The organism is Variovorax sp. P2_H12, assembly GCF_056403395.1.
In genome coordinates, this window is record NZ_JBFUFO010000004.1 from 1 (window position 1) to 112,405 (window position 112,405).

Annotated in this window: 102 protein-coding genes and 1 pseudogene (1 of these 103 cut by a window edge); 45 read left to right on the plus strand and 58 right to left on the minus strand. The window is 68.7% G+C overall.

Going from position 1 to position 112,405, the window contains the following annotated elements; all coding sequences use genetic code 11:
* The 4 genes and pseudogenes from AC1DYK_RS03605 to AC1DYK_RS03620 all read right to left on the minus strand — a co-directional run.
* Window positions 1–264: pseudogene (locus AC1DYK_RS03605) on the minus strand (uracil-DNA glycosylase family protein); the annotation flags it as partial.
* Window positions 261–845: a GNAT family N-acetyltransferase gene (locus AC1DYK_RS03610; protein ID WP_478165006.1), complete on the minus strand. Its 585-nt coding sequence runs from the start codon at window positions 843–845 to the stop codon at window positions 261–263. The pseudogene AC1DYK_RS03605 and the gene AC1DYK_RS03610, both read right to left, overlap by 4 nt.
* On the minus strand, window positions 842–1,525 hold the full coding sequence (gene tsaB / locus AC1DYK_RS03615; RefSeq protein WP_478165007.1) for a tRNA (adenosine(37)-N6)-threonylcarbamoyltransferase complex dimerization subunit type 1 TsaB: 684 nt from the start codon (window positions 1,523–1,525) through the stop codon (window positions 842–844). Before tsaB ends, AC1DYK_RS03610 begins: the two co-directional genes overlap by 4 nt.
* Window positions 1,518–2,534: a DMT family transporter gene (locus AC1DYK_RS03620; RefSeq protein WP_478165008.1), complete on the minus strand. Its 1,017-nt coding sequence runs from the start codon at window positions 2,532–2,534 to the stop codon at window positions 1,518–1,520. Before AC1DYK_RS03620 ends, tsaB begins: the two co-directional genes overlap by 8 nt.
* Window positions 2,535–2,612: 78 nt before the next feature.
* On the opposite strand from AC1DYK_RS03620, the gene dacB reads away from it, so the two are divergent.
* Together dacB and AC1DYK_RS03630 are read left to right on the plus strand one after the other, a co-directional pair.
* On the plus strand, window positions 2,613–4,049 hold the full coding sequence (gene dacB, locus AC1DYK_RS03625) for a D-alanyl-D-alanine carboxypeptidase/D-alanyl-D-alanine endopeptidase (protein WP_478165009.1): 1,437 nt from the start codon (window positions 2,613–2,615) through the stop codon (window positions 4,047–4,049).
* 152 nt (window positions 4,050–4,201) lie between these two features.
* Window positions 4,202–5,749, plus strand: a complete 1,548-nt coding sequence (locus AC1DYK_RS03630; RefSeq protein WP_478165010.1) for an alpha/beta hydrolase family protein — start codon at window positions 4,202–4,204, stop codon at window positions 5,747–5,749.
* 156 nt (window positions 5,750–5,905) lie between these two features.
* Here AC1DYK_RS03630 and AC1DYK_RS03635 read toward each other — a convergent pair whose 3' ends face one another.
* From AC1DYK_RS03635 to purE, 3 genes are all read right to left on the minus strand, one after another.
* Window positions 5,906–6,904, minus strand: coding sequence for an L-threonylcarbamoyladenylate synthase (locus AC1DYK_RS03635; RefSeq protein ID WP_478165011.1), 999 nt, complete (start codon window positions 6,902–6,904; stop codon window positions 5,906–5,908).
* A 13-nt stretch (window positions 6,905–6,917) separates the two neighbouring features.
* Window positions 6,918–8,084 (minus strand): 5-(carboxyamino)imidazole ribonucleotide synthase, encoded by a 1,167-nt coding sequence (locus AC1DYK_RS03640; protein WP_478165012.1) that lies wholly within the window; start codon window positions 8,082–8,084, stop codon window positions 6,918–6,920.
* A 178-nt stretch (window positions 8,085–8,262) separates the two neighbouring features.
* A complete protein-coding gene (gene purE, locus AC1DYK_RS03645) occupies window positions 8,263–8,805 on the minus strand; it encodes a 5-(carboxyamino)imidazole ribonucleotide mutase (RefSeq protein WP_478165013.1) in 543 nt (180 codons plus the stop codon).
* 36 nt (window positions 8,806–8,841) lie between these two features.
* Between purE and AC1DYK_RS03650 the strand changes: the two genes are divergently transcribed.
* Together AC1DYK_RS03650 and AC1DYK_RS03655 are read left to right on the plus strand one after the other, a co-directional pair.
* Entirely contained in the window at window positions 8,842–9,762 is a 921-nt protein-coding gene (locus AC1DYK_RS03650; RefSeq protein ID WP_478165014.1) for a tetratricopeptide repeat protein, read from the plus strand.
* 150 nt (window positions 9,763–9,912) lie between these two features.
* Window positions 9,913–10,365 (plus strand): META domain-containing protein, encoded by a 453-nt coding sequence (locus AC1DYK_RS03655; RefSeq protein WP_478165015.1) that lies wholly within the window; start codon window positions 9,913–9,915, stop codon window positions 10,363–10,365.
* A 12-nt stretch (window positions 10,366–10,377) separates the two neighbouring features.
* Here the strand turns inward: AC1DYK_RS03655 and AC1DYK_RS03660 are convergent, their stop codons facing one another.
* The 7 genes from AC1DYK_RS03660 to AC1DYK_RS03690 all read right to left on the minus strand — a co-directional run bounded on the left by AC1DYK_RS03660 (window position 10,378) and on the right by AC1DYK_RS03690 (window position 18,009).
* The gene (locus tag AC1DYK_RS03660) at window positions 10,378–11,022 is read right to left on the minus strand and encodes a Crp/Fnr family transcriptional regulator (RefSeq protein WP_478165016.1); all 645 of its coding nucleotides are present in this window, start codon (window positions 11,020–11,022) and stop codon (window positions 10,378–10,380) included.
* Window positions 11,023–11,073: 51 nt separating this feature from the next.
* Window positions 11,074–11,742, minus strand: a complete 669-nt coding sequence (locus AC1DYK_RS03665; RefSeq protein WP_478089041.1) for a helix-turn-helix transcriptional regulator — start codon at window positions 11,740–11,742, stop codon at window positions 11,074–11,076.
* A gap of 111 nt (window positions 11,743–11,853) precedes the next feature.
* Complete coding sequence (locus tag AC1DYK_RS03670) at window positions 11,854–12,759, minus strand: phosphoribosylaminoimidazolesuccinocarboxamide synthase (RefSeq protein WP_478165017.1); 906 nt, start codon at window positions 12,757–12,759, stop codon at window positions 11,854–11,856.
* Between the two features lie 194 nt (window positions 12,760–12,953).
* Entirely contained in the window at window positions 12,954–14,018 is a 1,065-nt protein-coding gene (fba, locus tag AC1DYK_RS03675) for a class II fructose-bisphosphate aldolase (protein WP_478165018.1), read from the minus strand.
* Between the two features lie 209 nt (window positions 14,019–14,227).
* Window positions 14,228–15,676 carry a pyruvate kinase gene (gene pyk, locus AC1DYK_RS03680; RefSeq protein ID WP_478165019.1) on the minus strand — a complete coding sequence of 483 codons (1,449 nt, stop codon included), beginning with the start codon at window positions 15,674–15,676 and terminating at the stop codon, window positions 14,228–14,230.
* 168 nt (window positions 15,677–15,844) lie between these two features.
* The gene (locus AC1DYK_RS03685; protein ID WP_478165020.1) at window positions 15,845–17,035 is read right to left on the minus strand and encodes a phosphoglycerate kinase; all 1,191 of its coding nucleotides are present in this window, start codon (window positions 17,033–17,035) and stop codon (window positions 15,845–15,847) included.
* A gap of 65 nt (window positions 17,036–17,100) precedes the next feature.
* Window positions 17,101–18,009 (minus strand): LysR family transcriptional regulator, encoded by a 909-nt coding sequence (locus tag AC1DYK_RS03690; protein ID WP_478165021.1) that lies wholly within the window; start codon window positions 18,007–18,009, stop codon window positions 17,101–17,103.
* A 214-nt stretch (window positions 18,010–18,223) separates the two neighbouring features.
* Here AC1DYK_RS03690 and AC1DYK_RS03695 point away from each other — a divergent pair, with 214 nt between their 5' ends.
* Genes AC1DYK_RS03695 through AC1DYK_RS03720 form a run of 6 tightly spaced genes read left to right on the plus strand, consistent with a single transcriptional unit; the run spans window position 18,224 to window position 23,744 of the window.
* Entirely contained in the window at window positions 18,224–18,775 is a 552-nt protein-coding gene (locus AC1DYK_RS03695; protein ID WP_478165022.1) for a VOC family protein, read from the plus strand.
* On the plus strand, window positions 18,768–19,889 hold the full coding sequence (locus AC1DYK_RS03700; protein WP_478165023.1) for an alpha/beta hydrolase family protein: 1,122 nt from the start codon (window positions 18,768–18,770) through the stop codon (window positions 19,887–19,889). Before AC1DYK_RS03695 ends, AC1DYK_RS03700 begins: the two co-directional genes overlap by 8 nt.
* Window positions 19,890–19,906: 17 nt before the next feature.
* On the plus strand, window positions 19,907–21,547 hold the full coding sequence (locus tag AC1DYK_RS03705) for an FAD-dependent oxidoreductase (RefSeq protein WP_478165024.1): 1,641 nt from the start codon (window positions 19,907–19,909) through the stop codon (window positions 21,545–21,547).
* Between the two features lie 13 nt (window positions 21,548–21,560).
* Window positions 21,561–21,779: a DUF2783 domain-containing protein gene (locus AC1DYK_RS03710; RefSeq protein ID WP_478165025.1), complete on the plus strand. Its 219-nt coding sequence runs from the start codon at window positions 21,561–21,563 to the stop codon at window positions 21,777–21,779.
* Window positions 21,776–22,735 (plus strand): MBL fold metallo-hydrolase, encoded by a 960-nt coding sequence (locus AC1DYK_RS03715; RefSeq protein WP_478165026.1) that lies wholly within the window; start codon window positions 21,776–21,778, stop codon window positions 22,733–22,735. Before AC1DYK_RS03710 ends, AC1DYK_RS03715 begins: the two co-directional genes overlap by 4 nt.
* A 37-nt stretch (window positions 22,736–22,772) precedes the next feature.
* Window positions 22,773–23,744 (plus strand): Bug family tripartite tricarboxylate transporter substrate binding protein, encoded by a 972-nt coding sequence (locus AC1DYK_RS03720; RefSeq protein ID WP_478165027.1) that lies wholly within the window; start codon window positions 22,773–22,775, stop codon window positions 23,742–23,744.
* Window positions 23,745–23,845: 101 nt separating this feature from the next.
* Here the strand turns inward: AC1DYK_RS03720 and AC1DYK_RS03725 are convergent, their stop codons facing one another.
* From AC1DYK_RS03725 to def, 5 genes are read right to left on the minus strand one after another with little or no spacing between them, the layout of a single operon-like run.
* On the minus strand, window positions 23,846–24,193 hold the full coding sequence (locus AC1DYK_RS03725) for an AzlD domain-containing protein (protein WP_478165028.1): 348 nt from the start codon (window positions 24,191–24,193) through the stop codon (window positions 23,846–23,848).
* Window positions 24,190–24,930, minus strand: coding sequence for an AzlC family ABC transporter permease (locus AC1DYK_RS03730; RefSeq protein ID WP_478165029.1), 741 nt, complete (start codon window positions 24,928–24,930; stop codon window positions 24,190–24,192). Before AC1DYK_RS03730 ends, AC1DYK_RS03725 begins: the two co-directional genes overlap by 4 nt.
* A gap of 46 nt (window positions 24,931–24,976) precedes the next feature.
* Complete coding sequence (fmt, locus tag AC1DYK_RS03735) at window positions 24,977–25,930, minus strand: methionyl-tRNA formyltransferase (protein ID WP_478165030.1); 954 nt, start codon at window positions 25,928–25,930, stop codon at window positions 24,977–24,979.
* Between the two features lie 45 nt (window positions 25,931–25,975).
* Window positions 25,976–26,464, minus strand: coding sequence for a hypothetical protein (locus AC1DYK_RS03740; protein ID WP_478165147.1), 489 nt, complete (start codon window positions 26,462–26,464; stop codon window positions 25,976–25,978).
* 2 nt (window positions 26,465–26,466) lie between these two features.
* Window positions 26,467–27,000: a peptide deformylase gene (def, locus tag AC1DYK_RS03745; RefSeq protein ID WP_478165031.1), complete on the minus strand. Its 534-nt coding sequence runs from the start codon at window positions 26,998–27,000 to the stop codon at window positions 26,467–26,469.
* A 160-nt stretch (window positions 27,001–27,160) separates the two neighbouring features.
* Between def and AC1DYK_RS03750 the strand changes: the two genes are divergently transcribed.
* The 3 genes from AC1DYK_RS03750 to AC1DYK_RS03760 all read left to right on the plus strand — a co-directional run bounded on the left by AC1DYK_RS03750 (window position 27,161) and on the right by AC1DYK_RS03760 (window position 30,110).
* Window positions 27,161–28,381: a LysM peptidoglycan-binding domain-containing protein gene (locus AC1DYK_RS03750; RefSeq protein ID WP_478165032.1), complete on the plus strand. Its 1,221-nt coding sequence runs from the start codon at window positions 27,161–27,163 to the stop codon at window positions 28,379–28,381.
* An 18-nt stretch (window positions 28,382–28,399) separates the two neighbouring features.
* Window positions 28,400–29,527 (plus strand): DNA-processing protein DprA, encoded by a 1,128-nt coding sequence (dprA, locus tag AC1DYK_RS03755; protein ID WP_478165033.1) that lies wholly within the window; start codon window positions 28,400–28,402, stop codon window positions 29,525–29,527.
* Window positions 29,528–29,594: 67 nt separating this feature from the next.
* Window positions 29,595–30,110: a Smg family protein gene (locus AC1DYK_RS03760; protein WP_478165034.1), complete on the plus strand. Its 516-nt coding sequence runs from the start codon at window positions 29,595–29,597 to the stop codon at window positions 30,108–30,110.
* A 126-nt stretch (window positions 30,111–30,236) separates the two neighbouring features.
* On the opposite strand, the gene AC1DYK_RS03765 is transcribed toward AC1DYK_RS03760, so the two are convergent.
* The 5 genes from AC1DYK_RS03765 to AC1DYK_RS03785 all read right to left on the minus strand — a co-directional run bounded on the left by AC1DYK_RS03765 (window position 30,237) and on the right by AC1DYK_RS03785 (window position 39,768).
* The gene (locus AC1DYK_RS03765) at window positions 30,237–32,618 is read right to left on the minus strand and encodes a DUF1631 family protein (protein WP_478165035.1); all 2,382 of its coding nucleotides are present in this window, start codon (window positions 32,616–32,618) and stop codon (window positions 30,237–30,239) included.
* Between the two features lie 104 nt (window positions 32,619–32,722).
* Window positions 32,723–33,676: a protein translocase subunit SecF gene (gene secF / locus AC1DYK_RS03770; protein ID WP_478165036.1), complete on the minus strand. Its 954-nt coding sequence runs from the start codon at window positions 33,674–33,676 to the stop codon at window positions 32,723–32,725.
* 12 nt (window positions 33,677–33,688) lie between these two features.
* Window positions 33,689–35,566, minus strand: coding sequence for a protein translocase subunit SecD (secD, locus tag AC1DYK_RS03775; protein ID WP_478165037.1), 1,878 nt, complete (start codon window positions 35,564–35,566; stop codon window positions 33,689–33,691).
* Between the two features lie 54 nt (window positions 35,567–35,620).
* Complete coding sequence (gene yajC, locus AC1DYK_RS03780) at window positions 35,621–35,950, minus strand: preprotein translocase subunit YajC (RefSeq protein ID WP_478090479.1); 330 nt, start codon at window positions 35,948–35,950, stop codon at window positions 35,621–35,623.
* Between the two features lie 212 nt (window positions 35,951–36,162).
* The gene (locus AC1DYK_RS03785; protein WP_478165038.1) at window positions 36,163–39,768 is read right to left on the minus strand and encodes an indolepyruvate ferredoxin oxidoreductase family protein; all 3,606 of its coding nucleotides are present in this window, start codon (window positions 39,766–39,768) and stop codon (window positions 36,163–36,165) included.
* A 167-nt stretch (window positions 39,769–39,935) separates the two neighbouring features.
* Between AC1DYK_RS03785 and AC1DYK_RS03790 the strand changes: the two genes are divergently transcribed.
* Window positions 39,936–40,454 (plus strand): Lrp/AsnC family transcriptional regulator, encoded by a 519-nt coding sequence (locus AC1DYK_RS03790; protein WP_478165039.1) that lies wholly within the window; start codon window positions 39,936–39,938, stop codon window positions 40,452–40,454.
* Between the two features lie 6 nt (window positions 40,455–40,460).
* Window positions 40,461–42,089: an MFS transporter gene (locus AC1DYK_RS03795; RefSeq protein ID WP_478165040.1), complete on the plus strand. Its 1,629-nt coding sequence runs from the start codon at window positions 40,461–40,463 to the stop codon at window positions 42,087–42,089.
* Between the two features lie 278 nt (window positions 42,090–42,367).
* Here AC1DYK_RS03795 and AC1DYK_RS03800 read toward each other — a convergent pair whose 3' ends face one another.
* From AC1DYK_RS03800 to AC1DYK_RS03835, 8 genes are all read right to left on the minus strand, one after another.
* Window positions 42,368–42,682 (minus strand): cytochrome C oxidase subunit IV family protein, encoded by a 315-nt coding sequence (locus tag AC1DYK_RS03800; protein WP_442284327.1) that lies wholly within the window; start codon window positions 42,680–42,682, stop codon window positions 42,368–42,370.
* An 8-nt stretch (window positions 42,683–42,690) separates the two neighbouring features.
* Window positions 42,691–43,389: a heme-copper oxidase subunit III family protein gene (locus AC1DYK_RS03805; protein ID WP_478165041.1), complete on the minus strand. Its 699-nt coding sequence runs from the start codon at window positions 43,387–43,389 to the stop codon at window positions 42,691–42,693.
* A gap of 11 nt (window positions 43,390–43,400) precedes the next feature.
* Window positions 43,401–44,027, minus strand: coding sequence for a cytochrome c oxidase subunit 3 (locus AC1DYK_RS03810; protein WP_478165042.1), 627 nt, complete (start codon window positions 44,025–44,027; stop codon window positions 43,401–43,403).
* A gap of 43 nt (window positions 44,028–44,070) precedes the next feature.
* Window positions 44,071–45,837: a cytochrome c oxidase subunit I gene (ctaD, locus tag AC1DYK_RS03815; RefSeq protein ID WP_478165148.1), complete on the minus strand. Its 1,767-nt coding sequence runs from the start codon at window positions 45,835–45,837 to the stop codon at window positions 44,071–44,073.
* A 26-nt stretch (window positions 45,838–45,863) separates the two neighbouring features.
* The gene (locus AC1DYK_RS03820) at window positions 45,864–47,027 is read right to left on the minus strand and encodes a cytochrome c oxidase subunit II (RefSeq protein ID WP_478165043.1); all 1,164 of its coding nucleotides are present in this window, start codon (window positions 47,025–47,027) and stop codon (window positions 45,864–45,866) included.
* A gap of 48 nt (window positions 47,028–47,075) precedes the next feature.
* Window positions 47,076–47,591: a DUF1269 domain-containing protein gene (locus AC1DYK_RS03825; RefSeq protein ID WP_478165044.1), complete on the minus strand. Its 516-nt coding sequence runs from the start codon at window positions 47,589–47,591 to the stop codon at window positions 47,076–47,078.
* A gap of 94 nt (window positions 47,592–47,685) precedes the next feature.
* On the minus strand, window positions 47,686–48,915 hold the full coding sequence (locus AC1DYK_RS03830; protein ID WP_478165045.1) for an NAD(P)/FAD-dependent oxidoreductase: 1,230 nt from the start codon (window positions 48,913–48,915) through the stop codon (window positions 47,686–47,688).
* Window positions 48,899–49,282, minus strand: coding sequence for a VOC family protein (locus AC1DYK_RS03835; protein ID WP_478165046.1), 384 nt, complete (start codon window positions 49,280–49,282; stop codon window positions 48,899–48,901). Before AC1DYK_RS03835 ends, AC1DYK_RS03830 begins: the two co-directional genes overlap by 17 nt.
* A 145-nt stretch (window positions 49,283–49,427) precedes the next feature.
* Between AC1DYK_RS03835 and AC1DYK_RS03840 the strand changes: the two genes are divergently transcribed.
* The 10 genes from AC1DYK_RS03840 (at window position 49,428) to AC1DYK_RS03885 (ending at window position 60,856) form a co-directional block, all read left to right on the plus strand.
* A complete protein-coding gene (locus AC1DYK_RS03840; protein ID WP_478165047.1) occupies window positions 49,428–51,335 on the plus strand; it encodes an acyl-CoA synthetase in 1,908 nt (635 codons plus the stop codon).
* Window positions 51,336–51,504: 169 nt separating this feature from the next.
* Complete coding sequence (locus AC1DYK_RS03845) at window positions 51,505–52,326, plus strand: creatininase family protein (RefSeq protein ID WP_478165048.1); 822 nt, start codon at window positions 51,505–51,507, stop codon at window positions 52,324–52,326.
* Between the two features lie 2 nt (window positions 52,327–52,328).
* A complete protein-coding gene (locus AC1DYK_RS03850) occupies window positions 52,329–53,129 on the plus strand; it encodes an ABC transporter ATP-binding protein (RefSeq protein ID WP_478165149.1) in 801 nt (266 codons plus the stop codon).
* Complete coding sequence (locus AC1DYK_RS03855; protein WP_478092415.1) at window positions 53,107–53,988, plus strand: ABC transporter permease; 882 nt, start codon at window positions 53,107–53,109, stop codon at window positions 53,986–53,988. The genes AC1DYK_RS03850 and AC1DYK_RS03855 overlap by 23 nt, the downstream gene beginning before the upstream one ends.
* Window positions 53,989–54,131: 143 nt before the next feature.
* Window positions 54,132–55,532 carry an FAD-binding oxidoreductase gene (locus AC1DYK_RS03860; RefSeq protein ID WP_478165049.1) on the plus strand — a complete coding sequence of 467 codons (1,401 nt, stop codon included), beginning with the start codon at window positions 54,132–54,134 and terminating at the stop codon, window positions 55,530–55,532.
* Between the two features lie 41 nt (window positions 55,533–55,573).
* Window positions 55,574–56,593, plus strand: coding sequence for an ABC transporter substrate-binding protein (locus AC1DYK_RS03865; RefSeq protein WP_478165050.1), 1,020 nt, complete (start codon window positions 55,574–55,576; stop codon window positions 56,591–56,593).
* A gap of 7 nt (window positions 56,594–56,600) precedes the next feature.
* Window positions 56,601–57,569, plus strand: a complete 969-nt coding sequence (locus AC1DYK_RS03870; RefSeq protein WP_478165051.1) for a PDR/VanB family oxidoreductase — start codon at window positions 56,601–56,603, stop codon at window positions 57,567–57,569.
* A gap of 37 nt (window positions 57,570–57,606) precedes the next feature.
* Window positions 57,607–58,281, plus strand: coding sequence for a TetR family transcriptional regulator C-terminal domain-containing protein (locus AC1DYK_RS03875; protein WP_478165052.1), 675 nt, complete (start codon window positions 57,607–57,609; stop codon window positions 58,279–58,281).
* 107 nt (window positions 58,282–58,388) lie between these two features.
* Window positions 58,389–60,230: a putative nucleotidyltransferase substrate binding domain-containing protein gene (locus AC1DYK_RS03880; RefSeq protein ID WP_478165053.1), complete on the plus strand. Its 1,842-nt coding sequence runs from the start codon at window positions 58,389–58,391 to the stop codon at window positions 60,228–60,230.
* Window positions 60,227–60,856 carry a 3'-5' exonuclease gene (locus AC1DYK_RS03885; RefSeq protein WP_478165054.1) on the plus strand — a complete coding sequence of 210 codons (630 nt, stop codon included), beginning with the start codon at window positions 60,227–60,229 and terminating at the stop codon, window positions 60,854–60,856. The genes AC1DYK_RS03880 and AC1DYK_RS03885 overlap by 4 nt, the downstream gene beginning before the upstream one ends.
* Window positions 60,857–60,973: 117 nt before the next feature.
* Here AC1DYK_RS03885 and AC1DYK_RS03890 read toward each other — a convergent pair whose 3' ends face one another.
* The 4 genes from AC1DYK_RS03890 to AC1DYK_RS03905 form a co-directional block, all read right to left on the minus strand.
* Complete coding sequence (locus tag AC1DYK_RS03890; RefSeq protein ID WP_478165055.1) at window positions 60,974–62,698, minus strand: cation acetate symporter; 1,725 nt, start codon at window positions 62,696–62,698, stop codon at window positions 60,974–60,976.
* Window positions 62,695–63,003, minus strand: coding sequence for a DUF485 domain-containing protein (locus AC1DYK_RS03895; RefSeq protein ID WP_442284308.1), 309 nt, complete (start codon window positions 63,001–63,003; stop codon window positions 62,695–62,697). Before AC1DYK_RS03895 ends, AC1DYK_RS03890 begins: the two co-directional genes overlap by 4 nt.
* Window positions 63,004–63,115: 112 nt before the next feature.
* Complete coding sequence (locus AC1DYK_RS03900) at window positions 63,116–63,874, minus strand: response regulator transcription factor (RefSeq protein ID WP_478165056.1); 759 nt, start codon at window positions 63,872–63,874, stop codon at window positions 63,116–63,118.
* Window positions 63,871–65,838: a hybrid sensor histidine kinase/response regulator gene (locus AC1DYK_RS03905; RefSeq protein ID WP_478165057.1), complete on the minus strand. Its 1,968-nt coding sequence runs from the start codon at window positions 65,836–65,838 to the stop codon at window positions 63,871–63,873. The genes AC1DYK_RS03900 and AC1DYK_RS03905 overlap by 4 nt, the downstream gene beginning before the upstream one ends.
* Before the next feature lie 153 nt (window positions 65,839–65,991).
* On the opposite strand from AC1DYK_RS03905, the gene acs reads away from it, so the two are divergent.
* On the plus strand, window positions 65,992–67,977 hold the full coding sequence (gene acs / locus AC1DYK_RS03910; RefSeq protein WP_478165058.1) for an acetate--CoA ligase: 1,986 nt from the start codon (window positions 65,992–65,994) through the stop codon (window positions 67,975–67,977).
* A gap of 201 nt (window positions 67,978–68,178) precedes the next feature.
* Here acs and AC1DYK_RS03915 read toward each other — a convergent pair whose 3' ends face one another.
* The 5 genes from AC1DYK_RS03915 to aceE are packed head-to-tail and all read right to left on the minus strand — an operon-like array spanning window position 68,179 to window position 74,372.
* A complete protein-coding gene (locus tag AC1DYK_RS03915; protein ID WP_478165059.1) occupies window positions 68,179–68,637 on the minus strand; it encodes a RidA family protein in 459 nt (152 codons plus the stop codon).
* Entirely contained in the window at window positions 68,634–69,836 is a 1,203-nt protein-coding gene (locus AC1DYK_RS03920) for an amidohydrolase family protein (protein ID WP_478165060.1), read from the minus strand. Before AC1DYK_RS03920 ends, AC1DYK_RS03915 begins: the two co-directional genes overlap by 4 nt.
* An 8-nt stretch (window positions 69,837–69,844) precedes the next feature.
* Window positions 69,845–70,669, minus strand: coding sequence for a 2-oxo-tetronate isomerase (gene otnI / locus AC1DYK_RS03925; RefSeq protein ID WP_478165061.1), 825 nt, complete (start codon window positions 70,667–70,669; stop codon window positions 69,845–69,847).
* A gap of 21 nt (window positions 70,670–70,690) precedes the next feature.
* Window positions 70,691–71,584, minus strand: a complete 894-nt coding sequence (ltnD, locus tag AC1DYK_RS03930; protein ID WP_478165062.1) for an L-threonate dehydrogenase — start codon at window positions 71,582–71,584, stop codon at window positions 70,691–70,693.
* Window positions 71,585–71,630: 46 nt separating this feature from the next.
* Entirely contained in the window at window positions 71,631–74,372 is a 2,742-nt protein-coding gene (aceE, locus tag AC1DYK_RS03935) for a pyruvate dehydrogenase (acetyl-transferring), homodimeric type (RefSeq protein WP_478165063.1), read from the minus strand.
* Window positions 74,373–74,478: 106 nt separating this feature from the next.
* On the opposite strand from aceE, the gene AC1DYK_RS03940 reads away from it, so the two are divergent.
* The gene (locus AC1DYK_RS03940) at window positions 74,479–74,940 is read left to right on the plus strand and encodes an Lrp/AsnC family transcriptional regulator (protein ID WP_478165064.1); all 462 of its coding nucleotides are present in this window, start codon (window positions 74,479–74,481) and stop codon (window positions 74,938–74,940) included.
* A gap of 74 nt (window positions 74,941–75,014) precedes the next feature.
* Window positions 75,015–75,167 (plus strand): hypothetical protein, encoded by a 153-nt coding sequence (locus AC1DYK_RS03945; protein ID WP_478094323.1) that lies wholly within the window; start codon window positions 75,015–75,017, stop codon window positions 75,165–75,167.
* Between the two features lie 200 nt (window positions 75,168–75,367).
* Here AC1DYK_RS03945 and mltA read toward each other — a convergent pair whose 3' ends face one another.
* Window positions 75,368–76,504 carry a murein transglycosylase A gene (gene mltA, locus AC1DYK_RS03950; protein WP_478165065.1) on the minus strand — a complete coding sequence of 379 codons (1,137 nt, stop codon included), beginning with the start codon at window positions 76,502–76,504 and terminating at the stop codon, window positions 75,368–75,370.
* Between mltA and AC1DYK_RS03955 the strand changes: the two genes are divergently transcribed.
* Window positions 76,497–76,676, plus strand: a complete 180-nt coding sequence (locus tag AC1DYK_RS03955) for a hypothetical protein (RefSeq protein ID WP_478165156.1) — start codon at window positions 76,497–76,499, stop codon at window positions 76,674–76,676. The two genes, mltA and AC1DYK_RS03955, sit on opposite strands and share 8 nt — an antisense overlap.
* A gap of 205 nt (window positions 76,677–76,881) precedes the next feature.
* On the plus strand, window positions 76,882–77,547 hold the full coding sequence (locus tag AC1DYK_RS03960; protein WP_478165066.1) for a YiaD family glycine zipper/OmpA-like lipoprotein: 666 nt from the start codon (window positions 76,882–76,884) through the stop codon (window positions 77,545–77,547).
* Between the two features lie 12 nt (window positions 77,548–77,559).
* Here AC1DYK_RS03960 and AC1DYK_RS03965 read toward each other — a convergent pair whose 3' ends face one another.
* The 4 genes from AC1DYK_RS03965 to AC1DYK_RS03980 form a co-directional block, all read right to left on the minus strand.
* Window positions 77,560–78,186 carry a response regulator transcription factor gene (locus tag AC1DYK_RS03965; protein WP_478165067.1) on the minus strand — a complete coding sequence of 209 codons (627 nt, stop codon included), beginning with the start codon at window positions 78,184–78,186 and terminating at the stop codon, window positions 77,560–77,562.
* A 10-nt stretch (window positions 78,187–78,196) separates the two neighbouring features.
* Window positions 78,197–80,179 (minus strand): two-component system sensor histidine kinase NtrB, encoded by a 1,983-nt coding sequence (locus AC1DYK_RS03970; protein ID WP_478165150.1) that lies wholly within the window; start codon window positions 80,177–80,179, stop codon window positions 78,197–78,199.
* 68 nt (window positions 80,180–80,247) lie between these two features.
* The gene (locus AC1DYK_RS03975; protein WP_478165068.1) at window positions 80,248–81,063 is read right to left on the minus strand and encodes a carbon-nitrogen hydrolase family protein; all 816 of its coding nucleotides are present in this window, start codon (window positions 81,061–81,063) and stop codon (window positions 80,248–80,250) included.
* 110 nt (window positions 81,064–81,173) lie between these two features.
* Window positions 81,174–85,262: a YhdP family protein gene (locus AC1DYK_RS03980; RefSeq protein ID WP_478165069.1), complete on the minus strand. Its 4,089-nt coding sequence runs from the start codon at window positions 85,260–85,262 to the stop codon at window positions 81,174–81,176.
* A gap of 25 nt (window positions 85,263–85,287) precedes the next feature.
* Between AC1DYK_RS03980 and glnE the strand changes: the two genes are divergently transcribed.
* Both glnE and AC1DYK_RS03990 read left to right on the plus strand, forming a co-directional pair.
* Window positions 85,288–88,071, plus strand: coding sequence for a bifunctional [glutamate--ammonia ligase]-adenylyl-L-tyrosine phosphorylase/[glutamate--ammonia-ligase] adenylyltransferase (glnE, locus tag AC1DYK_RS03985; protein ID WP_478165070.1), 2,784 nt, complete (start codon window positions 85,288–85,290; stop codon window positions 88,069–88,071).
* Window positions 88,072–88,105: 34 nt separating this feature from the next.
* Complete coding sequence (locus tag AC1DYK_RS03990) at window positions 88,106–89,089, plus strand: septal ring lytic transglycosylase RlpA family protein (RefSeq protein WP_478165071.1); 984 nt, start codon at window positions 88,106–88,108, stop codon at window positions 89,087–89,089.
* Between the two features lie 285 nt (window positions 89,090–89,374).
* Here the strand turns inward: AC1DYK_RS03990 and AC1DYK_RS03995 are convergent, their stop codons facing one another.
* Window positions 89,375–90,232, minus strand: a complete 858-nt coding sequence (locus AC1DYK_RS03995) for a ferritin family protein (RefSeq protein WP_478165072.1) — start codon at window positions 90,230–90,232, stop codon at window positions 89,375–89,377.
* A 129-nt stretch (window positions 90,233–90,361) separates the two neighbouring features.
* Here AC1DYK_RS03995 and AC1DYK_RS04000 point away from each other — a divergent pair, with 129 nt between their 5' ends.
* Window positions 90,362–91,009, plus strand: a complete 648-nt coding sequence (locus AC1DYK_RS04000; protein ID WP_478165073.1) for a glutathione peroxidase — start codon at window positions 90,362–90,364, stop codon at window positions 91,007–91,009.
* A 476-nt stretch (window positions 91,010–91,485) separates the two neighbouring features.
* Here AC1DYK_RS04000 and AC1DYK_RS04005 read toward each other — a convergent pair whose 3' ends face one another.
* Window positions 91,486–92,097, minus strand: a complete 612-nt coding sequence (locus tag AC1DYK_RS04005) for a glutathione S-transferase N-terminal domain-containing protein (RefSeq protein ID WP_478165074.1) — start codon at window positions 92,095–92,097, stop codon at window positions 91,486–91,488.
* Between the two features lie 134 nt (window positions 92,098–92,231).
* Between AC1DYK_RS04005 and purB the strand changes: the two genes are divergently transcribed.
* A complete protein-coding gene (purB, locus tag AC1DYK_RS04010; protein ID WP_478165075.1) occupies window positions 92,232–93,611 on the plus strand; it encodes an adenylosuccinate lyase in 1,380 nt (459 codons plus the stop codon).
* Window positions 93,611–94,171: a YaeQ family protein gene (locus AC1DYK_RS04015; RefSeq protein WP_478094486.1), complete on the plus strand. Its 561-nt coding sequence runs from the start codon at window positions 93,611–93,613 to the stop codon at window positions 94,169–94,171. Before purB ends, AC1DYK_RS04015 begins: the two co-directional genes overlap by 1 nt.
* 16 nt (window positions 94,172–94,187) lie before the next feature.
* Here the strand turns inward: AC1DYK_RS04015 and AC1DYK_RS04020 are convergent, their stop codons facing one another.
* Both AC1DYK_RS04020 and AC1DYK_RS04025 read right to left on the minus strand, forming a co-directional pair.
* Window positions 94,188–94,493: a DUF2007 domain-containing protein gene (locus tag AC1DYK_RS04020; RefSeq protein WP_478094488.1), complete on the minus strand. Its 306-nt coding sequence runs from the start codon at window positions 94,491–94,493 to the stop codon at window positions 94,188–94,190.
* A gap of 5 nt (window positions 94,494–94,498) precedes the next feature.
* On the minus strand, window positions 94,499–94,948 hold the full coding sequence (locus AC1DYK_RS04025) for a DUF3717 domain-containing protein (protein ID WP_478165076.1): 450 nt from the start codon (window positions 94,946–94,948) through the stop codon (window positions 94,499–94,501).
* A 416-nt stretch (window positions 94,949–95,364) separates the two neighbouring features.
* On the opposite strand from AC1DYK_RS04025, the gene AC1DYK_RS04030 reads away from it, so the two are divergent.
* The 3 genes from AC1DYK_RS04030 to AC1DYK_RS04040 are packed head-to-tail and all read left to right on the plus strand — an operon-like array spanning window position 95,365 to window position 96,995.
* Window positions 95,365–96,102, plus strand: coding sequence for a TerC family protein (locus AC1DYK_RS04030; RefSeq protein WP_478165077.1), 738 nt, complete (start codon window positions 95,365–95,367; stop codon window positions 96,100–96,102).
* Between the two features lie 52 nt (window positions 96,103–96,154).
* Entirely contained in the window at window positions 96,155–96,619 is a 465-nt protein-coding gene (locus AC1DYK_RS04035; protein WP_478165078.1) for a hypothetical protein, read from the plus strand.
* Between the two features lie 19 nt (window positions 96,620–96,638).
* Window positions 96,639–96,995 (plus strand): phage holin family protein, encoded by a 357-nt coding sequence (locus AC1DYK_RS04040; protein WP_478165079.1) that lies wholly within the window; start codon window positions 96,639–96,641, stop codon window positions 96,993–96,995.
* 21 nt (window positions 96,996–97,016) lie between these two features.
* On the opposite strand, the gene AC1DYK_RS04045 is transcribed toward AC1DYK_RS04040, so the two are convergent.
* Window positions 97,017–98,606, minus strand: coding sequence for a M48 family metalloprotease (locus tag AC1DYK_RS04045; RefSeq protein WP_478165080.1), 1,590 nt, complete (start codon window positions 98,604–98,606; stop codon window positions 97,017–97,019).
* Between the two features lie 55 nt (window positions 98,607–98,661).
* Here AC1DYK_RS04045 and moaC point away from each other — a divergent pair, with 55 nt between their 5' ends.
* Window positions 98,662–99,141, plus strand: coding sequence for a cyclic pyranopterin monophosphate synthase MoaC (gene moaC / locus AC1DYK_RS04050; RefSeq protein WP_478165081.1), 480 nt, complete (start codon window positions 98,662–98,664; stop codon window positions 99,139–99,141).
* An 11-nt stretch (window positions 99,142–99,152) separates the two neighbouring features.
* Here the strand turns inward: moaC and AC1DYK_RS04055 are convergent, their stop codons facing one another.
* Entirely contained in the window at window positions 99,153–100,061 is a 909-nt protein-coding gene (locus AC1DYK_RS04055) for a hypothetical protein (RefSeq protein ID WP_478165082.1), read from the minus strand.
* A 95-nt stretch (window positions 100,062–100,156) separates the two neighbouring features.
* On the minus strand, window positions 100,157–101,797 hold the full coding sequence (locus tag AC1DYK_RS04060; RefSeq protein WP_478165083.1) for a PglL family O-oligosaccharyltransferase: 1,641 nt from the start codon (window positions 101,795–101,797) through the stop codon (window positions 100,157–100,159).
* 167 nt (window positions 101,798–101,964) lie between these two features.
* Between AC1DYK_RS04060 and AC1DYK_RS04065 the strand changes: the two genes are divergently transcribed.
* The 6 genes from AC1DYK_RS04065 to AC1DYK_RS04090 are packed head-to-tail and all read left to right on the plus strand — an operon-like array spanning window position 101,965 to window position 108,566.
* Window positions 101,965–102,447, plus strand: coding sequence for a type IV pilin protein (locus AC1DYK_RS04065; RefSeq protein WP_478165084.1), 483 nt, complete (start codon window positions 101,965–101,967; stop codon window positions 102,445–102,447).
* Complete coding sequence (locus AC1DYK_RS04070; RefSeq protein WP_478165085.1) at window positions 102,441–102,974, plus strand: GspH/FimT family pseudopilin; 534 nt, start codon at window positions 102,441–102,443, stop codon at window positions 102,972–102,974. Before AC1DYK_RS04065 ends, AC1DYK_RS04070 begins: the two co-directional genes overlap by 7 nt.
* Complete coding sequence (gene pilV, locus AC1DYK_RS04075) at window positions 102,974–103,444, plus strand: type IV pilus modification protein PilV (RefSeq protein ID WP_478165086.1); 471 nt, start codon at window positions 102,974–102,976, stop codon at window positions 103,442–103,444. Before AC1DYK_RS04070 ends, pilV begins: the two co-directional genes overlap by 1 nt.
* Window positions 103,441–104,673, plus strand: coding sequence for a PilW family protein (locus tag AC1DYK_RS04080; protein ID WP_478165087.1), 1,233 nt, complete (start codon window positions 103,441–103,443; stop codon window positions 104,671–104,673). Before pilV ends, AC1DYK_RS04080 begins: the two co-directional genes overlap by 4 nt.
* Before the next feature lie 7 nt (window positions 104,674–104,680).
* Window positions 104,681–105,298, plus strand: a complete 618-nt coding sequence (locus AC1DYK_RS04085; protein WP_478165088.1) for a hypothetical protein — start codon at window positions 104,681–104,683, stop codon at window positions 105,296–105,298.
* 40 nt (window positions 105,299–105,338) lie between these two features.
* Window positions 105,339–108,566, plus strand: coding sequence for a pilus assembly protein (locus tag AC1DYK_RS04090; protein WP_478165089.1), 3,228 nt, complete (start codon window positions 105,339–105,341; stop codon window positions 108,564–108,566).
* Window positions 108,567–108,780: 214 nt separating this feature from the next.
* On the opposite strand, the gene AC1DYK_RS04095 is transcribed toward AC1DYK_RS04090, so the two are convergent.
* The 5 genes from AC1DYK_RS04095 to AC1DYK_RS04115 all read right to left on the minus strand — a co-directional run.
* Window positions 108,781–109,071 (minus strand): hypothetical protein, encoded by a 291-nt coding sequence (locus AC1DYK_RS04095; protein WP_478165090.1) that lies wholly within the window; start codon window positions 109,069–109,071, stop codon window positions 108,781–108,783.
* Window positions 109,072–109,358: 287 nt separating this feature from the next.
* On the minus strand, window positions 109,359–109,958 hold the full coding sequence (locus tag AC1DYK_RS04100) for a sugar transferase (RefSeq protein WP_478165151.1): 600 nt from the start codon (window positions 109,956–109,958) through the stop codon (window positions 109,359–109,361).
* Window positions 109,958–111,121, minus strand: a complete 1,164-nt coding sequence (locus tag AC1DYK_RS04105; protein WP_478165091.1) for a DegT/DnrJ/EryC1/StrS family aminotransferase — start codon at window positions 111,119–111,121, stop codon at window positions 109,958–109,960. Before AC1DYK_RS04105 ends, AC1DYK_RS04100 begins: the two co-directional genes overlap by 1 nt.
* Before the next feature lie 4 nt (window positions 111,122–111,125).
* Window positions 111,126–111,836, minus strand: a complete 711-nt coding sequence (locus AC1DYK_RS04110) for a class I SAM-dependent methyltransferase (RefSeq protein WP_478165092.1) — start codon at window positions 111,834–111,836, stop codon at window positions 111,126–111,128.
* On the minus strand, window positions 111,833–112,405 hold the end of the coding sequence (locus AC1DYK_RS04115; protein WP_478165093.1) for a glycosyltransferase family 4 protein. The gene runs 642 nt beyond the window's last position; 573 of the gene's 1,215 nt are visible here — the last part of the coding sequence; the start codon falls outside the window, past its right edge — the gene reads right to left on this strand; the stop codon is at window positions 111,833–111,835. The genes AC1DYK_RS04110 and AC1DYK_RS04115 overlap by 4 nt, the downstream gene beginning before the upstream one ends.

A 112,405-nucleotide genomic window follows, 5' to 3' on the forward strand; every position in this document is an offset into this window, starting at 1 on the left:
GTGCGAGGCCGCGGTCGGCGCGCGATGGGCGGGCGACGCCGGCGCGGCAGCGACGGCCGGGGCGGGTCGGGCCGGCGCCGCGGCGGGAGGCTCCATGGCCGGTTCCGCGGGCAGGGCTGCGGGCTGCTGAGCGACGGCGGCAGCGACGGCCTCGGCCGGCGCCGCTTCGGCAGGCTCCGGCTGGCGCCACCAGAGGAGCTTGACGCCCATCTCGTCGAGCATGGCGCGCTGCCGCGCGTCGAGGTGCAAGGCTTCGGTCGTCATTTCAATCCGCCCCAGGCGCTGGGTGATTCTTGGAGGCGCAGGCTCATGACGACCGCGTCCTCGCGGGCGCCGCCGTGCGCGGGGTAGTAGCCCTTGCGCGTGCCCACGCGCCGGAAGCCGTTGCGTTCGTAGACCGCGAGCGCGCGAAGGTTGCTGGCCCGCACCTCGAGCCAGAGCCACTGCGCGTCGAGCCCGCGCGACCAGCCCGCGAGCGCCTCCAGCATCAATGGTGCCCAGCCCTGGCCCTGGAAGGCCGGCGCGACCGTGATGTTGAGCAGGTGCACTTCGTCGACGCCCTTCATGGCGATGAAGTAGCCGATCAGCGTCTCGGCGCTGCTGCGCGCCGTCGCGCGGCTCCACAGCGCGCGCGCGCCGCGCGGCGCGGACGCCGAAGGCTCGCTGTCGGGCGCGGGCGCCACCAGGCATTGGCAGTGGTAGCCGGCCGCCAGCGAATCGGTGAAGTTCGCCGGCGTCCAGGGATGGCTGAAGGCGCTCTGCTCGATGGCGCAGACGGCGGGAATCCGTTCGATCGTGATCGGCTCGAGGCGCGCCTCGCGCGGCTGCTGCAGGACAGCGCTCATCGCACGACTCCCGCCTTCAAGGCCGCGCGCTCCTCGGTCGTCTGCGCCACCTTGTCGCGCACGTAGAGCGGCCAGGCCTCGGCCGGTGCCACCGTGCGGCCGGCGGCCAGCAGCGCCGGGGCCAGCCGCAGCATCGCGGCGGCGGTGGGCAGCACCTCGTGGCGCGCCGCCGCATGGGGCAGGCGCTCGCCGTACGCGTCGAAGGCATTGCCGGCCAGCGCCCAGCCGTCCGGCACCACGACGCCCTCGGGCGCCAGCAGCTCCGCCTCGCTGGCGCAGATTTCGACCCCGAAGTCGTAGCCGGCCGCGTACACCTGGTCCATGCGCGCATCGAGCACGGCCACCACGCGCGTGACACCGAAACGGTCATGGGCTTCTTCGGCCACGGCGTGCAGGGTGTCGATCGGCAGCAGCCGGACGCCGGCGCCGAATCCGAGACCCTGCGCGACCGAGCAGGCGGTGCGCAGCCCGGTGAAGGAACCCGGGCCGCGGCCGAAGGCGATCGCCTCCAGCTCGCCGAGCGACAGGCCGGCGGCGGCGAGCAACTGCTGGATCAGCGGAATCAGGCTTGCCGACGAGTGCGCGCCGCCGGCGCCGCTGTGCTCCAGCAGCAGGTCGTCGTGGCGCACCGCGATCGACAGCGCCTCGGTGCTGGTGTCGAAGGCCAGGAGCTTAGGCATCGATGCCCCCTCCCGCGGCACTCGCCACCGCCGCGACGGCCGGCGGCCTGGACCCTGCGGCGCGGTGGCGCTGGACTCCGAAGAGGATCCCCGCCGTGACCAGCAGCAGCCCCGCGATCAGGTTCCAGTGGAGCGGTTCGTCGAGGAAGACCACCGCGCCGAGCGCCGACAGGCCCGGCACCAGCGCCGTGATCATGGTCGAGCGCACCGGGCCGAAGTACTGGATCATGCGCGTGAAGGCGATGCCCGAGATCACGACCGAGCCGATGCCCTGGAACAGCAGCTGGAACAGGACTTCGCCCACCGGCGCGCTCGCCAGCCGGCTCGTGACGAGGCCGGACGCGACCAGCAGCAGGTACACGGGCACATAGGTCATGAAGGCGAACACGGTGATGGCGATGGTGGCGCGAACCGCCTCGAGCCCGTGCCGCCGCACGATGATGCTGTAGCAGGCCCAGCAGAAGGCCGCGCTCATGAAGAGCAGGTCGCCCTTCCAGATCACGCCCCCGTCCAGCGCATGCAGCAGGCTGGCGCCGCCGACGAACAGGTCGCCGAGCACGATCAGCCCCAGGCCGAGCGCGCGCAGCGGCGTGATGCGGTCGCGCAGCACCAGGACGGCCAGCAGCGTGGTCCACAGCGGCAGGCTGCCCGGCATCAGCACCGCAGCGTGGCTGGCCGGCGCGAAGAAGAAACCGGTGTAGGCCAGCAGGGCGTAGGCCAAGCCCCCGAAGACGCCCGCCAGCGCGGTGAGGCGCAGCGGCAGCGGCGAAAGGCCGAAGAACGAGCTCGTCGCCGGGCCCTTGGCGCGGTCCCGCAGCACCAGCCAGGCGCCCCAGGGCAGCAGCACCAGGCTGGCGCCGACGATGCGCGCGAAGCCGATGTCGAAGGGCGTCAGCGAGCGCCCGGCGGACGCGCGCGCGATCACGATGAACGCGGTCCACACCCCCACGGTGACGACGGCCGCGCCGATGCCGATGGTGCGGGCGGAAAATCGGGGAACAACAGGCATCGAGGGATTATCCAGGGTGGCCGGCCAGCGCGCTGCGGCCGGCCTCGCGAGCCTGAGGCGGCCCCGGATAATCCGCGCATGACTGTCGCCCTGCCTTCCGCGCGCTGCACCTCGCGCGTCTCCCGCACCTTCGCCATCGTTCTTGCACTCGCCGCCGCGCTGCCGGCCGCGGCCCAGAGCCTGCCGCACGAAGTCGATGCCGCGCTGGCCCGCGCCAAGGTCCCGCGCGACGCGGTGACGATGCTGGTGGCCGATGCCGATGGCGTGCGTGTGCCACGGCTGGCCTGGCGCACCCAGGTGCCGGTCAATCCGGCGTCGATCATGAAGCTGGTCACCACCTACGCGGCGCTCGACCTGCTGGGGCCGGCCTTCACCTGGACCACGCCGGTGTATGTGGACGGCCCGGTGCGCAACGGCGTGCTCGAGGGCAATCTCTACATCAGGGGCCAGGGCGACCCGAAGCTGGTGCTCGAGCGGCTGTGGCTGCTGCTGCGCCGGGTGCAGGGGCTGGGCATCCAGGGCATCAACGGCGACATCGTGCTGGACCGAAGCGCCTTCGAGGTGGCGGAAAGCGACCCGAACGCCTTCGACGGCGAGGGTCAGCGCCCTTACAACGCGGCGCCCGATGCGCTGCTGGTCAACTTCAAGTCGGTGGTGATGAGCTTCGCGCCGAACCGCGGCGCGCAAACGGCGCAAGTCAGCTACCAACCGGCGCTGGCCGGCGTCGCCTCGCAGGCCGCGGTGCCGCTGTCGGCCGGGGAATGCGGCGACTGGCGCACCGCGCTCGGCGGGGATTTCGCCGATCCGGCGCGCCTGGGCTTCGCGGGCAGCTATCCCGCCGCCTGCGGCGAGAAGACCTGGGCGGTGGCCTATGCGGACCCGGGCAGCTATGCCGCCCGCGCGGTCGGCGGCCTCTGGGCGGAGATGGGCGGCCAGCTCAAGGGCCAGGTGCGCGACGGCCGCGTGCCGACCGAACTGCGGCCGGCCTTCGAGGCCGCGTCGCCGCCGCTGGCCGAGGTGATCCGCGACATCAACAAGTACAGCAACAACGTGATGGCGCAGCAGCTCTTCCTGACGCTCGGCCTGCAGCAGAAAAAGCGCGGCACGCTCGAGGCGTCGCGCGCCACCCTGCGCCAGTGGTGGAACGACCGCATCGGCACCGGCGAAGGCCAGCCGGTGTTCGACAACGGCTCCGGCCTGTCGCGCGACGAGCGCATCAGCGCCGCCGCGCTGGCCAAGATGCTGCAGGTGGCCTGGCGCTCGCCCGTGATGCCGGAGCTGGTGTCCTCGCTGCCGGCTTCCGGCGTCGACGGCACGCTGCGCAAGCGCGCCCTGCGCTCGGGTGGGGCCGCGCACCTGAAGACCGGCACGCTGCGCGACGCCGCCGGTGTGGCCGGCTACGTGCACGGCGCCAGCGGCCGGCGCTGGGTGGTGATCGCGATCGCCAACCACGACAATGCGGTCGCCGCGCGGCCGGCCTTCGACGCCCTCGTCGATTGGGCGTCGCAAGACTGAAAAGACGCCCTCCCGCCCCCCCGGGTGGGAGGGTCCACGTCGGCGGAGCGCCCCGGCTGCACCGCTTCGTTTGGGTAAACGCCGCTTGCGCGCGGACCGGGCCCTGCCCAAAATCGGACGCCGCTTCGATTCCAGCACCGCAGGAGACGTTCATGACAAGACTGTCAGCCCTCGCCCTCTCGGGTATCGCCCTGTTGCTTTCCGGCTGCGGCGGCGGAAACGACGGCTTCGGGTTCAACGTGCCGGCCGCGGCCGATTCGGGCCGTGGCTCGGTCGTCACGTTGCCGCCGGAACGGGTGCAGCGGATCGCGACCAGCGATTTCACGACGCTGCTCGGCGCCAGCGCGCAGGGCAAGGCGCTGCTGCAGGTGGCCGGAAGCCCGAAGTGCGGCGTCGACCTGCGCTACCTCGAATACCGCACGGTCGGCGGCCAGGGCGAAGCCACCAATGCCACCGCCGCGATCATGGTCCCCTTCGGCACCGACGCCGTCTGCAACGGGCCGCGCCCGATCGTCCTGTACGCGCACGGCACCACCGCGGCGCGCGATTTCAACATCGCGCGCTGGACCGATACCAACCAGCCCGCCGCCGGCGAGGGCCTCACGGTCGCGGCGATGTTCGTCGCCCAGGGCTTCCTGGTGGTGGCGCCGAACTACGCCGGCTATGACAAGTCGACCTTGACCTACCACCCCTACCTCAACGGCGACCAGCAGGGCAAGGACATGGTGGATGCCCTGACCGCGGCGCGCAAGACCCTGCCTTTCATCAACGGCAGCGACGCCGGCTCGCTGTTCGTCACCGGCTATTCGCAGGGCGGCTACGTGGCGATGGCGGCGCACCGCGAGCTGCAGGCCAACGGCAAGACGGTCACCGCATCGGCGCCGCTGTCCGCGCCTTCGGCCATCAGCCTGCTGACCGACTACAGCTTCAGCGGCTGGCCGGCGCTCGGCGCCACGGTGTTCACGCCGCTGCTCTCGACCAGCTGGCAGAAGCAGTTCGGCAATGTCTATTCGGCCACCAGCGACATCTACGAAGCCCAGTACGCCACCGGCATCGACACCTTGCTGCCCAGCCCGACGCCGCTCGACACCCTGTTCGCCACCGGGCGCCTGCCGCAGCTCGCGCTCTATCCCACCAACGCCGTTCCGGGGCCCGTCGATCCCTCGCTGGCCGTGTTCTACGGGCCCAACAACCTGATCCGGCAGAGCTACCTGACGCGGGCCGCCAACGACCTCCAGGCCACCCCCTGCGCCGGCAACGCCCTGCCGGCGACGCTGGCGTCCCTGAGCACCAGTTCACCGCTCGACTGCCAGCCACTGCTCGGTTTCCGCAAGGCGGCGGTGGCGAACGACCTGCGCAACTGGCTGCCGACCCGGCCGGTCCTGATGTGCGGCGGCGCCAACGACCCGACCGTGAACTTCGTGAGCACGCGCGCCACGGCCGGCTACTTCCGCGCCCGCGGCATGCCGACTTCAGCGCTGGCCGTGGTCGACCTCGAAGACAGCGCCGCAACCGATGCGTTCTCGGCCGCACGAGCCGGTTTCGCGCAGGCCAAGGCCAACACCGCGGCCGCCGCCGGCGGCACCGCCTCGAACCAGTCGCAGGCGGTGGTCCAGGCCTACCACGGCACGCTGGTGCCGCCCTTCTGCATGGTGTCCGCGCGCGGTTTCTTCCAGGGCGTGCTGGCAAGCGGGGGCTAGGCTCGCCTCAAGCTCGTCCACTTCGTGGGGCCGGCCGGCGCAGCCAGGCCCGTTCGTGAAACACCGCGGAACCGGCTTCGCCGGGCCGCTGGTGTTGCCCCCGGTAGGGGGTGGGCGGGCTACACGCAGTGAGCCCAACCTGGGGGCGAGCAACAGTCAAGCAGCGGCACGCTGCAGGCGGTCGCGCACGCCTTCCCACTCGGGATCGCTCGGCGGCGTCTCGACCCAGATCAGCTTGACGCCTTCGGCGTCGAAGGCGCGCAGCACCGCGAAGAGCTGCTGCGCGGCGGCGGCGGCGTCGTCGGGCATGCGCCGCTGCAGCACGCGCTGCGAACGGCTGTTGAGCGCCGTGCGCGACCAGACGGCGATGTTCGCGGCGCTCGCGCCGAGCACGTCGAGGCCGGTCTGCAGTGCCTTGGCGTCCATCAGGCGCAGCTTGGCGCTCGGCGCGTAATGGGATTCGAGCGTGCCGGAGGCCCGCGGGTCGGGCGCGCCGAGCGTGTCCTTGTCGCGCAGCGGCTCGCCGCCGGCCGCCTCGATCTGCGTCCGCGTGATCGCGCCCGGCCGCAGCAGCACCGGCGCACCGCGGCTGCAGTCGACGATGGTCGACTCGATGCCCACCGCGCACGGTCCGCCGTCGAGCACCATCAGCGCGTCGCCGAACTCCTCCTGGACGTGCAGGGCGGTGGTCGGGCTGACGCGGCCGAAACGGTTGGCGCTGGGTCCCGCCAGGCCGTGCACGCCCAGTTCGGCGCAGGCGACCAGCAGAGCCTGCGTCACCGGATGGGCCGGACAGCGCAGGCCGATGGTGTCCTGACCGCCCGCAGCGGCGGCGCCGACGCCGGGCTGGCGCGGGACGATCAGCGTCAGCGGTCCGGGCCAGAAGGCGCGCACCAGCTTCTGGGCGAACAACGGCAGCGGCTGGGCGAAGTGCGACAGCGCCTCGTTGCCCTTCACGCCGGCCGCCACGTGGACGATCAGCGGATGGTCACTGGGCCGGCCCTTGGCCGCGAAGATGCCGGCGACGGCCGCGTCGCTGCCGGCGTCGGCGCCCAGGCCGTAGACGGTCTCGGTCGGGAAGGCGACCAGACCGCCGGCGCGCAGGACCCCGGCGGCCTCTGCGATGGCGTCGTGCGCGCTGCCGTCGCGGATCATGCCGCCCGCCCCTTCATTCGGACAGCGGGATCGGCAAGCCCAGCAGCGCGGCGGCGAAATCGGCCGTGCTGCGGACCGCGTCGATCGAATCGCCGGTGATGTTCAGGTGGCCCATCTTGCGGCCGCGACGCGCCTGCGTCTTGCCATAGAGGTGCAGATGGGTGCCGGGCAGGGCCAGCACATCGGCCCAGCGCGGCTCCTGCGGCGCTTCGCCGTCGATGAACCACAGGTCGCCCAGCAGGTTCAGCATGATCGCGACGCTGTGCTGGCGCGGCGGGTTGAGCGGCAGGCCCGTCAGCGTGCGCACCTGCAACTCGAACTGCGACACGTCGCAGGCGTTCATCGTCCAGTGGCCGCTGTTGTGGGGGCGCGGCGCCATTTCATTGACCACCAGCCGGCCGTCTCCGAGGACGAAGAATTCGACGCACAGCACGCCGACATAGGCCAGACCGTCGGCGATCGACCGGGCCGCCGCCACGGCTTGCCGCGCGGTCGCTTCGGGCATGTTGTGGGCGTGGACCTCGGTGACGGTGAGGATGCCGTCGCGATGCAGGTTGCGTTGCGCCGGGAAGTTCACCATCTGCCCGTCCTCGCCGCGGGCGACGATCACCGAGCACTCGAAATCCAGGTCCAGCAGCTTCTCGAGCACGCAAGGCACACCGCCGGCATCGTTCCAGGCGGCGCTCAAGTCGTCCTGCGTGATCACCCGGCGCTGGCCCTTGCCGTCGTAGCCGAGCCGCGCGGTCTTCAGGATGCCGGGCAGCAGGTCGGCCGGCACCGCCGCCAGGTGATTGACGGTCTCGATCACGGCGTAGGGGGCGCACTCGACGCCGCAGCGCACGAAGTGGCCCTTCTCGCGAATCCGGTTCTGGGCGATCGCCACCGCATCCGCGCCCGGCGCCACCGGCCGCGCCGCAGCCAGGTGTTCGAGCGAAGGCGCCGGCACGTTTTCGAATTCCGTCGTCACGGCATCGGCCAGGCCGGCCAGCCGCGCCAGGCCGTCGACGTCGGTGTAGTCGGTGTGGATGTGGTGGTGGCTCACCCGCCCGGCCGGGCTGTCGGCGTCGGGATCGAGCACGGCTGTGAAATAGCCCATCGCCTGCGCCGCGTGGACGAACATGCGGCCCAGCTGGCCGCCTCCGAGCACTCCCAGCGTGGCGCCCGGCAGCACGACGTTCATTCTGACACCTCCGCGCTGCGCGCTGCGGTGGTGTTCGCCTTGGGAACGGCCCGGCGGCTCATTCGGACACCTCCGCGCTTGTGCGCTACGGTGTTCGCCTTGGGAACGGCCCGGCGGCTCATTCGGACACCTCCGCGCTTGTGCGCTACGGTGTTCGCCTTGGGAACGGCCCGGCGGCTCACAGCGCACCCCCGCCCTGCGGCGAGAACGGCGACACCGCCGGGTCGTCGCCCGGCGGCAGCGTCATGGCCTGCGCGGCCTGGGTCTGCGTCAGGCGGAAGGCGTCGAGCCGGGTGCGCAGCGCCGGATCGCCGACCGCCAGCATCGCGACCGCGAACAGGGCCGCGTTGGCCGCGCCGGCATTGCCGATGGCGAAGGTCGCCACCGGCACGCCCTTGGGCATCTGGACGATGCTGTAGAGCGAATCCACGCCCTGCAGGTGCCGGCTGGCGACCGGCACGCCGAGCACCGGCACCGTGGTCTTGGCCGCCAGCATGCCGGGCAGGTGGGCGGCGCCGCCGGCACCTGCGATGATCGCGACCAGCCCGCGCGGCGCGGCGCTCTCGGCATAGGCGAACAATTCATCGGGCATCCGATGGGCCGAGACCACCCGTGCTTCATGGGTGATGCCGAATTGCTGGAGAATCTCGACCGCATTGCGCATCGTCTCCCAATCGGAGTTCGAGCCCATCACCACGCCGACCTGAATTGCTTGCTTCATGGTTCGAATTTTACGTTTCACCCCCACCTTCCCGCGATGATCGACATCACCCTCGAAAATTTCCAGTCCGAGCTGATCGACGGCTCGACGACCACGCCGGTCCTGCTCGACATCTGGGCCGAATGGTGTGGGCCCTGCAAACAGCTCGGGCCGGTGCTCGAAAAGCTCGAAGTCGAGTATGCGGGCCGCTTCACGCTGGCCAAGCTCGACGCCGACAAGGTGCCGCAGATCTCGCAGCAGCTGAGCCAGATGTTCGGCGTGCGCAGCATCCCCTTCTGCGTGATGTTCAAGGACGGGCAGCCGGTCGACGGCTTCGTCGGCGCGATCCCCGCCGACGAGATCCGCACCTTCCTCGACAAGCACGTGCCGGGCGCCGACGAGGCCGAAGCGCTGGAACAGGAGGCGTCGGCGCAGGAAGCGCTCGCCGAGGGGGACACCGAGGGCGCGCTCGAAAAGCTGCAGCATGCGATCGCCACCGACCCCGCCAACGACGACGCGCGCTTCGACTACGTCAAGCTGCTGCTGCAGGAAGGCCAGGTCGACCATGCCAAGGTCGCATTCGCGCCGGTGATCGCCAAGACTTCGCTGGTGCGCCGCTTCGATTCGCTTCAGCGCTGGATGGACGCCATCGATTTCGCCGCGCCAGCCGTCGGCACCGCACCCTCGCTGGCCGAGCTGGAAGCGCGCATCGCGGCCAACAAGCGCGACTTCGACGCCCGCTTCGACCGCGCCCGCCTGCTGATGAGTGCCCAACGCTGGACCGATGCGATGGACGAACTGCTCGACATCCTGATGCGCGACAAGAGCTGGAGCGAAGACCTGGCGCGCAAGACCTATATCGCGATCCTCGACATCATCGAGCCGCCGAAGGTCAAGGTGGCGGACGGGCAGATTCCCCCGGACGATCCGACGGTGGCCAGCTACCGCCGGCGTCTGAGCAGCGTGGTGCTGAGCTGAAGTTCAGCAGATCAGCCAAACTCAATCAAAAGCGATCTTGCGATTGCTTTTTTCTTGCGCGACGCCGATCCACGGGCGGCGTTGGCGCGCCGGGTCCGGTCGAATACGATGCAGCAAAATATCAATTTGTTGCAAAACGAAAGACAGGCCATGCGTCCCAGCCCTGCCGCCACTCCTCTTTTCATGGCCGCCGTGCTGGCTGCCGCGCTGACCGCCGGTTGCGCCAGCGGCATCAGCCTCGACGAGCCGATCGAGGGCCCGGTCTGGCGCCTCGACCAGCTCGGCGGCGAGCCGGTTGCCGCCGGCGGCGACCCGCAGCGCGATCCGCAGGTGCAGTTCGACCGCCGCAACGGGCGCGTCAGCGGGTCGGGCGGCTGCAATCGTGTGTCGGGCACCTTCGAGCGCAGCGGCAGCGCGCTCAAGCTGAGCCAGCTGGCCTCGACGCGGATGGCCTGCACCGATCCGGCGTTGAGCGCCAAGGAGGCGCAGTTCTTCGCCGCCCTGCAGGCCACCACCAGCTACCGGCTGCAGAGCCCGACGCGGCTGGCGCTGCTGGATGCGGGCGGGCGCACCGTGGCGACGCTGAGTACGCAGTCGCGCTGACGCGCTCCGGGCCTACCAGCGCGCGGGCAACTCGCGCAGCAGGGCGAGCTGGCGCTGGGTGACCGAGACATAGCCGCCCTGCTCCAGGTCTTTCAGCAACCGGCTGACCATTTCGCGCGAGCAGCCGATCTCGCTCGCGATGGCCTGGTGCGTGAGGCGCTCGGCGATCCGCCGCGTGCCGTCGAGCGACGGCTCCGAGCGCTCCTCGAGCAAGCGTTTCAGGCGCGCGTACACATCGAGCAGCGCCATGCTGCGAGCGCTCTCGGTTGCCAGCCTGGCGCGGCGGATGAGCCGCACGATCAGCGCCAGCGCGAAGTCCGGATGGTCGGCGATGTGCTGCAGCATGGTCTCGCGGGTCACCACGGCGCAAACGGTCGGCTCCACCGCCTGCACGCTGGCGGAGCGCGGCCCTCCATCGAGCGTCATCTCGCCGACGTACTCGCCGGGCCCGTGCAGGCCGAGCGTGATTTCACGGCCGCGCGAGTCGGACAGAAAGACCCGCAGCCGCCCGGACAGCACGATGTAGATCGAGCCGCCTTCCTCGCCCTCCTCGATCAGCAGCGAACGCGTGCGGTAGCGGCGCTGCACCCCGCGCAGCGCGAGCTGCTGCAGCGCGGGCGGGAGCGCGACGGGGTCGAGACCGGATGCGGCGAACATCCGTGGAATATAAGGTCGCCCGCAGTCCGCGCGCGGCCTGTTGCGCAGCCGTCAGTCGATAAGCCGCAACGCGGACACGATCTGCGGCATCCGCGACACACGGTGGACCACCTCGCGGATGCTGTTGCTGCCGGTCTTCTGGCGCACGTTCTTGATGTGGGTGCGCACGGTGGACATGCAGATGCCTTCGAGGCAGGCGATTTCCTCCGCGCGATGACCGTCGCAGAGCCGGGTCAGCACGTTCTGCTCGGCCCGCGTCAGGTGCTTGGCCCGGGCGAACATCTGCATCGTGAGCATTTCGCAGCCGGGCTGGCGGCTGCAGATGACCAGCACCGTGTCGACGGTGCCGCTGCCGTGCACCGCGGCCAGCGGGACGAACGCCAGCGAGAGCCCGTCGGCCCCATGGTCGAGTTCGACGATGCCGCGGCAGTCGCGCTCAGCGTCCTTGAGGGCCTGGCGGATCTTCGCCTGCGAGGCGGGGCTGGCGGCGCACAGCATGCCCTCGGCACTGTGCAGCGCGCGCGCCGCCGACAGTTCGCGCCGGGCCGGATAGTTGGCATGCAGGATGCGACCGGTCAGGTCCACCAGCAGCAGGCCATGGTCGATCTCGTCAAGCACGCGCGCCAGCATGCCGGCCTGCAGCGCGTCCGGCGGGGTGGCCGTGACGGTGCGACTCGGTTCCTGGAGGAAATGAATCCGAAAATCAACTGCCGTTTCCATATTGCTCTCCTCATCTGGGGGGATGAGAGCAGTTTGGAAGATGGAGGCCCTGTCGTGCGGTGACTATTGCCGCCGCTTTTGTGATCTATTTACATTCCAGGGCCGGGGGGGTCAGCCGGTCAGCCGCTGCAGGGCTTCGCGGTATTTCGCCGCGGTCTTCTCGATCACCTCGGCCGGCAGGCGCGGCGCCGGCGGCGTCTTGTCCCAACGCTTGCCGTTGATCTTGGTGGCCTCGAGCCAGTCGCGCACGAACTGCTTGTCGTAGCTCGGCGGGTTGGCGCCGCTGGCCAGCGCCGCCTCGTAGCCTTCGACCGGCCAGTAGCGCGAGCTGTCGGGGGTCAGCACCTCGTCCATCAGCACCAGCGTGCCGGCCTCGTCGAGACCGAACTCGAACTTGGTGTCGGCGATGATCATGCCCTTGGTCAGCGCGATCGCCGCCGCCGTCTCGTAGATCGCGATGCTGGTCTCGCGGATCTGCTGCGCCAGCGTCGGGCCGACCACCTCGACCACCTTGTCGTAGCTGATGTTCTCGTCGTGCGCCCCGGCCGCCGCCTTGGCCGCGGGGGTGAAGATCGGCAGCGGCAGCTTGCTGGCGTTGGTCAGCCCCTCGGGCAGCGGCACGCCGCAGACGGCCCGGTTCTCCTGGTATTCCTTCCAGCCACTGCCCGCCAGGTAGCCGCGCACCACCGCCTCGACCGGGATCGGCGTCAGGCGCTTGACCAGCATCGAGCGGCCCTCGACCTGGGGCACCTCGTCCGGCGTGACCACGCTCTCGGGCGCGTCGCCGGTCAGATGGTTCGGGCACAGGTGGCCGAGCCGCTCGAACCACCACAGCGCCATCTGCGTCAGGATCACGCCCTTGCCCGGAATCGGCTCGCCCATGATCACGTCGAAGGCCGACAGGCGGTCGCTCGCGACCATCAGGATGCGGTCGTTGCCGACCGCATAGTTGTCGCGCACCTTGCCGCGCGCCAGCAGCGGAAGGCTCTTGATGGAGGAGGTATGGACGGTGGTCATGGCGAATGGGAAGTGGGGCGGTGCGGAGAACTTCGGAGATTGTGCGCGCGGCGCGGGCCGCGCGAAACAAACCGGCCAGCGCAGCGAGGCCCGTTCGGGAAACCCCGCGGAACCGGCTTGGCCGGGCCGCTGGGGTTGCCCCCGGAGAGGGGGGTGGGAGCGCGACACGAAGTGCGCGCGACCTGGGGGTGAGCCTAAATGACTTCTTGCGCCAGTTCGCCCTTGGCGTACTTGGCGGCGACCACCTGCAGGGTGTCGCCCTTGATCTTCGGGGCCTGGCCTTCGCAGCCGAACTCGAGGTAGCGCTGCTTGCAGATCAGGCGGGCGGCTTCGCGCGCCGGCTTGAGCCATTCGCGGGCGTCGAACTTCTCGGGGTTCTCGGCCAGGAACTTGCGCACCGCGCCGGTCATCGCCAGCCGGATGTCGGTGTCGATGTTGATCTTGCGCACACCGTGCTTGATGGCTTCCTGGATTTCCTTGACCGGCACGCCGTAGGTTTCCTTCATGTTGCCGCCGTACTGGCGGATGATGGCCAGCAGCTCCTGCGGCACGCTCGAGGAGCCGTGCATCACCAGGTGGGTGTTCGGGATGCGGCGGTGGATTTCCTTGATGCGGTCGATCGCCAGGATGTCGCCCGTGGGTTCGCGGGTGAACTTGTAGGCGCCGTGGCTGGTGCCGATGGCGATCGCCAGGGCGTCGATCTGGGTGCGCTTGACGAAGTCGGCGGCCTGCTCCGGGTCGGTCAGCAGCTGCTCGCGGGTCATGGTGTCGTCGGTGCCGTGGCCGTCTTCCTTGTCGCCCTTCATGGTCTCGAGCGAGCCGAGGCAGCCGAGCTCGCCTTCCACGGTGACGCCGACCTTGTGCGCCATGTCGGCCACCTTGCGGGTGACCTCGACGTTGTAGTCGTAGCTGGCGATGGTCTTGCCGTCGGCCTCGAGCGAGCCGTCCATCATCACCGAGCTGAAGCCGAGGTCGATCGCGCCCCGGCAGACGTCCGGGCTCTGGCCGTGGTCCTGGTGCATCACCAGGGGCACGGTGGGATAGGCCTCGATGGCGGCCTGGATCAGGTGCTTGATGAAGGCTTCGCCCGCGTACTTGCGCGCGCCGGCGCTGGCTTGCAGGATGACCGGCGCGCCGACTTCCTTGGCGGCCTCCATCACGGCTTGCACCTGTTCGAGGTTGTTGACGTTGAATGCCGGAATGCCGTAGCCGTTGGCGGCGGCGTGGTCGAGCAGTTCGCGCATCGAGACGAGTGCCATTGGAAATACCTCGCGGGAATCTAGGGATGAAGACGAAAGAACTCGCCCGATTCTACCGAGGGTGTTGCTCGCCCCAGGTCGGCCCCCGGCCGGCGCAGCCAGGCCCGTCGGTGAAACACCGCGGAACTGGCTTTGCCAGGCCGCTGGTGTTGCCCCCGGTCGGGGGTGGGCGCCCGGACACGCAGTGCCGGGCAACCTGGGGGCGAGCTTTAACGCACTCTGCAGATCTTGAGCATGTTGGTGCCGCCCGGCGCCCCCATCGGCTCGCCGCAGGTGATCGCGTAGACGTCCCCGGTCTGCACGATGCCGCGCTTCTTGAGGTGGGCCTCGGCCTGATCGAGCGCGGTGTCGCGGTCGCTCTCCGAATCCATCAAGAGCGGCCGCACGTTGCGGTAGAGCGCCATCTTGCGCTGCGTCGACAGCCGCGAAGTCAGTGCGTACATCGGGATGTGGGCGCGATGCCGGCTCATCCACAGCGGCGTGGAACCCGACTCGGTCAGCGCGACGATCGCCTTGGCACCGAGATGGTGCGCAGTGAACAGCGCGCCCATCGCGATCGACTGGTCGATGCGGGTGTAGTTCTTGCCGCTGAAATCGGCGTCGAGCTGGGGATCCTCGGCGGCCTCGGCGGCCTCGCAGATCCGGCTCATTTCCTGCACGGTCTCGAGCGGGTAGCGGCCCGAGGCGGTCTCGGCCGAGAGCATCACGGCGTCGGTGCCGTCGAGCACCGCGTTGGCGACGTCACTGACCTCGGCGCGCGTGGGCACCGGGTTGGTGATCATCGACTCCATCATCTGGGTGGCGGTGATGACCACCCGGTCCATCTCGCGCGCCATGCGGATCATCTTCTTCTGCAGCGCCGGCACGGCGGCGTTGCCGACCTCCACCGCGAGGTCGCCGCGCGCCACCATGATGCCGTCGCTGGCGCGCAGGATCTCTTCCAGCCTGGGGATCGCCTCGGCACGCTCGATCTTGGCGATCATCCCGGGCTTGTGGCCGAACTCGGCCGCCGCCACGTTGCACAGCTGGCGCGCCATTTCCATGTCGGTGGCGTTCTTCGGGAAGCTCACCGCCACATAGTCGGCCTGGAAGCTCATCGCGGTCTTGATGTCCTCCATGTCCTTGGCGGTCAGCGCCGGCGCGGTCAGCCCGCCGCCCTGCCTGTTGATGCCCTTGTTGTTGGACAGCTCGCCACCCAGGCGCACCGTGGTGTGGACCGCGTCGCCCTTGACCGCATCGACCGTCAGCACGATCAGGCCATCGTTCAGCAGCAGGCTGTCGCCGGGCTTGACGTCGCGCGGCAGGTCCTTGTAGTCGAGGCCGACGGCGTCGACGTCGCCGGGCTCGATGCGCGAGGCGTCAAGAACGAACTTGGCGCCGGGCTCCAGCCAGATCTTGCCCTCGGCGAACTTGCCGACCCGGATCTTCGGGCCCTGCAGGTCGGCCATGATCGCCACCTCGCGGCCGCTGCGGCGCGCCGCCTCGCGCACCATCGCGGCGCGGTTGATGTGGTCCTGCGCCGTGCCATGGCTGAAGTTGAGCCGCACCACGCTGACCTTGTAGAGGATCATCTGCTCGAGCAACTCGAGCGTGTTGGATGCGGGCCCGAGGGTGGCGACGATCTTGGTGGCGTGGCGGGGCAGGCGGGGCGTGCTCATTCAGGTCTCCGGTTTGTATTCGACACTGTATACACTTTCGACGCCAACAGCCAGAGCTATCGAGCTCCCCTGCCAGAAACACCGCGGAACCGGCTCCGCCGGGCCGCTGGTGTTGCCCCCGGCGAGGGGGTGGGCGGCTACACGAAGTGAGCCAACCTGGGGGCGAGCCTATCCCGCCCGCTTCGCCAGGATCTCGAAGGCCGGCAGGGTCTTGCCTTCCAGCACTTCCAGGAAGGCACCGCCGCCGGTGGAGATGTAGCCGACCTTGTCCTCGATGCCGTACTTGGCGATCGCGGCCAGGGTGTCGCCGCCACCGGCGATCGAGAAGGCAGGGCTCTCGGCGATGGCGTGGGCGATGGTCTTGGTGCCGTTGGCGAAGGCATCGAACTCAAACACGCCCACCGGGCCGTTCCAGACGATGGTGCCGGCCTCGCGCAGCTGCGCCGCGAGCAGTGCGGCGGTCTTCGGGCCGATGTCCAGGATCAGGTCGTCGTCGGCCACGTCGCTGGCGTCCTTCACGGTCGCCGCGGCATCGGCCGCGAAGGTCTTCGCCGTGACCACGTCGACCGGGATCGGCACCGCGGCGCCGCGCGCGCGCATGGCTTCGATCACCGCCTTGGCCTGGTCGAGCAGGTCGGGCTCGGCCAGCGACTTGCCGATCGACAGGCCCGCGGCCAGCATGAAGGTGTTGGCGATGCCGCCGCCCACGATCAGCTGGTCGACCTTGGCCGCCAGGCTCTCGAGGATGGTGAGCTTGGTGCTGACCTTGGAGCCCGCGACGATCGCCACCAGCGGGCGCGACGGTTGCGCCAGCGCCTTGGTGATGGCGTCGATCTCGGCCGCCAGCAGGGGCCCGGCGCAGGCCACCTTGGCGTACTGCGCGATGCCGTAGGTGGTGGCCTCGGCGCGGTGCGCGGTGCCGAAGGCGTCGTTGACGTAGATGTCGGTCAGCGCCGCCAGCTTGCGCGCCAGCGTCTCGTCGTTCTTCTTCTCGCCCTTGTTGAGGCGGCAGTTCTCGAGCAGCACGACCTGGCCCGGCGCCACCTGGACGCCGTCGACCCAGTCGGACACCAGCGGCACCTCGCGGCCCAGCAGCTCGCCGAGGCGGGCCGCGACCGGCGCCAGCGAATCGGCGGGCTTGAACTGGCCTTCGGTCGGCCGGCCGAGGTGCGAGGTGACCATCACCGCCGCGCCGGCGTCGAGCGCCTGCCGGATGCAGGGCACCGAGGCGCGGATGCGCGTGTCCTCGGTGATGCGGCCGCTGTCGTCCTGCGGCACGTTGAGGTCGGCTCGGATGAAGACGCGCTGGCCGGCGACTTTGCCTTGCGCACAGAGGTCGGTGAATCGAAGGACGTTCATGGATAGACGATTTGAAAGCGAATGAGGAGAGCCTCGAGGGCAGCGCCCATTGTAGGTTTCAGGTGTCAGCCAGCGAGGCCCGGTTCGCGCACGAACTGCTCGAGCAGCTGCACGAAGCTCGCCGCCGCGGGCGAGAGCGAGCGCTTGGACGCCCCGTAGACGCAGACCTCGCGGTGGAAATCCGGCTGCTCCAGCCGCACCATCTGCAGCCCGTGGGCGCGCACCAGCGACGCCGAATAGGTCGGGCACACCGTGAGCCCCAGCCCCGAGGCCACCATGCCGAGCGCGGTCGTCATGTACGACACCTCCTGGGTGGTGGCGCGCAGCATCAGCTCGCGCGCTGCGGCGTCGAGCTCGGGCAACACGCGCTGGCGGAAGTCGCGCGTCGGGGCGATGAAGGTGTAGGGCCCGAGTTCGGCCCAGCGCACCTTGCGGCGGCGTGCGAAGGCGTGGCCGGGCGGGCAGATCAGCCAGTGGCGGTCGCGGAACAGCGTGCGGCGCTCGATCGCGGCGTCCACGGCCACGTCCTGCCCGACCGCGAGTTCCACCTCGCCCGACAGCAGGCCGTCCAGCAGGTGCTCGGGCAGCGTGTCGGTCAGCCGCACGTCGATGTCCGGGTGCCGCGCGCGGTAGGCCGCGATGACGCGCGGCATCAGCGTGCAGGCCATCAGCTGCGGCGCCGCGAGCCGCAGCACGCCCTTCTTCTTGTCACGCAGGTCGGTCACGCCGGCCACCGCGCCCGCCAGGTCGGCCAGCAATCGCTGCACCGAGGGCTGGAACTCGCGCCCGGCCTCGGACAGCAGGACCCGCCGCGTGTGCCGGTCGAACAGCTGCACGCCCATCTCGCGCTCGAGCTCGCGCACCAGCACGCTCAGCGCCGACTGGGTCAGGTGCAGGGTCGCGGCAGCCGCGGTGAAGCTGCCGGTCTCGGCCACGGCAGCGAAGGCGCGCAACTGGCGCAGCGTCAGATTCATGGCCTCAGTTCATCAATCAATGAATTTATTTCGATTGAATCATAAGAAGATCGGCGGCCCAATCCGCTCCGAGCCTTTTGAGACCTTGCGGGACAGACCAAGAAACTGCGCAGCAGTTTTTGCTCTGTCCTCGACCTACTGAGACCTTGCGGGACAGACCAAGAAACTGCGCAGCAGTTTTTGCTCTGTCCTCAACTGACAAAAGAGACAGACCATGGCCCTCCCGCCGCCCCCCCCCGTTCGCGGCCTGCACCACTTCGCCTGGCGCTGCCGCGACAGCGAGGAAACGCGCCGCTTCTACGAAGACCTGCTGGGCCTGCCGCTGGCGCACGTGATCAAGAGCGACCACGTGCCGAGCACCGGCGAGTACTGCCCCTACGTCCACATCTTCTTCCAGATGCGCGACGGCTCGTACATCGCCTTCTTCGACCTCGGCGACAACGTGGCGGCGCTGCCTTCGCCCAATACGCCGGCCTGGGTCAACCACATCGCGCTGCGCGTCGACTCCGTGGCCGAGCTGCGGGCGGCCAAGGCCCGGCTCGAAGCGGCCGGCGTCGAGGTGCTGGGCCTGACCGACCACCACATCATCGAATCGATCTACTTCTTCGACCCGAACGGCATCCGCGTGGAGCTCACCACGCCGACGGTGCCGCAGGCCGAGATGGATGCGCACGCGCTCAACGCCCGGGCCGAACTCGACGCCTGGACGCTGCGCAAGGCCGGACTGCTCGCCGCCGCTGGCGCGGGAAAGGCGGCCCATGGCTGAGCTGCAACTCGCGGTCATCGACGTCAAGCCGGGCGCCTCGCTCGAGAGCCAGTCGGGCCTGCAGATGCTGCGCCCGCGCATCTACGGCGCGTACCGGGCACCGGCCGGGCCGAAGAAGATCGCGGCCATCGTGATGCATCCGACCAGCAACTTCATGGGCCACTACCTGATCGGCCCGCTGGCCGAGCGCGGCATCTGCTGCATGGGCCTGAACTCGCGCTACATGGGCAACGACACGGTGCTGCTGATGGAGCGCGCGATCCAGGACCTGGGCGCCGGCGTGCAGTTCCTGCGCGCGGCCGGCTACGAGAAGGTCGTGCTGATCGGCAACTCGGGCGGCGCCGCGCTGGCCAGCTTCTACCAGGCACAGGCCGAGCAGCTCACGGCGCACCACTTCGCCGATGGCGATCCGACCCACCTGCATCCGGACGACCTGCCGCCGGTGGACGGGATCGCGCTGTGCGCCGCGCACCAGGGCCGCTCCAAGCTGATGCGGGACTGGATCGACCCCTCGGTCACCGACGAGCACGACCCGCTGTCGGTGGACCCGGCGCTCGACATGTACGACCCGCGCCACGCGCTGCCGTACGGCGCCGAGTTCCTCGCCCGCTTCAGCGCGGCGCAAAAGGCGCGGCTCGACCGCATCGAGGGCTGGGCGCTGGAACGGCTGCGCGTGCTGCGCAGCACGCCCGGCGCGCCGCGCGACCAGGCCTTCGTGGTCTACCGCACGCATGCGGACCCGCGCTGCGTGGACCTCTCGATCGACGCCAACGACCGCGCGCCCGGCAGCGTGTGGGGCGATGCGCGGCAGGTGAACTACTCGGCCAATGCGATGGGCCGGACCACCTCGCTGACCGCCTTCCTGTCGCAATGGTCCTCGCGCTCCCAGGCCGATGGCCCGTCGAATCTCGCGCGCACCACGGTGCCCAAGCTGCTGCTCACCTACACCGGCGACCAGTCCACCTTCCCGAGCACCCGCGAGGCCTGGATGACAGCGGGCGGTGCGCGCATCCGCAACGTCGACATCGTCGGCGGCAACCACTACCTCGCGGGCCAGCCGGAGCTGGTGCCGCGCGCGGCCGGCGCGATCGCCGACTGGGCGCACGCGCTGTGAACACCCCGAACACCCCGATGGAAAGCTACAGCTTCGCACCCGCGTACGAACTGCCCAGCTGGCCCTTCGTGCCAGCGCCCGAGCTCGGCAGCGACGCCGTCGTGCGCCATCCGATCGTCATCGTCGGCGCCGGTCCCGCGGGCCTGACGCTGGCGTGCGACCTCGCCCGCCGCGGCGTGCGCGCGGTGCTGCTCGACGAGGACGACACGGTCGGCGTGCGCGGCGCCTCGTCGCGCGGCATCTGCTACGCGCAGAAGAGCCTGGAGATCTTCGAGCGGCTCGGCATCTACGAGCGCATCGCGGACAAGGGCATCACCTGGTCCTTCGGCCGCACCTTCTCCGACGAACAGGAGGTCTACAACTTCAACCTGAAGACCGACAGCGTCTCGGTGCAGCCGCCCTTCATCAACCTGCAGCAGTTCTACGTCGAGTGGTTCCTGGTCGACCGCATCCTCGAACTGGGCCTCACCGACCTGCGCTGGAAGAACCGCGTGACGCACGTGGCGCCACTCGATGGCGGCGTTCGCGTGACGGTGGAAACCCCGGCCGGCAGCTACACGATCGAAGCCGACCACCTGATCGACGCCACCGGCGCCAACAGCCCGATCCGCACCCAGCTCGGCATCGACGCCCACCCGTCGCGCAGCACCGACCGCTGGTGCATCAGCGACGTGCGCTTCAAGAAGCCGCTGCCGACGGAGCGCTGGACCTGGGTCGATGCGCCCTTCAACGAGGGCCGCGCGGTCTGGCAGCACCTGATGGGCGATGGCGTCTGGCGCATCGACTACCAGATGCCCGAGGATTGCGACACGGCCCACATCAGCAGGCCCGAGGTCGCCGGCGCGCGGCTGCGCGAGCAGCTCGGGCCCGGCGTCGAGTTCGAATTCGTCTGGATCGGGCCGTACGGCTACCGCGACCACCTGCTCGACAGTTTCCGGCACGGCCGCATCCTGTTCATCGGCGATTCGGCCCATGTCGTGAGCCCCTTCGGCGCCCGCGGCGGCAACAGCGGCATCCAGGATGCGGCCAACCTCGGCTGGAAACTGGCGCTGGTGGCGCAGGGCCAGGCCGGCGACGGGCTCCTCGACACCTACGATGCGGAGCGCCGCCCGGCCGCCGCGGAGAACCTGCGCGTCACCAGCCGGTCGGCCCGCTTCCTCGCGCCCCGCACGCCGGCCGAGCACACGCTGCGGCGCGCGGTCGTGGCGCTGGCCTCGCGCCATGCCTTCGCCCGCGGCCTCGTCAACACCGGCCGCATGTCGGTCGCCAACGACTACCCCGCGGCGCCGCACCTGCCCGACGGCGCACGCAGCGTGCAGAACCTGCCGCTGCGGCACGCCGACGGCAGGCCGACCACGCTGGTGCAGCTGCTCGCCGAGGGCACGCAGTGCCTGGGCCTGTGGTTCGCACCGACCCGTGCCCAAGCCGACGCCCTGGCCGACGTCGCGGCATCGCTGCCGCTGCGGCTGGTCGCCGTCGGCGGCGACACCGGCCTCGACACGCTGCAACCCGACGACACGCTGGCGCGGCAGCTCGGCATCGCTGCCCCCGGCAGCCTCTGCCTGGTGCGCCCGGACGCCTACCGCGCGGCGCTGCTGCGCGAGCCCACCCCGGCCTCGGTCGCGGCCGCCGTGCACACCGCGCTGGCCCATGGCTGAACCGAAGGACCCCATGATCACCGAACCCCACATCCCCGATCCCGACGGCTTCTACGCGGCGTGGGTCGCTGCCCACGAGGGCTTGAGCGAGGCGCAGAGCGCCGACCTCAACGCCCGCCTCGTGCTGCTGCTGGCCAACCAGTGCGGCGACCAGGCCGTGCTGCTGGACTGCATCGCCACCGCCCGCGAGAGCGGCCCGCCTTCCGAAACCACGACCCGAAGCCCCGCATGAACGCTCCCGTCTCCTTCGCCTCCGCCTCCGACACCCGGGAACAGAAGCCGCAGCTGCGCGAACTCGCGCCCGGCGTGTACGGCTACATCAGCGACTTCGACCCCAACTGCGGCTTCATCGTCGGCGACGAGCACGTCGTGCTGATCGACACCCGCCCGACGCCGCGCATGGCGCGCGATTTCCTGGCCGACATCCGCAGCGTCACCGACAAGCCGATCAAGGCCATCGTGCTGACGCACTACCACGCGGTGCGCGTGATGGGCGCGAGCGCCTTCGACGACGTGCAGGCCATCGTCGCGAGCCAGGGCACGCTGGACTGGGTGCGCGAGCGCGGGCAGGCCGATTTCGAGTCCGAGGTCGGGCGCTTTCCGCGCCTGTTCGCGGGCGTCGAGGAAATCCCCGGCCTCACCATGCCGACCCTCAGCTTCGAACGCGAAATGAGCCTCTGGCTCGGCCAGCGCGAAGTGCGCCTGATGTGCCTGGGCCGCGGCCACTCGGGCGGCGACACGGTGGCCTGGCTGCCCGACTGCGGCGTGCTGTTCTCGGGCGACGTGGTGGAGAACCGCTGCGGCGTATATGCCGGTGATGCCTACATCCAGGACTGGGCAGGCACGCTCGATGCGGTCGCCGCGCTCGAGCCCCGCGTCCTGGTGCCGGGCCGCGGCGCCGTGCTGCAGGGCGCGCCGGCCTGCGCGGAAGCGATCGCGCTGACCCAGGCCTTCCTGTCGACCCTGCTCGCCAGCGTGCGCGCCGGCCTCGAGGCGGGCGAGGGCCTGCGCGCCTGCTTCGAGCGCGCCGAAGCGGCGATGAAGCCGCGCTTCGGCGACTGGCCGGTGTTCCAGCACGTGCTGCCTTTCGATGTCTCGCGCGCCTATGACGAACTGCGCGGCATCGAGCATCCGGTGGTCTGGACCGCGGAACGCGACCGCGCGCTCTGGCAGACCCTGCGCGGCTGATTCGAGACTGCTTTTTTCAACCCCGGAGACACACCCGATGAAACGATTCCTGCAACTGCTCGCCGCCGGCCTCACGCTCGCGGCGGCCAGTCATGCACCGGCGCAGAGCGCCTACCCCAGCCAGCCCGTGCGCTGGATCGTGCCCTACGTCGCCGGCGGCGGCACCGACAACCTGGCGCGCTCGCTGGCCGAAGCGATGCAGCCCTCGCTGGGCCAGCCGATCGTGATCGACAACCGTCCGGGCGCCTCGACCAACATCGGCGTGTCGGTCCTGATGCAGGCCAAGCCCGATGGCTACACGATCATGCAGGCGGAGAACGCCGCGCTGCTGTTCAACGAGCACATGTTCGCCAAGCTGCCGTACAAGCCGGCGAACGACTTCACCTACATCGGCACCATCGGCCGTTTCCCGGTCGCGCTGGTGGTCCATCCCGACTTCCCGGCCAAGACGGTCGCGGAGTTCGTGAGCTACGTGAAGGCCCACCCCGACAAGGTGAGCTACGCCTCGCCCGGCAACGGCTCGCCGCACCACATGGCGATGGAACTCTTCAAGCAGAAGGCCGGCATCAGCATCCAGCACGTGCCCTACAAGGGCGCCGCGCCCGCCATGACGGACATCATGGGCGGGCAGGTCCCGACCATGATGCTGGACCTGGCCTCGGGCTTGCCGATCATCAAGTCCGGCAAGGTGCGCGTGCTGGCGATCGCGCTGCCGCAGCGCGCCGGCGCCCTGCCCGAGGTGCCGACCTTCGCCGAGCTGGGCTTCAAGGACGTCAACGCCTACGCCTTCCACGGCCTGATCGGTCCGGCGGGCATGCCGCCGGACGCGGTCAACCGCATCAACAGCGAGCTCAACAAGGCGATGCAGGCGCCGAAGGTGGTCAAGCTGTTCTCGGAGTTCGGCTTCGAGGCGCTGCCCGGAACGCCGCAGGATTTCTACAAGCTGTCGCGCACCGAGAGCGAGCGCTGGGGCAAGATCATCAAGACCGCCGGCGTGCAGCTCGACTGACCGAGCGTGGGGGCACCAGGCCGGCGCCGGGCCGCCCCAAGGCGGCCTGCGGCCCCCTCGGGGGGCAGCGAGTACACGAAGTGACCGAGCGTGGGGGCCATCTACCAGCCCAGGCCGAGATGCAGGGGCAGGTAGACCGCCATCCCCGCCAGCATCGTCCCCAGCACCCCGCGCCGCCAGAAGAAATAGGCGGCGCCGGCCGCGGCGCCATAGAGGCGTGCGTCCTGCCAGGTCGAGACCAGGTGGCCCTGCGACATGACGATCTCCGGCGCGATCACCGCCGCCAGGGCCGCCGCCGGCGCGTAGTGCAGCGCGCGGTGCGCCCAATCCGGCAGGCCCCAGGGCCGGTCAAGGATGAAGAAGAAGCAGCGCGTGAGCACCGTGATGCCGGCCAGGCCGACGATCACGGCCAGGGTCCAGAGATCGGTACCTCCGAAGACCTCGCTCATTGGTCGTCCTGCGCATCGGCGTCCAGGCCGAGCTGCTTCTCGAGCCAGAAGCAGGCCAGCACCGCCACGCCGATGGCGACCACGATGTTGAGCTTGAGCGGCAGGGCATAGGCCGCGACCGCGGTCGCCGAAGCGATCAGCACCGCCAGCAGGCGCAGGCGCGTGGTCGCCATCGAGCAGACGATCGCGACCAGGCTCAGCACGCCGGCGAAGCCGAGGCCCCAGCTCTGCGGAATCATGTTGGCCAGGCCGATGCCGAGCAGGCTCATGCCCATCCAGGCCGCCCAGGTCACGAAGTAGTTGCCCGTGAGGTACGCCTCCTGGGCCTGCTGCTCGGCGAGCGTGAGCGGTGGCTGCACATACTTCCGGGTGAACAGCGCATAGCTCATGTCGGCCGTGAGGTAGCCATGGGTCAGGCGGCGCCAGCGCGGCATGTGCATCAGGTAAGGCCGCAGGTGCAGGCTGAAGACCACGAAGCGCAGGTTGACGCAGAAGCCCGTAGCCAGGATCACCCAGGCCGGTGCGCCGGCGATCAGCAGCGGAATGGCCGCGAGCTGCGAGCTGCCGGCGTACACCAGCAGCGTCATCGCGACCGACTCGAACACGCTCATGCCCGACTTGAGCATCGCCACGCCGGTCATCAGGCCCCAGGCTCCGATGCCCACGGCGACCGAGGACATGTCGCGCATGCCCTGGCGGAACTCCGGCTGGCGGCGAATCGCTGGGGAAAGAAACATCAGGCGGGCAGCGAGGACGCGCAGTGCCGGGCGCGGGGGCGATCCATCAGCCGAAGGCCTGGCCGGGACGGATCTCGAAACCGCGCAGGAAATCGGCGGCCGGCAGGCGCTTGCCGCCGGCGCGCTGCAGTTCGGTGAGCACGACGGTGGAATCCTTCGCGGCCACTTCGATGCCCGAGGGCGAGACCGCCAGCACCGTGCCCGGCGGCGCGGCCGCGGCGGCGCTCGGTCGCGCCTGGGCGGCCCAGAGCTTGATGACTTCGCCGCCGATCACACTGCTGGCGCCCGGAAACGGGTCGAAGGCACGCACGCGGCGCACGATCGCGACAGCGTCCAGCGACCAGTCGATCTGCGCCTCGGCCTTCTCGACCTTGTGCGCGTAGGTCACGCCTTCGGCGGGCTGCGGCTCGGCCTGCAGCGCGCCGGCCTCGGCCTGCTTCAGCGCATCGACGATCATCCGCCCGCCCAGCGCGGCGAGCCGATCGTGCAGGCGCGCCGTGGTGTCGTCGCCGACGGCCATGGATTCGCCCAGCAGCATGGCGCCGGTGTCGAGGCCGGCATCCATCTGCATGATCGTGACGCCGGTCTGCGCATCGCCGGCCTCGATCGCCCGGTGGATCGGCGCAGCCCCGCGCCAGCGCGGCAACAGGCTGGCGTGGATGTTGAGGCAGCCGAGCCGCGGTGCATCCAGCACCCACTGGGGCAGGATCAGCCCATAGGCGGCGACCACCATCACGTCGGCCTGTGCCGCGGTGATGGCTTCGCGCGCGGCGGCTGCGTCCTCCGGGTACTTGCCGTCGAGCCGCAGGCTGCGCGGCTGCACCACCGGCCAGCCGTGGCCGGCCGCGAACTGCTTGACCGGCGAGGCCTGCAGCTTCAGGCCCCGGCCGGCCGGGCGGTCGGGCTGGGTCAGGACCAGCACGATCTCGAATCCGGCCGCGGCGATCGCCTCGAGCGCGATGCGGGCGAATTCGGGCGTGCCCGCAAATGCGACTTTCATATCACTCGGAGCGCCGCAGGCGCATCGGGGGTGTTTCACTTCCGTTCATCGGTCGGTCATCACTCGCCGCAAGTCGTCGGCGGTGTGATAGCGGTCGACCACGCCGTCCGGACCGATGTAGATGTAGAACAGGCGCGGCGTGTTCATCGACTGATAGCGCCAGGCCCAGATGTCGCCGTCGAAGGAAGTGACGCGCGAAATCTCGAACGGCCGGCCGTAGCTTCGCAGCACGTCCTCCACGCGCCAGACGCCGGGCTTGACGGTGATGTCGAACATGCCGTCCTCGAGTTCCTGGCGGATCGAGACCACACGGCCGCCGGCGTCGAGGTCGACGTTGTTGACGGCAAAACCCGCCGGCGCGCGCGAATACTGGAGCCGCTCGCCGCCGCCGGGCATCAGATAGGTCGCCGTCGGGTTGCCGAGCTTCTGCAGCGTCTCGGCGCGCGTGCTTCCCAGCGGCAGCCGGGTCGGGTCGAGCGCGCAACCGGACAGCGCCAGAACCAGCGCCGCCGCCACGGGCCACAGGCGCCTCACGGTCAACGCCGTCCTTCGCGCTGATCTTGCTTCTGGTCTTCGCGCTGCTGCTTGAGCAGCTTGCTCTTGATGCGATTGCGCTTCAGCGGCGACAGGTATTCGACGAACACCTTGCCCTGCAGGTGGTCGAGTTCGTGCTGGATGCAGACCGCCAGCAGGCCCTCGGCCTCGATCGTCTGCGGTTCGCCCTCGGCATCGAGCGCGGTCACGCGCACGGCGGTGGAGCGCTCGACGCCGTCGTAGATGCCCGGCACCGAGAGACAGCCCTCTTCGTTGAGCACCTTGTCATCGCTGGCCCAGACAATCTCGGGATTGATCAGCACCAGCGGCTTGTCGCGATCCTCGGAAACGTCGATCACCACCAGCCGTTCGTGGACGTCGACCTGGGTCGCCGCGAGGCCGATGCCGTTGGCGTCGTACATGGTCTCGAGCATGTCCGCGACCAGCGTCTTGATGCGCGCGTCGACACCTTGCACCGGCTTGGCGACCGTGTGCAGGCGCGGGTCCGGGTAACTCAAAATGGTTCTTTTAGCCATGAAGTCGGGGAAAAGTTGTCGCTATTTTCGCCATTTCCGCGACGCCGCGCCGGCGAACGTCCCGAATACGTTGCCCTATCAAGGGCTTCAGCGCAAAATTCGTTGCAAATTGTGAGGATACGTACATCCTGCGTGGCGTAGTGTGTGCACACCATAAACCATGAACAAATTCCGACTCAACGAAAGCCTGCGTCCCAGCCTTTTGGCCACCGTGGCGGCTGTCGCCTTGGCGGGCATGGGCGCCGCGACGGCTTTCGCTCAGAGCTACCCGGTGACGCCCCAGCAGCGCGCGGTAGCCCAGGAGACGGCGCAGGCAGGCATTCCGGTCAGCGAACTCGCCCCGACCGCGCCCGATCAGTACACGGTGAAGCCGGGCGACACGCTGTGGGCGATTTCGCGCCTGTTCCTGCGCAGCCCGTGGCGCTGGCCCGAGCTCTGGGGCATGAACCTCAGCGAGATCTCGAACCCGCACCGCATCTACCCCGGACAGGTGCTCTATCTGGACAAGACCGGCGGCCGCGCCCGCCTCAGCACCCGCCGCGGCGGCGCGGCTGACGGCACGATCAAGCTGTCGCCGCGAACCCGCTTCGAATCGATGTCCGGCATGGCGCTGCCGACGCTCAATCCGAGCCTGATCGAGCCGTTCCTGAGCGAGCCGATCATCGTCGACGAGGACACGCTCAAGACCGCGCCCCACATCGTCGCCGGCAACGACAACCGCGTGCTGCTGGCCCGCGGCGACCGCGCCTACGCGCTGGGTGACGCCAATTCGCCGCTGATCGAGGTCGCCGGCCCGATCAAGACCTTCCGCGTGTTCCGCAACGCGACGCCACTGCAGGACCCGGCCACCGGCGAACTGCTCGGCTACGAGGCCGCCTACCTGGGCAAGGCCCAGCTCAAGCGCAGCCAGACCATCGGGACCGAGCTCGACGAGGGCAAGGAAGTCGTGAACGTGGTCCCGGCGACCATCGACATCGTGGCGGCGCGCGAGGAGATGCGCGCCGGCGACCGCCTGCTGCCCGAGCCCCAGCGCCAGCTGCTGAGCTATGCGCCGCGCGCGCCGGAACAGATCGTCAACGGACGCATCGTGTCGGTCTACGGCAACGCGGTGCAGTTCGCGGCCCAGAACCAGGTGGTGGTGATCAACAAGGGCACCCGGGACGGCATCGAATCCGGCCACGTGCTCGCCATCCTCAAGAACGGCGAGACCATGGTCGACCGCGCGAGCGCTCCCAACAACACCGGCAAGAACGTGGTCAAGCTGCCGAACGAGCGCATCGGCCTGCTGATGGTGTTCCGTCCGTTCGAGAAGGCGTCCTACGCCCTGGTGCTCGAGATCAACGACACACCGCGGATCGGCGACCTGCTGGTCAACCCCTGACGCGAGCGTCCTCTTGGCGTGGAACGCGACGAACTTGCGGGCTGGTTGCGCCTCTCGCTGACGCCGGGCATCGGCAACGTCGGCGCCCGTACGCTGCTCGCGGCCTTCGGCCTGCCTGCCGGGATCTTCGCCCAATCGCACGCGGCACTGCAGCAGGTCGCAAGCAGCGCCCAGGCGCAGGCATTGCAGCGTGAACCGGTCGGGCTGGCCGCCCTGCTCGAGCGGACGCTCGAATGGCTGCAGGGCACCGAAGCCCATGGCGTCACGCGACGCCTGCTGACCCTGGGCGACCCGGGCTACCCGGCCGCGCTGCTCGCGACCGCCGACCCGCCGCCGCTGCTGTATGTGCTCGGCGCATCCGGATTCGACCTGACGCAGCTGGACCGCAGCATCGCCATCGTCGGCAGCCGCAATCCCACGACCCAGGGCACGCAGAACGCTCGTGCGTTCGCGCGCGCGTTCGGCGAGGCCGGAATCCCCGTGGTCTCGGGCCTGGCCCTCGGGATCGACGGGGCGGCCCATGAAGGCGCGCTCGAGACCGGGGGACCGGAGCGGCCGGCCACGGTGGCGGTGGTGGGCACCGGACTCGATCGCGTCTACCCCGCCCGGCATCGCGAGCTGGCCCATCGGATCGCCGCGCACGGCTTGATCGTGAGCGAGTACCCGCTGGGTACGCCGCCGCTGAACCAGAACTTCCCGAAGCGCAACCGCATCATTGCCGGGCTCACGCGCGGCACGCTGGTGGTCGAGGCCGCGCTGCGCTCCGGATCGTTGATCACGGCCCGGCTCGCGGCCGAGCAGGGGCGCGAGGTGTTCGCCATCCCGGGTTCGATCCATTCGCCGCACTCGCGCGGCTGCCATGAACTGATCCGCCAGGGGGCCAAGCTGGTCGAATCGGTCGGCGATGTGCTGGAAGAGCTGCGCTTCGATGACGGCCCCACGCCGCCATCGCCCGCCGCCGCGGACGATGCGACGGAACCCGCGCTGCTGCGCGAACTCGGGTTCGATCCGGTCAGCCTCGATGCGCTGTGCGCCCGCACCGGCTTCAGCCCGGCAACGCTGCAGGCGCAGCTGCTCGAACTCGAGCTGGCGGGCCGTGTCGCCCGCCTGCCGGGCGGCCTGTTCCAGCGCATCGCGCTCGGCTGACCCACAGCCTGCGTCGTGTCGATGCAACTTTCGACGGGCAACGCCCCGAGTGGGCTATATTGAACCCATGTTCGAAGTGCTCGTGTATGTCTACGAAAACTACTGGCGCGGCGACGCCTGCCCGGAACCCGAGCAGCTGGGGCGCAAGCTCAGCGCCCAGGGCTTCGATGCGGAAGAGATCCGCGAGGCGCTGCACTGGCTCGACGGCCTGAGCCTGGCGACCCGGGGCGTGCAGCTCAGCCGCCACGCCGACGGCATCAGCGCCACCGTGCTGCCGGACGTCGCGGCCGATGCCGCGATGGCGCAGTCGGCCGATGCGATGCGCGTCTACTCGACCTCCGAGCAGGAACACATCGGCGCCGAATGCCTGGGCTTCATCAGCTTCCTCGAATCCGCGGGTGTGCTGCCGGCCGGCATGCGCGAGATCGTGGTCGAACGCGCCATGGCGACGCCGGGCGAGCCGCTGGCACTCGACGAGCTCAAGATCATCGTGCTGATGGTGCACTGGAGCACCGGTGTCGAACCCGACGCCTTGGTGCTCGACGAGCTCTGCGACGATGCGACGCTTCGCGTCGCGCACTAGAGCTCGCCCCCAGGTTGCCCGGCACTTCGTGTCCGGGCGCCCACCCCCTACCGGGGGCAACACCAGCGGCCCGGCAAAGCCGGTTCCGCGGTGTTTCACCAACGGGCCTGGCTGCGCCGGCCGCGGTCAGTTCAGCAGTCGTTCTGGATTTGCGTCGAGCTTGGCCAATGCCTCGCGCGTCGCGCGCACCGTGAGCGTTTCTTCTTCGGCCGGCACCAGCAGGCCGGCCTGCAGGTAGGACGCCAGGCGACCGACCTGGATCAGGAAGCTGCGGCCGTCGCTCGAAGCGAACAGGTGCAGCTGCTTGCGGTCGCTGCGCCAGACGAACTGGACCTGGCTCACGCGGTCGTTGTGGTCGAGCATGAACCAGGTGCCGACCTGGAGTTCGTGCGCCCAGGCGAGCATGTCCTCGCTGACCTTGGTGCCGGTGTCGGGCACCACCTCGATCGAGGCCGCATCGACGCCGAGCAGCAACTCGATGCTCGCGGCATCGAGCGGCAGGTCGGTGGTGTCTTCGTCGGAGACGAAATCCTCCAGGTTGGCCAGGCGCTTGGCCATGGCCTCGATCTTGGCCGGCGGGATCGCCTCGGTCTTCGACAGGAAGGCATCGGACAGGGTCGCGCCGATGATCTTGATGTGCGCCTCCTGCGGCTCACCCACGATGCCCAGCAGCGTCATGCCCTGGCGCAGCCGCTGCAACAGCTTCGGCAGGTCCTGGATCACGCGGGTGCGGTCGTTGCGGTTGGGCTTGGCGCTGGCCGCCCAGACCAGGTCGGAGGCCGCCCGCTTGAGGGTCACGGTCTGCTCGTCCTGGGCGCCATAGCGCAGGGCGGCGATCGCCAGCACCTCGGCCCAGACCTTGAACAGGAACTCGCGAATCTCTTCCCGTACCGGCATGTCGTTGAGCATCTTGCGCAACTCGATGGTGTACTGGATTGCCATCGTCTCCTTCTGCTCGACCTGCTGCGCCACGCTCATCACCCGCTGGGTGGTGTCGCTCTGCGTCAGGTACTTGTTGAGGAAGGCGACGAATTCGTCGAACACCAGCTTGAACACGCGCTGGCCGGTTTCAGGGTACTGCTCGATCACCTGGACCACGCGGCGGATCTCGCCCTCGAGCGCGCTGCCCGAAATCGCGGCCGCATCGAAGCCCATCACGCACGAACCCATGCGGTCGATCAGCATGCGCGCCGGGTGCTGCAGGGTGCCGAAGAATTCCGGCTCGGCGATGGCCACGCGCAGCACCGGCATCTGCAGGCGCGCGAACCAGACCCGGGCCGAGAACGGGATCCGCTCCTCCGCCAGGATGGCCTGGAACATCAGTGCCACGATCTCGACCGTGGCCTTGTCGGCCGTGGTGGGCGCCTTCTTCTTGAGTTCGCTGGTGCGCCGGCGCAGTTCGGCCGAGGCATGGTGGATGGCCGTGGCCCCCTCGCCGACCACGTACTGCGAGGCCGCGATCTGGTAGGCCGCCTCGGCGTCCGCGATCGCTGCCGCGAAGCCCGGCGCACCGCCGCCCATGCCGCCCGCCATCTCGCGGCCGCCGTTCAGGCGGGGCTGAGTGATGTCGCCGCCGATGCGCGCGGTCACGAAGCGCTTGAGATTGAGCAGCACGCCCTGCGCTCGCTGGCGCGCCATCAGCAGCGGCGAGCCGCCGGTGGCGACCTGGGTATCGCCGCCGGCCTGCCCGGGTCCGCCAGCCCCTCGCCCGACGCCGATCGCTGCCGGCGCAAAGCTGCCCACCGGGGCCCCGAAGCCCCCCGCTGCGGCCTGCAGTTGCCCCGAGATGCCCATCGAGGCGCTGCCGCCGTGGCTACCCGCGAAACTGCCGCCCAGCGGCGCAGTGCCGGAGCTCACCGACCCGGTGCGACGGACGAAGCTCTTGAGGTCGATCTCGGGCATCACGTCCTTGCCGACCAGGAAGGCGTTGGCATCCTTGTAGGCCTGGACCACCACCTCGACCATGTGCTGCTGCACCTGGTCCTGCACCTTGTTCCAGATGGCGCGGTTCAGGCCGGTGGCGAGCCACTGGTCGACCAGCACCCTGGCCAGCGCTTCGGGCTTGAGGATGTCCTTCGCGCTCAGCTCGTGGGTTCCTTCCAGATGCTGGATGCGCAGCCGCAGGTCGCTGAGTTCGAAACTGGCCTTGTCCTGGATCGACTGCGCGAGCCGCGACGACAGGATGCTGGTCTCGACCACTTCGTCGCCGATCAGTTCGAGGTGCGACAGCGAATTGGAGCTCGGCCCTTCGGCCGTGCTGGCGGCCAGCGCCTTGCGCCACGCCGACTGCGAACGCGACACCCAGTCGGCGCCGTGGGTCTGGAAGGCCAGCAAGCCGTCGCGGCTCTCCTGCATCTCGCGCGCGTTGCCGGTCTGCGAGGCCAGGACCGCCAGCCGTTCGAGGACCGCATGCCCGACCGGCGCGATCAGCGGCTCGGTGGCGGCGACGAAACGCTCGCGCGTCTCGCGGGAGAGTTGGAGGGAAGCTGCATGGGACCGCGTGGTCATGGATGGTCGGGACGGCAATTATTTCGATTCGGCAAACTTCGAGCTTGCATCGGGAAGCGTAACCGCACAAGGGCCCGCCATGCTCGGCAACCCCAAAACCGGGCTCACACGGTGGCGCCGGCGTTGGGGTCGTTCGGATCGCCGTCGCGCTTGACCGGTCCCTTGACCAGGTCCTCGCGCTTGACGCCCAGCCACATCGCGATGGATGCCGCCACGAAGGCCGACGAATAGATGCCGAAGCAGATCCCGATGGTCAGGGCCAGCGCGAAATAGTGCAGCGTCGGGCCGCCGAAGAAGAACATCGACAGCACCACCAGCTGGGTCGAGCCGTGGGTGATGATGGTCCGGCTGATGGTCGAGGTGATCGCGCTGTCGATCACCTCGGGGGTGCTGAGCTTGCGATAGCGGCGGAAGTTCTCGCGCACGCGGTCGAAGATCACCACCGACTCGTTGACCGAGTAGCCCAGCACCGCCAGCACCGCCGCCAGCACCGCCAGCGAGAACTCCCACTGGAAGAAGGCGAAGAAGCCCAGGATGATGACCACGTCGTGCAGGTTGGCCAGCACGGTGGCCAGCGCGAATTTCCATTCGAAGCGGAAAGCCAGGTAGATCATGATGCCGACCACCACCATGCCCAGCGCCTTGAGGCCGTTGGTGGTCAGCTCCTCGCCGACCTGCGGGCCGACGAACTCGTTGCCGCGCAGGGTCGCGGTCGGGTCGACCGCCTGAAGCGCCGCCATGACCTGTTCGCTCTGCTGGGCCGAGGTCTGGCCCTTCTGCACCGGCAGGCGGATCTGGACGTCGCGCGAGGTGCCGAAGTTCTGAACCTGCACGTCCTGGTAGCCGAGCTTGGCGATGGTCTCGCGTACCTTGCCGATGTCGACCGACTGCTGGGAGGCGACTTCCATCACCGTGCCACCGGTGAACTCCACCGACAGGTGCAGTCCGCGGTGGAACAGGAAGAAGACCGCCAGCGCGAAGGTGATGAAGGACACCGCGTTCAGCACCAGCGCGTGGCGCATGAACGGGATCGTCCTGTGGATCCGGAAGAATTCCATTTGTCGTGTCTCTTATTTCGCGTCGGCCACGGTGGTGGCGTCCGGCTTCCAGACGGTGCCGATCGACACCGTCTTGAGCTTCTTCTTGCTGCCGTACCAGAAGTTCACCAGGCCGCGCGAGAAGAACACGGCCGAGAACATCGAGGTGACGATACCGATGCAATGCACCACCGCGAAACCGCGGATCGGGCCGGAGCCGAAGGCCAGCAGCGCGACACCGGCAATCAGCGTCGTGACGTTGGAGTCGAGGATGGTGCCCCAGGCGCGCTCGTAGCCGGCATGGATGGCGGCCTGCGGCGAGGCGCCGCCGCGCAGTTCCTCGCGGATGCGCTCGTTGATCAGCACGTTGGAGTCGATCGCCACGCCGATGGCCAGCGCCATGGCGGCAATGCCGGGCAGCGTCAGCGTGGCCTGCAGCATCGAGAGGATCGCCACCAGCAGCAGCAGGTTGACCGCCAGCGCGATCGACGAGAAGACGCCGAACAACGCGTAATAGAGGCACATGAACACCATGATCGCGGCGAAGCCGTACATCACGCTGTCGAAGCCCTTCTTGATGTTGTCGGCACCCAGGCTCGGGCCGATGGTGCGTTCCTGGATGATCTCCATCGGCGCAGCCAGCGAACCGGCGCGCAGCAGCAGCGCCAGGTCGTTGGCCTCGACCACGCTCATCGAGCCGGAGATCTGGAAGCGGTTGCCGAGCTCGCCGTTGATCGACGGGGCCGTGAGCACCTCGCCCTTGCCCTTCTCGAAGATCAGCATCGCCATGCGCTTCTTGAAGTTCTCGCGGCTGACGTCGCGCATGATGCGGCCGCCCTTGGCGTCCATGGTCAGGTCGACCTTGGGCTGCTGGGTCTGAGAATCGAAGCCGGGCTGGGCATCGGTGAGGTTCTCGCCGGTCACCAGCACCTGCTTCTTGACGATCACCGAGCGGCCCTGGCGGTCGAGGAATTTCTCGGAGCCGAAGGGCACCGGACCGGTGCCCATCTCCGCCGCGCGGCCTTCGGTGCTTTCGTCGACCAGCCGCATCTCGAGCGTGGCGGTACGGCCCAGGATGTCCTTGGCCTTGGCCGTGTCCTGGACGCCGGGCAGCTGGACCACGATGCGGTCCAGGCCCTGCTGCTGGATCACCGGCTCGGCCACGCCGAGCTCGTTGATCCGGTTGTGCAGCGTGGTGATGTTCTGCTTCAGGGCAGCGTCCTGCAGCCGGCGTGCGGCCTCGGGCTTGATCGAGGCGACGAGCTTGAAGTCGGTGCCTTCCTGGCTCTCGACCCCTGTCAGGTCCGGGAACTGGTCCTGCAGCAGGCGCTTGGCGGCATCCAGTCCGGCGGCATCGCGGAAGCGCATCTCGATGGTCTGGCCGTTGCGGCTGACCGCGCTGCCGCGCACGCTCTTGTCGCGCAATGCGGTGCGCAGGTCGCTGGCGAAGGATTCGGCGCGCTTGTCGATGGCCCCCTTCATGTCGACCTGGAGCAGGAAATCGACGCCGCCGCGCAGGTCGAGGCCCAGGTACATCGGGAAGGCGTGCAGGGCGGTGAGCCAGCTCGGGGAGCGCGACACCAGGTTCAGCGCCACCGTGTAGGGCGGATCGCTCGGGTCGGGCACCAGCGCGCGCTGCATCACGTCGCGCGCCTTCAATTGGTCGTCGGTGGTGGCGAAGCGCGCCCGCACCGAGGTGGCGTCGAGCGTCAGCAGGTCGGGCACCAGCGAGGCGGCCTTGAGCGCCTCGGCCACGCGGGCCTGTGTGCCGGCATCGACCTTGACGGTCGATTTGGCCGACGACACCTGCACCGCAGGCGCCTCGCCGAAGAAATTGGGCAGGGCGTAGACAAGCCCCACAAGCAGCACGATCACGATGATCGCGTACTTCCAGACCGGGTAACGGTTCATCGATTCAACCTTCAGGGCGCGCGGAGTCCGGCGCCCGCGTCGTTGTGGCTCTACTTACTTGATCGCGCCCTTGGGCAGCACCTGGACCACGGCGCTGCGCTGGATCTGGACTTCGACGCCCTTGGCGATCTCGACCGTCAGGTATTGCTCGCCGATCTGGGTGATCTTGCCGAGCATGCCGCCGGAGGTGGCGACCTCGTCACCCTTGGCGAGGGCCTCGATCATGGCGCGCGCTTCCTTCTGGCGCTTCATCTGCGGGCGGATCATGACGAAGTAGAGGACCACGAACATCAACACCAGCGGCAGCATGCTGCCGAGCGAGGACATCATGTCGCCGCCCCCGGCGGCGGGCGCGGTCTGGGCAAAAGCAGAAGAAATGAACAAGGAAGTCTCCAACAGGGGAAAGGAAGAGGAGCGCCGGCCCTCGCTTGCATGAGGTTCCGTCGCATCCGCGGCCGCACCCGGCGGCCACGCAGCGCGGAGCCTGGGCCGCGCACAGCACCAAGCATTGTATTCGGCCGTCGGCAGGCCGGCCCGGCCTAAGCCGGGGCGGCGTTCAGGGGCTTTTTCCGGGAGGTCCTGACGGCGCGCAAGCCTCAAGCCGCGACGCGGGCGGCGCGCGGATCGCGCCACTTGGCCAGCAGCTCGGCCCAGCGCACCCGCGCGGCGGCCAGGTTGCGTTCCCTGACATGGCCGTAACCGCGGATCTGCTCGGGCAGGCCGGCGATCGCCAGCGCGGTGTCGTGATTGGCCGCACTCAACCCGGCGAGCACCTCCTCGATGCTGGCGCGGTATTCGCCGATCAGGGCGCGTTCGGTCTTGCGCTCCTCGGTGCGGCCGAAGATGTCGAGTGCCGTGCCGCGCAGGCCCTTGAGCTTCGCCAGCACCCTGAAGCCGGTGAGCATCCACGGTCCGAACTTCTGCTTCTGCAGTTCGCCCTTGGCGTTCTTCTTCGCGATGATGGGCGGCGCGAGGTGGTAGTTGAGCTTGAAGTCGCCCTCGAACATGCCCTCGACCCGGTCGAGGAAGCTGCGGTCGGTGTGCAGCCGCGCCACTTCGTACTCGTCCTTGTAGGCCATCAGCTTGAACAGGAAGCGCGCCACGGACTCGGTCAGGCCGGTCTTCCCCAGCGCCGACTCGGCCTGCTGCACCTTGGCGACGAAGGCCTTGTAGTCGTCGGCGTAGGCCGCGTTCTGGTAACCGGTCAGGAATTCGGCGCGGCGCGCCACCAGCGCGTCGACCGTCTCGCGCTTCTTGAACTCGATGACCTGGCCCGGCTGCACGCGTTGTTGCAGTTCGGCCGGCCGCTCGGCGGCCTGGCGACCCCATTCGAAGGCCGTCTTGTTGTTGTCGACCGCCACCGCGTTGAGCTCGATCGCCCGCATCAGCGATTCGAGCGCCAGCGGGACCCAGCCCTTTTGCCAGGCGTAGCCCAGGATCATCGGGTTGACATAGATGCTGTCGCCCATCAGCGAGGTCGCCGCCGCATCGGCATCGAAGGCACCGACACCGTCGACGCCGACGGCGCGCGCGATCTCGGCCGCGCAGGCCTCCTGCGGGTTCTGCCAGTTGGCGTTGCGCACGAAGGCGGCCGTCGGGCTGCTGTGGCTGTTGAGCGCCACGTGGGTGCGGCCCTCGCGCATGCGCGCCAGGCTCTCGGCATTGACGCTGACCAGCGGGTCGCAGGCCAGGATCAGGTCGGCCGCGGCGGTGCCGACGCGGGTGGTGCGAATGGCGTCCTGCGTCTCGCCGATCAGCACGTGGCTCCAGGTGGCGCCCCCCTTCTGGGCCAGGCCGGCCGCGTCCTGGGTGACGATGCCCTTGCCCTCGATGTGCGCCGCCATGCCCAGCAGCTGGCCGATGGTGATGACGCCGGTGCCGCCGACGCCCGCCACCACGATGCCCCAGACCTGGTCGCCCGCGAGCGAAGGCAGCGCCGGCTCGGAGAGCGCGCCCAGTTCGGCCGGCGTCGCGCCCTTGTTCTTCGCCTTCTTCTTGAGCTGGCCGCCTTCGACCGTGACGAAGCTCGGGCAGAAGCCCTTGAGGCAGCTCATGTCCTTGTTGCAGGTGCTCTGGTTGATGGTGCGCTTGCGGCCGAACTCGGTCTCCAGCGGCTCCACCGACAGGCAATTGCTCTGCACGCTGCAGTCGCCGCAGCCTTCGCAGACCAGTTCGTTGATGACCACGCGCTTGGCCGGATCGACCGCCGTGCCCCGCTTGCGGCGGCGCCGCTTCTCGGTCGCGCAGGTCTGGTCGTAGATGATGGTCGTGGTGCCCTTGATTTCACGGAACTCGCGCTGGATCTCGTCCAGGTCGTCGCGGTGCCGCACCTTGACGTTGTCGCCGGGAACATTGACGCCTTCGTACTTCTCGGGCTCGTCGGTGACGACGACGACCTTGACCGCGCCTTCGGCATGCAGGCTCTCGGCAATCTGCAGCACCGAATGGCCCTCGGGCCGCTCGCCGACCTGCTGGCCGCCGGTCATCGCGACGGCGTCGTTGTAGAGGATCTTGTAGGTGATGTTGACGCCGGCCGCGATGCTCTGGCGGATCGCCAGCAGGCCGCTGTGGAAGTAGGTGCCGTCGCCGAGGTTGGCGAAGATGTGCTGGTCGGTGGTGAACGGCTGCTGGCCGACCCACGGCACGCCCTCGCCGCCCATCTGCGTGAAGCCGATGGTCGAGCGGTCCATCCAGGTCGCCATGAAGTGGCAGCCGATGCCACCCAGCGCGCGCGAGCCCTCGGGCACCACGGTGCTGGTGTTGTGCGGGCAGCCCGAGCAGAACCAGGGCTGGCGCGCCGCGTCGGAGACGCCGATCACCTGCGGCGCGGCCATCGCGCGCTCCTTGGCTTCGAGGATTGCGAGCTGGGCGTCGATGCGCGCGGCCATGTCGGCGCCCGCGGCGGCCAGCAGGCCGGTCTTCTTGAGGCGCAGGGCGATCGCCTTGGCAATCAGCGCCGGGTTGAGGTCGGCGTTGGCGCGCAACAGCTCGTGCGCGCTCGGGTTGGGCATCGACCATTCGCCGCCGGAGTAGCCCTCGGCCTCGTGCACCTCGCCTTCGTCGAACTTGCCGACCACGTTGGGCCGCACGTCCGGGCGCCAGTTGTAGAGCTCTTCCTTGAGCTGGTACTCGATGACCTGGCGCTTTTCCTCGACCACCAGGATTTCCTGCAGGCCGGTGGCGAAGGCGCGCGTGAGCTGGGCTTCGAGCGGCCAGACCACCGCCACCTTGTGCAGCCGGATGCCGAGCTGCCGGCAGGCCGCGTCGTCCAGGCCGAGGTCGATCAGCGCCTGGCGGGTGTCGTTGAAGGCCTTGCCGCTGGCCATGATGCCGAAGCGGTCGTTCGGGCCCTCGATCACGTTGTGGTTCAGGCGGTTGGCGCGGATATAGGCCAGCGCCGCGTACCACTTGTAGTGCATCAGCCGCGCTTCCTGCTCGAGCGCATGGTCGGGCCAGCGGATGTGCAGGCCGCCGGGGGGCATCTGGAAGTCGGTCGGGATGACGATCTCGACGCGCTCGGGGTCGATCATCGCGGTGGCGCTGGATTCGACGATTTCCTGGATCGTCTTCATGCCCGACCAGATGCCGGCGAAGCGGCTCATCGCGAAGGCATGGATGCCGAGGTCGAGGATTTCCTGCACGTTGGCCGGGAAGAACACCGGCGTGCCGCAGGCCTTGAAGATGTGGTCGCTCTGGTGCGCCGCGGTCGAACTCTTCGAGATGTGGTCGTCGCCGGCCACCGCGATCACGCCGCCGAACTCGGTCGTGCCGGCCATGTTGGCGTGCTTGAAGACGTCGGAGCAGCGGTCCACCCCCGGGCCCTTGCCGTACCAGATGCCGAAGACGCCGTCGAACTTGTTGGTGCCCGCGGGAGAGAAGCCCAGTTGCTGGGTGCCCCATAGCGCGGTGGCCGCGAGTTCTTCGTTGACCCCGGGCTGGAAGACGATGTTCTGTTCCTTCAGGAACTTGCTGGCCTTCCACAGCGCCTGGTCGTAGCCGCCGAGCGGGGAGCCGCGGTAGCCGCTGATGAAGCCGGCGGTGTTCTTGCCCTGCTGCTGGTCGCGCAGGCGCTGCAGCATCGGCAGCTTGACCAGCGCCTGAACGCCGCTCATGAAGGCACGCCCGTAGTCCAGCGAATACTTGTCGTCAAGCGTCACCGTTTCGAGGGCGCGGCGGATGTGCTCGGGCAGCGGGGCGTTCATGTTGTCTCCAGTGGCTGTGCCTTGTGGGCGTGGCGTGCAAGGCATCCGGGTCGAATACCCCTCGGCCATCATCACGCAAAGTGTATGCCTGCGGCCTCGACAGGTGTTTGCGTTTTGCGCCCCATGGCGCCACCTTTTTGAACGAGTCTTGCTTAAAATGGCATTAAATGGAAAGCATTGATAAGTTCGATCTTGCAATCCTGCAAGAACTGCAGACCGACGGGCGCCTGACCAATGCCGAGCTGTCGCAGCGCGTGGGACTCTCGGCGGCGCCGTGCTGGCGCCGGGTCCGGGCGCTCGAGGAAGCCGGCGTCATCAAGGGCTACCACGCCGAGATCGACCGCCAGAAGATCGGGCTCGGGGTGCTCGCCTTCGTGCGCGTCGACACCGAGCGCATCTCCGGCGACGCCACCCGCGTGCTCGAGGACGCGATCCGCAAGCTGCCCGAGGTGACCGCCTGCCACTACATCAGCGGCACCGGGACTTTCGAGCTGCAGGTGGTGTCGCAGGACCTCGACAGCTTCTCGCGCTTCGCGCTCAAGCACCTGCTGAACCTGCCGAACGTGAAGGACCTGCACACCAGCTTCTCGCTCGGCGAGGTCAAGGCGAGCCGGACCCTGCCGCTCGCGCACCTGGCCCCCGCGCGCTCCGCCGACACGGCAAGCCGCCCGGGCCGCCGACAATAGGCCGCGATGCCGCCGATCTCGCCCCAGGAAACCCCCGTCGCCTCCGCCCCCGCGCAAGCCCCGCGCGTCGGCCCGCTCGAACCGCTCCGGATCCCCGTGTTCCGGATGCTGTGGACCACCTGGCTGATCGCCAACGTCTGCATGTGGATGAACGACGTCGCGGCGGCCTGGATGATGACCTCGCTGACCAGCTCGCCGATCTGGGTCGCGCTGGTGCAATCGGCCTCGACGCTGCCGGTGTTCCTGCTCGGGCTGCCCAGCGGCGCGCTGGCGGACATCCTCGACCGCCGGCGCTGGCTGGTCGCCACCCAGTTCTGGCTCGCGGGCTCGGCGGTGGTGCTGTGCGCCGCCGTGGTGTTCGATCTCATGAGCGCGCCGCTGCTGCTGGCCCTGACCTTCGCCAACGGCATCGGCCTGGCGCTGCGCTGGCCGGTGTTCTCGGCCATCGTGCCCGAGCTGGTGCCGCGCAGCCACCTGCCGGCGGCGCTCGGGCTCAACGGCATCTCGATGAACGCCTCGCGCATCATCGGCCCGCTGGTGGCCGGTGCGCTGATCGCGAGCGCGGGCACCGTGTGGGTGTTCGCACTCAATGCGGTGCTGTGCGTAGCCTCGGGTTTCGTGGTGCTGCGCTGGCGCCGCGAGCACACGCCCAATCCGCTCGGCCGCGAGCGGCTGATCAGCGCGATGCGCGTCGGCGTGCAGTTCGTGCGGCAGTCGCAGCGCATGCGCGCGGTGCTGGTGCGCATCTCGATCTTCTTCCTGCATTCCACCGCGGTGCTGGCGCTGCTGCCGCTGCTGGCGCGCAACCTCAAGGGCGGCGGCGCCGGCACCTTCACGCTGCTGCTGGCGGCGATGGGCTCGGGCGCCATCGTGGCGGTGCTGTTTCTGCCCCGGCTGCGGCAGGCGCTGGAGCGCGATCAGCTGGTGCTGCGCGGCACGCTGCTGCAAGCGGGCGCGACCGCCGCCATGGCCGTGGCGCCCAATGCCTGGGTGGCGGTGCCCGCGATGTTCCTCGGCGGCATGGCCTGGATCACGGTCGCGAATACGCTCTCGGTTTCGGCCCAGCTGGCGCTGCCCGACTGGGTGCGCGCGCGCGGCATGTCGATGTATCAGATGGCGATCATGGGGGCGAGCGCGCTGGGGGCCGCGCTGTGGGGCCAGGTGGCGGAACTCAGCTCGATCTACACCAGCCTCGGCATCGCCTCGGTGACGGCGGTCCTTTGCATGGGGCTGGCGCTGCGCTACGTGACCGACGGCACCGGCGAGGACGACGACACCAGCCCGGCGCGCCATGGCTGGGCCGCCGGCCCGCCGGCCAGCGCGCCCGACGAGGCCGGCCGGGTGGTGATCGCGGTCGAGTACCTGATCGATCCGGCGCGCGCGGCCGCCTTCCACCTGGTCATGCACGAGACGCGCCGTGCGCGCCTGAGCCAGGGAGCGATCGGCTGGGAGCTGTTGCACGACATCGCCGAGCCCGGCCGCTACGTGGAGCAGATCGTCGACGAGTCCTGGACCGAGCACCTGCGCCGCTTCCACCGCGCGACCGCCGCCGACATGGCCCTGCGCGAGCGGCGGCTGGCCTTCCACAAGGGCGAGTCGCTGCCGGTCGTGACCCGCTTCATCGCGCACCGGTGACTCGCCCCCAGGTTGCCCGGCACTTCGTGTCCGGGCGCCCACCCCCTACCGGGGGCAACACCAGCGGCCCGGCGAAGCCGGTTCCGCGGTGTTTCACCAACGGGCCTGGCTGCGCCGGCCGGAGAAAGAAAGTGAGGCGCTGGGTCTGTTCTTCGGCTGCGCGCAGCGCGCCCGTTGGTGGGCAGTCGCGGAACCGGCTTCGCCGGGCCGCTGACTGCGCCCCCGGTAGGGGGTGGGCGGGCTACACGAAGTGAGCCCAACCTGGGGGCGAGCCAGATCTAATGAAAGAAGAGCAGCCGCGTCAGGAAGGTATGGCCGGCCTCCGCCGCCATCAGGCCGACCAGGACCAGCAGGCACAAGGGCGGCAGCAAGATGGCATAGACCAGCGCCAGCCGCTCCCAGGCCATGTGCATGAAGACCGCGACGATTAATCCGGCCTTCAGCAGCATGAAGGTGATGATCAGGCCCCAGCGCAGATAGCCCTGGAAATGGAAGTAGTCGACCAGGTACGACAGCGTGCTGAGCACGAACAGCAGCCCCCAGATCTTGAGGTAGAGGCTGATCGGATGTTGTTGGCCTGTGCCGGGGTTCATGGTCGTCCTCACCAGAGATAGAACAGCGCAAAGATGAACACCCACACCAGATCCACGAAGTGCCAGTACAGGCCGGCGATCTCGACGATCTGGTAGTTGCCGGTCTTTTCGTAGTCGCCGCGGATCAGCTTGAAGGCCACGATGAACAAGAACACCACGCCGGCCGACACGTGCAGTCCATGAAAGCCGGTGATCATGAAGAAGCTCGAGCCGAACTGCGCCGCCCCCATCGGGTTGCCCCAGGGCCGCACGCCCTCCTCGATGATCAGCTTGGACCATTCGAAAGCCTGCATGCCGACGAAGAGTTCGCCGAAGGTCGCGGTCACGAGCATCAGCGTGGCGGCGTTCACGCGGTCGCGGCGGTAGGCGAAATTGACGGCCATCGCCATCGTGCCGCTGCTGCTGATGAGCACGAAGGTCATGATCGCGATCAGGAGCAGCGGGATGTCGGCCCCCCCGACATGGAGCGCGAACACCTCGCTCGGGTTGGGCCACTCCGCGGTGGTCGAGGCGCGCACCGTCATGTAGCCGGTCAGGAAGCAGCTGAAGATGAAGGTGTCGCTGAGCAGGAAGATCCACATCATCGCCTTGCCCCACGAGACATGGAACGCCTGGCGATCGGAAGACCAGTCGGCAATCAGCCCGCGCCAGCCGCTGGCGGCGATGGCCGGATTCAAGGGCGCTGCTGCGATCGTGACGCTGGTCATGGGTAGCCTCCTCAGGATGTGCCGCAGATGAAGCGCGCCACCTCCGGCGTCACCCAGCCCAGCATCGCGAACAGCACCAGCCACACCACCAGCATGAAGTGCCAGTAGCGCGCGCACAGCGCGATGCGCCATGCGGCCTTGGCAGGATCGGGCCACGCGGCGCGCGCGGTCCATGCCCACCCGACCAGCCCGCCCGCCAGATGGAGTCCGTGCATGGCCGTCAACAGATAGAAGAAGCTGCCCGCCGGATTGCCGGCCGGCATCACCTGTGCGCTCCACAGCGCCTGCCAGGCCCACAGCTGCGCGCCCAGGAAGCCCAGGGCGCAGAGACCGCCGGCCAGCAGCAGGCGACGCGCGCGCCGCCCGTCGGGGCCGCGCGATGCGCGATGGGCCCATTGCAGCGCCACACTGCCGGCGACCAGCAGCGCCGAGCTGAGCCAGAGCTGCCTGGGCAGCGCGATCGTCACCGCATCGTCGCCGCTCATGCGCATCACGTAGGCCAGGATGAAGAGCGAAAACAACGCGGTGGCCACGCCCATGAAGACCCACAGGCCGATGCTGGCCGCGCTCGCGCGCGCATCGCGAAGCCGGCCGCCGCGGTCGACACCGCGGACGCTCAAGGCGGCGCCCGGGCTCATCAGGCGACCTCCGAGCTTGCTTGGGAGCGATCGGGCGCTGCGCTCATGCCGGCGCCCCTCGAACCTCGCCCCGGCCTTCCGATTCGGGCTCCTCGCCCCCGGCTTCCGGCGGGGCGTTCTGCGCGATGAAATCCTCCGCCGCACCCGGCACCCCGTAGGCGTAGGCCCAGCGGTAGACCACCGGCAGCCGCGGCCCCCAGTTGCCGTGGCCCGGCGGCGTCGTCGGCGTCTGCCATTCGAGCGAGGCGGCACGCCAGGGATTGGCGTCGGCCGGCCGGCCGCGCCAGGCGCTCCACGCGAGATTGACGATGAACAGCAGTTGCCCGACGCCCACGATCAGCGCGATCACGGTGATGAATTCGTTCAGGCTGAACGCCGACGGCGGAATGAACTTGTAGCCGTCGAAGTTGTAGTAGCGCCGCGGCATGCCCAGCACGCCGAGGTAGTGCATCGGGAAGTAGATCAGGTAGGTGCCGATGAAGGTGATCCAGAAATGCAGCTGGCCGAGCCGGTCGTCGAGCATGCGGCCGGTGATCTTCGGGAACCAGTGGTAGATGCCGCCGAACACCACCAGCAGCGGCGCCACGCCCATCACCATGTGGAAGTGCGCCACCACGAAGTAGGTGCCGGACAGTGGAATATCCACGCTCACGTTGCCCAGGAACAGCCCGGTCAGCCCGCCGATGACGAAGGTGCAGACGAAGGCCAGCGCGAACAGCATCGGCACCGACAGGTGGATGTCGCCGCGCCACAGCGTCAGCAGCCAGTTGTAGACCTTGATCGCCGTGGGCACGGCGATGATCAGCGTGGTGGTCGCGAAGAAGAAGCCGAAGTACGGGTTCATGCCGCTCACGAACATGTGGTGCGCCCAGACCACCACGCTGAGTCCGCCGATGGCGACGATGGCCCACACCATCATGCGGTAGCCGAAGATGCTCTTGCGCGCATGCACGCTGATCAGGTCGGAGACGATGCCGAAGGCCGGCAGCGCCACGATGTAGACCTCGGGATGGCCGAAGAACCAGAACAGGTGCTGGAACAGCAATGGACTGCCGCCCTTGTAGCCGGTCACCTGCCCCATCGACACCAGCGCCGGCATGAAGAAGCTGGTGCCCAGCGTCCGGTCGAGCAACAGCATCACGCCGCTGACGAACAGCGCCGGAAAACCGAGCAGCGCGAGGATGGTGGCGACGAAGATGCCCCACACCGTGAGCGGCATGCGCAGCAGCGTCATGCCTTCGCAGCGCGCCTGCAGCACGGTGGTCACGTAGTTCAACCCGCCCATCGTCGTCGCCACGATGAAGATGACCAGCGACACCAGCATCAGCACGATGCCGCCCGCATGGCCCGGCGTGCCGGGCAGGATCGACTGCGGCGGGTACAGCGTCCAGCCCGCGCCGGTGGGTCCGCCCTCGACGAAGAAGCTCGCCATCAGGACCACCACCGACAGCAGGTAGACCCAGAAGCTCAGCATGTTGAGGTAGGGGAACACCATGTCGCGCGCCCCCACCATCAGCGGAATCATGTAGTTGCCGAAGCCGCCGAGGAACAGCGCCGTGAGCAGGTAGATCACCATGATCATCCCGTGCATGGTCACGAACTGGTAGTAGCGCTCGGCGTTGATGAAGTCGAACTGGCCCGGAAAGCCGAGCTGCAGCCGCATCAGGTTGGACAGCACCACGCCCACCACGCCGACCGCGATGGCGGTGCAGGCGTACTGGATCGCGATCACCTTGTGGTCCTGGCTCCAGACATAGCGGGTCAGGAAACTCTGCGGCGCGTGGTGCTCGGCGTCGGCGTCATGGGCCATGGCGGGCCCGGAGGGCGAAGAAGGGTTCATCGCGGAGCCTTCTGTTCGGTGGCAGCCTGCGCCGGCGGGCTGCCCAGACTCTGGATATAGGCCACCAGCGCGGCCAGCTCTTCATCGCTCAGCTCGATCTTGGGCATGACCGGCGGGAAGCCCTTCACGTGGCGGGCCTGGGGATCGCGGATGAAGCTGCGCAGATAGGCTTCGTCGACCAGCGCGGTGGAGCCGTCCGCCATGGTCTCGGTCTTGCCGTGCAGGCCCTTCCAGGTCGGCCCCACGCGCGGGCTGCCGTCGATCGTGTGGCAGGCCACGCAGCCCTTGGCGTCCGCCAGCGCGCGGCCCTGCTCGACGCGTGCGCCGGCGCCGCCGGCCGCCCCGCCGCCGGCCGGGACCTCGGGGGCCTTGGCCTGCGTCCTGGCGAAGGTCGGCAGCGCCACCTGCCAGGCCTTGTAGGCCGCCGGGTCCTCCACCACCACGAAGCCGCGCATGTTGGGATGCCCCACGCCGCAAAGCTGCGCGCACAGCGCCTCGTAGCGCCCAGCCACCGTCGGCGTGAACCAGAAGCGGCTGACCTGCCCCGGCACCGTGTTCATCCGGGCGCGGAAGGGCGGCACGAAGAAGTCGTGCAGCACGTCGTTCGAACGCAGCAGCACCAGCACCGGCTTGCCGAGCGGCAGGTGCACCTCGTCGGCGGCGACCAGGATGTCGTCCTGTCCGGCCGGGTCGGCGGGGTCGATCCCGAACGGATTGGCGCCGCTGAAGAAGCGCGCATCGGTCGCGCCCAGCTTGCCGTCCTCGCCCGGGAAGCGAAAGCGCCATTGCCATTGCTGGCCCAGCACCTCCAGCACGAGGGCGTCGCGGGGCTCACGGACATAGTTCGCGTACACCACGAGGCCGGGCGCCAGCAGCGCCATGATGCCGACGGTGGTGCCGCCGATCAGCCAGCGCTCGAGCTTCTTGTTGTCGGGTTCATGCGCCGCGCGGCGACCCTCCCGATGGCGGAAGCGCACCAGCGTGTAGACGACGAACAGGTTGATGGCGACGAAGAAGATGCCCGTGATCACCAGCGTGATGGTCAGGGTGTCGTCCATCTGCTGCCAGTTGGACGCCAGCGGGGTGATCCACCAGGGATTGAGCCAATGGAACAGCACGGAACCGATCACGATGAGCAGCAGGGCGACAGCCATGATCATGGGCGGCACCTTGACTCGTCATCGTCGTTGCGCGGTTCGTGCGCGCTGCTAGCGGAACGCCGGGACCTGCTGCTCCCCGCCCTCGAACAGGGCCTCGGGATGCGCGGTCCGCATCAGCGTCTCGATGTCCTGCGCGCGCGAGCGCGGCAGGTCCACCATCAGGAGAATCCAGCCCTGCGCCATGGCGCCTTCGAAGCGCTGCAGGCGGGGACTCGGGATCGATATGCCGATCATGCTCGCCGACCACGCGCCGGTCACACCGCCAAGGACGCCCAGCACCACGGCCAGCTCCCACTCGGGCTCGTCGCCCACGATCGGAAACATCAGCGCGGCGATCAGGCCGATGACGATGCCGCAGGCCGTGCCGACCACCCAGCCGGTCTTGGCCGCGTGAACGAGGTCCGAGGTCTGCCATACGTTCGCCGCATGAAGCCCGGTCATGTCGGCGCCGTCCGCCGCGGCGAAATGAATGCGCGCAAGGTCGACGCGCGCCTGCACGAGATCGTGCATCGCTCGCCTGGCGCTCGCCGGGTCCGGCATCAGCCAGAAAGTTCGTCTCCGCATGGGGCCCTCCTTTCCGTCTCGCGACGCAATAAGGAACCATGAGCACTTATATGCCCAAGGGACGCCGTTATCAAGTCGGCGGCCGACGACCTTTTCAACCCAGAGGCAGAAACAGCCGCAGGACGCCCCGGGCCGTCACGAGATGGCCCGGGTCGTGGGTTTCCTCCAGCACGCCGCTCAGGCGGTCCAGGATGCTGTCGCTGCGACTCGCGCGCCAGACGAGCAGGTCGGCCAGCCACGGGTGGTTGTTGATGCGGTTGGCCTGCTCGTACTCGGCGAAGCGCGGCTTCAGCGCGCTCAACGCGGCTTCGTAGCGTGCGCGCACTCCCGCGTCGTCCCGTCCTTCGTCGCGCCCCGCGCCGATCGCTTCAGCGGCGAGCATGCCGGTCTCCAGCGCCTTGCCGATGCCTTCGCCGGTGAAGAGATAGGTGCTGCCCGCAGCCTCGCCCGCCACCAGCAGCCCGGCGCGCGACCAGCGGGCTCCGTCGAGCGAGCAGCGCAGCGGCGCGCCCTTGAGCGGGCCGAGCGGCATGCCGCACGCCATCAGCTCGCGGGCGGGCGGGTGGACGCGCGTGAAGGCATCGAACAGCTCGCGCAGGTTCACATCGGCCGGGCCGATGACGCCGACGCCGACGTTGAACACCCCGCCCGCGCACGGAAAGATCCAGCCGTAGCCGCGCCGCAGCGCGCGATGCCACACCACGTCGAGGTCGGTGACGCGGTCGACCATGGCTTCGTTCTTCACGTAGCCGCGAAGGGCGATGCCGCTCGGCGCGCGCCGCTCGCATAGGCCCGCGGCGCTCAGAGGCCCGGACGCCGCGCCGGTGGCGAGCACCGTCCAGCGCGCACGCAGGCTGTGCGGGACACCGCCCGCCAGCGTGAAGCTCGCACCGGCCACCCGCTGATCTGCATCGAGCAACGGCGCCTCGAATCGCGCCGGCGAGAGCCAGCGCGCACCGGCCGCGAGCGCCGCCCGCCGGGTGATCTCGTCCAGCTCGCGGCGCGGCAGCACCGCCAGCCGCGCCGGCACCTCGACCCGCCCGCCGCGCGGGCCGACGCAGCCGACGTGCCGCGCGCTCCTGGCGCTCGCCAGCACTTCGTCGAGCACGCCCAGGCGCGCCAGCGCGCGGTGCGCGTCCGGGATCAGCCCGTCGCCGCAGACCTTGTCGCGCGGAAAATCGTGCTGGTCGGCGAGCACGACGTCGAAGCCCGCGCGCGCGAGCCTCTGTGCGCAGGCGCTGCCGGCTGGGCCCGCGCCCACCACGAGCACCTCACAGGACGACGGGGCGGGGTCGGCGGCGATCGGCTCAGGCGCCGCTGCCATAGGGACGGGTGAGGATCTCGAGGTTGTGGCCATCCGGGTCGCTCCAGTAGAAGCCCCGGCCGCCGTCGCCGTGGTTGATCTCGCCGGGCCGCTGGTGGCCCGGGTCGGCCCAGTAGGTGATTCCGCGTTCGCGAATGCGGCCGAAGATCTCGTCGAACTCGCCTTCGCTCACGAGAAAGGCGTAGTGCTGCCAGTCGATCTCGCCGTCCGTGCGCATGAAATCCAGCGTGACGCCGTTGTCGACCTCCACGCCGAGGAACGGGCCAAACGGGACCGGCGCGCCGCGTCCGAGCAACCCGGCCAGCAACTCGGCGGACGCCCGCGGGTCGTGGGCCTTGACGATGGTGTGATTCAGCTGGATGGGCATGTTGCTTCTCCAAGGAAGACCACAAATATTACGTCCATCGGCGTTCGATCGTTCGGGTAAGTCGGGTGGCTTCGCCGCCGGCTCCGACCCAGAATTCCGCAGGCCTCGGACTTGGCCGCGGCCTCAAGAATCCTGGAGGAACATCATGGTGGGTCCGTTTTTGCTGGATCGTGTGATTGGCGCCGACGTCCCTTCGCTGCGCACTCCGGAGGCGGTGAAGACCTTCGAGGCCACGCCCTACATGGAGCGCATCGCTGCGCAAAGCACCTACCAGGCGCTGCAGCTTGGCGCGGCGCATGCGCCCGATGAGCCCGCGCTCCACTTCCTGACAAGGGGCGACCCCGAGGAAACGCCATTCACGGTCACCCATCGCCAGTTCATCGCCCGCGTCACGCAGGCGGCGAACCTGTTCCACGACCTGGGCGTCGGGCCGAACGATGTCGTCAGCCTGCTCCTGCCGCTGATACCCGAGAGCTTCTATGCCCTGTTCGGCGCACAGGCGGCGGGCATCGCGAACCCTGTGAATGCCTGGCTGTCGTCCGCCCAGATTGCCGAGATCCTGCGTGCTGCGAAGACCAAGGTTCTGGTGGCGCTCGGCCCCATGGAAGGCTCCGACATCTGGGACAAGGTGCAAGCCATTCGCGGCGAGCTGCCCGAGCTCGAAGCCATCGTGGTCGTGCGCGGCGGTCCGGACGGCACCGGCGCGGTCCACAGTTTCGAGCAGCGGATCGACGCCTGCCCCTCCGATCGCCTGCTCAGCGGGCGCCGCATCAGCGCCGAAGACACGGCGGGCTACTTCCACACCGGCGGCACGACGGGCTCGCCCAAGCTGGTGCGCCACAGCCACGCCAACCAGGTCTACCAGGCCTGGGCGCTGAGCCTGATGCTGCCGGTGGGCGGCGGGCGGACCCTGCTCTTCGGCCTGCCCTTGTTCCACGTCGGCGGCGCCCTCACGCAGGGGCTGGCCACGCTGTGCGCCGGCGGCACGCTGGTGGTGGTCTCGCCCGCCGGTTGGCGCGATCCCCAGGCGGTCCGCAACGTGTGGCGCCTGGTGGAGCGCTACCGGCCGGCCGTGTTCGGCGGCGTGCCGACGGTGCTCGCCGCCGCGCTGAACGTGCCGGTGGGCGGTGCCGACATGTCGAGCATCGAGATCGTCTCGGGCGGCGGCTCGGCCATTCCGGTGGCCGTCTGCAAGACCTACGGCGAGTTGCTGCACCGGCCGGTGCTGGAGGTCTACGGCATGACCGAGACTTCCAGCGTTCATTCCATGAGCTACGCCGAACGCCCGCTGCGCATCGGGTCGGTGGGCCACGCGCTCCCCTACAGCCGGGTGCGGATCGTGAAAGTCGACGCCGAAGGCCGCTGGCAAGGCGACTGCGCGGTCAACGAGATCGGCGTGGTGGCCATGTCGGGGCCCGGCGTCTTCAAGGGCTACGTCAGCGACGCGCACAACCGCCAGGCCTTCGTCGAGCCCGGCTGGGTCAACTCGGGCGACCTGGGCCGGCTGGACGAGGAAGGCTATCTCTGGCTCACGGGCCGCGCCAAGGATCTCATCATCCGCGGCGGCCACAACATCGATCCGCTGGCGATCGAGGAGGTCTTCTTCCAGCACCCCGCCGTCGCGCTGGCGGCGGTCGTCGGCCAGCCCGACATCCGTGCCGGCGAGATGCCCGTCGCGTATGTGCAATTGAAGGCCGGCGCGGCGCTCGACGAGGCGGCGTTGCTCGACTTCGTCCGGGCACGCACGCCCGAGCGTGCCGCAGTGCCGGTGAACGTCCTCTTTGTCGACCCCATGCCGCTGACGGCCGTGGGCAAGATCTTCAAGCCCGCGCTGCGCTGGGATGCCGCGCGGCGCGTGGTGACCCAGCTGCTGGCCGACCTTCCGCAGGCCGGCGGCTTCCAGGTCGAGGTGGGCGCGAACGCGGTGCACGGCAGCCTGGTCACGATCGGCATCCGCGGCGTCCCCGAGGCGGAGCAAGGCGCCCTGGCCCGACAGATCGACGAGCGGCTCGGCCGACTGGAGGCGCGGCACGAGATTGCCTGGCGTATTTGACCGAATGATCAAGATCACCCCCCTTTCCGGGGGCCATACCAGCGCCCCGGCGGAGACGGTTCCGCGCTATTCCTGGCCTTGGCTTTGTGGCGACTTTCCGGGTAAACGCTAAGACTCTTTCTTTACCGAGTGGATAATTTAGGCACCTTCACGACGAACGAGGTGCTTGATGAGTTCCGCCCGCCCGCGCAGCCGCTACTGGTCCGACCTGACCAGCGAAGAGTTTTCCCGCCTCGACCGCTCGCGGCTGATCGCCGTCCTGCCGGTGGGCGCCACCGAGCAGCACGGACCGCACCTGCCGATGTCCACCGACACCGCCACCATCGACGGCATGGTGCGCGCGACGATCCCGCATCTGCCGGACGACCTGCCGGTGCTGTTCCTGCCCACCGTGGCCTACGGCAAGAGCAACGAGCATTCGCGCTACCCGGGCACGCTGACGGTGTCAGCCTCGACGCTGATCGCGCAATGGAAGGACATCGGCACCTGCGTCGCCCGCGCCGGCGTGCGCAAGCTGGTGCTCTACAACAGCCACGGCGGCCAGATGGCGGTGATGGACATCGTCGCGCGCGACCTGCGCGAGTCGCACGACATGATGGTGGTGGCGGCCAACTGGTACACGCTGGGTCTGCCCGAGGGCCTCTTCACGGCGCACGAAGGCCGGCACGGCGTGCACGCGGGCGACCTCGAAAGCTCGGTGATGCTGCATCTGACGCCCGACCACGTGCGGCCCGAGAACTTCCGCAATTTCCATTCGCTGACCGAAGACCTGGCGAAGGAGAACCGGTTCCTCTCGATCACCCCCACCGGCAAGCTCGGCTGGCAGATGCACGACATCAATCCGGCCGGTGCGGCCGGGGATGCCACGCTCGCCACCGCGGCCAAGGGCCAGGCGGTGCTCGACCACGTCGGGCGGAATTTCGTCAAGCTGCTGCAGGAAGTCCATCGCTTCCCGATCGAGCGGCTGGCCAACGAACCGGCTTGGCGCTGAGCATGGCCGAAGCCACGCCCTCCACGCCGCCGCTGGTCAGCCTGCGCAACGTCAGCAAGCGCTTCGCCAACGGCACCCTCGCGCTGCAGGGCATGACGCTCGACTGCGGCGAACACGACTTCATCAGCTTCCTCGGCCCCTCGGGCTGCGGCAAGAGCACCGCGCTGCGCCTGATCGCCGGCCTGGCCCGCATCAGCTCGGGCGAGGTGGCCTGGTCGGCCGCGAACAGCGTCGCCTCGACCAGCGACCGCGAGCTCGGTTTCGTGTTCCAGGAGCCGACGCTGATGCCCTGGGCCAGGGTGTTCGACAACGTCTGGCTGCCGCTCAAGCTCGCCGGCATGGGCCGCGACGAAGCGGCGCCGGTGGTGGCGCAGGTGCTCGAGATGGTCGGCCTCTCGCGCTTCGCCGACGTCTATCCGCGCGAGCTGTCGGGCGGCATGAAGATGCGGGTGTCGATCGCGCGGGCGCTGGTCACGCGGCCGCGCCTGCTGCTGATGGACGAGCCCTTCGCCGCGCTCGACGAGATGACCCGCATCAAGCTCAACAACGACCTGCTGGCGATCTGGCGCGAGCACCGCTTCTCGGTGATCTTCGTCACCCACAGCGTCTACGAGTCGGTCTACCTGTCGAACCGCATCGTGGTGATGGCGCCGCGCCCGGGCCGCGTGATCGACGAGATCCGCATCGACGAACCCTACCCGCGCGGCGAAGCCTTCCGCACCTCCACCCGCTACAACGCACACTGCACCGCGGTGTCGCAATCCCTGCACGGAGCCCTCCATGGCGTCGACATCGATCACTGAGCAACCGGCGCTGGCGCAGCTGCAGGACGCGCCCTCGGCCGCCCAGCTGCAGGCGCGCGACGAGCGGCTGCGGCGGCGCGAGTCGCTGCTGCGCATCGCGGTGCCGATCGCGATCGTCGCCGGCCTGCTCGCGCTGTGGGAAGTGCTGGTGCGCGTCAACCATGTGCCGCACTACATCATCCCGGCGCCGTCGCTGATCTTCACCACCCTGATCGACAACTGGGACACGCTGTCGAGCGCGCTGTGGTTCACGGTCAAGCTCACGCTGCTCGCGCTGGCCGCGGCGATCGTCGGCGGCGTGCTGCTGGCGATCGCCTTCGCGCTGTTCAAGTGGGTCGAGATCGGCCTGTTCCCGATCGCGGTGATCCTGCAGGTGACACCGATCATCGCGATCGCGCCCCTGATCCTGATCTACGTGTCGAGCACCACCGCGGCCTTGCTGCTGTGCGCCTGGATCGTGGCCTTCTTCCCGATCCTGTCGAACACCGTCATCGGCCTGAAGAGCGCCGACAGCAACCTGCGCGACCTGTTCCAGCTCTACAAGGCCTCCCCCTGGCAGACCTTCCGCTTGCTGCTGGCGCCCAGCGCGCTGCCCTACTTCATGGCCGGCCTCAAGATCGCCGGCGGCCTGAGCCTGGTCGGCGCCGTGGTGGCCGAGTTCACGGCCGGCACCGCGGGCCGCGAGACCGGGCTGGCCTCGCGGATCCTCGAATCGAGCTTCCGCACCGAGATCCCGATGATGTTCGCGGCACTGCTGCTGGTGTCCCTGCTGGGCATCGTGATCTTCATCGTGTTCGCCGCGCTGTCGCGCGCCGTTCTGGGCCACTGGCACGAGAGCGAAATGAGGAGGGAAAGGTAGCTCACCCCCAGGTTGCCCGGCACTTCGTGTCCGGGCGCCCACCCCCTGCCGGGGGCAACACCAGCGGCCAGGCGTTGCCGGTTCCGCGGTGTTCCACGAAGGGAATGGGAACCCACGGCTGCGAGCCACTTGAAAAACACATGATGAATTCGATTGTTCTTGAACGAGACAGCCTTCCTGAAACAGGCGCCGTCGACTGGGACGCCGTCCGGCGCGACCTGCGCGGCCTCAACGTCATCGATTCGGCGAGCCAGCGCAAGCAGCTCTCGAAGGACTTCTACTGGTACAGCCCGATCCTGACCGAGCAGCTCGCCGGCTGCGTGGCCGACCTGGTGGTCAGGGTCTCGACCGAGGACGACGTGCGCCAGGCCGCGGCCGTGGCCGCGAAGTGGAAGCTGCCGCTCACGGTGCGCGCGGGCGGCACCGGCAACTACGGCCAGTGCGTGCCGCTCGAGGGCGGCCTGGTGCTCGACGTCACGCCGATGAGCCGCGTGCTCGAGATCGGCGACGGCCGCGTGCGGGTGCAGGCCGGCGCCCGCATGCACGACATCGAGCTCGCGGCGGCCGAGACCGGCCAGGCGCTGCGCATGTGGCCTTCGACCTGGCACGTGGCCTCGATCGGCGGCTTCATTGCCGGCGGCTTCGGCGGCATCGGCTCGATCCGCCACGGCATCCTGCGCGATCCGGGCAACCTGCTGCGCGCGCGCATCATGACCGTCGAGCGCGAGCCGCGGATCATCGAGCTGCACGGCGACGAGATCCAGCAGGTGCACCACGCCTACGGCACCAACGGCATCCTGACCGAGGTCGAGGTGGCGCTGAGCCCGGCGGTCGAATGGGTGCATTGCATCGCGCTGTTCGACAGCTACCGGCGGGTGCTGGACTTCGGCGTGGCCGCGAGCACGCCGGCGCTGGAGCTGTTCCTGCTGTCCGCCGTCGATGCGCGCTTCTCGCCCTATTACGCGACGCTGGGCGAGCACTTCCCGCCCGACCGCCATGCGATGTTCGCGATGGTCGCGCCCGGGTCGATGCCGGCCTTTCGCGCGCTGGTCGCGGCGCACGGCGGCCGCGTCTCGCTCGAAGGCACCGAGGCCGAGCTGCAGGCGGCCGGCCTGCCGCCGGCCTACGAATGCGCCTACAACCACACGACGCTGCAGGCGCTCAAGGTCGACCGCAGCTGGACCTACCTGCAGGTGGCCTACGCCCAGCCCTTCGACCCCGCGGTGGTCGACCGCCACATCGAGATCTTCGGCGACGACGTTCTGCAGCACCACGAGTTCGCGCGCGCCGGCGGCGAGTACGGCACCTTCTCGATCCTGCTCGTGCGCTGGAAGGGCGAGGCCCACCAGTACGAGGTGATGCGCGAGATCGAATCGCAGGGCGGCTGCCAGATCTTCAACCCGCACGTCGTCACCATCGAGGACGGCGGCATGAAGACCATCGACACGCAGCAGATCGACTTCAAGAAGCGCAGCGACCCGATGGGCCTGATGAACCCCGGCAAGACGCGCGGCTGGCACCCCGACATGGCGCGCGACGCCTGAACCCGCAACACCCCGACAGAGACACAACCCGAGGAACCACGATGCAATCCGACTCCCGCTTCATCGCCCGCAGCCTGCTGGCCACCGTGCTCGCCGGCAGCGCCTTCGCCGCCTTCGCCCAGGACAAGGTGGTGCTGGCCACCAACTGGCGCGCCCAGCCCGGCCACGGCGGCTTCTACCAGGCGCTGGCCGACGGCACCTACAAGAAGTACGGGCTCGACGTCGAGATCCAGCAGGGCGGCCCGCAGGTCAACAACCGGCCGATGCTGCCGGCCGGAAAGGTCGACTTCCTGATGACCGGCAACATGCTGATGGCCTTCGACAACATCAAGCAGAAGGTGCCGACCGTGGTCGTCGCGGCCTACTTCCAGAAGGACCCGCAGGCCATCATCGCCCACCCGGGCCAGGGCTTCGAGAAGTTCGCCGACCTGGCCCGCGCCAAGACCGTGCTGCTGGCCAAGGACGGCCAGATCAGCTACTGGCAATGGATGAAGAAGGCCTACGGCATGCGCGACGAGCAGGTGCGCCCGTACAACTACAGCCTGTCGCAGTTCCTGGCCGACAAGCAGGCGGTGCAGCAGGCCTACGCGACCTCGGAGCCGCTGGCGGTCGAGAAGCAGGCCGGCTTCAAGCCGGTGGTGCTGTCGCTGGCCGACGCCGGCTGGTCGACCTACGGGATGGTGATCGAGACCCGCCAGGACCTGGTGAAGACCAAGCCCGACGTGGTGCGCCGCTTCGTCGAGGCCACCAACATCGGCACCTACAACTACCTCTACGGCGACCGCAAGGCGGCCGACGCGATGATCCAGAAGATCAACCCGGACATCAGCGACGACTACATCGAGAAATCGATCCCGATCCTGCGCGCCCACATCGACGTCGGCGACGCCGCCACCAAGGGCATCGGCGCGATCAGCGACGAGCGCATGAAGGACTTCTACGACAAGACGGTGGCGGCCGGGCTCTACAAGCCCACCGACTTCAACTACCGCGACGCCTACACCACGCAGTTCGTCAACAAGGGCACCGGGGTCGAGCTGCGCAAGGCAGCCGCCAAGTAATCCGGCCATGGTGGAGCGAACCCTCACCGTGCGGGTCGCGCGCATCGCGCGCCAGACGCCGGAGATCCTGGCCTTCGAGCTGGTGCATCCGGCCGGCCGCACGCTGCCGGCCTACCAGGCCGGCGCCCACATCGACGTCCACATGCCCGGCGGCTTCTCGCGCCAGTACTCGCTGGCCAGCGACGCCGGCACGGACGGCGGCGCGGCCTCGCGCTACCTGATCGGCGTCAAGCGCGAGACCGACAGCCGCGGCGGCTCGGCCTCGATGCATGGCCGCGTCCGCGAAGGCGACCTGCTGCCGATCAGCGCGCCGCGCAACAGCTTTCCGATCCGCGGCGAGGCCCGCCGCCACCTGCTGCTGGCCGGCGGCATCGGCATGACGCCGCTGCTGGCGATGGCCCAGGCGCTGACCCGCTCGGGCGCCGCCTTCGAGCTCTGCCTGTTCGTGCGCGGCGAGGAGCACCTGCCCTTTGCGCAGGCGCTGCGCGCGCCGGCACTGGCGCCGCACGTGCGGCGGCATTTCGACGCCGGCGACGCTTCGCAGAAGATCGATCTGAGGCAGTTGCTGGCGCGGCACGACCCGGGCACCCACCTCTACGTCTGCGGTCCGGCCGGCTTCATGCAGGCGGTTCGCGCAGCGGCCGCCCACTGGCCCGAGGACGTGGTGCACACGGAGTACTTCGCGGCCCCCGCCGATGCCGCGGGCGGCACCGGCAAGCCCTTCGTGCTGCGGCTCGCGCAGCGCAACATCCGTGTGCCGGTGGCCGGCGACCAGAGCGCGGTCGACGCGTTGCATGCCTTCGGCATCGACATCCCGGTGTCGTGCGAGCAGGGCCTGTGCGGCACCTGCGTGGTGGGCTGCGAGGGCGAGGGCGCGGAGCATCGCGATTTCTGCCTCACCGGCAGCGAGCGCGCCCACAAGGTGGCGCTGTGCTGCTCGCGCGCCAAGGGCGAGGAGCTGGTGATCCAGCTGTAAGCTGCCCCTGCAGCCACCTTGGGACCCTGTACATCCGATGACCACCGCACCGAACAGCGACGCCGCGAATGCGTCGGACGAGTCCCTCGACGCGCCCGCCACGCGCGGCCGGGCGCGCAAGTACACCCAGCTGCAGGCCCTGATCCACCAGGCCGCGGTGGAGGTGTTCGCCAGCGAGGGCCTGGCAGGCGCCTCGACCCAGGCCATCGCCGACAAGGCCGGCTTGTCGAAGGCGCAGCTGCACTACTACATCGAGAGCAAGGAGGCGCTGTACCGGCAGGTGCTGCAGGGGATCATCGACGACTGGATCGGCGTCTTCGGCTTCAGCGACGAGGCCTTCGGGCCGCGCAAGGTGCTCAGCGACCTGATCCATCGCAAGATGATGTTCTCGTTCGAACACCCGCTGCGCTCGAGGATCTTCACGGCCGAGATGATGCGCGGCGCACCGGTGCTGCGGCCGCTGATGGGCCACAGCCAAGAGCGCACCGACCAGGCGGCGGCGGTGATCCAGAACTGGATCGACCAGGGCCTGATGGACCCGGTGGACCCGGTGCTGCTGCTGTTCCATCTGTGGGCCGTGACGCAGTTCTATGCGGACCACGCGACGCAGGTCGCGCTGTTCAGGAGAATGCCGGAGAGCGACGACAAGGACCGCCGCTACCTGATCGAGCAGGTGACCGCGTTCCTGCTGAAGGGCGCCGGGGTCCGCTAGAGGCCGCGGATGCCAAAGCTTGATGCCGCGGGGTGGCACCAAGTCGGCCTTTGGTCGATCATCGGGTCCACGCCGATGCAGCCATGCGCTGCCGGCGCACACCCGCAATGCCCAGCGCCTTCGACTTCGACCACTCGCCCTTCGACTGCCTGACGCCCGAAGAGCGCGAACGGGTGCGCGCGCAGGTCGACATCGCCTACTTCCGCGAGGGCGAGGCGATCCTCGAGGCCGGCATGGCCCCGACCCACCTGTTCGTCGTCATCAAGGGCTTCGTGCGGCAGTTCGCGCCGGGCGACAGCGAGCCGGTCGCCAGCTTCGGCCCGCACGACACCTTCGATGGCCGCAGCCTGGTGGCCGGGCAGGTCAGCGGGCGCTTCGTGGCGGCCGAGGAGGTGCTGGCCTACCAGCTCGCGCGCGAGGCGGTGAACGAACTGATCGCACGCAACGCGGCCTTCGGTGCCCTGCTGTTCTCCGACCTGTCGAACAAGCTGGCCACCATCGCGGGCCGCCGCGGCCAGCACGAGCTCCAGTCGCTGGCCCTGGCGCGGGTCGATGCGATTCCCGTGCGGGCGCCGCACTTCGTCGACGCCGACTGCGACGTTCTCTCGGTCGTGCGCCTGCTGCAGGCCGAGCGCAGCACCAACGTGCTGGTGCGCGACCTGGCCGGCGGCGCGCCGCGCCTGGGCATCTTCACCGTGACGGCGCTGCAGCGCGCGGTGCTGGAGGGCACCCCGCTGGACCGGCTGCCGGTGCGCGAGGTGAGCAGCTTCGGCCTGATCACCGTCAACGCCGCCGATCCGGTCGGCGACGCGCTGACCGTCATGGTGCGGCACAAGGTGCACCGCGTGGTCGTGATGGCCGGCAACGGCGGCGGGGAGGTCCTGGGCGTGCTGGAGGCGCTCGACCTGTTCAGCTTCCTCTCCAACCACTCCTACCTGATCAACCGCGAGATCGCCGAGGCGCAGAACCTCGAGGCCCTGGCCCGCGCCAGCCGGCACGTGACGCAGCTGGTCGCCCTGCTGCACGGCGGCGGCACCCGGGTCGGGCAGATCGCCACGCTGGTGCAGGCACTCAACGCCCAGTTGTTCCAGCGCGCCTGGGAACTGATCGCGCCGCCGGCGCTGGTCGCCAACAGCTGCCTGTTCGTGATGGGCAGCGAGGGGCGCGGCGAGCAGTTGCTGAAAACCGACCAGGACAACGGCCTGCTGCTGCGCGACGGCTATGCGCCGCCAGCCGACCTGGACGAGATCTGCGCCCGCCTGACGCGCACGCTGATCGAATTCGGCTACCCCGAATGTCCCGGCGGCATCATGGTCTCGAATCCGCAGTGGCGCGGCAGCCAGGCCGAGTTCGGCGAACGCGCCTGCCAGTGGCTGCTGCAAGCCGATGGCGAGCGGCTGATGGCGCTGGCGATCTTCCTCGATGCCCACGCAGTGTCCGGCGACGCCGCGCTGCTGGCCGGCGTGCGGGCCCGATTGTTCTCCCTGGCCACCGACAACGACGCCATGCTGGCGCGATTCGCCGCGGCGATCGATGCCTTTGCCGACGACCCGCGCTGGTGGCAGCGCCTGTTGACGCTCGGCGAGCAAGCCGGGCAGCGCTTCGACATCAAGAAGCAGGGCCTGTTCCCGATCGTGCATGGCGTGCGCAGCCTGGCCCTGCGCGCGGGCCTGGACACGAGCTCCACCACGGGGCGCCTCGAGGCCTTGGCCGCCGGCGGCCACATCGAGCGCGAGCTCGCCACCGATGTGCTCGAGAGCCTCTATTTCTTCATGGGCCTGAGGCTCAAGGCCGGACTGGCGGAACAGGAGGCCGGGCACACGGTGACGGGCCAGATCGATCCGGCCCGCATGAGCAGTCTCGAGCGCGACCTGCTCAAGGACACGCTGGAGGTGGTCAAGCGCTTCCGCCGCATGCTGCGCCTGAGCTTCCGGCTGGACGCGCTGTGACCGGCTGGCTCTCCGCCCTCAAGCGCTGGTGGCTGCTCCAGCACCTGGGCGATCCGCGCTTTCGCTTCATGTGGGATCCGCCGCCCGCCGACGAGTGGGTGGCGATCGACTGCGAGACCACCGGGCTGGACCCACGGCGCGACGAGATCGTCGCGATCGCCGCAGTGCGCATCGAGGGCAACCGGGTGATGTGCAGCGAGCGGCTCGAGCTGCTGGTGCGGCCCGAACGCCGCAGCGTCGCCGCCGGCAGCGTGCGCGTGCACCAGCTGCGCGAGCGCGACCTGGCGCAGGGCCTGACGGCCGACGCCGCGGTGCAGCGCCTGATGCACTTCATCGGCAGCCGGCCCCTGGTGGGCTACTACCTCGAGTTCGACGTCGCGATGATCGACCGGGTGCTGTTCCCGATGCTGGGCATGGGGCTGCCGCAGCCGAAGATCGAGGTCTCGGCGCTCTACTACGACCACGTAAACCGGCGCCGTTCGCCGCACCTTCGCAATGGCGACATCGACCTGCGCTTCGCCGCCATCATGGCGGCGCTGGACCTGCCGCAGCGCCCCGCGCACGATGCGCTGAACGATGCGGTGATGGCGGCACTGGCCTTCCTCAAGCTGCGCGCACTGGCGTGAGATGGCCCCCACGCTCCCTCACTTCGTGTGGTCGCTGCCCCCCGGGGGGGCCGCAGGCCGCCTTGGGGCGGCCCGGCGCCGGCCTGGCCCCGGCGGGCGCGCTGCGGCCGCGATCCATCAATGCCCCGATGCGCCCGAAGCCCCGAGCCCGGTCTCCGAGCGCACCTGCTGCGCCGGGAAGGCGGCCCGCTCCTGCTGCGCCTGGCGGCTGCGGTCGGTGATCGAGAAGAACCAGATGCCGACGAAGGCCAGCGTCATCGAGAACAGCGCCGGCGAGGCATAGGGGAACCAGGCCGAGCCCACCGGATGGCCCAGCGTGGCCTCCCACACCGACGGCGAGACGACGGTCAGCGCCACCGAGGACACCAGCCCCAGCGAGCCGCCGACGACCGCGCCGCGCGTGGTGCAATCCTTCCAGAGCACCGACATGAACAGCACCGGGAAGTTGGCCGAGGCCGCCACCGCGAAGGCCAGCGACACCATGAAGGCGATGTTCTGCTTCTCGAAGGCGATGCCCAGCAGCACCGCGACGATGCCCAGCGCCACCGTGGTGATGCGCGACACCTTGAGCTCCGCCCGGCTGTCGGCCTTGCCTTTCTTGATCAGCGTCGCATAGACATCGTGCGACACCGCCGAGGCGCCCGACAGCGTCAGGCCCGCCACCACCGCCAGGATGGTGGCGAAGGCCACCGCCGAGATGAAGCCGTAGAAGACGTTGCCGCCGACCGACTTGGCCACCAGCACCGCCGCCATGTTGGCCGCCCCGCCGCCGCCCTTGATGATGCCGGTCGCGACGTCGGCAAACTCGGGGTTGGTCAGCACCAGCGTGATGGCGCCGAAGCCGATGATGAAGATCAGCAGGTAGAAGTAGCCGATCCAGGTGGTGGCCCAGAACACCGACTTGCGCGCCTGCTTGGCATCGGGCACCGTGAAGAACCGCATCAGGATGTGCGGCAGTCCGGCGGTGCCGAACATCAGCGCGATGCCGAAGGAGATGGCCGAGATCGGGTCCTTCACGAAGCCGCCCGGGCCCATGATGCCGAGCCCTATCGCCGCGGCCTCCGCCGGGCTCTTGCCGCCATTGGCCGCGATCTTCGTGCGCACCTCGACCGATTTGGCGAACAGCGCCTCGGGGCTGAAATTGAAGGCCGCCAGCACCATCAGCGCCATGAAGCTCACGCCGGCCAGCAGCAGCACCGCCTTGATGATCTGCACCCAGGTGGTGGCGGTCATGCCGCCGAACAGCACGTAGACCATCATCAGCGCGCCCACGATCACCACCGCCACCCAGTAGTCGAGCCCGAACAGCAGCTTGATCAGCTGGCCGGCGCCCACCATCTGGGCGATCAGGTAGAAGGCCACCACCACCAGCGTGCCCGAGGCCGCGAAGGCGCGGATCGGTCCGGGCCGGAAACGGTAGCCGGCAACGTCGGCGAAGGTGAACTTGCCCAGGTTGCGCAGCCGCTCGGCCATCAGGAAGGTGATGACCGGCCAGCCGACCAGGAAGCCGATGGAGTAGATCAGCCCGTCGTAGCCGGTGGCCATCACCGCCGCCGAGATGCCGAGGAAGGAAGCCGCCGACATGTAGTCGCCGGCGATCGCCAGGCCGTTCTGGAAGCCGGTGATGCCGCCGCCGGCGGTGTAGAAGTCGGCCGCCGACTTGGTCTTGGAGGCGGCCCACTTGGTGATCCACAGCGTCAGCAGCACGAAGCCCGAGAACATCGCGATCGCGATCCAGTTGGTCGGCTGCTTGGCGGCCTGGCCGAGATCGGCACCGGCCGCCGAGGCCAGGGTGCAGGCGCCGACCAGCAGCGCGGCAACGGTGAGGTGGCGGGCTTTCATCGCGTGGCCTCGCGAATGATCTCGGCCGTGAGGCGATCGAACTCGCCGTTGGCGCGGCGAATGTAGAAGGCCGTGATCAGGATCGTGAAGACGATCACGCCGAGCCCGATCGGAATCCCGATGGTGGTCACGCCGCCGCCGATCGGCTGCGCGAGGAAGGGCTTGTTGAACGCGATCAGCGCGATGTAGCCGTAATACACCACCATCATCAGCGCCGTGAGCCACCAGCCGAAGCGGTTTCGCTTGCGTCGCAGCTCGAGGTACTTGGGGTTCGACTGGATCTTCTCCACCACGGGGTCGCTCATGATTGGTCTCCTGGACATCGGTTGGGATGATTCTGGGATGAGGCCTGCGCGTGCGGGGCGCGATGCAATCATTCGTCACATTGCGATGCAATGCGAGGCGAATGCCGCTGGCTCACTCCCAGCCGACATTCGCCGCGAACAGGTAGCCCGCGCCGTACACGGTCTTGATGATCGCCGGATCGTGCGGGTCCCGCTCGATTTTTCGGCGCAGGCGCGAAATTCGCACGTCGATGCTGCGGTCGGTCGGCAGCAGGTCACGCGCGCCCATGAGCTGCTCGCGCGTGAGGATCTGGTGCGGGCGCTCGACGAAGCAGCGCAGGACCTGGGTCTCGGCCGTGCCCAGCAGGTGCTCGCTGCCGTCGGGCGCGCGCAGCACGTTGGCCGCGCAGTCGATGCGCCAGCCCAGGAAGGATGCGTAGCGCCGCTGGCCGGTGGCCTGCCCCGGCGCCAGGCTGCGGCGCCGCAGGATGCTGCGCACCCGCGCCACCAGCTCGCGCGCCTCGAAGGGCTTGGTGACATAGTCGTCGCCGCCGAGTTCCAGCCCCATCACGCGGTCGGCCGGATGGCCGCGGCCCGTGAGGATCAGCACGCCCGCATTCGATGCCGCGGTGATGCGCCGCATGAGGTTGATGCCGTCCATGTCGGGCAGGCCGAGGTCGACGATGCAGAGGTCGGGCTTCTCGACCTGCAGCCGCCGAAGCACGCTCGCGCCGTTCGAGAAGCCCTCGCAGTTGAAACCGAACTCGCCGAGCGTGGAGAGCACCAGCCGGGCCACGGCCGGGTCGTCCTCGATCACGAAGACCAGCGACGGCGGTGTCGCCTCGTCGGTGGCCGAACGGTGGTTCAGGCCTGCGCTTCGGTGCTCGGTCATCTCACGCCCTCCTGGATCGCCTGCGCCAGCTGTGCCGTGCCGAAGGGCTTGGTCAGCATCGGGAAATCCGTCTGCAGCGACAGGTCGCCCGGCGCATAGCCGCTCATCAGCACCACGGCGCGCGCCCGGCCGCCCTCGCGCGCCGCGCGCGCCACCGCGCGGCCGTCGATGCCGCCCGCCATCACGACGTCGGACAGCAGCAGCGCGATGTCCGGCGTGTGTTCGAGCAGGCTCAGCGCGGCGGCGCCGTCGTCGGCTTCCAGCACCGAATAGCCCAGTTCCAGCAGGCTGCGCCGGATCACGCGTCGCACCTGCGCGTCGTCATCCACCAGCAGCGCCAATCCCATCGACGCGGCCGGGCGCCCGGCGGCTTCGCCGTCGGCGTCGGCCGCGCCGTCGGCCGGCGAGGGCTCGGAGGCCGGCAGCCACACCGAGACCGTGGTGCCGCGCCCGGGCGCGCTCTGCACATCGATGGCGCCGCCCGACTGCTTGATGAAGCCGTAGACCACCGCCATGCCGAGCCCGGTGCCGCGGCCCGGATGCTTGGTGGTGAAGAAGGGGTCGAACAGGTGCGCCAGGGTGTCGGCATCCATGCCGGCGCCGTCGTCCTCGACCTCGATGCACACGCAGTCGCCCGCGGACAGCTGCAGCGGGGTGGCCTCCGCGGCGTCGAGATGGGCGCGGCGCGCACGCAGCGTGATGCGGCCTTCGGGACCGGTGGCGTCGCGGGCATTGAGCACCAGGTTCAACAGCGCCTGCTCGAGCAGCGTGGCATCGATCCAGGTCCACAGCGGCACCTCGCCGACGTCGATGTCGAGCCGCAGGGTTTCCGGCAGCGAGCGCCGCACCAATCGGGCGACGGTGTCGACCAGCGCGCCCACATGCACCGCCGCCGCCTGCAGCGGCTGGCGCCGCGCGAAGCTCAGCAGGCCCCGCACCAGGTCGGCGCCGCGGCGCGCGGCGTCGAGCGCCGGCTGCACGTACTCGCCGAGCGCCGGATCGGCGGGCCGGGCCTCCGCCAGCGCCGCCAGGTTGCCGATCACGACCGTCAGGATGTTGTTGAAGTCGTGCGCCAGGCCGCCGGTCAGGCGACCCAGCGATTCGAGCTTCTGGGCCCGTGCCAGCAGTGCCTGCGAGCGACGCTCCTGCGTCATGTCGAAGGTCAGCTCGAAGCAGCCGACGACGGCGCCCTCGGCGCTGCGCTGCGGAACCAGCGAGGTGCGCACCCACAGGCGGCGCCCGTCGCAGGTCTGGAGTTCGTACTCCAGGCTCTGCGTCTCGCCGGCGAGCGCGCGCAGCACCTGCGGCTTGATCCGCGCGTAGACCGCATCGCCCAGGAAGACCCTGGCACTGACCGATTCGGGCCGCGTGGTGTCGACGCGGAACCAGTCGTGGTAGCCGCGGTTGAGGTAGCGGTAGACGCGCCGGTGGTCGAAATAGGCCACCAGCGCCGGGATCGAGTCCATGATCAGCCGCACCCGCTCTTCGCTGCGCTGCAGTTCGGTGGTGCGCGACGCCACCCGGTCCTCCAGTTCAGCGTTGTGGCGGCGGATGATCTGCTCGGCGCGGCGCTGCTCGGTGATGTCCGAATAGAGCGTCACGAAACCATGCCCCGGCACCGGCTCGCCGCGGATGCGCAGCACCCGCCCGTCGGGGCGCACCCGCTCGATCTCGTGCGGCGCGAAGTGGCGCGCGGCCGCCACCCGTTCGGCCACCAGCCGCTCCGGGTCGCCCGGACCGTACTCGCCGCGCCGGGCGTTGTAGCCGATGAAACTCTCGAAGGGCGCCCCGAGGTACGCCATTTCGTCCGTGAAGCCGAGCAGGCGGACGTAGGCGCGGTTCCACGCCACCAGGCGCAGGTCGCCGTCGAAGATCGACAGTCCCTGGTCCAGCAGGTCGAGCCCGGTCTGCAGCGTCAGATAGCGCTCCAGGGGGGCCGGCGCAGGCGCCGGCGCGCGGATCACCGGGGCCTCCCGCGGGGGCTGCAAACATTCGTCATCTTTGGATGTGTCTCCTGCAATGTTCGTCGGACATCCTATGGCTGTGAATTGTTGAACACCTCGTCGCAGTCAAGCATGACCTGCGTCAACCCGCACGCCTCACCTCAGGAGTACGCCATGGACCCGACCCTTTCCCCCGCAGCACCTCTCACGCCGTATGAACCCTCCGAGGCCACCGTGCGCCAGGCCCGGATCTCGGGCCGCGCCGCCTACGACCGGCTGGTCGCCGAGGCCGAGGCCGATCCCGAGGCCTACTGGGGACGGCTGGCGCGCGAACTCGTCACCTGGAAGAAACCCTTCACCCAGGTGCTGGACGCGCGCCGCGCGCCCTTCTTCGAGTGGTTCGCGGACGGCACGCTCAACGCGTCCTACAACTGCCTGGACCGCCACGTCGAAAGCGGCCTCGGCGAGAAGACCGCGATCGTCTTCGAGGCCGACGACGGCGCCGTGACGCGGATCAGCTACGAGGAGCTGCTGGCGCGCGTCTGCCGCACCGCCAACGTGCTGAAGTCCCTGGGCGTGCGCCGCGGCGACCGGGTCGTGATCTACATGGCGATGTCGATCGACGGCGTGGTGGCGATGCAGGCCTGCGCCCGCATCGGCGCCATCCACTCGGTCGTCTTCGGCGGCTTCTCGGCGCCCTCCCTGCGCGACCGCATCGCCGATACCGGCGCCGTGATGGTGCTCACCGCCGACCAGCAGGTCCGAGGCGGCAAGCAGTTGCCGCTGAAGGCGATCGTCGACGAGGCGATCGGCCTGGGCGGCTGCGACAGCGTGCGCCACGTGCTGGTGACGCGCCGCACCGGCGCCGCGGTGCCCTTCCAGGCGCCGCGCGACCAGTGGATGGCCGAACTCGCGGCCGCGCAGGAGCCGGTGTGCGAACCCGAATGGGTGAACGCCGAGCACCCGCTCTTCCTGCTCTACACCTCGGGCTCCACCGGCAAGCCCAAGGGGGTGCAGCACGCCACCGGCGGCTACCTGCTGCATGCGGCGCTGACCTGCCAGTGGACCTTCGACCTCGGCCCCGACGACCTGTTCTGGTGCACCGCCGACATCGGCTGGGTGACCGGCCACACCTACATCGCCTACGGCCCGCTGGCGATCGGCGCGACGCAGGTGGTGTTCGAGGGCGTGCCCACCTACCCGGACGCCGGCCGCTTCTGGAAGATGATCCAGGACCACCGGGTCAGCGTCTTCTACACCGCCCCGACCGCGATCCGCTCATTGATCAAGCTGGCCGAGGCCAACGACGCGGTGCATCCGCGCAACTACGACCTGAGCAGCCTGCGCATCCTCGGGACGGTCGGCGAGCCGATCAATCCGGCGGCCTGGGAGTGGTACCACCGGCATGTGGGCGGCGGCCGCTGCCCGGTGCTCGACACCTTCTGGCAGACCGAGACCGGCGGCCACATGATCACGCCGCTGCCCGGCGTGACGCCGCTGGTGCCGGGCTCCTGCACCCTGCCCTTCCCGGGCATCGACGCCGCCGTGGTGGACGAGGCCGGCAACGAACTGCCCTGGGGCCAGGGCGGCATCCTGGTCGTCAGGAAGCCCTGGCCGTCGATGATCCGCACCATCTGGAACGACCCGGAGCGCTTCAAGACCAGCTACTACCCGGACGAGTTCCAGGGCCGCTACTACCTGGCCGGCGACGGCGCGGTGCGCGACAGCAAGACCGGCTACTTCACGATCACCGGCCGCATCGACGACGTGCTCAACGTCAGCGGCCACCGCATGGGCACGATGGAGATCGAATCGGCCCTGGTGGCCATGACCGACCTGGTGGCCGAGGCCGCGGTGGTGGGCCGCCCGGACGACACCACGGGCGAGGCGGTCTGCGCCTTCGTGGTGCTCAAGCGCCCGCTGCCCACCGGCGACGAGGCACGGCGGATCGCCGACGAACTGCGCAACTGGGTGGGCAAGGAGATCGGCCCGATCGCCAAGCCGCGCGACATCCGCTTCGGCGACAACCTGCCGAAAACGCGCAGCGGCAAGATCATGCGCCGGCTGCTGCGCACGCTCGCCAAGGGCGAGGTCGTGACGCAGGACGTGAGCACGCTGGAGAACCCCGCGGTGCTCGAGCAGCTGGGCCAGCCGCACTGAATAGCCCCCACGCTCCCCCACTGCGTGTGGGTCGCTGCCCCCCGAGGGGGCCGCAGGCCGCCTTGGGGCGGCCCGGCGCCGGCCTGAGCCCCCACGCTCCCCCACTGCGTGTGGGTCGCTGCCCCCCGAGGGGGAAGCAGCAGGCCGCCCGTCCGTGCGAAGCGCGGACTTCGCCGCGCTGGCGGCCCGGCGCCCGCCTGATCAGCGCTGCGGCAGGTACGCCGTCGCTTCGACCTCGACCAGCACCTCGTCCCCGGGCAGGAAGCGCGACACCTCCACCACCGTGCTGACCGGCGGCTCGCCCGGGTAGAACAGGCCGCGCACCCGGTTGTAGGGCGCGTAGTCGGGCAGGCGGCGGAAGTACTGCACCAGCTTCACCACGTCGTCCATCGTGCCGCCATGCTCGGCCGCGATCTGGCGGATGCGCTCGAGCACGAACCAGCTCTGGGCCACGATCGCCGCCTCGAAGACGTCGACCGACATCTGGCCGGTGGCATAGCCGAGCGTGCGCAGGGCCGCGCGCGCCGCGTCGGGGATGTCCTCGTAGCTGGCCACGGCCCGCCGGGTCGACGGATCGACCGCGACCACGCCGCTCATGAAGACGAAGTCCCCGACGCGCTTGGCGGCCGCGTAGTTGGCCATCGGTTTGCCCATGCTCATTCGTTGTTCTCCAGGGCGCGGCCGGCGCGGATGACGGTGCGCCGTCGGCCGCGCGGGTCCAGCAGTTCGTATTCGTCGGTCGCGGCCAGCAGCACCAGGTCGGCCGGGCAGCCGGGTGCAATGCGCCCGTCCCAGTCCAGCCCCAGCGCCCGCGCCGGGCTCACGGTGATGGCGTCGAGCCAGTCGGCGGCCGGCGCGAGGTGCGCCATCTGCACACCCAGGCCGAAGGTCTCGACCAGGTCGTAGCCGCCGTAAGGATAGAAGGCGTCCTGCACGTTGTCGGTCGCGAGGCTCGGTCGCAGGCCGTGCGCCGCGGCTTCGCGCAGGCGCGTGATGCCGCGCTGCACCGGGGTGCGGTCCCAGGCGCCCTGCAGGTAGAGGTTGGTGCTGGGCAGGGCGACCAGGTGGATGCCCGCCTGCACGCACAGCGCCAGCGTGTCGTTGGCGCCGGCGTCGTCCTGCACCGCCAGCGAGCAGGCGTGGCCGCAGGTCACCCGGCCGCGCAGGCCGCGGGCGATCGTGAGTTGCGCGATGGTGCGCAGGCCGGTCGCATCCGCGTCGAGCCCTTCGTCGACATGGAAGTCCAGCGCCAGGCCGTGCGCCTGCGCCAGGTCGAAGACCCGCCCGAGCTTGTGCACGATGCCTTCGTTGCGGTAGACGAAGGCGCCCAGCACGCCGCCCGCGCGCTTCACCGCCGACGCGGCGCGTTCGCCGGCATCGCCATCGGCGAACAGGTCGAGCGGCGTCAGCGCGACGAACTGCAGCTCGATGCGGCCGCGCCATTCATCGCGCAGCTGCGCGAAGACCGCCAGCGAGACCGGCGCCTCGGCGCCGCCCCAGTCCAGATGCGTGCGCAGCGCGCGCGTGCCCGCGCGCCATGCTTCGTCGAGCGCGCGCTGCATGCGCGTGCGCAGCGTCTGCGCCGTCCAGCCCGCGCGATGCGCCGCCATGCGTTCGATCGCCGCGAACAGGTTGCCCTCGGCCGCACCGGCCTCCCGCACCGTGTAGTTCTTGTCGATATGGGCATGGGCGTCGACCATCGCGCTCAGCAGGGTGCCGCGCGCCGGCTGCCGGCTCGGCGCGACGGCCGCGACCTGCGCGCCGGCCAGCATGACATCGAAGACCTCGGCATCGCCCGCCGGGAACGCCCGCAGTCGCGGCGGGATGCGAACGGCTTCGAGCGTCAGGCGCGCCGTCATGCGCGCCGTCATGCGCGCGACAAGCGCGGCAGGGACCGCAGCCAGCCGAGTCCGGCGGACGTGCCGTTGGCGACCGCGCCGCGTCGCGGCCGGTACTCGCAGCCGACCCAGCCCTGCCAGCCGCATTGGGCCGACACCTCGTCGATGACGTCGAACAGGTAGGCGTGGTTCAGCTCGCCGGCGTCGGGTTCGTTGCGATCGGGCACGCCGGCGATCTGGAAGTGGCCGACACGGCCGGTGGGCAGGTACTTGCGGATCTTCATCGCCACGTCGCCCTCGACGATCTGGCAGTGGTAGAGGTCCATCTGGACCTGCAGGTTGAGCGCGCCGACCGCCTCGACGATCTCGTGCGCATGGTCCTGCCGGTTCAGGAAGAACCTCGGGATGTCGCGCGTGTTGATCGGCTCGATCAGCAGGTCGCGTCCGGCCTTGGCCGCTTCGACCGCGGCCCAGCGCAGGTTGGCCAGATAGGTCGGCTGCACCGTCTCGCGATCGACGCCCTCGGGCACCAGGCCGGCCATGACATGGACGCGCGGGCAGTCCAGCGCGATCGCGTACTCGATCGCCTTGTGCAAGCCGTCGCGGAACTCGGCCTCGCGCCCGGGCAGGCAGGCCAGGCCGCGCTCGCCACGCTCCCAGTCGCCCGGCGGTGCGTTGAACAGCACCTGCTGCAGGCCGTTGGCCGACAGCCGCGCCGACAGCTCATGCGGCGCGCAGGCGTAGGGAAACAGGTACTCGACCGCGCGAAACCCGTCCTTGGCGGCGGCTTCGAAGCGATCGAGAAAGTCGAGCTCCGGATAGAGCATCGAGAGGTTGGCGGCGAATCGGGGCATGGGCGAGATGTTAAGACGCGATCAGGACGACGAAGAGCCCGGCAGCGCGATGCCCGGGAAGATCTTGATCACCGCGCTGTCGTCTTCCTTGGCGAAGCCGGCGCTCGAGGCCTGCATGAACATCTGGTGCGCGGTGGAGGCGAGCGGCAGCGGAAACTTGCTGGCGCGCGCGGTGTCGAGCACCAGCCCGAGGTCCTTGACGAAGATGTCGACCGCCGACAGCGGCGTGTAGTCGCCCGCCAGCACGTGGGCCATGCGGTTCTCGAACATCCAGCTGTTGCCGGCGCTGTGCGTGATGACTTCGTAGAGCGCCTCGGGCGCCACGCCCTCGCGCAGGCCCAGCGCCATCGCCTCGGCCGCGGCCGCGATGTGCACGCCGGCCAGCAGCTGGTTGATGATCTTCACCTTGCTGCCCACGCCGGCGCGGTCGCCCAGGCGGTAGACCTTGCCGGCCATCGCTTCGAGCACCGCGTCGGCGAGTGCATAGGCCTCGGGCCGGGCCGAGCTCATCACGGTCATCTGGCCGCTCGCGGCCTTGGCGGCGCCGCCGGAGATCGGCGCGTCGATGTACTGGATGCCGATCGCGTTCAGACGGCCTTCCAGGGCGATCGACCAGTTGGGGTCGACGGTCGAGCACATCACGAACACGCTGCCGGGCTTCATCGCCGCGGCGGCGCCGCCTTCGCCGAACAGCACCGCTTCGGTCTGCGCGGCGTTGACCACCACCGAGATCACGACCTGGCAGGCAGCCGCCACCTGCGCCGGCGTGGCCCAGGCCMCGCCGCCGGCCTCGGCGAAGCGCAGCGCCGCACCGGGGCGCGCGTCGCACACGTGCACTTCATGGCCGCGATCGCGCAGCGTGGCGGCAATGCCTGCGCCCATGGCGCCCAGGCCGATGAGTCCTGCTTTTTTCATGAGGGGTCCTAGGAAGGTTCGCGCAGCGCGCGCGACATCATAGGCCTCAGCGCAATGCGAGCGCGTGCCGTGCCGCGCGCACGATGCTCTGCGCGTCGACGCCGAAAAACCGGCGCAAGGCGGCGCGCGTGTCGCTGCGGCCGAAGCCGTCGGTGCCGAGCGTCAGGAAGCGCCGGCCCTCGGGCAGGAAGGCGCGAACACTCTCGGGCACCGTGCGCACATAGTCGGTCGCGGCGATCACGGGGCCGCGGCCGGCCGCAAGCTGCCGCGCAATGAAAGGCGTGCCCGGTTCCGCATCGCCCGCCAGCGCCCGTTCCTCGCAGGCGCGGCCGTCGCGTGCGAGCTCGCTCCAGCTGGTGACGCTGAAGACCTCCGCGGTGATGCCCTGCTCGGCGAGTTGCTGCGCCGCCTTGACGACCTCGGTCAGGATCGCACCGGAACCGAGCAGCGTCACCTGCACCTGCGCCGTGGCCGGCTGCGCGCCGCGCCAGTCGTCGAAGCGATAGCAGCCGCGCAGCACGTCGGCCTCGGCGCCCGCGGGCAGGTCGGGCTGCGCGTAGTTCTCGTTCATGAGGGTGACGTAGTAGAAGACGTCCTTCTGCTCGACCATCATCTCGCGGATGCCGGCATCGACGATCACCGCCATCTCGCCCGCGAAGGCCGGGTCGTAGGCCTTGCAGTTCGGAATGGTCGCGGCGATCAGGTGGCTGGCGCCGTCCTGGTGCTGCAGCCCTTCGCCGCCCAAGGTGGTGCGGCCCGACGTGGCACCGAGCAGGAAGCCGCGCGCGCGCTGGTCGGCCGCGGCCCAGATCTGGTCGCCCACGCGCTGGAAGCCGAACATTGAGTAGTAGATGTAGAACGGCAGCATCGCCAGCCCATGCACGCTGTAGCTGGTGGCCGCGGCGGTCCAGCTCGCGATCGCGCCGGCCTCGCTGATGCCCTCTTCGAGGATCTGGCCGTCGGTGGCTTCGCGGTACGAAAGCACCGAGCCGATGTCCTCGGGCGCGTAGCGCTGGCCCACGCTCGAATAGATGCCGACCTGCTTGAACAGGTTGGCCATGCCGAAGGTGCGCGCCTCGTCGGCCACGATCGGCACGATGCGCGGGCCCAGGACGGGGTCCTTCATGAGGTTGCCCAACATGCGCACGAAGGCCATGGTGGTGCTCATCTCCTTGCCGGCGGCCGCCACGGCGAACTGCGCGTAGGCCGCGATGCCGGGCTTGGCAACGGGCTCGCAATCGGTCACGCGGCGCGGCATGCTGCCGCCGAGTCCGGCGCGCCGGTCCAGCAGGTAGCGCATCTCGGGGCTGTCCTCGGCCGGCTTGTAGAAGGCGAGCGAGGTGGCCTGGGCATCGGTGAGCGGCAGGTTGAAGCGGTTGCGGAATTCGATCAGGTCGGTGTCCTCGAACTTCTTCTGCGAATGCGTGGTCATCTTGCCCTGGCCCGCGCTGCCCATGCCGTAGCCCTTCTTGGTGTGGGCCAGGATCACGGTCGGCTGGCCGCGGTGCGCGGCCGCGGCGGCATAGGCAGCGTGGATCTTCACGAGGTCGTGGCCGCCGCGCTTCAGGCGGTCGATCTGCTCGTCGGTCATGCCCTGCGCCAGGCGCGCGAGCGCCTCGTCCTGGCCGAAGAAGGTGTCGCGGTTGTAGCGTCCGTCCTTGGCCGCGAAGGTCTGCATCTGGCCGTCGACCGTGTTGGCGAAGGCGCGCACCAGCGCACCGCCGATGTCGCGCGCGAAGAGACCGTCCCAGTCGCTGCCCCAGACCAGCTTGATGACGTTCCAGCCGGCCCCCGCGAACAGCTTCTCGAGCTCGTCGATGATGCGGCCGTTGCCGCGCACCGGCCCGTCGAGGCGCTGCAGGTTGCAGTTGACCACCCACACCAGGTTGTCGAGCTTCTCGCGTGCCGCCAGCGTGAGCGCGCTCATCGATTCCGGCTCGTCCATCTCGCCGTCGCCGAACACCCCCCAGACCTTGCGGCCTTCGCAGTTCAACAGGTTGCGGTGCGTGAGATAGCGCATGAAGCGCGCGTGGTAGATCGAGCTGATCGGCCCGATGCCCATCGAGCCGGTCGGGAACTGCCAGAAGTCCGGCATCAGGTACGGATGCGGATAGCTGCTGAGGCCGCGCGCGCCCTGGCCTTCGGTGAAGGCGGGCGCGGTCAGCTCCTGGCGGTAGTGCGTGAGGTCGTCCTCGCTCAGCCGGCCTTCGAGGAAGGCGCGCGCATACACGCCGGGCGCGCTGTGCGGCTGGAAGAAGACGAGATCGCCAAGGTGTTGCCCCCCACGCTCCCCCACTTCGTGTGGGTCGCTGCCCCCCCTCGGGGGGCGCTCGCCGCTTGGGGCGGCCCGGCGCGGCTCGGCGTCGGTGCGCGCGTGGAAGAAGTGGTTGAAGCCGGTCTCGAACAGGTCGGCCGCGCTGGCATAGCTCGCGATGTGGCCGCCGAGTTCGCCATAGGCCTGGTTGGCGCGCACCACCATCGCGAGCGCGTTCCAGCGCATCAGCGAGGCAAGGCGCTCCTCGATCGCGAGGTCGCCGGGGAACGCGGGCTGGTCGTCGACCGCGATGGTATTGACGTAGGGGGTCGCCAGCTCGGGCTGCCAGCCGATGCGCCGGGCCCGCGCCAGGCGAGCGAGCTCGTCGAGCATCCAGCGCGCGCGCTCCGGCCCGTGGGCTTGCGCCAGCGCATCGAAAGCCTCGCGCCATTCGGCGGTTTCCACGGGATCGGGGTCGTGCAGGGGCATGTCGATCAGGGCGCGCAGCTGGCTGGGGGAGATCGGAGCGTTCATGAACCGCAATTTAGGCCGGCGGCGCTGAAACTAGCTGCTGTTTGTACGCCTTTTCCGCGATGACGGCCGCATAAAATGCCGCAACCCTCCCAATCGACAGCATCAAATGCAACTGGACACGATCGACCTTCGCATTCTCGACGAGCTGCAACGCGATGGCGCGCTGTCGAATGTCGAACTGGCGCGCCGCATCCAGCTGTCGCCCTCGCCCTGCCTGGCGCGCGTGAAGGCCCTCGAAGGCGCGGGCGTGATCCAGCGCTACGTGGCGCTGGTCCATGCCGGCGCGCTGGGCCTGGGCCTGAACGTCTTCATCTCGATCAGCCTGAAGACGCAGAGCAAGCAGTCGCTGGCCGAGTTCGAGCAGCGCATCGCGGAGCACGACGAGGTGATGGAGTGCTACCTGATGACCGGCGACAGCGACTACCTGATCCGGGTCGCGGTGGCCGACATCGCGGCGCTGGAGAAGTTCATCCTCGAGCAGCTGACGCCGATCGCCGGGATCGAGAAGATCCGTTCGAGCTTCGCGCTCAAGCAGGTGCGCTACAAGACCGCGCTGCCTTTGCCCTGAACTCCGGCCCCGTGCGGCCCTCATTGATAATCCGCGATCGCGCAGGCCGGTGAGCCGGCAAGGACGACCGTTCAGTGGACATTTCTTTCGATCTCGTGTTCGGCGCCTTGACGCTAATCGTGGCAGGCGCCGCGCTGGCCATCGCGCCACGCGAGCGGCGGCTCGAATTCCTCATGCACATCACGATCGTGACCATGCTCACCATCTTCGTAGTAAAGATGGGCTGACCCCAAGGGCCGGCGAAGCCAGGCCTCTTGGTGAAACACCGCGGAACCGGCTTTGCCGGGCCGCTGGTGTTGCCCCCGGCAGGGGGCTGAGGGCCGCGGCTCCAAGCCTGCCTGCGCAGGCTTGGACGGCCCGAAGAGCCGCTGCCTCTGACAGCGACTCGAGGCGATCACACGCAGTGAGCCAACCTGGGGGCGAGCAACTACCTAGGCCACAAGGCCCAGAGGCGCAGGGGCTGGTTGACGCGCGCCGCGACGCGGCCCGCATCGGCGCCGGTGCCCGCGAAGTAGTCGGCCCGCACGGCGCCGACGATGGCGCTGCCGGTGTCCTGCGCGATCACCAGCTTGGCCAGCGGCACGGCCGGTCCCGGCGATGCGAGCCAGACCGGCGTGCCGTAGGGAATGCTGTCGCGATCGACCGCGATCGAGCGGCCGGCCGTGAGCGGCACGCCCTGCGCACCCACCGGCCCCGAGGCGGCATCGACCTCGTTCAAGGGCTCCTCGCGGAAGAACACATAGCGCGGATTGCTCCACAGCAGTTGCGACACCCGCTGCGGGTTCTGCGCGACCCACAGCTTGGTGTCCTCCGGCCACAGGCTCACCTTGGTCGCACCCTGGCTCATGAGCCATTGCTGCACGCTCCGGTAGGGCTGCTCGTTGGTCGCCGCGAAAGCCACTCGGACCGTGCGCCGAGCGCCATCGGGCTCGGTGATGCGCAGGCGTCCCGAGCCCTGGATGTGGAGCATGAGCGCGTCGATCGGGTCGGCCAGCCAGGCGATCTCCCTGCCGCGCAGCGCGGCCTGGGCCTGGGGCAGGGTGTCGATCTCCTGGCGCGTGAACCACGGCCGTTTGGCGACCAGGCCCGCCGGCGTCTGGTAGAGCGGCACCGTGTTCGTCGCCGTCGGCAGGCGCGTGGCGTCAAAGACCGGTTCGTAATAGCTCGTGAGCTTGCCTTCGCTCGGGCCCGCGGGCGATTCGACCCGGAAGGGCTGCAGTCGCTGCATCATCCATTCGCGCTGCTGGTCGGCGTCGGCCAACGCGAGCTGGCGAACCTCGCGGCACAGCGGCGCGATGGCGGCGTTCGGCCGCGTGCAGTTGGCGACCATCGCCACCCAGCCTTCGTGCAGCGCATCCTCGTTGAAGCCCGGCAGCTCGGACCAGGCCACGGGCGTCCACCGGCTCTTGGGATGCGCGAGCGATCCGGTCAGCGGGCCGAGATCGCGCGGCGCGGCCGTGCTCGGCGTCGCCGCCGGCACCTCGGGCTGTCGCGTGCTGACGCTGCAGCCACCCAGCGTTGCTACGATCGCGAGTCCCACCAGCCACCGGAGTCCTTTGTTCATGGGTCTGATTTTGCTTGAAGCCCTCGGCGCCGGAATCGCGCTCGTGCTGATCGTCTGGTGGACCATGTTCTCGGGCCGCAAGGGCGGCGAACTGCACGACGCGCACGGCACTGACGAAACCGCACCGGGCACGCCATCTCGCCCTCCCGCCGAACCGCCGCCACGCGATTGACGGCGTGTCGTCTCAAGCCGCTTCGGCCTGTCGGCCGCAGCGCCGATCGCTATCGAATCGATAGCAGCGCGACAAGCAACGACAAGCCAGGCCAGGGCTCTCGACCGCCGCAGGTGTTACATGCGGAAACCGCCGCGCCAAACATTCGACGCCAGTCGCTCGGGATAATCGCCGTTCTTTGTTTTGGACCCCGAGAAAGATTGACATGAGAAATTTCGTACTCGCCACCAGCGCCGCAGCGCTCGTCCTGTCAGGCTGCGCCGGCACCGGCACCGGCATGACCGACACCCAGCGCAACACCGGCATCGGTGCCGGGGTGGGCGCGCTGGCGGGCGCGGCAATCGGCTCGGCCACCGGCGGCAACCGGGGCGCGATCGGTGCCGGGGCGGCGGTCGGCGCGTTGGCGGGCGCAGCGGGCGGCTACCTGTGGTCGCAACGCATGGAGAACCAGAAGCGCCAGATGGAAGCAGCCACCCAGGGCACCGGCGTGGCCGTGACCCAGACCGCCAACAACGAGCTCAAGCTCGCGATCCCGAGCGATGTCTCCTTCGACGTCGGCCGTTCGGCGATCAAGCCCAATTTCTCGCCGGTGCTCGACCAGTTCGCCAGCGGCCTGCGCAACAACCCGAACGCCGACGTGCGCATCATCGGCCACACCGACAGCACCGGCACCGACGCCATCAACAACCCGCTGTCGATCGCGCGTGCCGCCAGCACCCGCGACTACCTGGTCGCGCGCGGCGTGCCGGCCGGATCGATCCGCACCGAAGGCCGCGGCGCGCGCGAGCCGATCGCCGACAACACCACCGATGCCGGCCGGGCGCAGAACCGCCGGGTCGAGATCTACGTCGGGGAACGCCCCCAGGGCTAAGGCCTGGGGGCTCTAGACCCCTCGCAGCAGGTTGGCGAGCTCGACCGCCGACTTGACCTCCATCTTCTCGAACACGCGCGCGCGGTGGACCTCCACCGTGCGCACGCTGATCGCAAGCTGATCGGCGATCAGCTTGTTCGGCAGGCCTTCGACGACGCAGCGCATCACGTCGCGCTCGCGATCCGTCAGCTCGTCGATGCGGTGCTTGAGCAGCTTTCGCGTGCGCTGCGCCTCGATGGCGCGCAGCGAAACGCCGAGCGCATGCTCGATGCGATCGACCAGCGCGTTGTCCGAAAAAGGCTTCTCGCAGAAGTCGAAGGCGCCGCGCTTGACCGCATCCACCGCGGTCGGCACATCCGCGTGGCCGGTCAGGAAGATCACCGGCATGGTGTCGAGCAGTCCGCGTTCCGCGAGCCGGTCGAACAGCACGAGCCCGCTGGTGCCGGGCATGCGCACGTCGAGCAGCAGGCAGTGCGGGTGGTCCAGCAGCGGCTCGTCGGCCAGGCGCGCCTCGAAGGCTTCGGCGCTGGCGAATTGCTCGCTCACCAGGCGCCGCGAGCGCAGCAGCCAGGCCAGCGCCTCGCGCACGCTGGCGTCGTCGTCGACGATGAAGATCAGGGCATCGATCAGGGGTTGCATGAGATGAGTGTCAGCTGGCGGTCGCAAGAGTAAAGCGGAAGACCGTGCCGCGCGGCCGCTGCGGCTCGAACATGAGCACGCCTCCGTGCTGCTCGACGACGGTGCGGCACAGGCTCAGGCCCAGCCCCATGCCGTCGGGCCGGGTCGTGAAGAAAGGCGTGAAGAGGCGCGCCGCCACCTCGTCGCTGATGCCGCAGCCGACATCGGCGACCGAGAACTCGAGCCAGCGGCGTGCGTCCGGCCCCGGACTTCCGCCGGCGCGCACGACGCGCAGCCGCAGCACCCGCTCGGCCAGGCCGGGCATGTCCATCGCCTGCATGCCGTTGCGCGCCAGGTTCAGCAGCACCTGCTCGACCAGCGTCCGGTCGCACACCACGGCCGGCAGGTGCTCCTCGAACATGAGCTCGACGCGGACCCCCAGCTTGCGCGCCTGCAGGCGCACCAGCGGCAGCACCGCGTCGACCAGCGCCTGGGGCGCCACCGCCTCGCGCGTGCGGTCGCGCCGGCGCACGAAGTCGTGCACGCTGCGGATCACCTGGCCGGCGCGGTCGGCCTGCTCGGCGATGCGGCGCACCGCCATCGCAACCTCTTCGTGCTCGCTCGCACGCGGCAGGCCGTCGGCACCGAGCAGGTTGAGCGAGCCGCTCGCATAGCTCGCGATCGCCGCCAGCGGCTGCGTCAGTTCGTGGCTCAGCAGCGACGCCATCTCGCCGACGGTCGCCAGCCGCGCGCTGGCCTGCAGGCGCTCCTGGCTGGCCCGCGACAGTTCCTCGATGCGGCGCTGCTCGCTGATGTCGATGAAGGCGCTCATCCAGCCGCTCTGGGACCCTTGCGCGTTGATCAGCGGGGCCTCGAAGATCAGCACCGGGAAGCGGGTGCCGTCCTTGCGCATGAAGACCGATTCGAATCCCTCGCGCGGCGGCGTGGCGCCCGCCAGTCGCACCGCCTGCCGGCGCTGGTATTCGTGCGCCAGTTCGGTCGGCCAGTAGGGCGCCTCGACGTCGCTGCCCATGAGCTCCTCGGCACTGAAGCCCACCATCTCGCAGAAGGCCGGATTGACGTAGGTGATGCGGCCCCGCAGATCGCGCGCGCGCAGGCCCGTGATGACCGAGTCCTCCATGGCCTTGCGAAACGCCAGCGCATCGGCGAGATCGCGTTCGGCGCGCAGGCGCCGGCGCGTGTCGCGCGCCAGCAGCACCAGCACCGACACCAGCGCGATCGAGATCGCCGTGACCAGCGCGGTCAGCATGTTGGGGAACAGGTCGGGCACGGCGCGCCAGCCGTCGACGCGCAGCATCAGGGTGGCGCCCGGAAGGTCGATCAGCTGCTGCGCGGTGAAGACCCGCGTGCCGACGCGGCGCGGCGCGCCGATCGCCACCAGCCGGGTGCCGTCGGCCTCGGTGAAGGCCACCTCCTGGCCACGGCTGAGCATCGGCGCCAGCATCTCGGTCAGCGTGTCGCGAAGGGAGTAGGCCGCCACCAGGTAGCCGCCGCCCTCGACCGGCACGCACAGTTCCAGGACCTCGAGGCCGCTGCCCTGGGTCGAGGCCACGTAGTGGCTGGGCGAATAGGCCGGCGTGCCGAGCTTGCGCGCGCTGGTGCAGGCCTGCTCGACGTCGGTCTGGTTGGGGCCGCGTTCGTTGTCGCCGAACACCCGCCGGCGATAGGGCGAATCGACCACGCCGAGCGGATTCAGGCCCGGGTCGCGCCATTCGAGGCGCAGCCACTCGCGATGGTCGCGCAGCAGGCCGGCGGCCCGGGTTTCCCACTGCTCGCGGCCGACGCCGCCGGCCAGCGAGGCGCGCAGTGTCTGCACGTTGCGTTGCAGGCCATCGCGCAGGTCCGACACCGCATCGGCCGTGTCGCGGTCCAGCACGGTCTGGGTCTGCTCGACCTCGTGCCGGCCGGCCAGCCAGACCACGGTGACCAGCAGCGCCAGCACCAGGATCGCCAGCAGCACCCACAGGAACCAGCGCCGCCACACCGAGCGCATGAAGCGCAACCGCGCGAACGCGGGCCGCAGGACGCGGGCGACGGGCAGCGCAGGCGCGGACACCGGCTTCAGATCACGCTGTGGGACAGCGCGGGCAGTTGCGCGCGCGCGGCTTCGAGCTGCGCGGCATCGATCTCGAACAGCACCGCGGCTTCGCCTTCGGCGTGCTGCGCCACCACCGCGCCCCAGGGGTCGACCACCATCGACTGGCCCCAGGTCTGGCGTCCGTTCTCGTGGGTGCCGCCTTGCGCCGGCGCGACCACCCAGGCGAGGTTCTCGATCGCCCGGGCGCGCAGCAGCACCTCCCAGTGGGCAGCGCCGGTGGTGTGCGTGAAGGCGCTGGGCACCAGCAGCAGCTCGGCCCCCTCGCGCGCCAGCGCGCGATAGAGCTCGGGAAAGCGCAGGTCGTAGCAGACGCTCATGCCGATGCGCCAGCGATGGCCGTCGCGCGAGGGCAGGTCGAAGCACACGGGCTGCGAGCCCGGCGCGATCACGCGGCGCTCGTCGTAGCGCTCGCGGCCGTTGTCGAAGAAGAACAGGTGGATCTTGTCGTAGCGCGCGACGCAGGCGCCGTCCGGTGCGTAGACCAGCGAGCTGTTGAAGACATGCTGGTCGTCGTCGGTCTCGATCGGCAGCGTGCCACCGACGATCCAGAGCCCGAACTCGCGCGCGGCATCGGCCAGGAAGCTCTGCACCGTGCCGGCACCGGCGGTCTCGCGCAGCGCCAGCTTGTCGGTGTCGCGCCGACCCATCATGCAGAAGTACTCGGGCAACACCGCGAGCTCGGCGCCCGCGGCCGCGGCCTGGGCCAGCAGGTCATGGGCGCGCGCCAGGTTGGCCTCGCGGGCGATGGTCGACACCATCTGGATCGCAGCGACTTTCATGGCGGTTGTCTCCTGAACTCGTTGAGGCCGCCCGCCGGGCCGCCCCAAGGGCGGACTGCACCCCCTCGGGGGGCAGCGATACACGAAGTGACGAGCGTGGGGGCCATGTCTTATCGGGGAACCGAGGGCTCGGCCGGCGCGGCCTGGGCCGCGGGGGTCGGCCGGCGCGCCACCCGGGTGATTTTCGGGTCGGTCCAGGTGCCGTCGATCTGGAACTCCTGCGTGGCGGCGGCAATCAGCGGCCGGCTCAGCACCATCTGGGCCAGGAAGGTCCCGAGGCCGATCGCGGGATTGATCGCGGTCGCCACCAGCGCCGCCGTGCCGGCGCTGATCTCGGGCACGACCACCACCCGGATGTTCTGCGTCTCGCGCGCGATGTCGGCCGAGCCATCCATCAGCACGGCGGCGTTGACACCCTTCATCTGCAGGTTGTTGGTGGACGCCACGCCCTTGACGATGGTGGCATCGCCACGCAGGAAATCGAAGGCGAAGCCGGCGCTGAAGATGTCGCGGAAGTCGAGCGTGAGGCGCCGTGGCAGGGCCTGCAGGCTCAACACGCCCAGCAGCTTGGCGATGCCCGGATCGGCCTTGAGGAACTGTCCCGATTCGACGTCGATCTTCAACTGCCCGCCCAGGCTCGGGTAGTCGATCGAGAACGGCGAGCCGGTCCAGTTCACCTCGCCCTCGAGCCGGCCCCGGCCGCGCCGAACCACGTCCGTCATGCCGAAGCGATTGAGCAGCGCGCCGGCATCCGTGATGTCGAGCTTGAATTCCATGGCGGTGCGGCGCTGCTCGCGCCCGCCGCTGCCGCCCGGCGGTGCCGCCCAGCTGCCCTGGGCATTGAAGGTGGCATCGGGGTTGGTGAGGGTCAGCTTGTTGAGCCGCCATTCGCGCCCGACGCCGCCGCGGTTCACCGCGTCGATCTCGGCCCGGCCGAGCCGTCGGCCCAGCAATTCGAAGTCGTCGACCACGATGTCGAGGGCCGGCAGGGTGCTTGGCTGCTCGTCGAGCAGCGACTCGACCGCGGTCGCTTCGCTGCGGGCAATCTTGAGCCGCGCGAGCCGCGCGTACAGCCGCCCGGCCTGCGCATGACGGTATTCGGCGTAGCCGCTGAGCTCGGTGGAGTCGACGTTGGCGCGCCAGAGCTGGCCGTCGCGCGTGCCGCCCAGCACCACGTCGTGCAGCGTGCGGCCGCCGAACGCCAGCTCCTGCGCGCGCAGCGCGATCACGGTGGGCAGGTAGGCGAGCGCGTCGTCGCCGCTGTCGACATTGGGCGCCGCTTCGGGCGCCTTGCCGGTGGTCTCGCTGAACAGCGCCTGCCAGGCGCTCAGGTCGAGCCGGGCGAAGCGCATGTTCGCGAGCACGCCGCGTTCGGGCGACGGCGCGGATTCGCCGGCCCCCAGCCCGATGCCGATGCCGCCGCGCAACACGCGCGCCTCGCGGCCGGAGATGTCGCGCACGTAGCTGGCCGAGCCGACCTTGCCGAACTCGAGCGAGATCTGGTCGTGGACCAGCGGCGCGGCGCCCGAGGCCCGGGCTTCGCGCAGCACGACCTTTTTCTCGACCCGCAGCGGCATGATCTCGTCGGCCTGCTTGGCCATGGGCGCCGGCAATTGCAGGCCCAGGCCCTGAAGGCTGCTCGTGAGCAGGAACTCGGAGGCGCCCTCGCGCACCGAATAACGGGCCGCGTAGGGCGTGCTGCCGGTCGTGTTCTTGGCCAATCGCGCCAGCCAGTCGACCTCGCGCGCCGCGCGCAGGCCGTCGGCGCTCGCCGTGCCCTGGACGCGGATGTCCAGTTCCTGCCGGGCGCCGAAGCGGCCGCTGCCCTCGATGCGCATCGCACCGCCAAGCCCGCGCGCCTGCACACCGGCCAACGAGAAGCCGTTCTCGGTGAAGCTCAGCGTGCCGCGCGCCTGCGTCAGCGCCGGCGCAGCGGACGCGAGCTGCAGCTCATTGTCGGCCAGCACGATGCTGGCCTGCACCTTGGTCTTGTCCATCGCCTCCAGCGGCAGCTCGAGGCGCAGCTTGTAGTCCGCGTTGCCGGTCGCGCGCATCTCCGCCAGGGTGGCACCGACTTCGCCGGCCAGCGGCCCGCCGACCCGCAGCAGTTCGCCCAGCGGACCCTTGGCCTGCGCATCGACCTTGAGCAGCGCATGGTGCGACATGTCGGCGATCAGGGCCTCGGCCTTCGTGACCTCGATCCCCTGCGCGCCGGCGATGCGCCCGCGCGCGTTGCGCACCAGCATGCCGGCGCGCTCGAACACCAGCTCGCCCGACAGGCCCGTCAACCCTGGCCAGACCTTGGTCTCCCGCGGCGCCGGCGGCACATAGGCATAGCTGACGTCGGCGACCTTCGCGACGATGCGGAAGTCCCCGTGCTTCGGGTCCATGAAGGGCATGTCCCAGAGGTCGCCCCGGACCTTGAAGTCGACCGAGCTGGCAGTGCCCTTGGTGACCGCGTCGCGCACGTAGTCGCGCGTGGGCTTCGGGATGTGGAGCGGCAGATAGCGCCAGACCCGGGTGCCGTCGGCCCGCGTCAGCTTGCCCTGCAGGTCGAGCACGCCGGGATAGCGGTCGGCGCTGCGCGACACCGCGGGGTCGCTGGTGCGCCAGCTGGCCTGGGCCTCGCCCTCGGCATCGACGTTCGCGAAGCGCAGGTTCGAGACCTGCAGCTGGGCCGCGCCGCCCTCGAGCTTCCACTGGAGCTGGGTCGACAGCCGCTCGATCGGCACCACCGGCTCCTCGAACACGCCGGGCAGGTCGAGCGCGCCGTTCGCGATCGACAGCGTGGCGCTGCCGCCGGCCTGGCTGGCCTCGAAGTCGACCGTGGCGCCGCTCACGCCGGGGGTTCCGACCGGCTCGTGCGGCGGCGCGGCCGCGGTCACCGGGGCCGGGGCGGCCGCCGGCGCACCCGGCTGCGACGCCACGCTGAAGCCGCTCATGCGCCCCTTGAACTGATAGTGGTCGGGTTCGCCCGCCGAACCTTGCCAGCTGGCCTCGATGCGCTCGACCAGGCCGCGCGGCTGGAAGGCCTCGATCCGCTTGCGGGCCGCCTCGCCCAGCGGCAACCGGTCGGCGATCATCGCCAGCGCCGCGAGATCGAGCCGGTCGGCCCGCAGCGCGGTGCGCTCTGCGGCATGGCCCTTGGCCGGCGTGTGCTGGAACCACAGATTGCCCCCGGGCCAGCGCATCTGATCGGCGGTGTCGAACTGCAGCCGGCTGGTTGCAAACTCCAGCGTGCCGTCGCTGCGCTTGCCGGCCAGGCGTCCGGTGACGTCGCGCAGCACCAGCGGCCGGAGCGCCTTGCCGAGCGAGGCGTCGATGCGGGTCAAGGCCAGGTCGACCGCGCCGCCGCTGAACTCGCCGTCGTTGACGTCGGCCCAGACCCGCAAGCCGCCCGCGCCTTCGCGGATCCGGCCGTCGAGGTCGACGTAGCGGCCGAGCCGCGTGATGTCGATGTAGGGCAGGTCGGCATAGACCTGGCCGTCCCAGGTGCGCCAGTTGCCGCTGCGCACCGACAGCAGGGGCTGGCGGAACCGGCCGCGCAGCGAGATGCGCTCGCCCCAGCCGGCCGGCGGCGTGGCGTCGAGGCGCATCGCGTGGCGGCGGCCGCCGTTGCGGGCGACGAACTGGACGTCGGTCAGCAGCAGCGGCGCGGTCTTGCGCCGCTCGTCGGTCCAGCGCACCGTCCCGCCCTGCACCACGACCTCGCGCTGGGCGAAGAACCAGTCGGCACCGTCGCCGCCGCCGCTGGTCTCGTTGGACATGTCGAGCCCGGCGATGTGCAGCTTGCCGAGCGCGTCGCGCCGGACTTCGACCTGCGGCCGCTCGATGTAGAGCTGCTCGAAGCTCAGGTTCCAGAGCGAGCGCGGCGACACGCTGGCCACCACCCGCTCGAGGCGCAGCGCCTCCTGGTTGCGGGCGTCCAGGAGCACCACGTCGCGCAGCTCGACCGTGGGAAACAGGCTGCCCGACCGGGCGCCGATCGAACCGATGCGCACCGGCACGCCGATGGCCCGTGTGGCCTGCGCTTCCAGTGCGCCACGGTAGTCGCCGATTCGCGGCACAATCCAGAGATGTAGGACAGCGACTGACAGCGCAAGCAGGAGCCATGCACCGATCAGCAAACCCAACAACCAGCGCGCCGTCGCAGCGGTGATCTTGAGCAGACGTGAAGGGGAAGACGTCGTGTCGTTCATTGAGGATCGCGCTGTGTCAGGAATTATGACCGCCAGCACCCAACCGGGTTCCACCGGTGCCGATGCCGAGATTCAGCGGTCGATGCCGCCATCCGATTCGCCGCCACTATCGGCCTATTCGCGCTTCGTTCAGCGGCTTCGGCGCCGCTACGCTGCCGAGCTGCCGTTGCTGCCGCCAGGCGAACCGCTGCGCGCCCATATGGCCGAGGCCTACCAGGCCCTGCGCGCGCGCGGCGACACGGCCGCCGACGCGCTGCGCATCGTGCGCCAGCTGGTGATGGAGCGGCTGATCGCGCTCGACTGCGACCAGCAGGCGGCGCTGGCGGTGGTCACCACCGCGGTCACGCAACTGGCCGAGTTCGCGCTCGACGTCGCCTGCCGCGAAGCCTGCGCCGAACTCGACGAAGTGCACGGGGCACCGCTCGCGGCCGACGGCCGGCGCGCCCAGCTCTGGGTCGTCGGCATGGGCAAGCTCGGCGCGCGCGAGCTCAACGTGTCGAGCGACATCGACCTGATCTATCTCTACGACCAGGACGGCGAAACCGCAGGCGACCCCGATGGGCGTTCACGGCTCGCCAACCAGGAATACTTCGCGCGCGCGGTCAAGCGCATCTACGCGCTGGTGGGCGACACCACCGGGAACGGCTTCGTGTTCCGCGTCGACCTGGCGCTGCGGCCCAACGGCAACTCGGGGCCGAGCGTGGTCTCGCTCGATGCGCTCGAGGAATATTTCCAGGTCCAGGGCCGCGAATGGGAGCGCTTCGCCTGGCTCAAGAGCCGCGTGGTGGCGCCTGCGGCGGTGGTGATCGACAGCTCGGCGCAGGCGCTGCGCGGGGTGGTGCTGCCCTTCGTCTTCCGCCGCTACCTGGACTACAGCGTGTTCGACTCGCTGCGCACGCTGCACCGGCAGATCCGCGAACAGGCGGCGCGCCGCAGCGCCGGCCGGCCCGAACGCGCCAACGACGTCAAGCTGTCGCGCGGCGGCATCCGCGAGATCGAGTTCACGGTGCAACTGCTGCAAGTGGTGCGCGGCGGCCAGTTCCCCGAGCTGCGCACCCGGCCCACGCTCGATGCGCTGCAGCGCCTGGCGCGCGCCGGCCTGATGCCGCAGGAAACGGCCGACGCGCTGGCCGCCGCCTACGAGTTCCTGCGCCGGGTGGAGCACCGCATCCAGTACCTGGACGACCAGCAGACCCACGTGCTGCCGGTGAACGACGACGATCTGCGCTGGATCGCGCAGACCCTCGGGTACGCCGACTGCTGCGCCTTCCTGGCCCAGCTCGACGCCCATCGCGAATTCGTCGCCCAGGAGTTCGACAAGCTGCTCGGCGGCAAGGCGCCCTGCAACGGCTGCAAGGGCGGCGCGCCGGGCCCGGCGCCGGTGGACATTCACGACCTGATCGACACCCTGCCCGGTCCGTTCGCCGAGCGCATCCGCGGCTGGAGCGAGAACCCGCGCGTGCTGGCGCTGCGCGACGACACGCGGGCCCGCCTGCGCCAGCTGATCCAGCGCACCGGCCAGTGGCTGCGCGAGCCCGACAGCGAGGCGCCGGGCCGCATTTCCCACCATGTCGAGGCTGCGCTGCGCTGGGCCGACTGGATCGAGCCGCTGCTGCGCCGCGAAAGCTACATCGCGCTGCTGGTCGAGCGGCCCGCCGTGCAGGAGCGGCTGCTGCGCCTGCTCGGCTCGGCCAAGTGGCCGGCGCGCTACCTGATGCAGCATCCCGGCGTGATCGACGAGCTGGCCAGCAACGAGATGCTGAGCGGCCGCTTCGTGGCGGCCGAGTTCGAACGCGAGCTCGAGAACCGCCACCAGTCGCTGACACGCACCGGCGAGGCCGACGAGGAGCGCCTGCTCAACCTGCTGCGCCATGCGCACCATGCCGAGCTGTTCCGCACGCTGGCACGCGACGTCGATGGCCGGATCACGGTCGAGCAGGTGGCCGACGACCTGAGCGCGCTGGCCGACGCGGTGCTGCGCGTCACCGCGCGCTGGTGCTGGCCGCAGGTGCGCAATCCGCACCGCGAGCAGCCGCAGTTCGCGATCATCGGCTACGGCAAACTCGGCGGCAAGGAACTGGGCTACGGCAGCGACCTCGACATCGTCTTCGTCTACGACGACGAGGACGAGCGCGCCGGCGAGGTCTATGCGGCCTACGTGCGCAAGCTGATCAACTGGCTCACGGTCAAGACCCGCGAAGGCGACCTGTTCGAGATCGACACCGCGCTGCGCCCGAACGGCAACTCGGGCCTGCTGACCACCAGCTTCGAGGCCTATGAGAAATACCAGCTCGGCCGCGGCAGCAACACCGCCTGGACCTGGGAGCACCAGGCCATGACCCGCGCCCGCTTCGTGCTGGGCGCTCCGGCGCTCGGCGAACGCTTCGACCGCATCCGCGAGGCCGTGATCACCGCGCCGCGCGATCGCGACGCGCTCAAGGCCGAGATCGTGGCGATGCGCGAGAAAGTGCGCGCCGCGCGACCGGTCAAGCCCGACCGCTTCGACGTCAAGCACAGCGCGGGCGGCATGGTCGACGCCGAGTTCGCGGTGCAGTTCCTGGTGCTGTCGGCGGCCGAGGCGCATCCCGAACTGGTGCCCAATGTTGGCAACATCGCGCTGCTGCTGCGGGCCGAGGCGGCCGGCCTGCTGCCCGCGGGCGTCGGCCAGGCCGCCGCCTCCGCCTACCGCGAGCTGCGCCGGGTGCAGCACCGGGCCCGGCTCAACGAGGAACCGACGCAGGTGCCGATGACGGCGCTGGTGATCGAGCGCGAGGCCATGCTGGCCCTGTGGAAGGCTGTGTTTGGCTAGGCGGCACAGTGCGTCGCCACGCGCGCTCGCGTGGATGGCGGCAGCAACGCTGGTCCTGCTGGCCGGCTGCGCCAGCGGCCCGCGCGGCGGACGCGACGGTGCCGCGGCCAATCCGCCGTCCGGCCTTGGCCAGGTGCCCGACGCCGAACCCCGCGTCGAGACGATCCGCAGCAGCGGCGGCACTAGCAAGCCGTATGTGGTGCTCGGCCGTTCCTACACGCCGATCGTCGACGACCGGCCGTTTCGCGAAAGCGGGCTCGCGTCGTGGTACGGAACCAAGTTCCACAGCCAGTCGACCGCCAGCGGCGAGCCCTACGACATGTACGCGATGACTGCCGCACACAAGACGCTGCCGCTGCCGAGCTACGTGCGGGTGCGCAACCCGGCCAACGGGCGCGAGGTGATCGTGCGCGTGAACGACCGCGGCCCCTTCCACGACGACCGCGTGATCGACCTGAGCTACACCGCGGCGCTCAAGCTCGACCTGCTGCGCGGCGTCGCACCGGTGGAGATCGAGCGCATCACCAACGAGGACATCCGCACCGGCGCCTGGCGGCGGGGCGACGCGCCGGTGCTGGCGCAGCAGACGGTTCCGGCCTTTGTGGCGGCCGCGCCGGCCGCTGCGCCCGACAGTGTCGCGGTGCCTTCGACATTGACCGCGCCGGTGGTCGCCACCTCGCGATACGACGCCATGCAGGTCACGGCGCTGCCGCCGATGGCCCCGCTGGCCGCTCCTGCGGTCCAGGACGCCGCACCGACGCCGCGTGCGGCGGCCGCTGCCGGGCCCGGCTTCTGGGTCCAGCTCGGCGCCTTCAGCCAGCGCGACGGCGCGCTGCGCTTCCAGCAGCAGGTGGCGCGCGAGATGCCGATGCTGTCCGCCACCCTCGCCGTGTTCAGCGAGAGCGGCACGCACCGGCTGCAGGCCGGTCCCTTTGCATCGCGCGACCTGGCGCGCGACACGGTCGAGCAGGTCCGCAACGGCCTGCAGCTGGCGCCGGTGATCGTCGAGCGCCGGTGACGAGGCTCGCCCCCAGGTTGGCTCACTTCGTGTAGCCGCCCACCCCCTACCGGGGGCAACACCAGCGGCCCGGCAAAGCCGGTTCCGCGACTGCCCACCAACGGGCGCGCTGCGCGCAGCCGAAGAACAGACACAGCGATGGCGACGGTGTTCCCCCGGCCGGCGCAGCCAGGCCCGTTGGTGAAACACCGCGGAACCGGCTCCGCCGGGCCGCTGGTGTTGCCCCCGGTAGGGGGTGGGCGCCCGGACACGAAGTGCCGGGCAACCTGGGGGCGAGCAACTGCTTCAAGCGCCCTGGTATTCGGGCTTGGGACCCAGGGAGGCGGCCAGCTCCTTGCGATACCGATTGAGCTCCTGCACCGTCTTGAAGCTCCGGTTCATCAGCAGGCTCAGGTTGTGCAGGATGCGCTCGCCGACCTTGCTTTCCCAGACGGCGTCGAACTTGATCTGCTTGTCGAGCCAGTGCTCGAGCCAGTCCGGATCGGGCACGCGGCTCTGGATCGTGTCGTTCGGGAACAGCGACTTGTTGACGTGCAGGTTGGTCGGATGCAGCGCCTGCGCGGTGCGGCGCGCGCTGGCCATCAGCACGCCGACCTTGGTGAAGGCCGAGCGCGCCTCGTCGCCGAATTTTTCCATCGCGCGCTTCATGTAGCGCAGGTAGGCGCCGCCGTGGCGAGCCTCGTCCTGGCTCAGCGTGGTGTAGATGTGCTTGATGACCGGTTCGGTGTGCCACTCGGCCGCGCGGCGGTACCAGTGGTTGAGGCGGATCTCGCCGCAGAAATGCAGCATCAGCGTCTCGAGCGGCGGAGCCGGGTCGAAATCGAAGCGCACGTCGTGCAGTTCCTGCTCGGTCGGCGCGTGCTGCGGGCTGAAGCGCTTCAGGTATTCCATCAGCACCAGCGAGTGCTTCTGCTCCTCGAAGAACCAGATCGACATGAAGGCCGAGAAGTCGCTGTCATGGCGGTTGTCGCGCAGGAACATCTCGGTGGCCGGCAGCGCGGCCCATTCCGTGATCGCGTTCATCTTGATGGTCTGGGCCTGCTCTTCGGTGAGCCGGGTTGCGTCGAAAGACTGCCAAGGAATATCCTTGTCCATGTCCCAGCGGACAGATTCGAGTTGTCTGAAGAGTTCCGGATAAAGCATCGATGTCTTTCTTAAGCCACGGGATTTTAGTCGGGAGGCCGGACACGCCCGTGACAGGCGCGCGATGATGCGGATTTGTCCAGCGCCAGAAACCGAATTCCTGCGCTCTTTCACTCGGGAAATCGCAAAATGCCAATGCCCATCCGGCCAACAGTGCTTCTCGTTCCGGCGCTCGCCATCGCGGCGTGCCTGATCCCGGCCGCGGCCACGGCCCAGAGCACCCCGCAGGCCCCTTCTTCCGCCGCCGCGCCCGCCTGCCCGGCCCTCCTGCAGCACAGCTTCCCGCGGTTGCAGGACGAAAAGCCCCAGGCGCTGTGCCAGTACGCCGGCAAGGTCGTGCTGGTGGTCAATACCGCCAGCTTTTGCGGCTTCACGCCGCAATACAAGGGCCTGGAAGCGCTGGACAGCAAGTACCGCGCGCGCGGGCTGGTGGTGCTCGGTTTCCCCTCGAACGACTTCGCCCAGGAAGCGGGCTCGAACAAGGAGATCGCCGACTTTTGCGAAAGCACCTTCGGCGTCAAATTCCCGATGTTCGCGAAATCATCGGTCCGGGGGCCGGAGGCCAACCCGCTGTTCAAGCAACTGGCGCAACTCTCCGGAACGACGCCCAAGTGGAACTTCTATAAATACCTGATCGGCCGCGACGGCAAGGTGGTGGACGCCTATTCGAGCCTGACCTCGCCGGACGACCGCGCCTTCGTACGCGAGATCGAAAAGCAGCTGAACGCAGCGCCGCTCGCGGCGGCCAAGTCGGATTCCGCAACGCTTTCGAACTAGTCACAAACGCTTACTCATCGAGCAGGAACCCGGTCGCCGCCCCATGCTCATACCGTTTCCGGGCACGTAGGGCCCGGCCGTTTTCTTTTCATGTTGCGAGGTCTTCCAGGCGCTTGCCGTCAGGTTGAAATCCCGAGGCGATTCTTCTCCTCCTCCCTCCCTCCCTCCTTCGTCCGGGGCGCCTCGCAACATCTTTATCTCGCCCCCAGGTTGCCCGCACTTCGTGTCGGGCGCCCACCCCCTACCGGGGGCAACACCGGCGGCCCGGCGGAGCCGGTTCCGCGGTGTTTCACCAACGGCCTGGCTTCGCCGGCCTCGCAAAACAAAAAGCCCCGCAGTGCGGGGCTTTTCTTTGTTTGGGGCTGCGCGTAGCGCGCCTGTTCGGGGGCTGCCGCGGAGCCGGCTTCGCCGGGCCGCCGGCTGCGCCCCCTGCAAGGGGGTGGGCGGCTACACGAAGTGAGCCAACCTGGGGGTGTTCAAGGTGCCGTGTCAGCAAAGCTCGGGCGGAGCATCAGCTTGTCGTAGAGGCGGACCAGATTGGAATGGTCGGCGCGCCAATCGATCTCGGGGAAGCGATAGCCGATCCAGCCCAGGGCGCAGCCGACGGCGATGTCGGACAGGCTCAGGTGGATGCCGCTGCAAAAGGGCTTGTCGGCCAGGCCCTTGGCCATGGCGGCGATGCCGGCAGTGACCTTGCCGCGCTGGCGGTCCATCCAGGCCTGGCTGCGCTCGCTGTCGGCGCGCAGCGTCCAGATGGCTTCCATGCGCAGCAGCACGCCGGCGTCCATCACGCCGTCGGCCAGCGCCTCCCAGGTCTTGACCTCGGCGCGCTCACGGCTCTGCTGCGGGATCAGCTTGCCGACCGGCGACAGGGTGTCGAGGTATTCGACGATCACGCGCGAGTCGAACATGGCCTCGCTGCCGTCCATGATCAGGCAGGGCACCTTGCCGAGCGGGTTGGAACTGGAAATCGTGGTGTCGGCAGACCAGACGTCTTCGATCACGAACTGGTAGTCGAGCCGCTTTTCGGCCATGACCACGCGCACCTTGCGCACGTAAGGGCTGGCAGCGGATCCGATCAGTTTCATGCGGGCATTCCCCCCATCAGGGTCATCGTTGTAGCGCTTTGATTCTAGGGGAAGGCGGGCGGCGCGAAATCCCGTTCCGGCCCCGCGATCCGAAGCGAAATTGCTTCGGCCGGGCCGCAACCTAAAATTGGCCCATGAGTTTCTCCACCGTCTCCGCCCTTTCCCCCCTCGACGGCCGCTATGCGGCCAAGCTCTCGGCGCTGCGCCCGCTGATGAGCGAACAGGGCTACATGCACCGGCGAGTGCAGGTCGAGGTGGCGTGGTTCATCGCCCTCTCGGACTGCGGCTTCGCCGAATTCAAGCCTCTCACCGGCGGCGCCCGCAAGTACCTGCTCGGCCTGGTTTCCAACTTCTCCGAGGCCGACGCGGTCGCGATCAAGCAGATCGAGAAGACCACCAATCACGACGTGAAGGCGGTCGAATACTGGATCAAGTCGAAGTTCGAGGCCCGCCCGGAACTGCTGGCCGCGTCCGAATTCGTCCATTTCGCCTGCACCAGCGAGGACATCAACAACACCAGCCACGCGCTGCAGATCCAGGCTGCGCGCGAAAAAGTGATGCTGCCGGCGATCGACGGCCTGATCGCGACCCTGCGCGACATGGCGGGCAAGTTCGCCGACGTGGCCATGCTCTCGCGCACCCACGGCCAGACCGCCAGCCCGACCACCGTCGGCAAGGAACTCGCGAACGTCGCGGTGCGGCTCGCCAAGGCGCGCGAGCAGATCGCGGCCGTGCAACTGCTGGGCAAGATGAACGGCGCGGTCGGCAACTACAACGCCCACATGGCCGCCTGGCCCGATTTCGACTGGGAAGCCTTCAGCAGCAAGGTGGTCGAGACGCCCGCGCCGCTCGGCCTGGGCCTGGCTTTCCAGCCCTACAGCATCCAGATCGAGCCGCACGACTACATGGCCGAGCTGTTCGATGCCGTGGCGCGCGCCAACACCATCCTGGTCGACTTCTCGCGCGACATCTGGGGCTACGTGAGCCTGGGCTACTTCAAGCAGCGCCTGAAGCCCGGCGAGATCGGCTCCTCGACGATGCCGCACAAGGTCAACCCGATCGATTTCGAGAACGCCGAGGGCAACCTGGGCCTGGCCAATGCGGTGCTGCGCCACCTGAGCGAGAAGCTGCCGATCAGCCGCTGGCAGCGCGACCTCACCGACAGCACGGTGCTGCGCAACATCGGCGTCGCCTTCGGCTATGCCACGCTCGCCTACGCCAGCCTCGCCACCGGCCTGGGCAAGCTCGAACTCAACCAGGAAGCGCTGGCCGATGACCTCGACAGCTCCTGGGAAGTGCTCGCCGAGCCGATCCAGACCGTGATGCGGCGCTTCGGCGTGCAGGGCGCCTACGAGCAGCTCAAGGAAGTCACGCGCGGCAAGACCGTGACCGCCGAGGCGCTGCACGGACTGATCCGCTCGCTCGCCATTCCGGAAGCGGAAAAGGAGCGCCTGCTGGCCATGACGCCCGCCAGCTACATCGGCAAAGCCGCCGAACTGGCCCGGCGGGCCTGATGGCACTCAAGTCAACCATCTTCAAGGCCAGTCTCGCGGTCGCCGACATCGACCACAACTACTACGCCGACCACGCGCTGACCCTGGCGCGCCATCCCAGCGAAACCGACGAACGGATGATGATCCGGCTGGTGGCGCTGGCGCTCAACGCCCACAAGCTGCAGGACGTGTGCAACGGCGACGGCACGCTGGCCTTCGGTGCCGGCCTGTCGAACCCGGACGAGCCGGATGTCTGGCTGCGCGACTTCACCGGCCAGGTGAAGCTCTGGATCGAGGTCGGCCAACCCGAGGACAAGCCGGTGATCAAGGCCTGCGGCAAGGCCGACGAGGTGATCGTCTACTGCTTCAACCATGCCGCCGAGATCTGGTGGCGCGGCATCGAGACCAAGCTGACGCGGCCGCAGAACCTCAGCGTGTTCCGCGTGCCGACCGCGGCCTCGCAGTCGCTGGCGGCGCTGGCGCAGCGCTCGATGCAGCTGCAGGCGACGATCCAGGAAGGCGCACTGATGCTGGGCGACGGCAAGACCAGCATCGACATCGAACCCGTGCGGCTGCGCTAGGGCCTGCTCACAGGCCCTAATCCCTGGGCATCGGGGCGCCGCACTGCCAGCACTGTTCGAATCCGCCCTCCACCAGCTCCCCGCAACGGCACTCCCAGCGACGCTGCGGCCGGTGCTTGAGCGCATGCAACAGCCGCTCGGCCAGCGCGAGTTGGCCGTCGTCCTCGATCCAGATCTCGGGCAGGCACTGGTCGGGCGGCAACTGGCCGGCCGCGGCGCCCAGGTACTCCCTCTGCACCGAGGCGCCGATGCCGTCATCGCGCAGCATCTGCACCCACAGCGTCGCGATGGCCAGGTTCGGGGCTTGCGCGAGGCGTCGCATGGCGTTCAGTCGGCCGGATCGGGCGTCGCGTCCTCGGGCCAGACCTGCTCGGTCTCGCGCGCGCGCTCGGCATACTTGTTGAAGCGCCAGGCCGTGTCCTGCATCGTGATGCGACGCCAGGTCGAGCGCTTCTCGGCCGGCGACATCGCCGGCCAGTGCTGCACCTCGTCGAAGCTGCGGCCGCAGCCCTTGCACTGGTCGTCGCCCTGGCTGGTGGAGCAGATCGCGATGCACGGGGTGTCGGGCGTGCTCTGGTACCAGTCCAGCCAGGCGGCCCAGGCCTTGGCAGGGAAGCCGACTTCGTCGACCTCGTCCTCGTGGTGGAACACCATCAGCGCATAGACCTCGGCCAGCGCCCGCAGTTCGGGGGCCAGCGTGATGCCGTCGGGCGAAGGTTTTCTCTCGCGCCAGAAATTGATGGCGGCCTCGATGTCGGTGATGTGAATGGCGGCCATGGGGAGACAAGAAAAAGCGAGCGCGCATCATAGTCCGGGCAATGTCCCGCAAACGTTGGAGGGATTGCTTGCTCCGAAATCAATAGCACCGCTGCGCCTGTCCACGTGGAATCCAGGCTCATTCTCTTCAAGGAATGAGACAAGTCTGGTTGCAACACCCCGGCCACGATGCTCTAATTCCGCCCACGAAGGGGAGTAGCTCCCACTCGCTCTCCAGGGAGTGGGTTCGCCAGGTCGTCAATACGAAGCAAAACACTTCCGGCCTGTCGGGCAGCCGCGTGCTGTCAAGCAAGACCTTCGATGTGAGCCCTCGCGGGTTTGATCGAAGCGTTGCAAGCCCCCGAGACTCCGTTCTCTCCGTCAACGCCTCATCCGATCCACGCGAGCGGGAGTGAAACGAAAACAGAGAGGACTTCATGGAGCTATTTCTAACCCCCGAATTCTGGGTCGCCGTCGGCCAGATCATCATGATCGACATCCTGCTGGGTGGCGACAATGCGGTCGTGATCGCGCTGGCCTGCCGCAAGCTGCCACCGGCCCAGCGCACCAAGGGCATCCTTTGGGGCACCGCCGGCGCCATCGTGCTGCGCGTCATCCTGATCTTCTTCGCCCTGACGCTGCTGGCGATTCCGTTCCTGAAACTGGCCGGCGCGATCCTGCTGCTGTGGATCGGCGTCAAGCTGCTGTCGCCCGATCACGACGACGCCCACGGCAACATCGCGGCGAGCGACAAGCTCTGGGCCGCGGTCAAGACCGTCATCGTGGCCGACCTGGTGATGAGCGTGGACAACGTGATCGCGATCGCGGGTGCCGCACAGGGCGCCGGCGCCGGCCACCAGATGCCGCTCGTGATCTTCGGCCTGCTGGTCAGCATCCCGATCATCGTCTGGGGCAGCCAGCTGGTGATCAAGCTGATGGACCGCTTCCCGCTGATCATCACGCTGGGCGGCATGCTGCTGGGCTGGATCGCCGGAACCATGGCCGTGTCCGATCCGTCGGTGGCCAATCCGGCCGCCTGGACCTGGGTGCCGAAGCTGCCGCAGACCGACCTGGTGCGCTACGCTGCCGGCGTCATCGGCGCGCTGCTGGTGCTGGCGATCGGCAAGTGGGTCGCCGCGCGCCGCCCGAAGCCGGCCGACACGGTCACCGCCTGAACTTCCCTTGCCCAATGTCTCTCCCACTCCAACCAGCATAAAAGGAGCAACCATGGAAAAGGTCATTCTGTACGTGGACGACGCGGGCTATGCCCGCGAGTTCCTCGCCAAGGCGCCGGCCGAGGCCGGCGCCGCCGGACAGCGCCATTGGGTGCTGGTGGCCTGCGCGCCGCGCATGACCCACCGCATCAGCAAATGGGTCAGCCACAGTGCGCGCGAGAACTGGCGCGCCAAGTGGTTCGCCAAGGTGCAGGAGCAGTTGCTGCCGGTGCTGACGAGCGGCAATGCGCCGGTGACGCCGGTGCTGGCCAAGGGCCCGCTGACCGAACTGACGCAGCGCCTGAAGCTGGAGCACGGTGCCACGCGGGTGATCGATGCCCGCCGGCCGAAGCTCGGCGTCGATCTCGAACCCGTGGCACCCGACCAGACGCCGGCGGGCCAGTCCGGCTGGGCATTGCCGGGCGCGGTGCTGGGCATGGGCGCGCTGCTGGTGCTGGCCAACGAGCTGTCCGAATAGCCCGTCGAGCCCGCGCCGGATGCGACTCCTCATCAAATGGCTGCTCAGCGCGCTGGCGCTGCTCGCGGTCGCCTATCTCTACAGCGGCGTCCAGGTCACGACCTACACCTCGGCGCTGCTGGCCGCGGCCGTGATCGGGCTGCTCAACATGTTCGTGCGGCCGGTGCTGGTGGTGCTGACCCTGCCGGTCACGATCGTCACGCTGGGCCTGTTCCTGTTCGTGATCAACGCCCTGCTCTTCTGGGCCGCCTCGGGGCTGCTGTCGGGCTTTCACGTCAACAGCTTCTTCGCGGCGCTGCTCGGCTCGCTGATCTATTCGCTGCTCGGCGTGCTGATCGAGTCCGCGCTGGGCGGGCTGTTCGCGAAGCAGGGCTGACGCGCGCGCCCCTGCTTCTTCCTATCTGAGCTGCTTCGCCTCGGCGGCCTGCTCCCTCAGGATCGCGTCGATGGCGCGGGCGCGGGTGTCGATGATCGACGCCTCGTAGTGGTCGACCGGACCGGTGCCGGGCTGGCCCTGCGCGCTCTTGCGGATCAGGTCCTGCGCTGCCTTGAAGCGGTCGCGCGCCGCCGCGTAGTCGAGCGAAGCGACATTGGCCTCGGCATCGGCGCGCACCGCGCTGACCGTCTCGTTGTTCGCGCCATACAGGTTGGCGAGCATGCGCCAGGCGCTGGCGTCGCGCGGATGGGTGGCGACCCAATCGCGCAGCGCCGGGATCATCGGTGCCGGATTGCGCGTGGCGACCGCGGCCTGGGCCGCCAGCATCATTTCAGGCCGGTCCTTGGCCTTGGGATTCAGCAAGGCCGCGGCCGCAGGCGCCGCACCGGCCGCGAGCTCGATCTCGGCCGAGAGCAGCCGCGCCAGCCGGGCCGACGGCGCGTCGCCGGCCGTGCGGGCGACCAACTGCTGGGCCAGCGCACGGGCCGCCTTGAAGTCGCGCAGCTCGCTGGCCGAGAGCGCCGCCGCATAGAGGATGCCGGCCTGCTGCGCCGGCGAGCTGCGCGCGAACTCTCCGCTGCCCGCCGAATCGGCCCACAGCCGCAGCACGTCGACCCCGGGGCGGGTGAGCACCCGGGCGCGGGCGGTGATCATGGCGTGGTCCATCACCAGCGGCAGCGGCGCGGTGGCGCCGGGCTTGGCCTGGAAGCGGCCCTGCATGTCGGCGATCCGCTCGCTGTTGAGCGGGTGGCTGCGCAGATAGGGGTAGGAGCCGTTGTCGTTGAGCCGGGAGGCGTACTGGAGCTTCTCGAACATCGTGGCCGCGCCCTGCGCCGCGAAGCCGGCCTGCGTCATCACGCCGAAGCCGACACGGTCGGCCTCGCGCTCCATGTCGCGCGAGAAATTGAGCTGGTTCTGCATGAACATCGCCTGGCTGCCCATGATCATCGCTTGGCCGGCATCGGCGCTTCGGCTCTTGCTGGCGGCGATCACGCCCAGGATCAGGCCGGCGAGCATCATCGGCATCTGCTGGCTCTGCTTGGTCATGATGCGCGCGATGTGGCGCTGCGTGACGTGGGACAACTCGTGCCCGAGCACGGTGGCGAGCTCATCCCGGCTGCCGACCACCGCGATCAGCCCCAGGTTGAGCCCGAGATAGCCCCCGGGCAGGGCGAAGGCGTTGATGTTGCGGTCGCGGCCCAGCAGGATGGCCCAGGCGAAGCGCTCGTCGAGCTCGGGCGTGAGTTCGCCGCGCAGCCGCGCCGCGGCGAGCAGGCGCTGCCAGATGTCCTGCACGTACTCGACCAGCACCGGGTCGTCGATGAAGTCCGGGTCGCGGTAGAGCTCGCGGGCGATCTGGTCGCCCAGGTGGCGCTCGGCGCTGGCGGTCATCTCGCCGCCGTCGCCCATGCCGGGCAGCTGCTGGGCCTGCGCGCGCAAGGGCAGTGCAATCTGGGCGGCGATCAGCAGCCCGGCGCACAGGCCGCGCAGCAGGCGGGCGACCGGCGGTCGCGAGAGGATGGAGTGGTGAAAGGGAGTCAAGCGCGGCATTCCTCGTCCATTGGCTCGGCCCCGTATGATGCTGCACTCCGCAGAACGTTCACAGATGAGTTCTCTTACACATTTCGATGCCCAGGGCCAGGCGCACATGGTCGACGTCGCGGCCAAGCCCGCGACCCATCGCGTGGCCGTGGCGACCGGCCGCATCGAAATGCTGGCCTCGACCCTGGCCCTGATCGAGTCGGGCAGCGCCAAGAAGGGCGATGTGCTCGGCGTCGCGCGCATCGCCGGCATCCAGGCTGCCAAGAAGACCAGCGACCTGATTCCCCTGTGCCATCCGCTGGCGCTCACCCGCGTGGCGCTGGCCTTCGCGCTGGTCGACGGCACCCCGCCGCAAGTGACCTGCACCGCGACGGTCGAAACGGTCGGCCCCACCGGCGTCGAGATGGAGGCCCTGACCGCCGTCCAGGTGGCGCTCCTGACCATCTACGATATGTGCAAGGCGGTGGATCGCGGGATGCGCATCACCGACGTGCACGTGCTGGAGAAGCACGGGGGGAAGTCGGGGAGCTGGGTGGCAGGCTAGGCAGCTGATGTCTAGCCGGCAGATTTTCTCAATCTGCGCATGAATCGACGCTCCCAGAGCTTGTCCGCGAAGAATTGCACGGTCTTGCGGACGCGATCGCGCCCATTGCGGGCGTCGTAGGGCGACCGGATGTCCGCGCCCAGTTGCCGCGCGCGCACGCTGAGCAGCGTCTCGGAGAGAACGCAACGCACTTTCATGCGCATGTCCTCGAATGTTTCCGCGGTCAGCGCGCTGGCCTTGTACCAGCCGCCGCTCCATTTGAACTTCCGCTTCGTCTCGGCCATCTCGTCCGGATCCGCCACCATGAAGACCAGGCGCGTTTCGGCGTAGCCGGGATCGACGTGATCCCGGAACAGCTTGTGGGCCGGCTCGTAACTGTCGTGCACGAGGGAATCCAGGAATTCGTTGCCAGGGGAAAGGGTCACCAGCCCCTTGCGCAACGTGTTGTTCATCGCAAAGCCATAGGTGACGATGTACTCGAGCTGCGGCCCCAGCGGCGTCTTGACGGAGTGCACGTAGTCGTGGACCTCCCCGAGGATCCAGGGGCCGGCGTGGACGCTGAGCTTCTCGATCTCCTGGCCGAACCGAGCCGCTCGCTGGGGACTCCAGCCCTGGTGGCGGGCCACCGTGTCGTTCGTGAAGATCCAGACGTCGGGTTCGTCGCTGCGTGACAGGACCGCGGCCACCCCTGTATCCCAGCCGGAGAATTCGCGATTCGAGTTGTCGCCCGGGATGACCCGGGCCTCGAAGCCGAACCCGGCGTAGGTCTCCTCGCCGTCCGTCCGGGCGTTGTCGACAACGACCAGTGTGACCCGGTCGCCGGGCTTCGCGAACGCCTCGCGAAACCGGGCGAGCAGCTCGACGGAAGGCTCTCTGCGCGCACTTCCAAACTCGAGATGGACAAAGCTGTAGTGAGTCATGGTCTGGCTGCGTGAGGTGGGATCCGTTGGCCCAACGGAATGTAGCTCGAAACAACTCCTTGCAGAACTGCGGACGGCGCACGCAAAAGCCGGACCTACCCGGCCGGATCCTCTTCCATCGGCTGACCGCCGACCCAGCGGGCGTACTCGGCCGGAAAGGCAGCCCTGAATCGGGCGGCCTGTGCATAGGCCTCTTCGTCGTCGCCCAGCAGCATCGCGCTCTCGATCAGCTTGACGATCACGGCCGGTTCGGGCGAAAAGTGCAGCACGCGCTGCGCCAGCGCGTGCATCTCGCCGGCGTTGGCGTGGCTGACCGGCGTCAGGGTCAGCCTGGCGAAGGCGACCGGCGCCTTGAACAACCAGGAGCCCTGCGCCACCTCGAGCGGGTGGTCGCGGTAGGCCGGCAGCCGCCGGTCGCGCTCCAGGAAAACCTGGCTGACGCGGGTGTAGTCCCAGGCGGCGTAGCCGACGCTCGCCATCAGTGCGAGCACGGCGGCCATCGCCAGTGCGGGTACGGTCTTCCAGCGAGCCCGGCCGGCGCGAGCCCCCACCGGCGCCGCCGGCCACAAGAAGCCGAGGCACAGCCCGAAGACCAGCTGGAACGGCCCGTACCAGAGCGGGTATTCGAGCAGGCTGTGCAGCACGATCGCGCCGAGCAGGGCCCAGGCCAGGAGCCGTGCCGGATCCCTTTCGCGCCACGGACGGGCGGCCAGCACCAGCCAGCCGAAGCCGCCGCAGATCAGCAGCGCCGCCGGAATGCCGAGTTCGACCGCCAGATGCAAGGGAAGGTTGTGCGCGTTGTCGAGGATCTCGACGAAGCGCGGGCCGGCGTAGAGCGTGCTGTAGTGCGCGAACTTCAGCTCGCCCCAGCCCCAGCCGGCCCAGGGACGCTGGGCGATCAGGTCGAGGACGTTGTGCCACAGCAGGAGCCGGCTGTGGGCCGCCGGGGCGCCGTCGCGCAGGCGGGTGATCATGCCCTCGACACCCGGGCTGGCGAGTTGGGGAAGCAGCCAGGCGGCAACGAAGTAAGCAGGTACTGCGGCAATAAGCAGCCAGGGATGCGGCAAGCGATGGAGGCCGACTGGCTCGCGACGCTCCCGCCGAGCCAGGAAAGCAGCCCCGCCGACGATCAGCAGGAGCTGCAGCAGGCCCGTGCGCGAGGTGGCCGCCGCAGCCGCGACCACCAGCAGCGCCGCCGCCGGCACCAGCGCCGCGCGCACGCGGCGGCCGCCGGCCGCATGCAGCCACAGCGCCGAGACCAGCGCCAGGCTGATCAGCGTCGCGAACTGGTTGCGCTGGCGCAGGTTGCCGTAGGCCTGGCCGAGTTCGGGGGCGCTGGTCCAGGGGACCAGGGGCTGGGCGAGGCCGTAATACTGGAGCAAACCCAGCAAGGCATTGATGAGCCCGGCGGTTAGCAGGGCCCAGGCCCATGGCGCTGGCGACCGTGCATGCGCCATGCCCGCGCCCACGCAGCCGGCCATGCCGACCGCCGCCACGGCAAGAACGGCCGATCCGTCGAAGGCCGGGACTTGCCCCTGTCCGGCCAGAACCGCCAGAGCCGTCACGGTCAGCCAGCCGAGCACCGCTCTCGACGGCAGCGCGCGGGGTCCGAGCGCCAGCGACAGGGCGACGCAGGCCCACGCGACCAGCTGCTGCAGCACGTTCACCGAGGGGCCGACCGCGAAAGGGAACAGGAACGGGAGCGCGAACAGCGCTGCCAGGGCGACGGTCCGCAAAGCCGATGCCCTCTCGCTCGCAGCCTCATAACGAAAACTAAAGATTGAGCCCATACGTGAAACCGTTCACAGGTTAGCCGTTCGGGGGCGACGAAAGGAAGCGCTGCGCGGACAGGCGGCAATGTGAAAAGAAACAGGCCCGTGACAATTTGTGACCTTTATAAAACATGCGGGCTGAGGTCATCACAGTGCAAAACGTCTCCCCTCCTCGTCGCCGTTCGGCGGGGTTCACGCTCATTGAACTCATGATCACGGTGGCAGTCGTGGCGATCTTGTCCTCCATCGCCTATCCGTCCTACACGGACTACGTTCGGCGCGGTCGAATTGCCGAGGCCACCGGCGAGCTTGGAACGATGCGCGTCAGGCTGGAGCAGTTCTATCAAGACAGTCGCCCCAGCAACTATGGATCCACCGCGACGGCCTGCGGCGTCGCCGTTCCCACCAGCCCGTCGTTCACGTACACGTGCAACTGGGGTACAGGCGGCACCAGCCAGACGTTCCTGATCACCGCGACCGGGAATGCGTCGGCCAGCATGACTGGCTTTACCTTCACGATCGACAACAACAACGCCCATGCAACGACCGCGTACCCGGGGGCGTCGGGCCTGCCGGCGGCCTGCTGGCTGAAACGGAAGAGCGACACATGCTGACGCTTGCATCTTCCCGACCACATCCTGCTGGTCAGCGCAGCAAGCTGCGAGGCTTCACGCTCATTGAGTTGATGGTGACGGTCGCCATCATTGCCGTCAGCCTCGCCTTGGTAGCCCCGAGTTTTTCGCAGTTGGTATCGAACTACCGCCTGAGGAGCGGTGCGGAAAGCATGCTCAACGGACTCAATCTCGCACGAGCCGAGGCCGTGCGCCGCAACTCGCAGGTCAGTTTCGCGCTCACTGGAACCAGTTCAGGCTGGACGGTCAGCGACAGCGCGGGTGCCGTCATCCAGTCGCGCGCCGACAGTGACACGGGCGGGCTCAACGCAGCTTCGAGCAACAGCGCGACCAGCGTCACGTTCCTGCCAACAGGGCTTGTCAACGCCACGGGAACCTGGCTCTCCCAAATCAACTTGTCGAGCGCCACGTCGGGCACGGACACTCGCCGAATCGATGTGTTCGGTGGCGGCCTGATCCGCATGTGCGACCCCGCGGTTTCGGCGGCCAACGACCCTCGGAGGTGCTGATGCCTTCCAATCGCATGGCTTCGCGACGGCAGCATCACTGCGGCTTCACGCTGATCGAAGTCCTCATCTCGCTGTTGGTGTTCTCTATCGGTGTGCTCGGCCTGTTGGGACTGCAGGGCGGCGCAGTTCGGTTCTCGACAGATGCCCAACAGCGCGCGGATGCAACCTTCCTGGCGGACCAGTTGTTCGGTCGGATGTTGATTTCGGACCCTGCCACCATCGCGACCTTTGCGCATCACCCCACCGGAAACACCAAGTGTGCGCCCACCGGCGCCGCATCCGCGAATGCGGTGGTGACCGAGTGGCTGGGCGAAGTGACCGGTTTGCTCGGTGCCAATGCCACCGGCAACTTGCAGCAGATCGTGGTGGATCCCGCGACCGGGCAAGTGACGGTCAGGTTGTGCTGGCAAAACGGCAATGACCCGTTGCATCAACTCGTCGTCAGCAACCAGATGCAGTGGCAACCATGAAGCGATTCGGCATAGTCACAACGCAGCGCGGCCCGCGGCCGAGCCGCATGCACGGCATCACGCTGGTCGAACTGATGGTCGCCATCGCCATCGGACTCTTCCTCAGCCTGGTGATCACGGGCACGGTGCTGACCATGGGCCGGCAGTTCCGGGTCGTGGCCTCCAACGTGGCTTCTCAGGGGAGTGCCCAAATTGCGCTCTCGTTGATCGACAGCGCGGGCCGATCGGCTGGCGCCGGCCTGTTCAACAACGGCCAACTCCTGTGCCCGACGCTCAATGCGTGGCACGACGGCACCGTGAAGGCCGACAACGTCGTCTTCATGCCGATGAAGATCACCGATGGCGGCAGCAATACCGCATCCGACACCATCGTGTTCACGACCGCGACCTCGACCGGGGCACTCTCTGGCGTGCCGCTGGTGGACGTCACCGCGACCGGCGACGCCACGGTCAAGGTCAGCAACGCGGGAGGCCTCCTGAACGGTGATCTGGCCCTGATGGGTGCTCCGGGCTCGGGGCAACCGTGCCTGTTGTTCCAAGTCACGGCCGCGCCGACCACTGATGGCACCGCATGTGCCGGCAACGCGACCCTTTGCACGACCTTGACCCGCGTTGGTGCAGCCACAGGCTACAACCCACCGGCCGCCGTCTTCACGAACGCGCCAAAATACGGCTTTCAGACCGATACCGGGGCGGCTCCCGCCATCTACGGTCCTGCAGTCGTCAATCGGCTGGGCGCAAGCTTCGTGCAAAACGCGTTTGCGGTACGGTGCCAATCGCTGATTCAGTACAACGCATTCTCCGATGCGCCTGCGTGCACGCAGAATCCGCTCAGCTTTTCGGGCGGTGCAAACGCACTCGCCACAGATGTTGTGCTGATGCACGCCCAATATGGGCTCAGTGCTGCGGCGAGCAGCGACGTCGTCACATCGTGGGTCGACGCCACGGGCGCGTGGGCAGCCCCCAGCGTGGCCAACGTGGGATTGATCAAGGCGCTGCGCGTGGTCATCGTGGCGCGCTCCAAAGAATCCGAGTCGAACAACGTCAGCGCTGCGTGCACCAACGCCAACGGCGTGGTGAATACCGGCCCCTGCTCATTCCAGGATGCCAGCGCCCCCGTGATCGATCTCAGCGGAGTCGCTGTCTCCGCAGGAAAAACCTGGCGCAACTATCGGTATCGAGTGCACCAGGCGGTGGTACCACTGCGCAACGTCATCTGGAGCAATTGAGATGAGCATGGCATACCCCCTCCAGCGCGGACTGCGTCGTCGCGGCGGCTCCCAGCGTCGCCAGAAAGGCATGGTGCTTCTGGTGGCTCTCATTGTGCTGGCTTTGATGTCCATCGCCAGCTTGAGCGTGCTCAGAGCGGCCGACACTGGCAATGTCATCGCCGGCAACTATTCGTTCCAGCAAGCGGCCGTGCAGGCGTCGGACCGCGCCCTCACGGATGCGCTCAACACCCTTGCGGCGCTCGCGGTCGGAAACACAGCGAATGCGGACGTCAACAACCGGTATTTCGCGACGAAGCAGTCCCCCCTCGATGCCCACGGCATTCCCACGGCCATCAACTGGGCCGCCGTCACCTGCGTCGATCCAAGCGGAGCCAACGTGGCCAACTGCGCGACAGACGCGGGCAACTACCGCATTCAGTACGTCATCGAGCGCATGTGCTCGAGCAATCCCGACATGTCGAGCATCACCGACATCCGCGCGAAATGTGAGTACGAAGCGAGTGCGACGGCGTTGTCCGCGTCAAGCATCAGCGTTCGCTACCGCGTCCTGATACGGGTGCGTGGGCCGCGAGGTACCGAGGGCTGGTTCGAAGCCATGGTCTCAGGCCCCGCGAGCACGTGAACCGCATCCATTCGAGTCAGCCAGGCACAGGAGTATGAGCATGTCCCACACCCCCCGCAGACCAACTGCGGCCTTGAAAACGGCAGCGCGGTCCGTATTGCTGGTCCTGCTCAGCGCAACGCTGGCTTCGGCCCTGGCCCAGAACATCACCGACGTGCCCGTTGCGGTGAAGAACAACGTCGCGCCGAACTTCATGTTCATGATCGACAACTCGGGGTCGATGAGCAATATCGTTCCGACGAGCCCGTACAACGCGTCCGCCACGTATCCATTCACATGCACGACTGCGCAAACGATCCCATCGGGCACCAGCGGCATCGAGATCGACATTACGAGCGGCGTGCCTCTTTTCGTCTACACCGGCGGCGGCAACACGTCCTATCGCCATGTGACGGTGCCGCAACTCAATTCGGGGACGACGACCGCCAACCAACGTTGTTTCAGCAATACGGGAACCTACTCTGCGCGGCTTTTGGGTGACAACAATGGCAGCCCGGGCGGTGGCTATCTGTCTGCAGACTACACCGGGCATTTTCTCAACTGGTACTTCGGCGTCTTTGATGGACCTGCGACCGGTTGGATCGATCGAAAAAAAATCACGTCCGCGGGTGCCGTGCAAACCCGGATTGAAATTGCCAGAGCCTCGGCCACAGACGTCGTCAACGGACTCCCCTTGCCTCCCAGCGTGGGCGCGAATGCGCCGGTCCGCGTCGGGCTGAGCACCTACAACAGCGGTGACGGGGGCAGGCTGCGGGTCGCCATCGGCGACCTGACCACCACGTCGCGTACCACCCTGACGAACAGCATCGCAGGACTCACACCGTCAGGCAACACGCCGCTGGCGTCCACGCTGGCCGACATCGGGCGTTATCTCTCTACAGGCTACAACGGCAACATCACTGCCGGCACGGTTTCCGGCGTCAGCATCGATGCGTTCCTGAAGCAGAATGGGACTGACACATCCGCTCGCAACTCTTGCCTCGCTGGTGCGTCGTGCACCAGCGCGAGTTCACCGAAACCCATTCAGCAGTGGTGCCAGCGGTCATATGCCTTCCTGATGACGGATGGTCGACCGCAGAACGACCGGAGCTTCAACAACAACACCTACCTTCGAGACTACGACGGTGACTGTCAAGGACCCCTTGCCGGCACCTGCGTCGACAATGGTTCCACCAGCAAATGGGACAGAAAAAAAGATCGCGAGTACGAATCCGCGGGGTCGGACTATCTCGACGACGTAGCCAAGGCTTTGTTCGACATCGACCTGCGTCCGGATCTGACGGCCCCTACGGGCCGGACGAAGAAGAACAATCTCCTGACCTACACGATCGGCTTTGCCGATCTGCAGGTCCAGAACGATCCCTTGCTCAAAAACACCGCCGCGAACGGCGGCGGCCTGTTCCTTAGTGCCCAGGACGGCCCGACGTTGACGCAAGCATTCAAGACCGTCATCACGGACGCCTTGGCCAAGGACGCCGCCTCGGCCGCCGTGGCGGTTGCAAATGCGCAGATCACTCTCGACAACACCGGCTATGCCTCCAGCTACAACTCTGGGTCATGGTATGGAGACCTGGAAGCCTTTGCGCTGGACTCGACGACCGGCCTGCCGATCGGCGCACACGAATGGTCGGCTCGCGAACTGCTGGACAAGACCACACCCGCCGGACGCAAGATCGCCTCGTTCAACGGCACCGTTGGCAGGCCCTTCACGGACGCCATTTTCGCGGGGACGCCACCCACATTGACCGCCGGCGTGATCAACTACCTCAGAGGGAACCGCACGGGCGAGGGCTCGACCTACCGCTCGCGCATCAGTCTGCTGGGCGACATCGTCAACGCCGAGGCTGTCGTGGTGAACTATTCCGGCATTCCCATCATTTACCAGCCGGCCAATGACGGCATGCTTCATGCGTTTGATGGCCGCATCCCTTCGAATTCCAGCGCCACGACCGGAGGCCAGGAGTTGTGGGCCTATGTGCCGAAGCTGATCCATGCCAACCTGAGCCAACTGTCGAGCCCGGGCTACACCCACAAGTATTTCGTCGACGGAACGCCGGCGACAGCAGAGATCACCATTTCGGGCGCGACGAGCCGCATCCTGGTGGGCGGGCTCGGAAAAGGCGGTGCCGGATACTACGCGCTGGACATTACAGACTACGCGGCGGCAGACGAAAGCCAGGTCGCGTCCAAGGTCAAGTGGGAGTTCAGTGACTCCGGCAGGATGGGCTATTCCTTCGGAACGCCCATGATCGTCAGGACGGCGGCGGGATGGCGCGTGCTCGTGACCTCGGGGTATGGCAACGGCACGGCCGACGGCAATGGTTACGTGTGGGTGCTCGATCCAAGCGACGGCAGCGTCGTGCAGAGAATGGACGCCGGCGTGGGGTCCACGTCCGCCCCCTCAGGGCTTTCGCATCTCGGAAAGTTGGCGAATACGGCCCCGGATGCCGTCACCCGCTATGTCTACGGCGGCGACCTGAAAGGCGATGTCTGGCGCTTCGATCTGGACACGTTCTCTGTCACCAAGATCGCCACGCTCACTGACAGCGCGGGGAACTTCCAACCGATCACCTCGGCGCCGACCGTGGGTCCCGTGTCCGGCAGCAGCACGAAGTTCCTAGTCTATGTGGGCACGGGACGCTACCTTTCGGACGACGATGTACCTGGAACCGCAACCGTCAATTCCTGGGCGACCCAGAGGCAGACCATGTACGGCATCGTCGACGACACCGCCTCGAGCGTGACCTTGCCGAACATTCGCGGCACGAACGGCGCCACTTGCCCGGCGGGAGGAGGCAACGGAGACTTCGTGTGCCAGTCAACGACGCTTGTCTCCGGCCCCCCCATCAGTTACCGGGCTTCCACCAACGCGGTTGACGTCTCCACCAAGCGGGGTTGGTACCTCGACCTGCCGATCACCAATGCGCGCATCAACACGAATTCCGCGCTCACCACGACGGGCACCTTGGCGTTTTCGGTGAATGTGCCCACCAACGTGATCTGCGACCCGGGCGGCAGCAGCTACTTCTTTGGTCTTAATGCCAGCACCGGCGGCGCCGTGGCCAGGGTGGCCGGGGGCAACACGTACCACGATGCGGGTGTCTTCCTGGCCTATGCCTTGGCAAGCCGACCTGTCATCGTGCAGACAGCAGAGGGCAAGCGCGCGCTGATCCGCCTGTCCGACAAGACCATCGGGAACCCGCTTGTTCCAGAATCTGTCGGGATGACTGCGCCCTGGAAGCGAATCTACTGGCGTTCGCTGAAATGACCGCCGTTGGCTCGCGTTGGGCGTGCGGCAAGGAATGCACCCTCCGCAGGCTGACGACGGAGCCGGAAATCAACGCTTCTTCGCTGTTGTCGGAAGGTCGTCGTCGGCGAGAGAAAGGCTGACACGCGGAGATCGGGGCCTCCCATGGGATCGAGGCCCATCAGCCGCGCATCGTTCAGATTGGCCCGGTCAGGATATTGGCCGGGCAGCGCGCTCAGCGGGCCTTGGACTTGAGGGCCTTGCGCAACGAATGGATCGCCTCTTCGACAGGCTCGGTGCGGCGCTCCAGTTCGCCGTTGATCACCGCCATCAAGGCCCGCAGCTCACCTGGTTCGATGCTGAACTCTTCGTAGTGAGGCGTTCGATGGATCGGCGACAACAGGCCTTGGAGGCATGCGAAGGCGCGATGCACGTCCTTCAGATTGCAGAATTCGTCGGTGATCCGCAGGGCGGCGGATGCGGCCTTGCGTGAGGATGGCGCGGGTGCGCGGGGGGACTTAGCCATAGGTGGCCTCCAAGAGCTGCGGTTTGCAACAACCGCCGCACCCGACGCCAATCGGAGGCGGCGACTCGAACAGGTTGGCGTACCGGGCAGCTCTTGCGAGAACCGGCGAGCCTCGCGGCTCCCCGCTCGAGCCGCCAAAAAATGGAGGCACGAACAACGAAGCCGCAGAGCTACTGCGGTAACAACTGCGGCTTGCGTCGCAGAACTGCTTCGGGACGCCAATCCCGATCACGCCCTTTATCGACGTGATGGGCCGAGTATAGCGAGGGGGTTCAGCCTGCGCTCGCTCACAGACCAAGCAGCGCCTTGGCTGTTCTCCCCAGGATGACCAGGTCCAACCTGACGCTGCGCGTGCGCACATATTGGACGCAGTACTCGAGCTTCGCGGGAAGCACGACCTCGACATAGAACGCCTCGGGATCGTCCGCCTTGGCGAGCAGGGCGTTCTCGTCCCTGTAGGCGATGGAGGCGAGATCGGTGATTCCGGGACGCACGCTCAGGACCAACTCGCGCGTCTCCGGCGGATACAGGGCCACGTAGCGCGGCACTTCCGGGCGAGGCCCGACGACGCTCATCTCGCCCTTCAGCACATTGATCAACTGCGGAAGCTCATCGAGCTTGTGACGACGCAGAAACCGGCCCGCCCGAGTGATGCGCGGATCGGCGCCAACCGTGATTTGTGCACCGCGCCCTGCCGCCGAGCCTGCATGCATGGTCCGGAACTTGTAGATGGAGAACACCCGACCGCGCAGGCCCACGCGGTCCTGGCAGAACAAGACGGGGCCGGGCGAATCCAGCTTGATCCAAACCAGGATGATCGGCAGCAGCGGCGCGAACACCAGCAGCGCGCAGGATGTGACCAACAGGTCGAACGCCCGCTTGAGCATCACATCAGGATCTGGTGCAGCGCCGAGATCACCCGATCCTGGTCGGCGTCGCTCATCGCTGTGAACAGCGGAATGCTGAGCATGGCCTGATAGGCGGCCTCCGAATGCGGAAACATGTCGGGTTCGAGGCCATAGCGGTCCCGCCAATAGGGCTGCCGATGCAACGGCACGTAGTGAACACTGGTGCCGATTCCACGGTCCGACAACCCCTGGATGACGTCGTCGCGCGTCACCTTGGCGGAAGCATCAAGGCGAATGACATACAGATGCCATGCGTGCACCTCGCCGGCCGGAGCTTCCGCTGGAAGAATCAACGGCAAGCGCGACAGGTGTTCACGGTAGCGCGCGGCCAGGTACTGGCGACGCTCCAGGAAGCGCGGCAGCTTCGCCAGTTGATGCAGGCCCATGGCCGCGGCAATGTCCGTCAGGTTGTACTTGAAGCCTGGCGCAACGATCTCGTAGTACCAGGCGGGCGTCGTTGACTGAAACCGGTCGAACGCATCGCGGCTGATGCCGTGCAGGCGCATCACCTTGATGCGCTTGGCCAGATCGGCGTCACGCGTGACCACCATGCCGCCCTCCCCCGTCGTCATGGTCTTGTTGGCGTAGAAACTGAAGACGGTGACGTCGGACTGCAGCGTGCCGATCAATTGACCGCCGCAGGTGCTGGGCAGTGCATGGGCGGCGTCTTCGACCACCTTCAGGCCGCGCTTCCGGGCCAGTGCGAGCAGCGCCTGCATGTCAGCCGCCAGGCCGCCATAGTGCACCGGAATGATGGCCTTCGTGCGCGGCGTGATCGCGGCTTCGATCCCGCGCACGTCGATGCACAACGTGATGGGATCGACGTCGACGAGCACGACATCCGCTCCGAGATAGCGAACGACTTCGGCGCTCGCAGTGAAGGTGTGGGTGGTCGTGATCACCTCGTCACCGGGGCCGACCCCGAGGGCCTCGAGTGCCAGATGCAGGCCGGCGGTGGCTGAATTGACGGCCATGCATAGCAGCGCGGGATCGCCGAGGAACGCCGCGAAATCGTCTTCGAAGCGCTTCGCCTTCGGCCCCGTCGTGATCCAGCCCGAACGCATCGTATCGGCCATCTCGGCAATTTCTTCGTCGCCGATATCGGGCAGCGCGAATGGGAGGAATGAAGGCTTTTCTGACATGGGGTCAATCCTTGGCGATCCAGCACAACACGTGGGTGCGCAGGAAAGGCATGAGGTTGAAGAGATGGTATGCGGCTGGGTGAAGGCGGCACACGCGGCGGCTGATAGGTGGCGCGAGGGTCACGCGGCGTACGGTCATGCGCCCCTCCGGAAACAGCGATCTGATTCTCGCCATGGTCACGCCGCGTACATCGGGGTTGGCAGGACTGTTGTACGTGAAGTCGTACCACAGTACGCCTCCGCCCGGCTTGACCCACCGCCACATCGCATCGGCCAGACGTTGCTGGAATCGGTCGTCGAGCAACGAGGAAAAAACGGTGGATTGCAGCACGATGTTCTGGCTCGCTGGAGGGACATCGAGTTCGCAAGCATCGCCGCAGACCAACTGCAGCGCCGACGGAAGCATGGCCCTGGCCTGGGCATGTCTTTCCTCCAGAAGCTCAACACCTTGAAGATTGAGTGGATCGAAACCGAAACGCAAGAGCTCAAGCAGATTTGAGCCCGAGCCGGACCCCACCTCTAGCAACGTGAGTGGCGAAAGGTCTCGCCACCCCAAGCGGCGAAAGAGCCGCAGCATCTCCCGCTGTCTCTCATGCATTGACTGCCAGACCGCGGGATTCAACGCGTTGTAGCGCCAGTCGACATTCGGCCGCTTGGCGTAACGCTGGCGCACCGCATCGAGCTCGGCAGAATGTTCTGAGAGTGGCGGCGTCATGTCATCGCATCCAAGAAGCGCCTAGCCAACGTGGGCCAGGTGTGGTGACGCCGCACGAACTCCCGGCCTTTGCGACCCATCGAACGCCGCGTCTCGAAGTCGAAGCGCGACAGAGCGCGGAGTCCCTCAGCAATTGCAGGAGCAGACTCGGGTTGGACCGATAGTCCGCAACCTGCCTCGGCGACCGGATCGTTTCCTGCTTCAATCGCGCTGAGCACAACGCATCCACCCATCATGTAGTCCATCAGCTTGTTGGGGGCAATGCCGAAGCGGAACAACGGAACGCGCTGCAGGCCGATATAGGCCACGTCCGCGGCAGCGAGCAGCGCCGAAACCTGCCGCTTCGGAATGGGCGCAAACATGCGCACCTCGGTCAACCCTTCTGAATTCACACGCTTCAGAAGCCTGTCACGCTCTGTGCCATCCCCCACCAGAACGAAACTGAACTGCTCTGTTGTCAGTATCTTCGCGGCATCGAGCAGCGAATCCAGCGCATTGGCCAATCCATGTGCTCCTGCATACACGACGACCGATCGCCCCATGCTTCGAGCCTGCTCGATGTGCTGCGC

Bases quoted from the DNA above. Each gene is read 5' to 3' on its own strand.
- AC1DYK_RS03665 (WP_478089041.1), bottom strand. From the start codon at position 11,742: ATGGAAACGGCAGTTGATTTTCGGATTCATTTCCTCCAGGAACCGAGT.
- AC1DYK_RS03835 (WP_478165046.1), bottom strand. From the start codon at position 49,282: ATGCCCATCCAGCTGAATCACACCATCGTCAAGGCCCACGACCCGCGG.
- AC1DYK_RS04090 (WP_478165089.1), top strand. From the start codon at position 105,339: ATGTCCCACACCCCCCGCAGACCAACTGCGGCCTTGAAAACGGCAGCG.
- moaC (WP_478165081.1), top strand. From the start codon at position 98,662: ATGAGTTCTCTTACACATTTCGATGCCCAGGGCCAGGCGCACATGGTC.
- AC1DYK_RS03620 (WP_478165008.1), bottom strand. From the start codon at position 2,534: ATGCCTGTTGTTCCCCGATTTTCCGCCCGCACCATCGGCATCGGCGCG.
- AC1DYK_RS04085 (WP_478165088.1), top strand. From the start codon at position 104,681: ATGGCATACCCCCTCCAGCGCGGACTGCGTCGTCGCGGCGGCTCCCAG.
- secD (WP_478165037.1), bottom strand. From the start codon at position 35,566: ATGAACCGTTACCCGGTCTGGAAGTACGCGATCATCGTGATCGTGCTG.
- def (WP_478165031.1), bottom strand. From the start codon at position 27,000: ATGGCTAAAAGAACCATTTTGAGTTACCCGGACCCGCGCCTGCACACG.
- AC1DYK_RS04065 (WP_478165084.1), top strand. From the start codon at position 101,965: ATGCGGGCTGAGGTCATCACAGTGCAAAACGTCTCCCCTCCTCGTCGC.
- AC1DYK_RS03855 (WP_478092415.1), top strand. From the start codon at position 53,107: ATGGCGTCGACATCGATCACTGAGCAACCGGCGCTGGCGCAGCTGCAG.
- AC1DYK_RS03875 (WP_478165052.1), top strand. From the start codon at position 57,607: ATGACCACCGCACCGAACAGCGACGCCGCGAATGCGTCGGACGAGTCC.
- AC1DYK_RS03790 (WP_478165039.1), top strand. From the start codon at position 39,936: ATGGAAAGCATTGATAAGTTCGATCTTGCAATCCTGCAAGAACTGCAG.
- AC1DYK_RS03630 (WP_478165010.1), top strand. From the start codon at position 4,202: ATGACAAGACTGTCAGCCCTCGCCCTCTCGGGTATCGCCCTGTTGCTT.
- AC1DYK_RS03710 (WP_478165025.1), top strand. From the start codon at position 21,561: ATGATCACCGAACCCCACATCCCCGATCCCGACGGCTTCTACGCGGCG.
- AC1DYK_RS04110 (WP_478165092.1), bottom strand. From the start codon at position 111,836: ATGACGCCGCCACTCTCAGAACATTCTGCCGAGCTCGATGCGGTGCGC.
- AC1DYK_RS03890 (WP_478165055.1), bottom strand. From the start codon at position 62,698: ATGAAAGCCCGCCACCTCACCGTTGCCGCGCTGCTGGTCGGCGCCTGC.
- AC1DYK_RS03980 (WP_478165069.1), bottom strand. From the start codon at position 85,262: ATGAACGACACGACGTCTTCCCCTTCACGTCTGCTCAAGATCACCGCT.
- AC1DYK_RS03660 (WP_478165016.1), bottom strand. From the start codon at position 11,022: ATGTTCGCCGCATCCGGTCTCGACCCCGTCGCGCTCCCGCCCGCGCTG.
- fba (WP_478165018.1), bottom strand. From the start codon at position 14,018: ATGGCACTCGTCTCGATGCGCGAACTGCTCGACCACGCCGCCGCCAAC.
- AC1DYK_RS03870 (WP_478165051.1), top strand. From the start codon at position 56,601: ATGGTGGAGCGAACCCTCACCGTGCGGGTCGCGCGCATCGCGCGCCAG.
- AC1DYK_RS03850 (WP_478165149.1), top strand. From the start codon at position 52,329: ATGGCCGAAGCCACGCCCTCCACGCCGCCGCTGGTCAGCCTGCGCAAC.
- mltA (WP_478165065.1), bottom strand. From the start codon at position 76,504: ATGAACAAAGGACTCCGGTGGCTGGTGGGACTCGCGATCGTAGCAACG.
- AC1DYK_RS03995 (WP_478165072.1), bottom strand. From the start codon at position 90,232: ATGCTTTATCCGGAACTCTTCAGACAACTCGAATCTGTCCGCTGGGAC.
- purB (WP_478165075.1), top strand. From the start codon at position 92,232: ATGAGTTTCTCCACCGTCTCCGCCCTTTCCCCCCTCGACGGCCGCTAT.
- AC1DYK_RS04000 (WP_478165073.1), top strand. From the start codon at position 90,362: ATGCCAATGCCCATCCGGCCAACAGTGCTTCTCGTTCCGGCGCTCGCC.
- AC1DYK_RS03865 (WP_478165050.1), top strand. From the start codon at position 55,574: ATGCAATCCGACTCCCGCTTCATCGCCCGCAGCCTGCTGGCCACCGTG.
- AC1DYK_RS04045 (WP_478165080.1), bottom strand. From the start codon at position 98,606: ATGCCGCGCTTGACTCCCTTTCACCACTCCATCCTCTCGCGACCGCCG.
- AC1DYK_RS03845 (WP_478165048.1), top strand. From the start codon at position 51,505: ATGAGTTCCGCCCGCCCGCGCAGCCGCTACTGGTCCGACCTGACCAGC.
- AC1DYK_RS03800 (WP_442284327.1), bottom strand. From the start codon at position 42,682: ATGAACCCCGGCACAGGCCAACAACATCCGATCAGCCTCTACCTCAAG.
- glnE (WP_478165070.1), top strand. From the start codon at position 85,288: ATGACCGCCAGCACCCAACCGGGTTCCACCGGTGCCGATGCCGAGATT.
- AC1DYK_RS03720 (WP_478165027.1), top strand. From the start codon at position 22,773: ATGAAACGATTCCTGCAACTGCTCGCCGCCGGCCTCACGCTCGCGGCG.
- AC1DYK_RS03975 (WP_478165068.1), bottom strand. From the start codon at position 81,063: ATGAAAGTCGCTGCGATCCAGATGGTGTCGACCATCGCCCGCGAGGCC.
- AC1DYK_RS04005 (WP_478165074.1), bottom strand. From the start codon at position 92,097: ATGAAACTGATCGGATCCGCTGCCAGCCCTTACGTGCGCAAGGTGCGC.
- tsaB (WP_478165007.1), bottom strand. From the start codon at position 1,525: ATGCCTAAGCTCCTGGCCTTCGACACCAGCACCGAGGCGCTGTCGATC.
- AC1DYK_RS03880 (WP_478165053.1), top strand. From the start codon at position 58,389: ATGCCCAGCGCCTTCGACTTCGACCACTCGCCCTTCGACTGCCTGACG.
- AC1DYK_RS04015 (WP_478094486.1), top strand. From the start codon at position 93,611: ATGGCACTCAAGTCAACCATCTTCAAGGCCAGTCTCGCGGTCGCCGAC.
- AC1DYK_RS03695 (WP_478165022.1), top strand. From the start codon at position 18,224: ATGGCCCTCCCGCCGCCCCCCCCCGTTCGCGGCCTGCACCACTTCGCC.
- AC1DYK_RS03750 (WP_478165032.1), top strand. From the start codon at position 27,161: ATGAACAAATTCCGACTCAACGAAAGCCTGCGTCCCAGCCTTTTGGCC.
- AC1DYK_RS03990 (WP_478165071.1), top strand. From the start codon at position 88,106: ATGGCGGCAGCAACGCTGGTCCTGCTGGCCGGCTGCGCCAGCGGCCCG.
- pilV (WP_478165086.1), top strand. From the start codon at position 102,974: ATGCCTTCCAATCGCATGGCTTCGCGACGGCAGCATCACTGCGGCTTC.
- AC1DYK_RS03690 (WP_478165021.1), bottom strand. From the start codon at position 18,009: ATGAATCTGACGCTGCGCCAGTTGCGCGCCTTCGCTGCCGTGGCCGAG.
- secF (WP_478165036.1), bottom strand. From the start codon at position 33,676: ATGGAATTCTTCCGGATCCACAGGACGATCCCGTTCATGCGCCACGCG.
- AC1DYK_RS03655 (WP_478165015.1), top strand. From the start codon at position 9,913: ATGCGTCCCAGCCCTGCCGCCACTCCTCTTTTCATGGCCGCCGTGCTG.
- AC1DYK_RS03900 (WP_478165056.1), bottom strand. From the start codon at position 63,874: ATGACCGAGCACCGAAGCGCAGGCCTGAACCACCGTTCGGCCACCGAC.
- AC1DYK_RS04095 (WP_478165090.1), bottom strand. From the start codon at position 109,071: ATGGCTAAGTCCCCCCGCGCACCCGCGCCATCCTCACGCAAGGCCGCA.
- AC1DYK_RS04040 (WP_478165079.1), top strand. From the start codon at position 96,639: ATGCGACTCCTCATCAAATGGCTGCTCAGCGCGCTGGCGCTGCTCGCG.
- acs (WP_478165058.1), top strand. From the start codon at position 65,992: ATGGACCCGACCCTTTCCCCCGCAGCACCTCTCACGCCGTATGAACCC.
- AC1DYK_RS03685 (WP_478165020.1), bottom strand. From the start codon at position 17,035: ATGAACGTCCTTCGATTCACCGACCTCTGTGCGCAAGGCAAAGTCGCC.
- AC1DYK_RS03840 (WP_478165047.1), top strand. From the start codon at position 49,428: ATGGTGGGTCCGTTTTTGCTGGATCGTGTGATTGGCGCCGACGTCCCT.
- AC1DYK_RS03940 (WP_478165064.1), top strand. From the start codon at position 74,479: ATGCAACTGGACACGATCGACCTTCGCATTCTCGACGAGCTGCAACGC.
- AC1DYK_RS03725 (WP_478165028.1), bottom strand. From the start codon at position 24,193: ATGAGCGAGGTCTTCGGAGGTACCGATCTCTGGACCCTGGCCGTGATC.
- AC1DYK_RS03895 (WP_442284308.1), bottom strand. From the start codon at position 63,003: ATGAGCGACCCCGTGGTGGAGAAGATCCAGTCGAACCCCAAGTACCTC.
- AC1DYK_RS03830 (WP_478165045.1), bottom strand. From the start codon at position 48,915: ATGGCAGCGGCGCCTGAGCCGATCGCCGCCGACCCCGCCCCGTCGTCC.
- AC1DYK_RS03640 (WP_478165012.1), bottom strand. From the start codon at position 8,084: ATGAACGTCGTGCTGCCGGGCGCCACGCTGGGAGTGCTCGGAGGCGGC.
- AC1DYK_RS04020 (WP_478094488.1), bottom strand. From the start codon at position 94,493: ATGCGACGCCTCGCGCAAGCCCCGAACCTGGCCATCGCGACGCTGTGG.
- AC1DYK_RS03915 (WP_478165059.1), bottom strand. From the start codon at position 68,637: ATGAGCATGGGCAAACCGATGGCCAACTACGCGGCCGCCAAGCGCGTC.
- AC1DYK_RS04080 (WP_478165087.1), top strand. From the start codon at position 103,441: ATGAAGCGATTCGGCATAGTCACAACGCAGCGCGGCCCGCGGCCGAGC.
- AC1DYK_RS03860 (WP_478165049.1), top strand. From the start codon at position 54,132: ATGAATTCGATTGTTCTTGAACGAGACAGCCTTCCTGAAACAGGCGCC.
- AC1DYK_RS03805 (WP_478165041.1), bottom strand. From the start codon at position 43,389: ATGACCAGCGTCACGATCGCAGCAGCGCCCTTGAATCCGGCCATCGCC.
- AC1DYK_RS03970 (WP_478165150.1), bottom strand. From the start codon at position 80,179: ATGCGCTCGGTGTGGCGGCGCTGGTTCCTGTGGGTGCTGCTGGCGATC.
- AC1DYK_RS04105 (WP_478165091.1), bottom strand. From the start codon at position 111,121: ATGTCAGAAAAGCCTTCATTCCTCCCATTCGCGCTGCCCGATATCGGC.
- AC1DYK_RS04025 (WP_478165076.1), bottom strand. From the start codon at position 94,948: ATGGCCGCCATTCACATCACCGACATCGAGGCCGCCATCAATTTCTGG.
- AC1DYK_RS03795 (WP_478165040.1), top strand. From the start codon at position 40,461: ATGCCGCCGATCTCGCCCCAGGAAACCCCCGTCGCCTCCGCCCCCGCG.
- AC1DYK_RS03730 (WP_478165029.1), bottom strand. From the start codon at position 24,930: ATGTTTCTTTCCCCAGCGATTCGCCGCCAGCCGGAGTTCCGCCAGGGC.
- AC1DYK_RS03670 (WP_478165017.1), bottom strand. From the start codon at position 12,759: ATGACCACCGTCCATACCTCCTCCATCAAGAGCCTTCCGCTGCTGGCG.
- AC1DYK_RS03765 (WP_478165035.1), bottom strand. From the start codon at position 32,618: ATGACCACGCGGTCCCATGCAGCTTCCCTCCAACTCTCCCGCGAGACG.
- AC1DYK_RS03760 (WP_478165034.1), top strand. From the start codon at position 29,595: ATGTTCGAAGTGCTCGTGTATGTCTACGAAAACTACTGGCGCGGCGAC.
- AC1DYK_RS03820 (WP_478165043.1), bottom strand. From the start codon at position 47,027: ATGATCATGGCTGTCGCCCTGCTGCTCATCGTGATCGGTTCCGTGCTG.
- AC1DYK_RS03960 (WP_478165066.1), top strand. From the start codon at position 76,882: ATGAGAAATTTCGTACTCGCCACCAGCGCCGCAGCGCTCGTCCTGTCA.
- AC1DYK_RS03650 (WP_478165014.1), top strand. From the start codon at position 8,842: ATGATCGACATCACCCTCGAAAATTTCCAGTCCGAGCTGATCGACGGC.
- purE (WP_478165013.1), bottom strand. From the start codon at position 8,805: ATGAAGCAAGCAATTCAGGTCGGCGTGGTGATGGGCTCGAACTCCGAT.
- AC1DYK_RS03610 (WP_478165006.1), bottom strand. From the start codon at position 845: ATGAGCGCTGTCCTGCAGCAGCCGCGCGAGGCGCGCCTCGAGCCGATC.
- AC1DYK_RS03810 (WP_478165042.1), bottom strand. From the start codon at position 44,027: ATGAGCCCGGGCGCCGCCTTGAGCGTCCGCGGTGTCGACCGCGGCGGC.
- dacB (WP_478165009.1), top strand. From the start codon at position 2,613: ATGACTGTCGCCCTGCCTTCCGCGCGCTGCACCTCGCGCGTCTCCCGC.
- AC1DYK_RS03700 (WP_478165023.1), top strand. From the start codon at position 18,768: ATGGCTGAGCTGCAACTCGCGGTCATCGACGTCAAGCCGGGCGCCTCG.
- AC1DYK_RS03715 (WP_478165026.1), top strand. From the start codon at position 21,776: ATGAACGCTCCCGTCTCCTTCGCCTCCGCCTCCGACACCCGGGAACAG.
- AC1DYK_RS04070 (WP_478165085.1), top strand. From the start codon at position 102,441: ATGCTGACGCTTGCATCTTCCCGACCACATCCTGCTGGTCAGCGCAGC.
- AC1DYK_RS03785 (WP_478165038.1), bottom strand. From the start codon at position 39,768: ATGAACGCCCCGCTGCCCGAGCACATCCGCCGCGCCCTCGAAACGGTG.
- AC1DYK_RS03825 (WP_478165044.1), bottom strand. From the start codon at position 47,591: ATGCGGAGACGAACTTTCTGGCTGATGCCGGACCCGGCGAGCGCCAGG.
- pyk (WP_478165019.1), bottom strand. From the start codon at position 15,676: ATGAGCACGCCCCGCCTGCCCCGCCACGCCACCAAGATCGTCGCCACC.
- AC1DYK_RS03965 (WP_478165067.1), bottom strand. From the start codon at position 78,186: ATGCAACCCCTGATCGATGCCCTGATCTTCATCGTCGACGACGACGCC.
- AC1DYK_RS04035 (WP_478165078.1), top strand. From the start codon at position 96,155: ATGGAAAAGGTCATTCTGTACGTGGACGACGCGGGCTATGCCCGCGAG.
- AC1DYK_RS04030 (WP_478165077.1), top strand. From the start codon at position 95,365: ATGGAGCTATTTCTAACCCCCGAATTCTGGGTCGCCGTCGGCCAGATC.
- otnI (WP_478165061.1), bottom strand. From the start codon at position 70,669: ATGCCCCGATTCGCCGCCAACCTCTCGATGCTCTATCCGGAGCTCGAC.
- AC1DYK_RS03705 (WP_478165024.1), top strand. From the start codon at position 19,907: ATGGAAAGCTACAGCTTCGCACCCGCGTACGAACTGCCCAGCTGGCCC.
- aceE (WP_478165063.1), bottom strand. From the start codon at position 74,372: ATGAACGCTCCGATCTCCCCCAGCCAGCTGCGCGCCCTGATCGACATG.
- fmt (WP_478165030.1), bottom strand. From the start codon at position 25,930: ATGAAAGTCGCATTTGCGGGCACGCCCGAATTCGCCCGCATCGCGCTC.
- AC1DYK_RS03920 (WP_478165060.1), bottom strand. From the start codon at position 69,836: ATGACGGCGCGCCTGACGCTCGAAGCCGTTCGCATCCCGCCGCGACTG.
- AC1DYK_RS04055 (WP_478165082.1), bottom strand. From the start codon at position 100,061: ATGACTCACTACAGCTTTGTCCATCTCGAGTTTGGAAGTGCGCGCAGA.
- AC1DYK_RS04100 (WP_478165151.1), bottom strand. From the start codon at position 109,958: ATGCTCAAGCGGGCGTTCGACCTGTTGGTCACATCCTGCGCGCTGCTG.
- ctaD (WP_478165148.1), bottom strand. From the start codon at position 45,837: ATGGCCCATGACGCCGACGCCGAGCACCACGCGCCGCAGAGTTTCCTG.
- AC1DYK_RS03635 (WP_478165011.1), bottom strand. From the start codon at position 6,904: ATGATCCGCGACGGCAGCGCGCACGACGCCATCGCAGAGGCCGCCGGG.